89 protein-coding genes, 1 pseudogene and 1 riboswitch (2 of these 91 running past the window's edge) are annotated in these 115,343 nt (G+C 72.1%); of the genes and pseudogenes, 63 read left to right on the top strand and 27 right to left on the bottom strand.

The features are described 5' to 3' along the window. Positions 1 to 265, bottom strand: partial view of an aldo/keto reductase gene (locus tag J5X86_RS04485; RefSeq protein ID WP_208515449.1) — the beginning only. It extends 731 nt beyond the left edge of the window; only the first 265 of its 996 coding nucleotides appear in the window; it begins with the start codon at positions 263 to 265; its stop codon lies off the left edge, out of view. Between the two features lie 176 nt (positions 266 to 441). Next, entirely contained in the window at positions 442 to 966 is a 525-nt protein-coding gene (locus J5X86_RS04490; protein WP_208515450.1) for a hypothetical protein, read from the bottom strand. Positions 967 to 1,354: 388 nt separating this feature from the next. On the opposite strand from J5X86_RS04490, the gene J5X86_RS04495 reads away from it, so the two are divergent. Then, positions 1,355 to 2,365, top strand: coding sequence for a hypothetical protein (locus J5X86_RS04495; RefSeq protein ID WP_208515451.1), 1,011 nt, complete (start codon positions 1,355 to 1,357; stop codon positions 2,363 to 2,365). A 145-nt stretch (positions 2,366 to 2,510) separates the two neighbouring features. On the opposite strand, the gene serC is transcribed toward J5X86_RS04495, so the two are convergent. Beyond that, the gene (gene serC / locus J5X86_RS04500; RefSeq protein WP_208515452.1) at positions 2,511 to 3,629 is read right to left on the bottom strand and encodes a phosphoserine transaminase; all 1,119 of its coding nucleotides are present in this window, start codon (positions 3,627 to 3,629) and stop codon (positions 2,511 to 2,513) included. A 178-nt stretch (positions 3,630 to 3,807) separates the two neighbouring features. Here serC and J5X86_RS04505 point away from each other — a divergent pair, with 178 nt between their 5' ends. Beyond that, positions 3,808 to 6,630: an FAD-binding and (Fe-S)-binding domain-containing protein gene (locus J5X86_RS04505; RefSeq protein WP_208515453.1), complete on the top strand. Its 2,823-nt coding sequence runs from the start codon at positions 3,808 to 3,810 to the stop codon at positions 6,628 to 6,630. 510 nt (positions 6,631 to 7,140) lie between these two features. Here the strand turns inward: J5X86_RS04505 and J5X86_RS50400 are convergent. Continuing rightward, positions 7,141 to 7,326, bottom strand: a pseudogene (locus J5X86_RS50400) (helix-turn-helix domain-containing protein); the annotation flags it as partial. A gap of 306 nt (positions 7,327 to 7,632) precedes the next feature. Here J5X86_RS50400 and J5X86_RS04515 point away from each other — a divergent pair. From J5X86_RS04515 to J5X86_RS04550, 8 genes are all read left to right on the top strand, one after another. Next, positions 7,633 to 8,493: a TIGR03084 family metal-binding protein gene (locus tag J5X86_RS04515; protein ID WP_208515454.1), complete on the top strand. Its 861-nt coding sequence runs from the start codon at positions 7,633 to 7,635 to the stop codon at positions 8,491 to 8,493. Further along, on the top strand, positions 8,490 to 10,190 hold the full coding sequence (locus tag J5X86_RS04520) for an acyclic terpene utilization AtuA family protein (protein ID WP_208515455.1): 1,701 nt from the start codon (positions 8,490 to 8,492) through the stop codon (positions 10,188 to 10,190). Before J5X86_RS04515 ends, J5X86_RS04520 begins: the two co-directional genes overlap by 4 nt. A 79-nt stretch (positions 10,191 to 10,269) precedes the next feature. Continuing rightward, a complete protein-coding gene (locus J5X86_RS04525) occupies positions 10,270 to 11,868 on the top strand; it encodes an acyl-CoA carboxylase subunit beta (RefSeq protein WP_208515456.1) in 1,599 nt (532 codons plus the stop codon). A gap of 11 nt (positions 11,869 to 11,879) precedes the next feature. Then, positions 11,880 to 13,862, top strand: coding sequence for a biotin carboxylase N-terminal domain-containing protein (locus J5X86_RS04530; RefSeq protein WP_208515457.1), 1,983 nt, complete (start codon positions 11,880 to 11,882; stop codon positions 13,860 to 13,862). 106 nt (positions 13,863 to 13,968) lie between these two features. After that, positions 13,969 to 15,129, top strand: a complete 1,161-nt coding sequence (locus J5X86_RS04535) for an acyl-CoA dehydrogenase family protein (protein WP_208515458.1) — start codon at positions 13,969 to 13,971, stop codon at positions 15,127 to 15,129. Between the two features lie 141 nt (positions 15,130 to 15,270). Further along, entirely contained in the window at positions 15,271 to 16,854 is a 1,584-nt protein-coding gene (locus J5X86_RS04540; RefSeq protein WP_208515459.1) for a 4-coumarate--CoA ligase family protein, read from the top strand. Then, complete coding sequence (locus tag J5X86_RS04545; protein ID WP_208515460.1) at positions 16,851 to 17,780, top strand: enoyl-CoA hydratase family protein; 930 nt, start codon at positions 16,851 to 16,853, stop codon at positions 17,778 to 17,780. The genes J5X86_RS04540 and J5X86_RS04545 overlap by 4 nt, the downstream gene beginning before the upstream one ends. Beyond that, positions 17,777 to 18,412 (top strand): TetR/AcrR family transcriptional regulator, encoded by a 636-nt coding sequence (locus J5X86_RS04550; protein WP_208515461.1) that lies wholly within the window; start codon positions 17,777 to 17,779, stop codon positions 18,410 to 18,412. Before J5X86_RS04545 ends, J5X86_RS04550 begins: the two co-directional genes overlap by 4 nt. A 96-nt stretch (positions 18,413 to 18,508) precedes the next feature. Here J5X86_RS04550 and J5X86_RS04555 read toward each other — a convergent pair whose 3' ends face one another. Next, positions 18,509 to 19,609 (bottom strand): citrate synthase 2, encoded by a 1,101-nt coding sequence (locus tag J5X86_RS04555; protein WP_078642052.1) that lies wholly within the window; start codon positions 19,607 to 19,609, stop codon positions 18,509 to 18,511. 340 nt (positions 19,610 to 19,949) lie between these two features. On the opposite strand from J5X86_RS04555, the gene pdxH reads away from it, so the two are divergent. Continuing rightward, complete coding sequence (gene pdxH / locus J5X86_RS04560) at positions 19,950 to 20,645, top strand: pyridoxamine 5'-phosphate oxidase (protein WP_243979245.1); 696 nt, start codon at positions 19,950 to 19,952, stop codon at positions 20,643 to 20,645. A gap of 510 nt (positions 20,646 to 21,155) precedes the next feature. Next, the gene (locus J5X86_RS04565; protein ID WP_208515462.1) at positions 21,156 to 22,706 is read left to right on the top strand and encodes a PAS domain-containing protein; all 1,551 of its coding nucleotides are present in this window, start codon (positions 21,156 to 21,158) and stop codon (positions 22,704 to 22,706) included. Positions 22,707 to 22,928: 222 nt separating this feature from the next. Here J5X86_RS04565 and J5X86_RS04570 read toward each other — a convergent pair whose 3' ends face one another. Further along, positions 22,929 to 23,684, bottom strand: coding sequence for an SIS domain-containing protein (locus J5X86_RS04570; RefSeq protein WP_208515463.1), 756 nt, complete (start codon positions 23,682 to 23,684; stop codon positions 22,929 to 22,931). Between the two features lie 152 nt (positions 23,685 to 23,836). On the opposite strand from J5X86_RS04570, the gene J5X86_RS04575 reads away from it, so the two are divergent. Both J5X86_RS04575 and J5X86_RS04580 read left to right on the top strand, forming a co-directional pair. After that, positions 23,837 to 24,529, top strand: a complete 693-nt coding sequence (locus J5X86_RS04575) for a metal-dependent transcriptional regulator (protein ID WP_020870546.1) — start codon at positions 23,837 to 23,839, stop codon at positions 24,527 to 24,529. A 758-nt stretch (positions 24,530 to 25,287) separates the two neighbouring features. Beyond that, positions 25,288 to 26,157: an alpha/beta fold hydrolase gene (locus tag J5X86_RS04580; protein ID WP_208515464.1), complete on the top strand. Its 870-nt coding sequence runs from the start codon at positions 25,288 to 25,290 to the stop codon at positions 26,155 to 26,157. A 19-nt stretch (positions 26,158 to 26,176) separates the two neighbouring features. Here J5X86_RS04580 and J5X86_RS04585 read toward each other — a convergent pair whose 3' ends face one another. Beyond that, a complete protein-coding gene (locus tag J5X86_RS04585) occupies positions 26,177 to 26,806 on the bottom strand; it encodes a hypothetical protein (RefSeq protein ID WP_208515465.1) in 630 nt (209 codons plus the stop codon). A 144-nt stretch (positions 26,807 to 26,950) separates the two neighbouring features. Here J5X86_RS04585 and J5X86_RS04590 point away from each other — a divergent pair, with 144 nt between their 5' ends. Together J5X86_RS04590 and J5X86_RS04595 are read left to right on the top strand one after the other, a co-directional pair. Then, positions 26,951 to 28,138: a lactate 2-monooxygenase gene (locus J5X86_RS04590; RefSeq protein ID WP_208515466.1), complete on the top strand. Its 1,188-nt coding sequence runs from the start codon at positions 26,951 to 26,953 to the stop codon at positions 28,136 to 28,138. Between the two features lie 224 nt (positions 28,139 to 28,362). Beyond that, on the top strand, positions 28,363 to 28,659 hold the full coding sequence (locus J5X86_RS04595) for an SH3 domain-containing protein (RefSeq protein ID WP_243979539.1): 297 nt from the start codon (positions 28,363 to 28,365) through the stop codon (positions 28,657 to 28,659). A 107-nt stretch (positions 28,660 to 28,766) separates the two neighbouring features. On the opposite strand, the gene J5X86_RS04600 is transcribed toward J5X86_RS04595, so the two are convergent. The 3 genes from J5X86_RS04600 to J5X86_RS04610 all read right to left on the bottom strand — a co-directional run bounded on the left by J5X86_RS04600 (position 28,767) and on the right by J5X86_RS04610 (position 32,132). After that, on the bottom strand, positions 28,767 to 30,452 hold the full coding sequence (locus tag J5X86_RS04600) for a transporter (protein ID WP_208515468.1): 1,686 nt from the start codon (positions 30,450 to 30,452) through the stop codon (positions 28,767 to 28,769). After that, entirely contained in the window at positions 30,449 to 31,258 is an 810-nt protein-coding gene (locus J5X86_RS04605) for an ABC transporter ATP-binding protein (RefSeq protein WP_208515469.1), read from the bottom strand. The genes J5X86_RS04600 and J5X86_RS04605 overlap by 4 nt, the downstream gene beginning before the upstream one ends. 208 nt (positions 31,259 to 31,466) lie before the next feature. Then, positions 31,467 to 32,132 carry a bifunctional DNA primase/polymerase gene (locus J5X86_RS04610; RefSeq protein WP_208515470.1) on the bottom strand — a complete coding sequence of 222 codons (666 nt, stop codon included), beginning with the start codon at positions 32,130 to 32,132 and terminating at the stop codon, positions 31,467 to 31,469. Between the two features lie 383 nt (positions 32,133 to 32,515). Here J5X86_RS04610 and J5X86_RS04615 point away from each other — a divergent pair, with 383 nt between their 5' ends. Together J5X86_RS04615 and J5X86_RS50405 are read left to right on the top strand one after the other, a co-directional pair. After that, positions 32,516 to 33,913: a transcriptional regulator gene (locus J5X86_RS04615; protein ID WP_208515471.1), complete on the top strand. Its 1,398-nt coding sequence runs from the start codon at positions 32,516 to 32,518 to the stop codon at positions 33,911 to 33,913. A 1,134-nt stretch (positions 33,914 to 35,047) separates the two neighbouring features. Further along, positions 35,048 to 35,905 carry a hypothetical protein gene (locus tag J5X86_RS50405; RefSeq protein ID WP_243979246.1) on the top strand — a complete coding sequence of 286 codons (858 nt, stop codon included), beginning with the start codon at positions 35,048 to 35,050 and terminating at the stop codon, positions 35,903 to 35,905. A gap of 91 nt (positions 35,906 to 35,996) precedes the next feature. Here the strand turns inward: J5X86_RS50405 and J5X86_RS04625 are convergent, their stop codons facing one another. Then, complete coding sequence (locus J5X86_RS04625; protein WP_208515473.1) at positions 35,997 to 37,307, bottom strand: ABC transporter substrate-binding protein; 1,311 nt, start codon at positions 37,305 to 37,307, stop codon at positions 35,997 to 35,999. A gap of 171 nt (positions 37,308 to 37,478) precedes the next feature. Between J5X86_RS04625 and J5X86_RS04630 the strand changes: the two genes are divergently transcribed. Both J5X86_RS04630 and purU read left to right on the top strand, forming a co-directional pair. After that, positions 37,479 to 37,925 carry a hypothetical protein gene (locus J5X86_RS04630; protein WP_059143611.1) on the top strand — a complete coding sequence of 149 codons (447 nt, stop codon included), beginning with the start codon at positions 37,479 to 37,481 and terminating at the stop codon, positions 37,923 to 37,925. A 32-nt stretch (positions 37,926 to 37,957) separates the two neighbouring features. After that, a complete protein-coding gene (gene purU, locus J5X86_RS04635; RefSeq protein ID WP_208515474.1) occupies positions 37,958 to 38,827 on the top strand; it encodes a formyltetrahydrofolate deformylase in 870 nt (289 codons plus the stop codon). Between the two features lie 37 nt (positions 38,828 to 38,864). Here purU and J5X86_RS04640 read toward each other — a convergent pair whose 3' ends face one another. Both J5X86_RS04640 and J5X86_RS04645 read right to left on the bottom strand, forming a co-directional pair. After that, positions 38,865 to 40,493 (bottom strand): zf-HC2 domain-containing protein, encoded by a 1,629-nt coding sequence (locus J5X86_RS04640; RefSeq protein ID WP_208515475.1) that lies wholly within the window; start codon positions 40,491 to 40,493, stop codon positions 38,865 to 38,867. Next, positions 40,490 to 41,068: a sigma-70 family RNA polymerase sigma factor gene (locus tag J5X86_RS04645; protein ID WP_208515476.1), complete on the bottom strand. Its 579-nt coding sequence runs from the start codon at positions 41,066 to 41,068 to the stop codon at positions 40,490 to 40,492. Before J5X86_RS04645 ends, J5X86_RS04640 begins: the two co-directional genes overlap by 4 nt. 311 nt (positions 41,069 to 41,379) lie before the next feature. On the opposite strand from J5X86_RS04645, the gene J5X86_RS04650 reads away from it, so the two are divergent. Then, positions 41,380 to 41,757 (top strand): STAS domain-containing protein, encoded by a 378-nt coding sequence (locus tag J5X86_RS04650; RefSeq protein ID WP_014061449.1) that lies wholly within the window; start codon positions 41,380 to 41,382, stop codon positions 41,755 to 41,757. A 74-nt stretch (positions 41,758 to 41,831) separates the two neighbouring features. On the opposite strand, the gene J5X86_RS04655 is transcribed toward J5X86_RS04650, so the two are convergent. Further along, on the bottom strand, positions 41,832 to 43,076 hold the full coding sequence (locus J5X86_RS04655) for a sensor histidine kinase (RefSeq protein WP_243979247.1): 1,245 nt from the start codon (positions 43,074 to 43,076) through the stop codon (positions 41,832 to 41,834). On the opposite strand from J5X86_RS04655, the gene J5X86_RS50410 reads away from it, so the two are divergent. Further along, positions 43,075 to 43,275: a hypothetical protein gene (locus tag J5X86_RS50410; RefSeq protein ID WP_243979248.1), complete on the top strand. Its 201-nt coding sequence runs from the start codon at positions 43,075 to 43,077 to the stop codon at positions 43,273 to 43,275. The genes J5X86_RS04655 and J5X86_RS50410 overlap by 2 nt on opposite strands. Here the strand turns inward: J5X86_RS50410 and J5X86_RS04660 are convergent. Both J5X86_RS04660 and J5X86_RS04665 read right to left on the bottom strand, forming a co-directional pair. Further along, positions 43,241 to 43,909 (bottom strand): response regulator transcription factor, encoded by a 669-nt coding sequence (locus J5X86_RS04660; protein WP_043237379.1) that lies wholly within the window; start codon positions 43,907 to 43,909, stop codon positions 43,241 to 43,243. The two genes, J5X86_RS50410 and J5X86_RS04660, sit on opposite strands and share 35 nt — an antisense overlap. 488 nt (positions 43,910 to 44,397) lie before the next feature. Continuing rightward, a complete protein-coding gene (locus tag J5X86_RS04665; protein ID WP_374229217.1) occupies positions 44,398 to 45,846 on the bottom strand; it encodes a helix-turn-helix domain-containing protein in 1,449 nt (482 codons plus the stop codon). Between the two features lie 67 nt (positions 45,847 to 45,913). On the opposite strand from J5X86_RS04665, the gene J5X86_RS04670 reads away from it, so the two are divergent. From J5X86_RS04670 to J5X86_RS04695, 6 genes are all read left to right on the top strand, one after another. Continuing rightward, positions 45,914 to 47,272, top strand: coding sequence for an alpha/beta fold hydrolase (locus J5X86_RS04670; protein ID WP_208515478.1), 1,359 nt, complete (start codon positions 45,914 to 45,916; stop codon positions 47,270 to 47,272). Between the two features lie 152 nt (positions 47,273 to 47,424). After that, a complete protein-coding gene (locus J5X86_RS04675) occupies positions 47,425 to 48,801 on the top strand; it encodes a M64 family metallopeptidase (RefSeq protein ID WP_208515479.1) in 1,377 nt (458 codons plus the stop codon). Positions 48,802 to 49,280: 479 nt separating this feature from the next. Then, complete coding sequence (locus tag J5X86_RS04680; RefSeq protein ID WP_208515480.1) at positions 49,281 to 50,987, top strand: serine/threonine-protein kinase; 1,707 nt, start codon at positions 49,281 to 49,283, stop codon at positions 50,985 to 50,987. Positions 50,988 to 51,074: 87 nt separating this feature from the next. Then, positions 51,075 to 52,859: a serine/threonine-protein kinase gene (locus J5X86_RS04685; RefSeq protein WP_208515481.1), complete on the top strand. Its 1,785-nt coding sequence runs from the start codon at positions 51,075 to 51,077 to the stop codon at positions 52,857 to 52,859. An 89-nt stretch (positions 52,860 to 52,948) separates the two neighbouring features. After that, positions 52,949 to 54,559, top strand: coding sequence for a succinic semialdehyde dehydrogenase (locus tag J5X86_RS04690; protein ID WP_208515482.1), 1,611 nt, complete (start codon positions 52,949 to 52,951; stop codon positions 54,557 to 54,559). Positions 54,560 to 54,731: 172 nt separating this feature from the next. After that, positions 54,732 to 56,492 carry a GMC oxidoreductase gene (locus J5X86_RS04695; RefSeq protein WP_208515671.1) on the top strand — a complete coding sequence of 587 codons (1,761 nt, stop codon included), beginning with the start codon at positions 54,732 to 54,734 and terminating at the stop codon, positions 56,490 to 56,492. A gap of 68 nt (positions 56,493 to 56,560) precedes the next feature. Here J5X86_RS04695 and J5X86_RS04700 read toward each other — a convergent pair whose 3' ends face one another. Further along, on the bottom strand, positions 56,561 to 57,574 hold the full coding sequence (locus tag J5X86_RS04700; RefSeq protein ID WP_208515483.1) for an LAETG motif-containing sortase-dependent surface protein: 1,014 nt from the start codon (positions 57,572 to 57,574) through the stop codon (positions 56,561 to 56,563). 770 nt (positions 57,575 to 58,344) lie between these two features. Next, positions 58,345 to 58,632, bottom strand: coding sequence for a chorismate mutase (locus tag J5X86_RS04705; RefSeq protein WP_208515484.1), 288 nt, complete (start codon positions 58,630 to 58,632; stop codon positions 58,345 to 58,347). A 286-nt stretch (positions 58,633 to 58,918) separates the two neighbouring features. Between J5X86_RS04705 and guaA the strand changes: the two genes are divergently transcribed. From guaA to J5X86_RS04730, 5 genes are all read left to right on the top strand, one after another. Continuing rightward, complete coding sequence (gene guaA, locus J5X86_RS04710; protein ID WP_208515485.1) at positions 58,919 to 60,505, top strand: glutamine-hydrolyzing GMP synthase; 1,587 nt, start codon at positions 58,919 to 58,921, stop codon at positions 60,503 to 60,505. 136 nt (positions 60,506 to 60,641) lie between these two features. Further along, the gene (locus J5X86_RS04715; RefSeq protein ID WP_208515486.1) at positions 60,642 to 61,253 is read left to right on the top strand and encodes a Uma2 family endonuclease; all 612 of its coding nucleotides are present in this window, start codon (positions 60,642 to 60,644) and stop codon (positions 61,251 to 61,253) included. A 65-nt stretch (positions 61,254 to 61,318) separates the two neighbouring features. Further along, positions 61,319 to 62,116, top strand: a complete 798-nt coding sequence (locus tag J5X86_RS04720) for a class II aldolase/adducin family protein (RefSeq protein ID WP_208515487.1) — start codon at positions 61,319 to 61,321, stop codon at positions 62,114 to 62,116. Between the two features lie 105 nt (positions 62,117 to 62,221). Further along, on the top strand, positions 62,222 to 63,517 hold the full coding sequence (locus tag J5X86_RS04725; protein ID WP_208515488.1) for a hypothetical protein: 1,296 nt from the start codon (positions 62,222 to 62,224) through the stop codon (positions 63,515 to 63,517). A 77-nt stretch (positions 63,518 to 63,594) separates the two neighbouring features. Further along, positions 63,595 to 64,176: a DoxX family protein gene (locus tag J5X86_RS04730; protein ID WP_208515489.1), complete on the top strand. Its 582-nt coding sequence runs from the start codon at positions 63,595 to 63,597 to the stop codon at positions 64,174 to 64,176. Between the two features lie 98 nt (positions 64,177 to 64,274). On the opposite strand, the gene J5X86_RS04735 is transcribed toward J5X86_RS04730, so the two are convergent. Further along, positions 64,275 to 66,146 carry a serine/threonine-protein kinase gene (locus tag J5X86_RS04735; RefSeq protein ID WP_208515490.1) on the bottom strand — a complete coding sequence of 624 codons (1,872 nt, stop codon included), beginning with the start codon at positions 66,144 to 66,146 and terminating at the stop codon, positions 64,275 to 64,277. A 123-nt stretch (positions 66,147 to 66,269) separates the two neighbouring features. Here J5X86_RS04735 and J5X86_RS04740 point away from each other — a divergent pair, with 123 nt between their 5' ends. The 4 genes from J5X86_RS04740 (at position 66,270) to J5X86_RS04755 (ending at position 70,713) form a co-directional block, all read left to right on the top strand. Continuing rightward, the gene (locus tag J5X86_RS04740; protein WP_243979249.1) at positions 66,270 to 67,586 is read left to right on the top strand and encodes a PspC domain-containing protein; all 1,317 of its coding nucleotides are present in this window, start codon (positions 66,270 to 66,272) and stop codon (positions 67,584 to 67,586) included. Continuing rightward, positions 67,583 to 67,855 (top strand): hypothetical protein, encoded by a 273-nt coding sequence (locus J5X86_RS04745; protein WP_208515492.1) that lies wholly within the window; start codon positions 67,583 to 67,585, stop codon positions 67,853 to 67,855. The genes J5X86_RS04740 and J5X86_RS04745 overlap by 4 nt, the downstream gene beginning before the upstream one ends. A 252-nt stretch (positions 67,856 to 68,107) precedes the next feature. Continuing rightward, on the top strand, positions 68,108 to 69,385 hold the full coding sequence (locus J5X86_RS04750) for an ATP-binding protein (RefSeq protein WP_078642022.1): 1,278 nt from the start codon (positions 68,108 to 68,110) through the stop codon (positions 69,383 to 69,385). Positions 69,386 to 70,047: 662 nt separating this feature from the next. Further along, positions 70,048 to 70,713 (top strand): response regulator transcription factor, encoded by a 666-nt coding sequence (locus tag J5X86_RS04755; protein ID WP_260613728.1) that lies wholly within the window; start codon positions 70,048 to 70,050, stop codon positions 70,711 to 70,713. Positions 70,714 to 70,830: 117 nt separating this feature from the next. On the opposite strand, the gene J5X86_RS04760 is transcribed toward J5X86_RS04755, so the two are convergent. Next, positions 70,831 to 71,793 carry an SDR family NAD(P)-dependent oxidoreductase gene (locus J5X86_RS04760; protein ID WP_208515493.1) on the bottom strand — a complete coding sequence of 321 codons (963 nt, stop codon included), beginning with the start codon at positions 71,791 to 71,793 and terminating at the stop codon, positions 70,831 to 70,833. Positions 71,794 to 71,995: 202 nt separating this feature from the next. Continuing rightward, positions 71,996 to 73,024 (bottom strand): C40 family peptidase, encoded by a 1,029-nt coding sequence (locus J5X86_RS04765; RefSeq protein ID WP_208515494.1) that lies wholly within the window; start codon positions 73,022 to 73,024, stop codon positions 71,996 to 71,998. A gap of 334 nt (positions 73,025 to 73,358) precedes the next feature. On the opposite strand from J5X86_RS04765, the gene J5X86_RS04770 reads away from it, so the two are divergent. Beyond that, positions 73,359 to 73,712 carry a hypothetical protein gene (locus J5X86_RS04770; protein ID WP_078642019.1) on the top strand — a complete coding sequence of 118 codons (354 nt, stop codon included), beginning with the start codon at positions 73,359 to 73,361 and terminating at the stop codon, positions 73,710 to 73,712. A gap of 121 nt (positions 73,713 to 73,833) precedes the next feature. Continuing rightward, positions 73,834 to 74,619, top strand: coding sequence for a L,D-transpeptidase (locus tag J5X86_RS04775; protein ID WP_078642018.1), 786 nt, complete (start codon positions 73,834 to 73,836; stop codon positions 74,617 to 74,619). A 110-nt stretch (positions 74,620 to 74,729) separates the two neighbouring features. Here the strand turns inward: J5X86_RS04775 and J5X86_RS04780 are convergent, their stop codons facing one another. Continuing rightward, positions 74,730 to 75,887, bottom strand: coding sequence for an NlpC/P60 family protein (locus J5X86_RS04780; RefSeq protein ID WP_208515495.1), 1,158 nt, complete (start codon positions 75,885 to 75,887; stop codon positions 74,730 to 74,732). 6 nt (positions 75,888 to 75,893) lie between these two features. Continuing rightward, positions 75,894 to 76,080: riboswitch (cyclic di-AMP (ydaO/yuaA leader) on the bottom strand. Positions 76,081 to 76,238: 158 nt separating this feature from the next. On the opposite strand from J5X86_RS04780, the gene pcrA reads away from it, so the two are divergent. Next, positions 76,239 to 78,713, top strand: a complete 2,475-nt coding sequence (gene pcrA, locus J5X86_RS04785; protein ID WP_208515496.1) for a DNA helicase PcrA — start codon at positions 76,239 to 76,241, stop codon at positions 78,711 to 78,713. An 86-nt stretch (positions 78,714 to 78,799) separates the two neighbouring features. Here the strand turns inward: pcrA and J5X86_RS04790 are convergent, their stop codons facing one another. Both J5X86_RS04790 and J5X86_RS04795 read right to left on the bottom strand, forming a co-directional pair. After that, positions 78,800 to 80,575: a M23 family metallopeptidase gene (locus J5X86_RS04790; RefSeq protein WP_374229218.1), complete on the bottom strand. Its 1,776-nt coding sequence runs from the start codon at positions 80,573 to 80,575 to the stop codon at positions 78,800 to 78,802. Between the two features lie 237 nt (positions 80,576 to 80,812). Beyond that, positions 80,813 to 81,607, bottom strand: coding sequence for an alpha/beta fold hydrolase (locus J5X86_RS04795; protein WP_208515498.1), 795 nt, complete (start codon positions 81,605 to 81,607; stop codon positions 80,813 to 80,815). Positions 81,608 to 82,133: 526 nt separating this feature from the next. On the opposite strand from J5X86_RS04795, the gene J5X86_RS04800 reads away from it, so the two are divergent. Then, positions 82,134 to 82,544, top strand: a complete 411-nt coding sequence (locus tag J5X86_RS04800) for a cobalamin B12-binding domain-containing protein (protein WP_014061419.1) — start codon at positions 82,134 to 82,136, stop codon at positions 82,542 to 82,544. A 681-nt stretch (positions 82,545 to 83,225) separates the two neighbouring features. Here the strand turns inward: J5X86_RS04800 and J5X86_RS04805 are convergent. Together J5X86_RS04805 and J5X86_RS04810 are read right to left on the bottom strand one after the other, a co-directional pair. Next, positions 83,226 to 84,917, bottom strand: coding sequence for a DUF5691 domain-containing protein (locus J5X86_RS04805; RefSeq protein WP_208515499.1), 1,692 nt, complete (start codon positions 84,915 to 84,917; stop codon positions 83,226 to 83,228). Then, entirely contained in the window at positions 84,914 to 86,353 is a 1,440-nt protein-coding gene (locus J5X86_RS04810; protein ID WP_208515500.1) for an SWIM zinc finger domain-containing protein, read from the bottom strand. The genes J5X86_RS04805 and J5X86_RS04810 overlap by 4 nt, the downstream gene beginning before the upstream one ends. A gap of 137 nt (positions 86,354 to 86,490) precedes the next feature. Here J5X86_RS04810 and J5X86_RS04815 point away from each other — a divergent pair, with 137 nt between their 5' ends. The 8 genes from J5X86_RS04815 (at position 86,491) to J5X86_RS04850 (ending at position 98,741) form a co-directional block, all read left to right on the top strand. Further along, a complete protein-coding gene (locus J5X86_RS04815; RefSeq protein WP_208515501.1) occupies positions 86,491 to 87,645 on the top strand; it encodes an AAA family ATPase in 1,155 nt (384 codons plus the stop codon). After that, positions 87,642 to 90,284 (top strand): DUF5682 family protein, encoded by a 2,643-nt coding sequence (locus J5X86_RS04820; RefSeq protein ID WP_208515502.1) that lies wholly within the window; start codon positions 87,642 to 87,644, stop codon positions 90,282 to 90,284. The genes J5X86_RS04815 and J5X86_RS04820 overlap by 4 nt, the downstream gene beginning before the upstream one ends. Then, entirely contained in the window at positions 90,281 to 91,609 is a 1,329-nt protein-coding gene (locus J5X86_RS04825) for a VWA domain-containing protein (RefSeq protein ID WP_243979251.1), read from the top strand. The genes J5X86_RS04820 and J5X86_RS04825 overlap by 4 nt, the downstream gene beginning before the upstream one ends. Before the next feature lie 200 nt (positions 91,610 to 91,809). Beyond that, on the top strand, positions 91,810 to 92,667 hold the full coding sequence (locus tag J5X86_RS04830) for a hypothetical protein (protein ID WP_208515503.1): 858 nt from the start codon (positions 91,810 to 91,812) through the stop codon (positions 92,665 to 92,667). 97 nt (positions 92,668 to 92,764) lie between these two features. Continuing rightward, the gene (locus J5X86_RS04835) at positions 92,765 to 94,183 is read left to right on the top strand and encodes a hypothetical protein (protein WP_208515504.1); all 1,419 of its coding nucleotides are present in this window, start codon (positions 92,765 to 92,767) and stop codon (positions 94,181 to 94,183) included. Between the two features lie 338 nt (positions 94,184 to 94,521). After that, positions 94,522 to 95,694 carry an ADP-forming succinate--CoA ligase subunit beta gene (sucC, locus tag J5X86_RS04840; protein WP_208515505.1) on the top strand — a complete coding sequence of 391 codons (1,173 nt, stop codon included), beginning with the start codon at positions 94,522 to 94,524 and terminating at the stop codon, positions 95,692 to 95,694. 21 nt (positions 95,695 to 95,715) lie between these two features. Beyond that, a complete protein-coding gene (sucD, locus tag J5X86_RS04845) occupies positions 95,716 to 96,600 on the top strand; it encodes a succinate--CoA ligase subunit alpha (protein WP_078642005.1) in 885 nt (294 codons plus the stop codon). 209 nt (positions 96,601 to 96,809) lie between these two features. Further along, the gene (locus tag J5X86_RS04850) at positions 96,810 to 98,741 is read left to right on the top strand and encodes a DUF6350 family protein (protein ID WP_208515506.1); all 1,932 of its coding nucleotides are present in this window, start codon (positions 96,810 to 96,812) and stop codon (positions 98,739 to 98,741) included. 25 nt (positions 98,742 to 98,766) lie between these two features. Here J5X86_RS04850 and J5X86_RS04855 read toward each other — a convergent pair whose 3' ends face one another. Continuing rightward, the gene (locus J5X86_RS04855) at positions 98,767 to 99,537 is read right to left on the bottom strand and encodes a hypothetical protein (RefSeq protein WP_208515507.1); all 771 of its coding nucleotides are present in this window, start codon (positions 99,535 to 99,537) and stop codon (positions 98,767 to 98,769) included. Between the two features lie 341 nt (positions 99,538 to 99,878). Here J5X86_RS04855 and purN point away from each other — a divergent pair, with 341 nt between their 5' ends. The 14 genes from purN to J5X86_RS04925 form a co-directional block, all read left to right on the top strand. Beyond that, on the top strand, positions 99,879 to 100,535 hold the full coding sequence (gene purN / locus J5X86_RS04860; protein WP_208515508.1) for a phosphoribosylglycinamide formyltransferase: 657 nt from the start codon (positions 99,879 to 99,881) through the stop codon (positions 100,533 to 100,535). After that, entirely contained in the window at positions 100,532 to 102,121 is a 1,590-nt protein-coding gene (purH, locus tag J5X86_RS04865; protein ID WP_208515509.1) for a bifunctional phosphoribosylaminoimidazolecarboxamide formyltransferase/IMP cyclohydrolase, read from the top strand. Before purN ends, purH begins: the two co-directional genes overlap by 4 nt. A gap of 123 nt (positions 102,122 to 102,244) precedes the next feature. Further along, positions 102,245 to 103,132 carry a bifunctional methylenetetrahydrofolate dehydrogenase/methenyltetrahydrofolate cyclohydrolase gene (locus tag J5X86_RS04870; RefSeq protein ID WP_078642000.1) on the top strand — a complete coding sequence of 296 codons (888 nt, stop codon included), beginning with the start codon at positions 102,245 to 102,247 and terminating at the stop codon, positions 103,130 to 103,132. Further along, positions 103,122 to 103,592 (top strand): DUF3017 domain-containing protein, encoded by a 471-nt coding sequence (locus tag J5X86_RS04875; protein WP_240450588.1) that lies wholly within the window; start codon positions 103,122 to 103,124, stop codon positions 103,590 to 103,592. The genes J5X86_RS04870 and J5X86_RS04875 overlap by 11 nt, the downstream gene beginning before the upstream one ends. A gap of 401 nt (positions 103,593 to 103,993) precedes the next feature. Further along, positions 103,994 to 105,082: an XRE family transcriptional regulator gene (locus J5X86_RS04880; protein WP_208515510.1), complete on the top strand. Its 1,089-nt coding sequence runs from the start codon at positions 103,994 to 103,996 to the stop codon at positions 105,080 to 105,082. Between the two features lie 281 nt (positions 105,083 to 105,363). After that, a complete protein-coding gene (locus J5X86_RS04885; RefSeq protein ID WP_078641998.1) occupies positions 105,364 to 106,353 on the top strand; it encodes a malate dehydrogenase in 990 nt (329 codons plus the stop codon). A 135-nt stretch (positions 106,354 to 106,488) separates the two neighbouring features. Further along, entirely contained in the window at positions 106,489 to 108,300 is a 1,812-nt protein-coding gene (locus tag J5X86_RS04890; protein WP_208515511.1) for a hypothetical protein, read from the top strand. Then, the gene (locus J5X86_RS04895) at positions 108,287 to 108,751 is read left to right on the top strand and encodes a hypothetical protein (protein WP_208515512.1); all 465 of its coding nucleotides are present in this window, start codon (positions 108,287 to 108,289) and stop codon (positions 108,749 to 108,751) included. Before J5X86_RS04890 ends, J5X86_RS04895 begins: the two co-directional genes overlap by 14 nt. A gap of 1 nt (position 108,752) precedes the next feature. Continuing rightward, on the top strand, positions 108,753 to 109,547 hold the full coding sequence (locus tag J5X86_RS04900; protein ID WP_243979255.1) for a hypothetical protein: 795 nt from the start codon (positions 108,753 to 108,755) through the stop codon (positions 109,545 to 109,547). Between the two features lie 213 nt (positions 109,548 to 109,760). Then, on the top strand, positions 109,761 to 110,585 hold the full coding sequence (locus J5X86_RS04905; protein ID WP_243979257.1) for a serine/arginine repetitive matrix protein 2: 825 nt from the start codon (positions 109,761 to 109,763) through the stop codon (positions 110,583 to 110,585). 260 nt (positions 110,586 to 110,845) lie between these two features. Further along, the gene (locus tag J5X86_RS04910; RefSeq protein ID WP_208515513.1) at positions 110,846 to 112,348 is read left to right on the top strand and encodes an aldehyde dehydrogenase family protein; all 1,503 of its coding nucleotides are present in this window, start codon (positions 110,846 to 110,848) and stop codon (positions 112,346 to 112,348) included. 206 nt (positions 112,349 to 112,554) lie between these two features. Continuing rightward, a complete protein-coding gene (locus J5X86_RS04915) occupies positions 112,555 to 114,141 on the top strand; it encodes a GMC family oxidoreductase (protein ID WP_208515514.1) in 1,587 nt (528 codons plus the stop codon). Continuing rightward, positions 114,141 to 115,241, top strand: a complete 1,101-nt coding sequence (locus J5X86_RS04920) for a glycine betaine/L-proline ABC transporter ATP-binding protein (RefSeq protein ID WP_208515515.1) — start codon at positions 114,141 to 114,143, stop codon at positions 115,239 to 115,241. The genes J5X86_RS04915 and J5X86_RS04920 overlap by 1 nt, the downstream gene beginning before the upstream one ends. A gap of 46 nt (positions 115,242 to 115,287) precedes the next feature. Then, a protein-coding gene (locus J5X86_RS04925) for a proline/glycine betaine ABC transporter permease (protein WP_208515516.1) crosses the window boundary here: on the top strand, positions 115,288 to 115,343 show its 5' end (the start). 1,966 nt of this gene lie beyond the right edge of the window; only the first 56 of its 2,022 coding nucleotides appear in the window; its start codon is at positions 115,288 to 115,290; its stop codon lies off the right edge, out of view.

The following is a 115,343-nucleotide window of genomic DNA, read 5'->3' on the forward strand; positions in this document are numbered from 1 at the left end:
TTCCGTACACCTTGGTCGCGAGGACGGTCTTCTCGCGCCGCCCGCCGCCCTTGGCGAACCAGCTCCCGATGATTTCCTCGGTGCGGCCCTTGTTCTCGCCCCAGCCGTACACATTGGCGGTGTCGAAGAAGTTGATACCCGCGTCGAGCGCGGCATCCATGATCGAGTGGCTGTCGGCTTCCTCGGTCTGCGGACCGAAGTTCATGGTGCCGAGGACAATCCGGCTGACCTTGAGACCTGTGCGTCCAAGCTGCGTGTACTCCATGGGATCAGCCAAGCCGTTGGAGTGCGCTCTAATCAAGGGGGCGGGCCGGGGCATCGGTGCCCCGGCGACTGCCGGCGGTTGTGAATTCCCGTGGAAAACCCGAAGGCCCGCTTTTTGGCCCCCCGTGCGGTCAAAAAGCGGGCGTCATGGGATTTCTTGAGGCCGACCTATTTTGATCAGCGGGCAGCGCGGGCCTTCATAAAGCCGAGCGCGCCGAGGGCCAGGGCCATCAGTGCGCCGATCAGGACCATGTAGAGCCCCGGTCCAGCGGTCATTTCGTACAGCTTCGCGGCCTGCTCCGCCGCCTTTTCCGCGACCTTCTGCGACACTCCCTCGTCGTCCTTCAGCTTCTGGGTGACCAGCCGCTCGGGGTCCGCCATGTTGATGGCCGCGACGATCGCCATGGCCAGCCCCAGAACCCCGCCGACCAGGTAGAGCGCCGCCTTCTTGGTGGCCATGGCGACGATGAACAGGATCCCCGCGACCAGGGCGATGATCAGCGTGATGATGCCATCGCCGTCGATGCCCTTGATGCCCCCGGTGGCGCCCTCGGCGTCGGAGACCACCCAGTTCACCATGGAGCCGACCAGTGCGATGACCGAGCCGACGATCGCGAAGATCGCGATCTTCTTGGACGGCGCGGCCGGTGCGGCCGGTGACGCGTGTGCGGCACCGCCGCTCGGGGCCCCTGCGGAATGCATGGGGGGCGCGCTTTGCGCATAAGAGGACTGGCTGTATTCGCTCATGAGCCCAGACCGTAAGCGGGGCCTTTCTGCATTGCAATGCCGCCGCCCGCTATGCCGTCAATGACCGATAAATTTCTCGCCGAAATAATCCCCGGATGAGGTCAAATAATCTGCGGGTTATTTCGGGCTGGCCGCCCGCACAAATAATTGACAGAAGTTATCTGCCCGTGATCGCCGGAGTCATGCACGGGGGAGTCATACATGGGTGGCGGGAGCCTCTCGGCGCCTGGCCGGGGGAGTCGCTCGGCGCCTGGTGGGCGAGTCGCTCCGTGCCTGGCCGGAGGGAGTCCTCCGGCGTGGTTCTGGCGCCGGACGCCCCCGGCGGGATGGCAGGCTTGGGCCCATGCGTCCGCTTCCGTTCGTACTCGGTGCCGCCGCGCTGCTGACCGTGTCCGCAGCCGCCCCGGCCGCCGCCGACGACTCGTCGTCGCCGTCTCCCTTCACGATCGAGGATCCACGGATCACCGAGTCCAGCGGCCTGGCCGCGAGCCGCCTCCACCCCGGCGTCTACTGGACGCACAACGACAGCTCGGACGGGCCGTACGTCTACGCCGTCGACGGCAGGACCGGCAAGACGGTCGCGCGGGTCACCCTGCGCGGCATAGGGGATCCCCGCGATGTGGAAGCGATCTCGATAGGGCCGGACGGCAATCTCTACGTCGGCGACATCGGCGACAACCTCGGCGGTAAGTGGTCCCATGTGTGGATCTACCGCTTCCCCGAGCCGAAGCAGCTCAAGGACATCACCGTCACCGCGACCCAGTTCACCGTCAAGTACCAGGGCGGGCCGCGCGACGCCGAGGCGCTGATGGTCCATCCCAAGACGGGCCGCGTCTATATCGCCAGCAAGAGCGACGAGGACGCCGGGCTGTACGCCGGACCGGCCACGCTGAGCCCCTCGGGGGTGAATGTCTTCCGGCGGGTCTCCGACCTCGACATGGAGGTCACGGACGGGGCGTTCGCCCCGGACGGCACCCGGCTCGTCCTCCGCGGCTATTTCTCGGCCGCCGAATACCGCTGGCGGGACGGAAAGCCGACGCGGCTCGAGGAGGAGCCGGGGCTGCCCCTGCAGCGGCAGGGCGAGTCGGTCACCTTCACCCCGGACGGCGGCACGCTCATGTACGGCACCGAGGGCGCGGGCTCCAAGGTGACGCCGGTCGACCTCGGCGGGGAGCTGCTGCCGGACGCCACCGCGAAGGAGCAGAAGAAGAACGGGAAGTACTCCGACCGCGTCGACGGCAAGCTCACCGAGGACGAGAAGAACGGCAACCTGGTCAAGGCCGGGGTCACCTTCGCCGGTGCGCTGGTCGTGTTCCTCGGCCTGCGCAGGCTCTTCCGCCGGGGCCGCTCCTGATCGTCAGCGCAAGCGAGATCGTCCGCGCAAGCGAGACCGTCAGCGCTGCGAGATCGTCAGCGCATGCGAAGGGGCCCGCGGCCGGTGCTCGGCCGCGGGCCCCTTGCGTACGGGCGTAAAACCGCGCCTCAGAGGTGCTCGCGCCTCAGAGGTGCTCGATGACGTAGTCCACGCACGCCGTCAGCGCCTGGACGTCCGCCGGGTCGACGGCCGGGAACATCGCCACCCGTAGCTGGTTGCGGCCCAGCTTGCGGTACGGCTCGGTGTCCACGACGCCGTTGGCCCGCAGCGCCTTGGCGACCGCGGCGGCGTCGATCTCCTCGGTGAAGTCGATCGTGCCGATGACCTGCGACCGCTTGGCCGGGTCGGCCACGAACGGGGTGGCGAACTTGGACTCCTCGGCCCAGCCGTACAGCGTGCGCGACGAGGTCGCGGTGCGCCGTACCGCCCAGTCCAGACCGCCCTGTCCGTTGATCCACTTCAGCTGGTCGTCGAGCAGGAAGAGCGTCGCCAGCGCCGGGGTGTTGTACGTCTGGTTCTTCAGCGAGTTGTCGATCGCGGTCGGCAGCGAGAAGAACTCCGGGACGTGCCGGCCGGAGGCGTGGATCCGGGCGGCGCGCTCCAGCGCGGCGGGCGAGAACACGCCGATCCACAGACCGCCGTCCGCCGCGAAGGACTTCTGCGGCGCGAAGTAGTAGACGTCCGTCTCGGCGATGTCCACCGGCAGACCGCCCGCCCCGGAGGTCGCGTCCACCAGCACCAGCGCGCCCTCGTCGGCGCCGGCCACCCGCTGGATGGGCATGGCGACACCGGTGGAGGTCTCGTTGTGGGTGAAGGCGTAGACGTCCGTGCCGCTCTCGGCGCGCGGCTCCGGGTGGGTGCCGGGGTCGGAGGAGATCACCGTGGGCTCCTCCAGCCACGGCGCCAGCTTCGCCGCCTTGGCGAACTTCGAGGAGAACTCGCCGAAGGACAGATGCTGGGACTTGGAGTCGATCAGCCCGTGGGTCGCGATGTCCCAGAAGGCGGTGGAGCCGCCGTTGCCCAGGATGACCTCGTACCCCTCCGGGAGTTGGAAGAGCTCACGCACCCCTTCGCGCACCGCGCCGACCAGGTTCTTGACCGGGGCCTGGCGGTGGGAGGTGCCGAGCAGGGAGCTTCCGGTGGCGGCCAGGGCGCTCAGCGCCTCGGTGCGCACCTTGGACGGGCCCGAGCCGAAGCGTCCATCGGCGGGCTTGATGTCATCGGGAATCCGGATCTCAGCCACGACCGAAGCCTAATCCGTCGGCCCCCGCGGTCCGACCGTGCGTCCAGCGGCTGAGACGGTACGTCCACATCCTGTTGACGCGGGAGGTGAGGCCGGTGTAGGGGCGATCGGGGAACGCGACGGCCATGAATCGGAATTGGACATTCTCAATGGCCCTCTCGCCGTGGACCATGGAGGCATGGCTGATCACCAGGCAGACGAGTTGGAGCAGGCGCTGCGGCGGGCCGTCCGCGGGGACGTCTCCTTCGATACGGCGAGCCGGGCCCTGATGACCATGGACGCGTCGAACTATCGACGGGTGCCGGACGGTGTGGTCGCGCCCCGGGACGCGGACGATGTGGCGGCGGCGCTGGCCGTCTGCCGGGAGCGCGGGGCGCCGGTGGTCGCGCGCGGCGCCGGGACCTCGATCGCGGGGCAGGCCACCGGGCTCGGCGTCGTCCTCGACTTCACCCGCCATATGCGCGGCATCGTCTCGCTCGACCCGGAGCGGCGGACCGCCGTCGTCCAGCCGGGCGTGATCCTCGACGACCTCCGTACGGCGGCCGGCGCCCATGGGCTGACCTTCGGCCCCGACCCGTCCACCCACAGCCGCTGCACCCTCGGCGGCATGATCGGCAACAACTCCTGCGGCTCCCACTCGGTGGCCTGGGGCACCACCGCCGACAACGTCCACGAGCTGGACGTCCTCACCTACGGCGGGGAGCGGGTGCGCGCCGTCCAGGGCCTCCACGACCTGCCCGCCCGGCTCCGCGACGGCATACGGTCCCTGGCCGGTCACCACCTGGCCCTGCTCCGCACCGGCTTCCCCGAGCTGCCCCGCCGGATCTCCGGCTACGCCCTGGACGAGTTGCTGCCCGAGAAGCACGCCGACCTCGCCCGCGCCCTCACCGGCAGCGAGGGCACCCTCGGGGTGGTCACGGAGGCGACCGTAAGGCTGGTGGAGGCGCCCGCCGCCCGCGCCCTGGCCGTACTCGGCTACCCCGACGAGAGCGCGGCGGCCGAGGCCGCGCACACCCTGCTGCCGTACGGTCCGCTGACCGTCGAGGGCATGGCCGCCGATCTGGTCGCCGGGGCCTCCGGGCTGCCCAAGGGCGGCGCCTGGCTGTTCGTGGAGGTCGGCGGCGCCACCCGCGAGGAGGCGCTCTCCCGCGCCCAGGAGGTGGCCCGCGCCGCCGCCGAGGCCACCACCGGCCACACCGTCGTCGCCGACCCGGCCGGGCAGCGCGCCCTGTGGCGGGTGCGCGAGGACGCCTCCGGGACCGCCACCCGGATGCCGGACGGCAGTGAGGCATGGCCCGGCTGGGAGGACTGCGCGGTGCCGCCGCCCCGGCTCGGCGCCTATCTGCGTGACTTCCGCGCGCTGATGACCCAGCACGGGCTGCGCGGCACGCCGTACGGGCACTTCGGGGACGGCTGCATCCACGTCCGCATCGACTTCGACCTGCTGACCGAGCCCGGGATCCGGATCTTCCGCGCCTTCTCCTCCGACCTCGCCGATCTCGTCGTCGCCCACGGCGGCTCGCTCTCCGGTGAGCACGGCGACGGGCTGGCCCGCGCCGAGCTGCTGCCGCGCGTGTACGGGGCGGAGATGGTCGGCCTCTTCTCCCGCTTCAAGGACCTGTGGGATCCGGAGGGCGGCCTCAACCCCGGCGTCCTGGCCCGCCCGCAGCGCCTGGACCAGAACCTGCGCTTCGATCCCCTGCCGAGGCGCCCGGTGGACGTCGAATTCGGCTATCCGCACGACAAGGGGGACTTCTCGGCGGCCGTCCGGCGCTGTGTGGGCGTCGCCAAGTGCCGTAACGAGTCGGTGTCCGGCTCCGGGGTGATGTGCCCGTCGTACCGCGTGACCGGCGAGGAGAAGCACTCCACCCGCGGCCGCGCCCGGCTGCTGCACGAGATGCTCGCGGGTGAGGTCGTCCAGGACGGCTGGCGCTCGGAGGAGGTACGGGACGCGCTCGACCTGTGCCTGTCCTGCAAGGGCTGCCGCAGCGACTGCCCGGTCGAGGTCGACATGGCCACGTACAAGGCGGAGTTCCTGCACCACCACTACGAGGGACGGGTGCGGCCCGCCGCGCACTACTCGATGGGCTGGCTGCCGGTGTGGCTCCGGGCCGCCTCCCGCCTGAGGGCCGCGCCCGCCGCCAACGCCCTGGCGGGCGTACCCCCGCTGGCGGCCCTGGCCAAGCGCATGGGCGGGATCGCGCCCGAGCGCGACATCCCGGAGCTGGCCCGGGAGCCCTTCACGCGGTGGTGGCGGGAGCATGCCCGTACGGTGCCTCGCGCCGGGAACGGTGCCCGCACCGTCGTGCTGTGGCCCGATACCTTCACCAACCACCTCTCCCCGTCCGTCGGCCGCTCGGCGGTCGCCGTACTGGAGGCGGCCGGGCTGCGGGTGGTCGTCCCGCCGGGGCCCGTGTGCTGCGGCCTGACCTGGGTCTCCACCGGCCAGCTCGACCGCGCCCGCGCGGTCATGCGGCGCACCCTGGACGTCATGGCCCCGGCCCTGGACGCCGGACTTCCGGTGGTCGGCCTCGAACCCAGCTGCACCGCCGCCCTCCGCACCGACCTCCCCGAACTCCTCGGCGCCGACCCGCGCGCCGCGCGCCTCGCCGAGTCCGTCTCGACGTTCGCCCAGGCCCTGGAGGAGTACGCCCCCGACTGGCGGCCCTCCAAGGTCGACCGCCCCGTCGTCGGCCAGACCCACTGCCACCAACACGCCGTCCTCGGCGACGCCGCCGAGAGCCGCCTACGTGAACGTGCGGGCCTTACGGGCGCGTTGAGCGGCGGCTGCTGCGGCCTGGCGGGCAACTTTGGCTTCGAGGACGGCCACTACGACGTCTCGGTGGCCTGCGCCGAGGAGCAACTGCTGCCATCGGTGCGCGCCGCGGACCCCGGCACGGAGATCCTGGCGGACGGCTACTCCTGCCGCACCCAACTGAACCAACTGGCGGGCCGGAAGAGCCGGCACCTGGCGGAGGTCCTGGCGGAACGGCTGCCCTGACGCCCAAGTCCGGTTACGACGACTCCGCCGCCTCCCCAGGCGCGGGGTCGTCCTCCGGCTCATCACAGCCGCGAGTCGGCCCCGGCGCAGCAGCAACCAGCAGCGCGTACTCGCGATGGCGGCTCCGTCGAGCCGGTCCATCGCGTCGTCCAGCGCTTTGGTGAGGGCTGTTTCGGCGGCGTCGAACTGGCGCGTCTGCACCATGAGCCAGCCGGTGAGCTGAAGTAACCGCCCCCGCAGGTGCCGACCGCGTGGGTCGAGCGCGGCGAGCATGTCGGCGTCACGCAAGAGGGAGGGGAGTACAGGACGCAGGTCGGCGAACCGGTCGCCGGAGAAGAGGGGCAGCGCGGCCTTGATCGCCGCCCTGACCCCGTCCACGGTGGGGGCCTGGTCGGCACCGCGATCGCCTACCGGGGAGGTCAGGGCGTGGCGTACTGGCCCCCACTGTTCCAACGTGGCTTCGTCGGCGTCGTCCTCGCGATGTCCTGCGATGAGCCGCGTCGTGGACACGCCCAGCGCCGCCGTGAGCTTCCGGGCGGTTTCGAGGCGCGTGTCTTGCTGTTCGCCCTGTTCGAGCTTCCTGATCCAGGAGAGGGAGACTCCCGATGCTTCCGACAAGCCGCGCTGCGTCAGCCCCCGACGCTTCCGGATGTCGCGCAGCCGTGCACCGATGTGGTCCTGACTGTTGTCGGGCATGCTCAGCTCCTTCGGGCTTCGACAAGGGACACGTACCCCTGGGCAAACGCGGCGAAATGTCGGTCAGTCACCCTGACCAGTGCAGGGTTCCGTCTGTGCCTCCCCCGGACAGCCGGGCTGCACCGGGTTGCCCCCCGGCGCGTTGAGCCCCTGCGCTCGCCCCGGGGGCGGGCGCAGCCCTGGCGTCGTGTCCCAACCGGCTGAATCATGCAAGCGTGCTTGATTGTTTCTTGTCGCGCTGCCACCCTCGCTCGACAAGAACGAAGGACAGCCGACACACGACTGACCCGACGACGGGAGCGACGCGTGTCCGAGACGGAGGCTCTGCTCGGCGATCTGCGGGCGGAGGGGGACGAGTTGGACGGTCTGGTGGCCGGGCTCGGGGGCGCGGAGTGGCGTACGGCGACGCCCGCGCCCGGGTGGAGCATCGCGCACCAGATCGCCCATCTCGCGTGGACCGACGAGCGGGCCGTACAAGCCGTCGAGGACCCGCAGGGGTTCGCCGACGAGGTGCGCCGGGCGTGGACCGCGCCGGAGGCGTTCGTGGACGAGGGCGCCGAGCGCGGGGCGGCCGAGCCGCCCGAGGCGCTGCTGGAGCTCTGGCGCACGGGGCGGGAGCGGTTGCTCCGGACGCTGGCCGCGCAGCCGCCGCGCGCCCGGCTGCCGTGGTACGGGCCGCCGATGAGCGTGATGTCGATGGCGACCGCCCGGCTGATGGAGACCTGGGCGCACGGGCAGGACGTCGCCGACGCGTTGGGTGTGCGCCGGGCCCCCACCGCCCGGCTGCGCCATGTGGCCCGGATCGGGGTCCGGGCGCGGGGCTACGCGTACGCGGCGCGGGGGCTGGAACCGCCGGCCGAGGAGTACCGGGTCGAGCTCACCGGCCCGGACGGTGAGTTGTGGACGTACGGGCCCAAGGACGCGGCCCAGCGGGTGACCGGGCCCGCGCTGGACTTCTGTCTGCTGGTGACCCAGCGGGCGCACCGCGACGATCTGGCCGTACGGGCCGAAGGGGCGGACGCGGACCGCTGGCTGGACATCGCGCAGGCGTTCGCGGGCCCGCCCGGCAAGGGCCGCGCCCCGGGGCAGGGAGCGGGTCACCCGGCGGGTGGCGACGGCACGGGTGACGGCGGCGCGAGCGGCGACCGCGCCGGAGGCACCCCGTGACCCCGCCGCCCCCACCCCTCCGTATCGGCAACGCCTCCGGCTTCTACGGCGACCGCTTCGACGCGGTGCGCGAGATGCTCACCGGTGGCCCCCTGGACGTGCTGACCGGGGACTATCTCGCCGAGCTGACCATGCTCATCCTGGGCCGGGACCGTGCCAAGGACCCGGCGCGGGGCTATGCCACCACCTTTGTGCGCCAGCTCGAGGACACCCTGGGGCTCGCCATGGAGCGCGGCGTACGGCTCGTCACCAACGCGGGCGGGCTCAACCCGGCCGGGCTGGCCGACGCGATCCGCGCCCTTGCCGAGCGGCTCGGCATCGCCTGCCGGGTCGCCCATGTCGAGGGCGACGACCTCCTCGGCGCCCGCGGCTGGGGGCCGGGCGTGGTCACCGCCAACGCCTATCTCGGCGGCGCCGGTATCACGGCCTGTCTGCGCGGTGGCGCGGATGTGGTGGTCACCGGGCGGGTGACGGACGCCGCGCTGGTGACGGGCCCGGCCGCGGCGCACTTCGGATGGGCCGCCGACGACTGGGACGCGCTCGCCGGAGCCGTGGTCGCCGGGCACATCCTGGAATGCGGTACGCAGGCGACCGGCGGCAACTACTCGTTCTTCACCGAGCACGACCTCCGCCGCCCCGGCTTCCCCCTCGCCGAGATCCACCCCGACGGCTCCAGCGTGGTCACCAAGCATCCGCACACCGGCGGCGCCGTCACGGTCGGGACCGTCACCGCCCAGCTCCTCTACGAGACGGCGGGCGCCCGTTACCCGGGCCCGGATGTCACCGCCCGGCTGGACTCGGTGCGGCTCATCCCGGACGGCCCGGACCGGGTGCGCGTCCACGGCGTACGGGGTGAGGCGCCGCCCCGCACCCTCAAGACCGGGCTGACCCGGCTCGGCGGCCACCGCAACGAGGTGGTGTTCGTGCTCACCGGCCTGGACATCGAGGCCAAGGCGGCGCTCGTACGGGACCAGATGGAGGGGGCGATGAGCAAGCGCCGCCCCGCCGAGGTCCGTTGGACCCTCTCCCGTACGGACCACCCCGACGCGGCCGTGCAGGAGGAGGCGAGCGCGCTGCTGCGGCTGGTGGTCCGCGACCGGGATCCGGCGGCGGTGGGCAGGGCGATCAGCGGCGCGGCCGTCGAACTGGCCCTCGCCAGCTACCCCGGCTTCCATGTCACCGCCCCGCCCGGAAAGGGCTCCCCTTACGGCGTCTTCGAGGCCGTGGACACCCCGGCCGACACCGTGCCGCACACCGCCGTACTGCCGGACGGCTCCCGGCTGACCATCCCCCCGGCCCCCACCACGCCCGCCGCCGGGGGTTCGGCGGACGAGCCGCCCCTTCCGCCGCCGCTGCCGCCGGGGCCGACCCGCCGCGCCCCGCTGGGCGCGGTCGCCGGGGCCCGCAGCGGCGACAAGGGCGGCAGCGCCAACATCGGCGTCTGGGCGCGAAGCGAGGACGCCTGGCGCTGGCTGGCCCACACCCTCACCGTCGACCGGCTGCGCGAACTGCTCCCGGAGACGGCCCCGTTGAAGATCACCCGCCATCCGCTGCCCCGGCTGCGGGCCCTGAACTTCGTCGTGGAGGGTCTGCTCGGCGAGGGCGTCGCCGCGCAGGCCCGTTTCGACCCCCAGGCCAAGGCCGTCGGCGAATGGCTGCGCTCACGCCATCTGGACATACCGGAGGTACTGCTTTGACCGCCCGTTCCGGTCCCCGGGCCACAGCCGTCGGCGACGGGTCGCCCTCTCGCCGCCTGGACATCCCGGAGGTATCGCTGTGACCGCGCTCGCGTCCGCGCTCGACCCCGCAGGCGCCGATCACACGGCCCATCGGGAGGCGATGCTCGCCAAGCTCGCCGAGTTGGAGGGCGAGCACGCCAAGGCGCTCGCCGGGGGCGGTGAGAAGTACGTTCAGCGCCATCGCAAGCGCGGCAAGCTGCTGGTCCGCGAGCGGATCGAGCTGCTGCTGGACCCCGACACCCCCTTCCTGGAGCTGTCGCCGCTGGCCGGCTGGGGCAGCGAGTATCCGGTGGGGGCCTCGCTCGTCACCGGCATCGGGGTGATCTCCGGTGTGGAGTGCCTGATCAGCGCCAACGACCCGACCGTACGCGGCGGGGCCAGCAACCCCTGGACGCTCAAGAAGTCGCTGCGCGCCCATGAGATCGCCCGCGCCAACCGGCTCCCGCTCGTCAGCCTCGTCGAGTCCGGCGGCGCCGATCTCCCGTCCCAGAAGGAGATCTTCATCCCGGGCGGGGCGATGTTCCGCGATCTCACCCGGCTGTCCGCCGCCGGAATCCCCACGATCGCCGTGGTCTTCGGCAACTCCACCGCCGGAGGCGCGTACATCCCCGGGATGTCCGACCACGTGATCATGGTCAAGGAGCGCTCCAAGGTCTTCCTGGGCGGTCCGCCGCTGGTGAAGATGGCCACCGGCGAGGAGAGCGACGACGAATCGCTGGGCGGCGCCGAGATGCACGCCCGCACCTCCGGCCTCGCCGACTACTTCGCCACCGACGAGCCCGAGGCGCTGCGCCAGGCCCGCCGCGTCGTCGCCCGCCTCAACTGGCGCAAGGCGCAGGCCGATCCGGGGCCCGCCGAACCGCCGAAGTACGACGCCGAGGAGCTGCTCGGCATCGTCCCCGGCGATCTCAAGATCCCCTTCGATCCGCGCGAGGTGATCGCCCGGATCGTGGACGGCTCGGACTTCGACGAGTTCAAGCCGTTGTACGGGCGCAGCCTGGTGACCGGCTGGGCCGCGCTGCACGGCTATCCGGTCGGCATCCTGGCCAACGCCCAGGGGGTGCTGTTCAGCGAGGAGTCCCAGAAGGCCGCGCAGTTCATCCAGCTCGCCAACCAGCGCGACATCCCGCTGCTCTTCCTGCACAACACCACCGGCTATATGGTCGGCCGCGACTACGAGCAGGGCGGGATCATCAAACACGGCGCCATGATGATCAACGCCGTCTCCAACTCCCGCGTCCCGCATCTGTCGGTGCTCATCGGCGCCTCGTACGGCGCCGGTCACTACGGGATGTGCGGCCGGGCGTACGACCCCCGCTTCCTCTTCGCCTGGCCCAGCGCCAAATCCGCCGTGATGGGCCCGCAGCAGCTCGCCGGGGTGATGTCGATCGTCGCCCGGCAGTCCGCCGCCGCCAAGGGGCAGCCGTACGACGAGGAGGCCGACGCCGCGCTGCGCGCCATGGTGGAGCAGCAGATCGAGTCCGAGTCGCTGCCGCTCTTCCTCTCCGGGCGGCTCTACGACGACGGCGTCATCGACCCGCGCGACACCCGCACCGTGCTCGGCCTGTGTCTGTCCGCCCTGCACACCGCGCCGGTCGAGGGCGCGCGCGGTGGCTTCGGCGTCTTCCGGATGTGAGTGAGGAACCCGTGATTCGTTCCCTCCTGGTCGCCAACCGCGCCGAGATAGCGCGGCGTATCGTCCGCACCTGCCGTGACCTCGGCATCGCCACCGTCGCGGTCCACTCCGACGCGGACGCCGGCGCGCCCCACGCACGCGAGGCCGACACCGCCGTACGGCTGCCGGGCGACGCCCCGGCCGACACGTATCTGCGCGGCGACCTCCTCGTGAAGGCCGCCCTGGCAGCCGGGGCCGACGCCGTCCACCCCGGCTACGGCTTCCTCTCCGAGCACGCCGACTTCGCGCGCGCCGTAAGGGACGCGGGGCTGGTGTGGGTGGGGCCGCCGCCCGAGGCGATGGAGGCCATGGCCTCCAAGACCCGCGCCAAGGAGATCATGCGCAAGGCGGGCGTGCCGCTGCTCGACGCGATCGACCCGGCCGAGGCCACCGCCGATGATCTGCCCCTGCTGGTCAAGGCGGCGGCGGGCGGCGGCGGCCGTGGCATGCGGGTGGTCCGCGAGCTGGCCGCCCTCCCCGCCGAACTCGACTCCGCCCGCGCCGAGGCGGCCTCCGCCTTCGGCGACGGTGAGATCTTCGTGGAGCCCTATATGGAGGGCGCCCGCCATGTCGAGGTCCAGGTGTTCGCCGACACCCACGGCACCGTCTGGATCCTCGGTACCCGCGACTGCTCCCTCCAGCGCCGCCACCAGAAGGTCATCGAGGAGGCCCCGGCCCCCGGCCTCGACGAGGAACTGCGGCGCTCCCTGGCCGAGTCGGCGGCGGACGCGGCGCGCGCCATAGGCTACGAGGGCGCGGGCACGGTGGAGTTCCTGGTCTCGCCCGCGGGGCGGGCGTACTTCCTGGAGATGAACACCCGCCTGCAGGTCGAGCACCCGGTCACCGAGGAGATCTACGGCCTTGACCTGGTGGCGCTGCAACTGCGGATCGCGGAGGGGGAGTCCCTCGACGCCGAGCCTCCGGCGCCCCGGGGACATGCCGTCGAGGCGCGGCTGTACGCCGAGGACCCGGCGCGTGACTGGCGGCCACAGACGGGGATCATGCACCGGCTGGAGATCGCCGGGCTGCGGGTCGACTCCGGGCCGGCCGACGGGGACGCGATCGGCGTCCACTACGACCCGATGCTGGCCAAGGTCATCGCCGTCGCGCCCACCCGGGCGGAGGCCGTGCGGCGGCTGGCCCACGGGCTGGAGCGGGCCCGGATCCACGGCCCGGTGACCAACCGGGAGCTGCTCGTACGGGCCCTGCGGCACCCGGAGTTCGCGGCGGCCCGTATGGACACCGGCTTCCTCGAACGCCATCTGGCCGAGCTGACCGCTGCCGCCTCCGACGACGACGAGGCGGCCTCGCTCGCCGCCCTCGCCGCCGCCCTGGCCGATGCGGCGCGGCGGCCGGGGACCGCGACCGTGGCCGGGCGGTTGGGCGGGTGGCGGAACGTGCCCTCCCAGCCGCAGTTGAGGAGCTACCGCGCCGAACCGGGCGGCACCGAGCACGAGGTGCGCTACCGCCTCACCCGCGATGGGCTGCTCGCGGAGGGCATGCCCGACGTCCGGGTGCTGGGCGCCGAAGCGGGGCGCGGCGCGGAACCGGGGTTGGGCACCGACCCTGGGCCGCACGTCACCCCGGGGCGGGTCGTCCTCGATGTGGCCGGGGTCCGGCGGACGTTCGAGGTGACGGCCTATGGGGACCGCCGCTACGTCGACACTCCCCGGGGCGGCCATGTGTTCACCGCGCTGCCCCGCTTCCCCGACCCCACCACCCGTGCCGAACCGGGCTCGCTGCTGGCGCCCATGCCGGGCACGGTCGTCCGGGTCGCCGAGGTGGCGGTCGGGGACCGGGTCGAGGCCGGACAGCCCCTGCTGTGGCTGGAGGCCATGAAGATGGAGCACCGCGTCACGGCGCCCGCCGCCGGGGTGCTCACCGCCCTGCACGCCACCACCGGCCGCCAGGTCGAGGTCGGAGCCCTGCTCGCCGTCGTGGCGGCGGGGGAGTGACGAACCCCGGCGCACCACGCAGAACGTCCGGGCCCGGACAGCCCGTCCGGGCCGTGCGGGACAGCACACGGCCCGCACAACGCATCGCAAGTGGGAGGAGCCGTCCATGACCAGCCCGCATACGCCCGTGGACACCCCGGAGCGCGTGGCGCTCCGCGCGGCGGTGTCGTCGTTCGCCAAGGGACACGCCCCGGGCGGCCCCCAGGAGCGCGACGGCGTTCGCCAACTGTGGGCCGAGGCAGGCAAGCTCGGCTATCTCGGCGTCAACCTCCCCGAGGAGTACGGCGGCGGGGGCGGCGGCATCACCGAGCTGTCCATCGTCCTGGAGGAGCTGGGCGCCGCGGGCTGCCCGCTGCTCATGCTGGTCGTCTCGCCCGCCATCTGCGGCACCGTCATCGCCCGGTTCGGCACCGCCGAGCAGAAGGAGCGCTGGCTGCCCGGTCTGGCCGACGGCAGCCTCACCATGGCCTTCGGCATCACCGAGCCCGACGCCGGATCCAACTCGCACCGCATCACCACCACCGCCCGCCGGGAGGAGGGCGGCGGCTGGATACTCAACGGCCGTAAGGTCTTCATCTCGGGCGTGGACATCGCCGACGCGACCCTGATCGTCGGCCGCACCGAGGACGCCCGGACCGGGAAGCTCAAGCCCTGCTTGTTCATCGTCCCGCGCGAGGCGCACGGCTTCTCCCACCACCACATCCCCATGGAACTGGCCGCCGCGGAGAAGCAGTTCGAGGTGGTGCTGGACGACGTACGGCTGCCCGCCGACGCGCTGGTGGGCGACGAGGACGCTGGGCTGCTCCAGCTTTTCGCGGGGCTCAACCCGGAGCGCATCATGACGGCGGCGTTCGGGCTGGGGATGGGCCGCTACGCGCTCGACAGGGCCGTCGACTACGCCCGCACCCGCCAGGTGTGGAAGGAGCCCATCGGCGCCCACCAGGCGATCGCCCACCCCCTCGCCCAGGCCCATATCGAACTGGAGCTGGCCCGGCTGATGATGGCGAAGGCGGCGTACCTCTACGACACGGGCGATGACGCGGGCGCGGGCGAGGCCGCCAACATGGCCAAGTACGCGGCCGGGGAGGCCACGGTGAGGGCGGTGGACCAGGCCGTGCACACCCTCGGCGGCAACGGCCTGACCGTCGAGTACGGGCTGGCCCGGCTGATCACGGCCGCTCGGGTGGCCCGGATCGCCCCCGTCAGTCGGGAGATGATCCTCAACTACGTCTCCCACCAGACCCTGGGGCTGCCGAAGTCGTACTGACCTCTCGCTGAGCCTTCCGCTGCGAGGGCCTGCCGGAGGCGCCGTACCGGCCTTACGGGCGTTGTACCGGACGCCGCCGTACCGGTCTCACGAGCTGGGCAGAACGGACAGGTAGGTCCATCAGAGCTGAGGGGAACGGCCATGGTGCTGCGCAGCGAGTATCCCGATGTCCCGCCTGTCGATCTGCCCATCCACGACGCCGTACTGGCCCGCGCGGCCGAGGAGTTCGGCGACCTGACCGCGCTGGTGGACGGCGTGACCGGGGCGGCCCTGAGCTATGCCGCGCTGGATCGGGCATCGCGCCGGATCGGGGCCGCGCTGGCCGAGGCGGGGGTGCGCAAGGGCGATGTGGTGGCACTGCACAGCCCCAACTCGATCATGTACCCACCGGCCTTCTATGGCGCGACCCGCACCGGGGCAGCGGTCACCACGGTGCATCCGCTGGCGACGCCGGAGGAGTTCGCCAAGCAGCTCCGGGACGCGGCCGCGTCCTGGGTCATCACCGTCTCGGCGCTGCTCGGCGTGGCACGGCAGGCCGCCGAACGGGCGGGCGGGGTACGGGAGATCTTCGTCTGCGATGAGGCGAGCGGCCATCGTTCGCTGCGCTCCATGATGAGGAGCACCGCGCCCGAACCGGTGGTGGCGATCGACCCGGCCCAGGACATCGCGGTGCTGCCGTACTCCTCCGGTACCACCGGCACCCCCAAGGGCGTGATGCTCACCCACCGCAACGTCTCCACCAACCTCGCGCAGGTGGAGACGCTGGTCCCCAACCAGCCGGGGGAGCGGGTGCTGGCGGTCCTGCCGTTCTTCCACAGTTACGGCCTTACGGCGCTCATGAACGCACCGCTCCGCAAGGGCGCCACGGTGATCGTGCTGCCCCGCTTCGAACTCGACACCTTCCTCGCCGCCATCGAGAAGCACCGGGCCCAGGCGCTCTATGTGGCCCCGCCGATCGTGCTCGCGCTCGCCAAGCATCCGGCGGTGGACGGCCATGACCTGTCGTCGGTGCGGTACGTGCTGAGCGCGGCGGCCCCGCTGGACGCCCGGCTCGCGGAGGCGTGCGCCCGGCGGCTCGGCGTACCGCCGCTGCTGCAGGCGTTCGGGATGACGGAGCTGTCGCCGGGCTGCCATCTGGTGCCGCGCGACGCGAAGAACGCACCACCGGGGACGGTCGGAAAGCTGCTTCCGAGCACCGAGATGCGCATCGTGGCCCCGGAAACCGGCGAGGACCTGGCCGTGGGCGAGGACGGCGAGATCGTCATCCGCGGACCGCAGGTGATGAAGGGCTATCTCGGCCGCCCCGAGGACACCGACGCCATGATCGACGCCGAGGGCTGGCTGCACACCGGCGACGTCGGGCATGTGGACGCGGACGGCTGGCTGTATGTGGTGGACCGGGTGAAGGAGTTGATCAAGTACAAGGGCTATCAGGTCGCCCCGGCCGACCTGGAGGCCGTGCTGCTCGCCCATGAGGCCGTCGCCGACGCCGCCGTGATCGGGGTGACGGACGGGGCGGGCAACGAGATCCCCAAGGCGTATGTGGTGCGCCGGCCCGGGACCCGGATCTCGGCGGACGACCTGATCGCGTACGTTGCCGGACAGGTGGCCCCGTACAAGAAGGTGCGCCGCGTGGAGTTCACGGACACCGTGCCGCGCTCGGCCACCGGCAAGATCCTGAGGCGTGAACTGCGCGCCAGGGAAAGGAGTTCGACCACCCCATGACCGACGGCCCCACGACCGATGGCCCGCTGACCGGAGACCCCACCGCGGTGCCCATGCCTCTCGTACGGTCCGCCTTCGCGCGCGGTATCACCACCCTCACCCTGGACTCGCCGCACAACCGCAACGCCCTCTCGACGCGCCTGGTCGCCGAGTTGCGCGAGGCGCTGGCGGCGGCCGGGCGGGACGACCGCGTCCGGGCGGTGCTGCTCACCCACACCGGCACCACCTTCTGCGCGGGCGCGGATCTGAGCGAACCGCCCTCGGCGTCCGGTGCGGCCGGACTGGTGGCGCTGTTGCGGTCGATCGTGGAGCTGCCCAAGCCGGTCGTCGCACACGTCACCGGACATGTGCGGGCCGGTGGGCTCGGGCTGCTCGGAGCCTGCGACATCTCGGCGGCCGGGCGCGGCGCCGGCTTCGCCTTCACCGAGGCGCGGCTCGGCCTCGCCCCGGCCGTCATATCGATGCCGCTGCTGCCCCGGCTGGACCGGCGCGCGGCGGCCCGCTACTACCTCACTGGCGAGCGGTTCGACGCCGCCGAGGCGGCCAGGATCGGGCTGGTGACGATCGCGGACCCGGAGGGCGACGCGGACGAGGCGCTGGCGCCCGTCCTCGACGGGCTGCGCCGGGGCTCCCCGCAGGGCCTCGCCGAGTCCAAGCGGCTGGTGACCGCCGATGTGCTGCGCGCCTTCGACCGGGACGGCGAAGCGCTGGCCGCGCTGTCGGCCCGGCTCTTCGCCTCCGAGGAGGCCCGGGAGGGCATGACGGCGTTCCTGGAGCGGCGCGAGCCGGTGTGGGCGCGGGAGGCGGCGGCCGACGCGGGGGCCACGGCCGACGCGGCGCCGAACGCTCAGGCCGCGGGGGACGCCGGGGCTACGGGGGACGCTGGGGCCACGCCGGACGCCGGGGCCGCGGGGGCGTCCCGATGACCCCCCGTACGGCACTGCGCGACCCCAAGCAGGACCGCAGCCGCGCGACCCGCAGGCGGCTGCTGGAGGCCGCCGTGGCCTGCCTCGCCGAGCGCGGCTGGGCAGGGTCCACGGTCGCGGTGGTCGCCGAGCGGGCCGGGGTGTCGCGGGGCGCGGCCCAGCATCACTTCCCGACCCGTGAGGACCTCTTCACGGCCGCCGTCGAGCATGTCGCCGAGGAGCGCTCGGCGGAGCTGCGCGCCCTCCCCGCCCCGCATGGGGAGGGCCGCGTCCACACGGTGGTCGAGGCGCTGATCACCCTCTACACCGGCCCGCTCTTCCGGGCCGCCCTCCAGCTATGGGTGGCGGCCTCGTACGAGGAGCAACTGGGTGCCCGGGTGACCGCCCTGGAGGCGAAGATCGGCCGGGAGACCCATCGGATGGCCGTGGAGCTGCTGGGCGCCGACGAGTCGGTGCCGGGCGTCCGGGAGGCCGTCCAGGGCCTGCTCGACATGGGACGCGGCCTGGGCCTGGCCAACCTCCTGACGGACGACGGCCACCGCCGGGAGCGGGTGGTGGCCCAGTGGTCGGCAATCCTGGAGATGATCCTGACCCCGCAGGACCCCGGCCACCCTTCCCCGGCCGCCTCCTGAGCCAGGGCTTGGCTCCTGGGCTGGGCTCGGCTCCTGGGCTGCGGCTCGGCTCCCGAGCCGCAGCTCGGGCTTCCGCGCAACCCCTCGCCGCCCGAACTACCGCTTGGTGTCCCCGTACCCGTCGATCTCGTGCGGGCTGCGCGTGCCGGGGCCGACATACCGGGCCGACGGCCGGACCAGACGGCCCGTCCGCTTCTGCTCCAGGATGTGCGCGCTCCAGCCCGCCGTGCGGGCGCAGGTGAACATCGAGGTGAACATGGGCGCCGGGACCTCGGCGAAGTCCAGCACGATGGCCGCCCAGAACTCCACGTTCGTGGCCAGCACCCGGTCCGGCCGCCGGTTGTGCAGCTCGTCCAGGGCGGCCCGCTCCAGCGCCTCGGCGACCTCGAAGCGCGGCGCGCCCAGCTCCTTCGCGGTGCGCCGCAGCACCCGCGCCCGCGGGTCCTCGGCGCGGTAGACGCGGTGGCCGAAGCCCATCAGCCGCTCGCCCCGGTCGAGGGCCTGCCGGACGTAGCCGGTGGCGTCCCCGGTGCGCTCGATCTCCTCGATCATGCCGAGCACCCGGGAGGGCGCGCCGCCGTGCAGCGGCCCCGACATGGCGCCCACCGCGCCGGAGAGCGCGGCGGCGACATCGGCGCCGGTGGAGGCGATGACGCGGGCGGTGAAGGTGGAGGCGTTCATCCCGTGCTCGGCCGCCGAGGTCCAGTACGCGTCCACGGCGGCGACATGCTTGGGGTCCGGCTCACCGCGCCAGCGCCGCATGAAGCGCTCCACGATGGTCCCGGCCTTGTCGATCTCCCGCTGCGGCACCATCGGCTTCCCCTGGCCGCGGGCCGACTGGGCGACGTAGGACAGCGCCATCACGGCCGCGCGCGCCAGGTCCTCACGGGCCTGCTCCGCGTCGATGTCCAGCAGCGGTTTGAGGCCCCAGACGGGCGCGAGCATGGCCAGCGCGGACTGGACGTCGACCCGGACGTCCCCGGAGTGGACCGGGATGGGGAACGGCTCGGCGGCCGGCAGCCCCGGGTTGAAGGCACCGTCGACCAGCAGACCCCACACGTTCCCGAAGGAGACATGGCCCACCAGGTCCTCGATGTCCACGCCTCGGTAGCGCAGCGCGCCGCCTTCCTTGTCGGGTTCGGCGATCTCCGTCTCGAACGCGACGACTCCTTCGAGTCCGGGTACGAAGTCGGACATCAGGCGGCTCCTCATGCTGCGGACGACGGCGGTGCCGGAACGGTTACGCGGCCGCCTGACACGGCTCGCGGTCCGTACCGGTCACTCCGGTGATGTGCCCCGTGCGGGTAGTGGTCACCCAACCGCGGCGGGGAGTGACCTCCAGGACACGGGGGGTGGTGCCTGCCAGGCGCCGACAGGCGCATGGTCAGCCTCAGTCTGGTGCGTGCGCTCGCCACGGGGAAGCGTGAGAAGCGGCACACGCGGTGCGCGTCGCGGGAGGGTTACGGGGCGGTAAGGCGGGGGAGGGAGATCGCTCTTCCGGGGCAGCCCGTGCGAAGGACCGATGATGTTGCAAGATATGCCCGTGCCTCACGTTGACTCGGAGCCCTCGGCTTCCTCCGCGCGTACGTACGACCCGGCCGCCATGCGCGAGCACTACCGCGCGGCCGGCTTCGACGAGGCGGATCTCGCGGGCGATCCGTTCCGGCAGTTCACCCGGTGGTTCGAGGACGCGGTCGGCAGCGGGCTCTTCGAACCGAACGCCATGATCGTCTCGACGGCCGACGCGGCGGGCCGCCCCAGCTCCCGCACCGTCCTGATGAAGAGCTTCGACGAGCGCGGCTTCGTCTTCTATACCAACTACGGCTCCCGCAAGGGCCGTGAGCTGGGCGAGAACCCGCATGTCGCGCTGCTCTTCCCCTGGCATCCCATCGCCCGGCAGGTGATCGTCACGGGCACCGCGCGGCGCACCGGGCGGGACGAGACGGCGGCGTACTTCCGGACCCGGCCGCACGGCTCGCAGCTCGGGGCGTGGGCGAGCACGCAGTCCTCGGTGGTGGGCTCGCGGGAGGAGCTGGACCGCTCGTACGAGGAGCTGGCGGACCGCTATCCGCCGGGGGAGCAGGTGCCGGTGCCGCCGGAGTGGGGCGGGTTCCGGGTGGTGCCGGAGGCGGTGGAGTTCTGGCAGGGCCGGGAGAACCGGCTGCACGACCGGCTGCGGTACGTCCGGCTGGCCGATGAGGAGGGCTGGCGGGTGGAGCGGCTGTACCCGTAGGGGAGGCGCGTGCGGAGGGCGGCGCTCGGGTCGGTGAGGACCGTAAGGCCGCCGAGAACACGCCCGTGAGGCTGCTAGAACAAGCCCCTGAGGCGTACCCCTGAAGAGCCCTGAGGCCCGTGAAGAGCCCCGAAAACGCGGACAACCCGCGGGTCTTTACCCCTGACGCCCTGAGGCGGAAGGGGGCCGGTCGGACGTACCGGCGACCCGCGGGTCGGGTGACTGCATGGGATTGGCCGGCTGCGCACCTCTTTCGTGCGCCAGTCCGGCGATGCGCAGAGCGCGACGACGGACTGCTAGCCCGCAGTCACCTCACGCGTCCGGATTTCATACATCTGCCGAACCACCTCCCTTCTCGTGTACCGCAAGCCTAAGAAGCGCCTCCTGCCACACACAAGCGAATTTCCGTGTGGCAACGATTTCGACGAATGCGGTGTGGCGCGTGTCACGTTCGAGTTCAATGTCCGACGTGCCCCACAACAGACAGCCACGTCGAGCAAGGGGTCTCAGGTGAGCGCTTCACAACGTTCCGAACCCGCGGGGCCAGCGCGTTCCGCCCGATCCTCGCGGGGGGTCCCCGGACAGGCGGGCGCCGCCGCGTCGGCGTCCGTCCGGCCCGAGTGCCCGGACGGGCCCGAGCGGCCCGACTCCGAACTGCTCGCGGCGCTGCTCGACGGGATGGACGCCGCCCTGTGCGCGTTCGATGCCGACGGCACGGTGACCCACTGGAACCACGAGGCCGAGCGCATCCTCGGCTGGACGGCGGCGGAGGCGGTCGGGCGTAAGGGGCTGGGCGGCTGGGCCGCCCGCCCAGGGGACGCACGGGACGTCGACGCGCGCCTTACGGAGGCCATGGGCGCCACGGGACGCCGGGTGCACGAGTTCGCGCTGCTGACCAAGGACGGCGGCCGGGTCCTGGTCCGCACGCAGTCCTCGGCGGTGGCGGGCGCGGACGGTCACCCGGCCGGGGTCTACTGCGCCTTCAGCGAGGTGCACGCGCAGGTCGACCTGGAGCGGTCGATCGCGCTGAGCGAGGCGCTCCTGGAGGACGCGTCGTGGAACGTGGTCCTGGTCGACGCGGATCTGCGGGTGGCCGTCGTCAACGCCAGCGCCGCGGGCGCGCTGCGTACGGCCCGTAAGGCCGCGCCCGGCCGGCCGCTGGGCGACTTCCTGGACCAGGGCGTCGAGGAGGCGGAGGCCGCGCTGCAGCACGTCCTGGCGGAGGGCGCGCCCCCGGCGCCCACCGAGCTGTGGGTGACGCTGCGGGACGCCGACGCGGCGGACGGCTTCGAGGGCGCGGACAGCGTGCGCTACGAACTGCTCGACGACGACGAGGCGGTGCGCGGTGAGGGAGCCGACCGCGGCGAGGCCGGTGCGGCGGCGCGGCACCGCTGCTGGCGCAGCGGCTTCCTCCGGCTGGCCTCGCCGCTCACCGAGGAGCCGGTGCCGCTCGGCGTGGCCTGGATCTTCCAGGACGTGACGGAGGCGAAGGGCCGGGAGCAGGAGAGCGCCCGGATGCGCTTCCGGGGCAACCAGCTGCACCGGGCGGCGCGGGCGGCGGCCGAATGCGAGGACCCGATGGAGGCGGCCTCGGCCCATCTGGACTTCGCGCTGGTGGGCTTCGCCGATCACGCCCTGATCGACCTGGTCCTGGACCCGCCGCCGGGCGACCCGGCGGACCGGGTCCGGCTCGTCCGGGCGGCGGCCACGCCCACCGGCGCACCCGGCCCCTGCCCGCCCGTCGTCCCGGGCGGCATCCCGCTGGGCTACCCGGAGGGCCATCCGGCGCTCCAGGCGGTCGACCGCTGCGGTTCGGTACGGGCGAGCACGAGACGCTCGGACGAGCCCGCGGCGGCCCAGTGGGCGGTGACCCGAAAATGGCCGGAGGGCACGGTGCATGGCCTCTGCGCGGTGCTGCGCAGCCGCGGCCGCACCCTCGGCGTGGTCACCTTCCTGCGCACCTCCAGCCGCCGGGCCTTCGACCGTACGGACGCGGCGTACGCGGAGGACGTCGCGGCCCGCGTCGCGGCCTCGGTGGACCTGGCCATGGGCCGCCGCTGACGCCCCGCGCCGCCACTGACGTCCCGGGCCGGGAGGCGCCGCGCGCCCGCCGCCCGCGGCCAATCCAGCCCCTCCGGCGTTTGAGGAGCGGGGCCCCGGCCGGGGGCCGGGGCCCGGATTCGGGAAGGGGCGGGGTGGGGGAAGCCACCCCCGCTGCGCGCTCACCGGCGGGGACCACCGCCCGTAGGAGCTCACCACCGGTAAAGGCTCCCGGCGAGGGTCTTACCTTCGGTAGAAGATCCGGTCCCCGTACTCGGTCATCACCTTGCGGTTCCACTCATGCCCGCCGTCCACGTTCCCCGACCTGAGCATGGGCGGCTCGATTCCCCGCTCGGCCAGTTCCGCGACCCCGGCCGCCACCATGGACTGCATGATCGCGCTCGTCACGACGGTGGACGCGGGCGCGAAGGGCGCGCCGACGCCGTCCACCGTGAGTTCCGCGTCCCCGATCGCGATCTTGTTGTCGATGACCAGATCGCACTGGTCCTTGAGGAAGCCACCGGAGGAGTTGCGCGAGGTCGTGCCGGTCGCGTAGCCGACCGAGGTCACCCCGATCACCCTGACACCGCGCTCCCGAGCGCTCATCGCCATCTCCACGGGCAGGGCGTTGCGCCCGGACAGCGAGATCACGACCAGCAGGTCCCCGGACCGGAGCGGACTGCTGTCGAGGACGGTCGTGGCGAGCCCGTCGACGCGTTCCAGCGCGCTGCCGAGGGTGGCGGGCATGACGTCCACGCCCACCACACCCGGCACCGGCAGCAGGTTCATCAGCGCGAGCCCGCCCGCGCGGTAGACGACGTCCTGCGCCGGCAGGGAGGAGTGCCCGGCGCCGAACGCGAAGAGGCGGCCGCCCGCGGCGACGGTATCGGCGATCAGGCTGCCCGCCGCGGCGATATGCTCGCCCTCCTCGTCCCGCACCTGCCGCAGCAGGCCGATGGCCGCGTCGAAGAATTGCCCGGCCGGTTTGGACTCGTTCATCAACGCGTCGCCTTCCCTGTGGGGGTTTCCGATCATGACGCTGTCAATAGCAGCCCGGTCCCATGCGACGGAAGAGGCCGTCTCGGCCCCGTTGTCGGCGGGATGCGTCAGAATTGGCTGAGGGCCACCGCACGACACTTCGAGGGGCACGCATGTCCGGACTGATCGACACCACGGAGATGTATCTCCGCACCATCCTCGAGCTCGAGGAGGAGGGCGTGGTCCCCATGCGCGCCCGGATCGCGGAGCGGCTCGAGCAGAGCGGCCCGACGGTCAGCCAGACGGTGGCGCGAATGGAGCGCGACGGGCTGGTCACGGTCGCGGGCGACCGTCATCTGGAGCTGACCGAGGAGGGCCGCCGGCTGGCCACGCGGGTGATGCGCAAGCACCGGCTCGCCGAGTGCCTGCTCGTCGATGTGATCGGGCTGGAGTGGGAGCAGGTCCACGCCGAGGCGTGCCGCTGGGAGCATGTGATGAGCGAGGCGGTGGAGCGGCGCGTGCTGGAGCTGCTCCGCCATCCGACCGAGTCGCCTTACGGCAACCCGATTCCGGGCCTGGAGGAGCTGGGCGAGAAGGCCGAGGCCGATCCGTTCCTGGACGAGTCCATGGTGAGCCTGCGTGAGCTGGAGCCCGGCTCGGAGGGCAAGACGGTGGTGGTGCGCCGCATCGGCGAGCCCATCCAGGCCGACGCCCAGGTGATGTACACGCTGCGGCGGGCCGGGGTGCAGCCGGGCTCCGTGGTGAGCGTCACGGAGTCGCCGGGCGGGGTGCTGGTCGGCAGCAGCGGTGAGGCGGCGGAGCTGGAGGCGGAGATCGCCTCGCATGTCTTCGTGGCCAAGCGCTGACCCAGGCCGGGCGCGAGCTTCTCTCATCCTGGCTCCCGACCTCCCTGCCTTGTTCCAGACCCTGAATCCCCGACCCCTGCCCTGATCCTCGACCTCCAGAGATTCCCCCGACCCCACCGTTTCGACCGCGTTCCGACCCCCGGCGCGCGGCGCGCGGACGCTCCGACCCGCCCCGCTCCTGACCCGGGGACCCGGCGCCCCAACGCCTCGCGCATACACCCCCGCACACCCTCGCGCGCTTCGACACGCTGACCGATACACCCCGTTCAGTCGATTCGGCCGTCACGACCTGCGACGACGGATTTTCCCGAAACCGGAGTCGAGAGAAACCGAGCGGGCGGGGCCGACGCGTGCGACGCTGTCGCTGACGCGCAGGCCGTCAGGGGAGGGGGCCGCGGTGGGCCCGAGAGGCTGTGCCGCCGAGGGGGAGTTCTTCAGCGAGGGCCCCGGTGCCGTCAGGTGCCGGGGCTCCGCTTCCCCATGTCCCCCCGCTGGGCCCCGGGCCGCACGGACCGCGCGAACGCGGCCGGTGCGACCCGGAGCCCTGGTGACCCGGAGCCCCGAGCTCTCAGGGTCGTCCCCCGCGGACTCCCTTCCCCGAGCAGTCCGCCTCCCGCTAGCTGTCTCCCCATGGCACAGACGATCAACCCCTGACGGTGGTCACTCGAACGAGGGGTGTTGGACGTAACAGCACCGTGTTCGAATATGAGTTCGATACTGTGAGGGTGTTCGAGAGAGGGCTGGAGGTGCCAGACCACATGGTGCGACGCATCGAGGTGAGCGGGACCGGCGGCGTGCGGCTCGCCGCCTGGGAGTTCACCGATCCGCCCAAGGCAGGCGCTGGCCGTGAGGGAGCGCGGGGCCCCGGAGTGCTCTTGCTCCATGGGCTGCTGGGCCGGGCGGCCCACTGGGCGGAGACGGCCCGCTGGCTCTCCACCCGCCATCGGGCGGTCGCCCTCGACCAGCGCGGCCATGGCCGCAGCGACAAGCCGGCCGAGGGGCCCTTCGACCGCTCCACCTATGTGGACGATGCCGAGGCGGCCGTGGAGCAGCTCGGCCTCGCCCCCGTGACCCTGATCGGTCATGCCATGGGCGCCCTCACCGCCTGGCAGCTCGCGGCCCGCCGCCCCGATCTGGTCCGGGCGCTGGTCATCTGCGATATGCGCGCCTCGGCCCTCGGCGCCGCCTCACAGCGCGAGTGGGCCGAATGGTTCCGCTCCTGGCCGGTGCCGTTCGCGACCCTCGCCGATGTGCGCAAGTGGTTCGGTGAGGACGATCCGACGCTGGAGCGGCCGAATCCGGCCCGGGGCGATTTCTTCGCCGAGGTCATGGCCGAGCGTTCGGACGGCTGGCGCCCGGCATTCTCCTGCCGCCAGATGCTGAAGGCCCGTGAGACCTGGATCCAGGACGCCCATTGGGAAGAGCTCGCGCTGGTCGAGTGCCCCACCCTGGTCGTCCGCGGGCTGGACGGCGAGCTGGGCCGTGCGGAGGCGCAGGAGATGGTCCGCGTCCTGCCGCGCGGGCAGTATGCGGAGGTGGTGGACGCGGGCCATCTCGTCCACTACGACCAGCCGGACGGCTGGCGCCGCGCCGTGGAGCCGTTCCTGGCCTCGGCCCTGCCCGTCTGACGGCGGCGCGACCCCCGGTTCAGAACGCCCAGGTGAACGGCTCGCCGCCGACCTCCGTCCACATGACATCGACCTCCCTGGCCCGTGCGGGAATCAGGAAGGTGGTGCAGAGCAGATAGCTCTGACCGTTCTTCCAGTCCTTGATCTCGTCCGGGTCCGCGCAGCCCTTGGGCCGCCCGGCATCGCCCACGACCTTCGCTCCCCGCCGGCCGTCCGCGTACACCTCCGCGTAGTCCCCGACCCGCGGATACTCCCGCACGGTGGCCCCGCGCAGATGGGTGTACTTCACATAGGCGACTGCGGGCACCAAGCCCTTGGCGGCTGCCGGGTCCGGCGCCAGCGCCTTCGCCTCGTCCGCCGTGCCGATGTCGACCTTCTGCGCCGCGATCCGATACGTGGGCTCGACCCCGGTGTCCTCCTTGAACGGACGCGTACCGGTCTGACCCGGCCAGAACAACCCACCCCCCGACCGCATCCCCACCGTCTGCGCCCCACCCTGATCTCCGTCGGCGGCCTCCGAGCGGGATGTGTGCCGCGCTTTCTCGGATGTATCGCCCTTTTCCCCGAATGGTCCGCACGCGGTCAGGGTGAGAGCCAGTACGGCGACGGGCGCGCCGCCCCGCAGCCACGTTGTCTTGGTCAGTGGCACGGTGGAACTCCAATGCGGGAACTGTCTCCGTCGCGTTCCGGTGTGATCCCTTGAACGCGACCGACGGTTCGTTGATCCTACGAGTCCTCTACTCCCTTGCGGCAATGGGAAATTGACCAGTAATGGACAGGTGAAGGGAAGCACATGATCGGCGGCGACATCACGGATCCGGAACCCGGCAGGGACTGGGCGGCATTTCAGTACGAGATCTATCTGAACGGGATGACCGGCGCCGTTCCCCGGCTGCCCGCCGATCTGACCCGGCTCGAGGAGCTGGCCGAGGCCCGGCTGGGGCCCGGGCCGGTGGGCTATGTCGCGGGCAGCGCGGGCAATGGCAGCACCGAGCGGGCCAACCGGGCGGCGCTGGACCGGCATCGGATCGTGCCGCGGATGCTCCGTGACGTACGGCGGCGGAATCTGTCGGTCGAGCTGCTGGGCACCCGGCTGCCCGCGCCGCTCGCGCTCGCGCCCATCGGCGTGCTGTCGATCATGCACCCGGATGCCGAATGCGCGGCGGCGCGGGCCGCCGCGGCGCAGGGCGTGCCGTTCATCCTGTCCTCGGCGTCCAGTACGCCGATGGAGCGGGTGGCGGAGGCGATGGGGGACGGCGAGCGGTGGTTCCAGCTCTACTGGGGCAAGGACCGCGAGGTCACCAGGAGCTTTCTGGACCGGGCGAGGACGTGTGGTTTCACGGCCCTTGTGGTGACCCTCGACACCCCGCTGCTGGCCTGGCGGCCGCGCGATCTCGACCAGGCGTATCTGCCGTTTCTGCGCGGTGTGGGAACCGCCAACTACTTCACCGATCCGGCGTTCCAGGCCGGGCTCGCCAAACCGGTCCACGAGGACCGGGACGCCGCGGTGCTGCACTTTGTGCAGATGTTCGGCGACCCCGGGAAGACCTGGGAGGACCTGGCGTTTCTGCGTGAGCACTGGGACGGCCCGATCGTGCTGAAGGGGGTGTTGCACCCCGACGACGCCCGGCGCGCGGAGCAGGCGGGGATGGACGGCGTCGTCGTGTCCAACCACGGCGGCCGCCAAGTGGGTGGCTCCATCGGGGCGGCCGACGCGCTGCCGGGGGTGGCGGCGGCGGTCGGCGACCGGCTCGCGGTGCTCTTCGACAGCGGGGTGCGCACCGGTGACGATGTGTTCAAGGCGCTCGCCCTCGGCGCCCGCGCGGTGCTCCTGGGGCGGCCGTACGCGTATGGGCTGGGGCTGGACGGGCAGCCGGGGGTGGAGCATGTGATCCGCTCCCTGCTGGCCGAGTTCGAGCTGACGATGGCGCTGTCGGGCCATACGGATGCGGCGCGGCTCACCCCGGACGCACTCGGCTGACAATTCCCTTCGGCTTTCAACTTGTTGTCAGATGCACCGGTACACCGGCGACTCGCCGCGGGACCGTCGGGGCTTTACCGGGTCATGAGCTCCCGGATTGACGGGTGCTACGCTCTTCGGCGCGCAGTGAATTAACCGATCATGCAGTGAATTAACCGATCACGGGGGGTGATTGCGTGAAGATCCAACGTAAAGCCTCGATGGTCGTGCTCGCGGCGGCGCTGATGCTGGGCGGTTCCGTGGCCCTGGCGCCAACGGCGTCGGCGGTGGGGTCATCGGCGTGTCAGTTCAATTCCCCGGATGTCAATTTCAAGGTCTCCACCAGTGGGGCGCGATTCCGTACCGGACCGGGAAAGCGGTACCGCGCCATAGGGACGCTTTACCGGGGGGATTCCTTCCGGTACTTCTGCCGCACCCGGGGCTTTGAGAAGAGCTGGTCCTACGGAAAGATCCTCAGGCGGACGACGACCGGAATCCGGCCCGGGACCAGAGGCTGGGTGTACAGCAAGTACCTCGACTAGCCGGAACGTTACGGCAGTTGAGGTGCGGGCGGCTCGTGCGACACCACCACGCATCGGCGGGGCCGGGGTGAGTCCCCGGCCCCGCCGATGCGCTGCGTGCTTGGGGCTCACCCCTTGCTGACCGCCGCCAGGATCTCCGGCAGCCGCGCCGCGACCCGCGGTGCCGCCATGCGCAGGCCGGTCTCCGCGAGCGCCGCGCCGTACACCGCGCCCAGCGGGAACACCACCCACAGCCAGCCGTGCGCCCCGGAGACATGCAGCCAGATCGTCAGGCCCAGCACCGGCGCGCACAGCACGGAGCCCACGACCATCCCGACGAGGAGGCTGATCCAGGCGATCCCCGCCTGCCCCGGGGCGACGTTCTTGTAACCGCTGTCCTGCGGAATCGAGTACGGGGCCAGCGCGGAGGCCATGGCGCCGGTCGCCAGCATCGAGCCGAGCAGCGCCAGGGCGAGCCCGAGCGCCTCGGGAGCGGCCGACAGCTTGTTCAGGAGGGCGGCGGAGCCGAGCACCGCTACCGCCATGTACGGCACTGCCACCAGGAGGAGCGCCAGCGTGCGGCCGCGCAGCTCCAGATAGGCGTCGCGGGGTGAGGAGATCGTCTGCGCGACCATCCAGAAGGCGGAGGAGTCCTGGCCGAACTGGTTGTACATCAGCATGCCGAGCATGCCCGACGCCCAGCAGGCCCAGTAGACCGAGCCGTTGTCCTGGACGGCCGTGACGAAGGGCAGCAGCAGGCCGACGCCCAGCGAGGTGACCCAGGCAGACTTGGTCTTCGGGTCCCGTACGGCATAGCGCAGCGTCCGCAGCAGCACCGTGCCGCTGCGGCCGGCGGGCAGCAGCCGGGCGAACGGGCCCGAGGCGTCCGGGGTGTCGGCCGCGCCGGAGCCCCGCCGCTCGCGCGGCGCCGCCGCCTGGAGCGTGGAGGCGTCCGGGGTGGTCATCAGGTGGGTGAGGGTGCCCGTCCACCACCACATCAGCAGCGCCAACGCGCCCGCCGTCAGCGCGAACTGGGCCGCGGCGACCCCGTAGGAGCCGTCGCTGACGCCCTGGACGGCGTCGATCGCCGCCGCGGGCGGCACCCAGCGGAGCACCTGCGCGGCCGGTTCCAGTACGGCCAGGCCGTTCTTACCGCCGAGCTGCTGGGCCCCGAGGTTCACGAACTGCGCGCCGATCGCCACGAACAGACCGCTGAGCACCGCCAGGTCGCGGCCCTTACGGCTGGTGAGGAGCCGGGTGTTGGCCGTGGCGACGGCACGTGCCAGCGCCACGCACACCAGCACCGTCAGCACCACGGCCACCACCGCCGCCACCGCGGCCGCCGCCCCGTGCGCGACGGCGACGGCCGAACCGGCCGCCAGGGTCAGGGTGAACAGCGGGCCGATGCCGATCAGCGAGGACACCAGCAGTGCGGTGATCAGCGAGCGAGGCCGCAACGGCAGCATCACCAGCCGGGTCGGGTCGAGGGTTTCGTCGCCGCCGGGGAAGAACAGCGGCATCACCGCCCAGCCGAGCGCGAGTACCGCCGTCAGCAGCGTGACCAGCGCGTCGACGTGGTTCGTGTCGCGCAGCAGCACCAGACCGAGTAGCTGCAACACGGCGAACAGCATGGCCAGCACCAGCGAGGTGATATACGCGGCCCGCCGGCCGCTGGACTGGCGCAGCCCGTTGCGCAGCAGCGCCAGCTTCAGGGAGACGAAGACGGGGGTCGGGGAGACGGTGGGGACGGCGGGCGGCGCGGGCGCGGCGGTGCCGAGCGGGCCCCTGGCGTCGAGCGGGTCGGTGAGCGTCATCGGGCGCCGCCGCCCAGCCAGTCGAGGCTCTGGCCCGCCTCGCGCCGGTTGGCGCCGACCAGTTCCAGGAAGGCGTTCTGCAGGGAGGGTGCGTCGCCCCGCACCTCGGCCAGCGGGCCATGGGCCCGGATCCGGCCGCTCGCGATCACCGCCACCCAGTCGCACAGCGACTCCACCAGCTCCATGACATGGCTGGAGAAGACAACGGTGGCGCCGGAGTGGGTGTAGCGCTCCAGGACGCCGCGGATGGTCTGGGCGGAGACCGGGTCGACCCCCTCGAAGGGCTCGTCGAGGAAGAGGACTTCCGGGTTGTGGAGCAGCGCGGCGGCCAGTCCGATCTTCTTCCGCATACCGGTGGAGTAGTCGATGACCAGCTTGTTCTGGGAGCCCGCGAGATCCAGGACGTCCAGGAGCTGGGTGCCGCGCTTGTCGACCTCCTCACCGGGCAGCCCGCGCAGCCGCCCGGTGTAGGTGAGCAGCTCCCGGCCGGAGAGCCGCTCGAACATCCGCAGTCCCTCCGGCAGCACCCCGATCCGCGCCTTGATCTCGACCGGGTCCCGCCAGACGTCGTGCCCGCCGATCTCCACGGTTCCCGAGTCGGGGCGCAGCAGGCCGGTGATCATCGAAAGCGTGGTGGTCTTACCGGCTCCATTGGGGCCGACGAGGCCGATGAACTGCCCGGCGGGCAGCTCCAGATCGATCCCCGCGACCGCGATCTGCTCTCCGTAGCGCTTCCACAGGCCGCTCACCCGTACGGCGGCGGCCCTGGACGGCTGTGTGCTGGCTGCTGATTGCTCCTGAGTCACCGGTTTCCCCCGTTTTTCTGTGGGACGAGTCACGCGGGGGCCGGTCGTGGCGCCCCCGTCCGTCGCTCCACGATAGGGGCTGACCTGGGGAGCGCTCCGGGGGTGCCAGCGGCACGGGGTGTCTCAGCGGTACGGGGTGCCGGCGGCGCAGGGCATCAGCGGCCCGGGGGTGGTCAGTGGCGCAGGGCATCAGCGGCCCGGGGGGTGGTCAGCGGCGCTCGCGGCCGCAGGCGTAGGCGAGGGCGCTCACCAGCTCCTGGGCGTCGGGCAGCCAGCGGTTGGCGGCGGTGGGCCGCCGGGCCCACTGGATCGGGCCGCGCAGGCCCACCCGGGTCGGGGGCGCGACCACATAGTCGCCCTCGCCGCGCGCGGCCAGGTCGATCGCGTTCGGCGGCCAGCCCAGATTCCGCACCAGGTCGGGGACCTTGGCGGCGGCGCCCGGGAGGACGAAGAAGAGCATCCTGCGCCCGGGGGTGCAGGTGACCGGACCCAGCTCGACCTGGCGGCGCTCCATGCGTGCGAGCGCCAGACAGCCCGCCGACTCCGGTACGTCGAGCGCGTCGAAGGTGCGGCCGGTGGGCAGCAGGATGGAGGCGCGCGGCGTCCTGGCCCACATGCGGCGGACCACGACCGCGCTGCCCGTGGCCTGGTTCACCCAGTCCCGGCCGGTCGGATGGGCGCCGGGGGCCGGGCAGTCGGCGCTTCCGCAGGAGCAGCGCTCCACTCCGTCCACGGTCTCCAGCCAGGCGCCGGAGAGCACGTCCCAATGCCGCTCCTCGGCATATCGCACCGCCGCGTCGCGCAGCCGCTCCCCGCGCTGCTGAGGGATCTGCGAGGTTCCCGTGGGGAACCGCGATGGTCCTGTCACGTCCATGGTCTCTTCCACGCAAGGACAACTTCCGCCGTCAACAGGGGTTACGGCCGGACCCCCGCACGGGCGGGCCGCCGGGGGCCCGGGGTGCGCGGGGACGGCACGGCGGGGCGCATGGGTGCACAGCCGGGGGCGCGTGTGGGGTTGCGCCTGTGTAAGCGGGTAACCACCATGCGTGACAGGCGTGCGAGTGTCCGGCGGCCATGCCGCGGCGCCAGGGGGAGGGCGTGCCCGGACTCGTATCGGCGCCGTACGCGAACGATGCGGTCGATGCGGTCAATACGGGCAAGTTCCGCATTCGCCGTATACCTGCGATACCTGCGGGGCATCACTCAGCAACAGAGACGGATACGCCGAGAACGCAAGCAGTCACAGGGGGTAACGCCATGGCCGCTAGGCCGCTTGTGGCGCGGCAGCCGAACGAACGGCTGCAGGCGCTCATCCAGGAAGCCGGCTGCTCCAACGCCGGGTTGGCGCGCAGGGTCAATATGTGCGGCGCCGAGCACGGTCTCGATCTTCGGTACGACAAGACGTCGGTGGCCCGTTGGCTGCGTGGTCAGCAGCCCCGGGGCCGGGCGCCGGGCATCATCGCCGAGGCGCTCGGCCGCAAGCTGGGCCGTACGGTCACGATCGACGAGATCGGCATGGCCAACGGCAAAAACCTTGCCTCCGGGGTCGGTCTGCAGTTCTCGCCCACCGTCCTCGGCGCGATAGAGCAGGTCTGCGAGCTGTGGCGCAGCGATGTGGGGCGCCGCGACTTCCTCAGCGGTTCGACGGTCGCCGCCTCCGCACTGGTCGAGCCCAGCCGCGACTGGCTGATCACCGGTGCGGACGCCCAGGTCGCGCGCACCGCGGGCGCCCGGGTGGGGCGTTCGGACGTCGCGGCGGTGCGGGCCACGACGGACGCCCTCGTCGACCTGGACCACCGCTACGGCAGCGGCCATGTGCGCCCCGTCGTCGTCCACTATCTGAACAGCGTGGTCTCCGGGCTGCTGGCCGGTTCGTACACCGAGGCGGTCGGCCGTGAACTCTTCGCGGCCGTCGCGCGGTTGACGGAGCTGGCGGGCTATATGGCGGTCGACACCGGGCAGTCCGGTCTCGCCCAGCGCTATTACATCCAGGCGCTGCGGCTCGCCCAGGCCGCCGGGGACCGGGGCTACGGCGGCTATGTGCTCGCCGCCAGCATGAGCCACCTCGCCGCCCAGTTCGGGAATCCCCGGGAGATCGCCCAGTTGGCGAAGGCCGCGCAGGAGGGCGCGCGCGGCCAGGTGCCGCCGCGCGCCGAATCGATGTTCCTGGCGGCCGAGGCGCGCGGCCACGCCCTGATGGGGGACGCACGGGCCTGCCAGTCCGCGGCCGGGCGCGCGCTGGACGCGTTGGAGCGGGCGGTGGGGAGCGGTTCGGGCTCCGTCACGGGTGACGACCCCACCTGGATCCGCCACTTCGGCCATGCCTATCTCGCCGATGAGCTGGCCCACTGTCACCGGGACCTGGGCCAGGCCGAACAGGCCCGGCGGCGCGCCGAGGAGGCCCTGGAGGGGCTTCCGGAGGGGCGGGTGCGGCGGCGGGCGATCGGGCTGTTGCTGCTGGCCACCGCGCATGTGCAGCAGCGAGACGTGGAGCACGCGTGCCATGTCGGCACCCAGGCGGTGGATCTGCTGGGCACGCTGCGGTCCAACCGGGGGGCGGAGTATCTGGACGACTTCCAGCAGCGGTTGGAGCCGTATCGGGACGAGCCGGTGGTGCGGGAGTTCGGGGCGCGGATGCAGATGCAGGTCGCCTGAGACGGTCGCCTGACATTGTCGACTGAGGCCGTCGCCTGAGATTTCCGCTGGGCGCGGGGGTGTGTGGGTCCTTGTGGGGTGCGGGAGTGATGGGGTGTGCGTCGCGTTGTGGCTGCTGGTGCGCGTGGTGCTGGTGGGTGTGATGAGGTGCGTGCGTTGGGTGCGCGTGTTGGGGTGTGCGTTCCCTTGTGATGACCGGTGGTACGGGTGGGGTTCATATAACCCCTGATCGCGGCGGTGTGCCCCATGTCGCGGTGACCAGTCTCTCGCCGTCCCCCTGGGCTCATGGGCATCGCGCCGTCTGGGGAACCGGTAGCGTGAGCCGACGATTCCGTAGTCCCGTATAACCAAGGAGTCCCGGTGACACAGAGCGGTCAGGGGAATGAGCCGCGGCTTCCCGCGGTCCCGCCCGCGCAGCCTGTGCGCGAGGGGGTTGTGATGCCCGCCCAGGGGGACTACAAGCCCTCGGACGGCCACCAGGCGGCCCCGGCCGGGGGACAGGCATGGGGGCAGCCTTGGGGGCCGCAGAGCGCTCCGGAACTGCCGCCGCAGGGGGAGTTCGGCGCGCCGCCGCCTCCCGAGGGGCAGCATTACGGGCCGCCCGAGGGGCAGACCTACGGGGGGTCGCCTGGGGCGCAGTCTTACGGGCCGACTGGGGGACAACCTTACGGGTCGCCCGACGGGTCTTACGGGCCGGCTGGGGGACAACAGTCTTACGGGGCCCCCGACGGGTCTTACGGGTCGCCTGGAGCGCAGCCTTACGGGTCGCCCGAGGGGCAGCCTTACGGCCAGCAGCAGGGTTGGTCGGCCCCCCAGAGACCGGCTCAGCCGCCGTATCAGGCCGCGGACGAGACGCAGGTACTGCCGCCGCAGCCCGCCGGGGACGCCGACGAGACCCAGTTCATACCCCCGGTCCCGGGTGAGGCCCCGCCGCCTCTGGACACCCCCACCACCACGCTCGCCACGGTCAAGAGCGCGCCGCTGCCGCCCGAGAACCGGCCCGAGTCACCCGCCGAGTCCACCACCCAGCTTCGCGCCGTCCGCCCCGGCCGCCGGGGCGGCGCCCATCGCCAGCCGGCCGCCGCGGAAGAGACCGCGGTGCTCCCGCCCACGCCGCCCGCACCGAACGCACCCGTGCCGAACGCACCCGTGCCCGCGCCCGCGGCGAACGTCCCGGAGCGGCCCGGCAGCGCCCCGTACGCGATCCGTCCCGGCCGTCCCGGGGACCGGCCGCCGCCCTCGGAGTTCGACGGTCTGTTCCGTGACGAAGGCGCCCATGAGACCCAGCAGCTTCCGCAGTTCGCCCAGGACGTTCCGCAGCCGTCGCCGTCCGGTGGTGGCGGCGGTGGCGGCGGTGGGCGGCGCCGGATGTCGCGGGGCATGCTCATCGGCATCGTGGTGGCGGGCTGCGGTATCGCCGGGCTCGCCGCCGGAGCCGCGCTCAGCATGGGCGGCGACGACGACAAGAAGGACAACTCGACGCTGAGCAGCTCCTCGCCGAGCGCCGGTGAAGAGGAGCCGTCCAAATCCGCCGACCCCGCCGAGCCGCAGGCGAAGGCGCTGGACGCGCTGCTCGCCGACAGCAACAACAGCCGCGCATCGGTGATCAAGGCCGTGGACAACATCAAGTCCTGCAAGGACCTGTCCACGGCGGCATCGGATCTGCGGACGGCCGCGGGCCAGCGCAATGGCCTGGTGACCCGGCTGGGCAAGCTGTCGGTGGACAAGCTGCCCGACAACGCGCGGCTGACCGCGGCTCTCACCAAGGCGTGGAAGTCCTCGGCCAGGGCCGACAACGAGTACGCGGCCTGGGCCGATCAGGTCGGTGGCAAGAGGGGCTGCCCCAAGGGCAAGGCCCGCCGTACGCCCCGGGTCGGGGCGGCCGAGCGGGCGAGCGGTGAGGCGACGCAGGCCAAGAAGACGGCCTCGGGGCTGTGGAACCCGATCGCCTCCCAGTACGGCCTCACCTCGCACCAGGCCACCGAACTGTGACCGGACGGCCGGGGGCGGTGCCGCCGTCCCCGGCCCGGTCCGCAGGGTGTCAGCGGCTCGGCGGCGGCACAGTCGGCCCGGTGCCGGCGGCTCAGTCCGCCGGGTGGTACTGCTCCAGGATCTTGGACACGTTGACGAACCCCTTGCGCACCGCGACCAGTCGGCCGTCGCGCACCATCTGGTAGGTGACGTCCGCGTTGACGATCCGCGAGTAGTTGGGCACGTGCAGCGTGTCGTCGTAGCCCCAGCGCAGCGTCGGCGTCAGCCCGCCGGTGTTGACCGCGTGGCCGTTGTCCAGCTCGTTGCGCACGGTGCGGGCGCTGATGTCGTCGGCGTGCAGGGACATCAGGACCGAGCGCAGCACGGTGTAGCCGATCCAGGTGGTCTGCGTACCGGGGTCGTCCGGGTCGATGCGGTTGTCGTCGAAGGCGTACTTGTTGATGACCTTCTTCATGGGGTTCCAGCGCGCATCGTCCCCGGCCGGGTACCAGCCGGTGGCGTAGGTGCCCTCCAGAGGGCTGGAGCTGCCGCCGGTGGAGTCTATGAGGGACTGCCGGACGCCGCCGAGGATGGAGGCGAGCCGCACCTTCGGATGGTTCTCCTGCACCCGGCGGAAGGAGTCGAAGAAGGTGCCGGTGCGGTTGCCGAGCGCCGCGGTGACGCAGGAGCTGTCCAGGGACGCGCCCTGGGCGGCGCTGCCGAGGGAGCTGTCGGCGCCGACGCTCTCCAGGGCGCTGGTGGCCTGGTCGCTGTAGTCGCCCGCGTCCTCGGAGGCGCGGACGTCATGGGCGGCGTCGCGCCGGCCCGCCCGGAGGCCGGTGTTGAGGAGCTGGGGGAGTTCGTCGCCCGCGATGGTGTCGGGGCGCACGAGCGCGGTGCGCTCGCAGCGGGAGGCAAGCTGGCGGCCGTTGCCCACCAGCAGGGCGGCCTGGCCGCCGTTGACCGGATAGGAGTACGGGCTGTCGAACTCCTCCTGCGTCACCCCGTAGCCGCCTATGTAGGGGATGCCGGCGACCTCCAGCGGGGAGATGAAGGCCCGGCCGTACTGGCTGTACGAGCCGACGACCGCGACGGCCTTCTCGTCCTTGGCCTGCTGGGCGCAGCGGGCGGCCTGGACGGCGTCGTTGCGCTCGTTGCAGGTGACGACCTGCAGTTTGCGGCCGTGGATGCCACCGGAGTCGTTGACCCAGCGGGCAAATGCCTTCGCCATTGCGGGCATTCCCGGCATATTGGTCGCTTTGGTGCTCTCGGGGGCCCACGTCATGACGGTGATGGGGTCGCTGTCGTTCTTGTTCGACAGCATCCCGCCGCAGCCGGTCAGCAGCGACGCGCCGACCGCCGTGCACATCGCCGCGACGGCGGCTCGGAAGAGGCGGGAGGAAGGGCGTCGCCGACCGGTCATGACAAGCGAGCCTGTCCCGTCGCGAGGAACGGCGCGGCTATGACAAGACAAGGAACGGTGTCATAGAGGTGAACTCCGGGGGCCGATCCGTCGCTATGTGTGAAGAACGTACGATCGGTGATTGTGCAAGGTTCGGAGAAGTCTTCCCGTCGCGCCCGCCGCTCGACCACCATGGGAGGCATGCCTGTCAACGACATGCCCTGGTGGCGCTGGCGCACCAATGTGCGCTCGGCGCTGCATATGCTCTCGGATCCCGTCTTTCAGCAGGAGTGCTGGCTGGCCGGCCAGGCCGGGTACGGGGATGTGACGGACGCCGTCTACCGGCTCGTCGAGGACACCTGGCTGGACAACTGGTCCGCCGAAAAGTACGTCGGCACGATCTTCCGTGACTCGCAGGAGGCGGCGCTGGTCGATGTCGCCGTGCTGCGGGTGCTGAGGATCATGCACCAGGTGGGCGCGGACGCCCTCGTCTCGGCCTACCTCGAACACCATGGCTGGCCGGAGGCCGTGCGGGCGGCCCGCGAGGCCCATGTGCGGCTGGCCACCAACGACGGTGAGGACCCGGATGTGCCGCCACGCACCCTCGAAGTACTGGCGATCATGACGCAAGCGGTCTGAACCACGTCGCGGGTGTGGGACGCTATGGAGTCATGAGCGAGCCGCATTCCGTCCCCGACCAGTACATCCTCACGCTGTCATGCCCTGACAAGCAGGGCATTGTGCACGCCGTGTCGAGCTATCTGTTCATGACCGGCTGCAATATCGAGGACAGTCAGCAGTTCGGGGACCGCGACACCGGGCTCTTCTTCATGCGGGTGGCCTTCCGCGCCGTCTCACCGGTGAAGGTGGAGGATCTGCGGGCCAGCTTCGCGACGGTCGGCGACTCCTTCCAGATGGACTGGGAGATCCATCCCGCCGATCGCAAGATGCGCATTCTGCTCATGGTCAGCAAGTTCGGGCACTGCCTGAACGATCTTCTCTTCCGGTCCCGGATCGGCGCGCTGCCGGTCGAGATCGCCGCGGTGGTCTCCAACCACACGGACTTCGAGGAGCTGGTCGGCTCGTACGGGATTCCGTTCCACCACATGCCCGTGACGAAGGACACCAAGCAGGAGGCCGAGGCCCGGCTGCTGGACCTGGTGCGCACGGAGCATGTCGAGCTGGTGGTGCTGGCCCGCTATATGCAGGTGCTCTCCGACGATCTGTGCAAGGCGCTGTCGGGCCGGATCATCAACATCCACCACAGCTTCCTCCCGAGCTTCAAGGGCGCCAAGCCGTACCACCAGGCGCATGCGCGCGGGGTCAAGCTGATCGGGGCGACGGCCCACTATGTGACCGCCGATCTGGACGAGGGCCCGATCATCGAGCAGGAGGTCGAGCGCGTCGGCCATGAGCTGACCCCGGACCAACTGGTGGCGGTCGGCCGCGATGTGGAGTGCCAGGCGCTGGCCCGCGCCGTGAAGTGGCACAGCGAGCGCCGGGTGCTGCTCAACGGCCACCGTACGGTCGTCTTCGGCTGATTCGGCTGACGCGCCTCTGATTCGGAGACAGCACGACTCAGAGGCGCGAGAGGGAAGCGGCGGCGAAGAGGACGTCCCGGATCGCCTCGGTGTCCCCGGACAGGCCCGCGGCCGCCTCCTGTGGCGGCACATGCCCGGACGCCAGCAGGTAGAACGCCTCCTGGTCCAGGGCGATCGTCGCCACCGCCTCCTCCGGTGAAGCCACCGCCGCCGGGGAGTCCAGCGCGATGTACCAGTCGCCGCCGCCCGTGCCCTCGACCTGCAGATGGAGCGTACGGCCCGGGGTGCCCGCCTCGACCAGCCGGCGGGGCGGGGCCGCGAGCCCGGCCCGGCGCCGCTCGGCCAGCGTCCCCGGAAGCAGCCGGGCACACAGGTCGATCATGGCTCTGAGGTGGGCGGAGGCCGGTGGCTCATAGGGGTAGTCGATGGCCTCGGCGATGTCCCCGGCGTGCACCCAGCATTCGAGGGCGCGGTCGAGGAACGCGTCGCGGATCGGCAGCGCGAAGTCCCCGTACGGCGCGTCGAGCTCGGCGACCCCGCGCCCGGCGAAGGACACCGTACGGACCAGCGCATGGCCCTGCTCACGCCACAACTCCCGTACCGCCCCGGGCGGACCGGCTCCGTACGAGGCGCCGGGCTCGTGGTACCAGTACGCCTCCGTACGGGCCTGGGGCGAGCGGGGGGCGTCGGCGCCGAGCGGGTCGGGGAGGCCGAGGGAGGCGGCGATGATGCCGTCGACGACCATCAGATGGCCGATCACCCCGGCGACGGTGGTGTCCCGGCCGGTGAGCCGCCGCCCGTCGAACCACTTCAGCCGCACCGGCGCACGCCACTCTGCCTCGCCCATGTCACGCAGCAGCGCGTCCAGCCGGGCGGCCTCGGCGTCGTACGCACCGGCCCAGCCGGGCATGGGTATCCGGGCCGGGCGGCGGCCCAGACAGCCCGCGAGCACCCGGGAGCGGAGCATCGGATCGAGGTCCAGGCTGTGCTCGGTGTGCAGCAGCCCGACGGCGTCGCGCAGCCGCAGCGCCTCCTCGGCGCAGGAGGGGCAGTGGTTGAGATGCGCCTCGACGGCCGCGGTCTCGTCCGGCGAGCACGCGGTCAGCGCCCAGGCGCCGAGCAGCGATCGCAGCAGATCGTGCGAGAGCGGATGGGCCGCCGAGGGCGTGGGCGCCGCCAGCGGCGCGGCCGGTGGTGCGGGCGCGGGCAGGGGCGGTGCCGGTGGTGCGGGCGTGGGCAGGGGCGCGGGGGTGGGCGGCTCCGGCTCCGGGTCCGGTTCCGGGGCGCGACTTACGGCCGGTTCCGGGTCGGGGCCCGGGGTCGGTTCCTGGTCAGGGCCCAGGCTGGACTCCGGCTCGCGGCCCGGAGCGGGCTCCGGCTCGGGGCCCGCGGCGGGTTTCGGGGCGGGCTCCGGTGTCCGTCCCGCCGGTGTCTCGTCCGCGGTGGGCGGGCGCGGGGCGGGGATTCCGCCGTCCAGGGCGCCCGGCCAGTGGCCGCTGTCCTCGGCGGCCGACCGCGGCGGCGGTATGCGGGGTGGCCCGGCGGGGTGGGACGGCAGACCCGGGTCGCTGCCCCGTCCGGGCCCGTCTCTCCCGTCCCCGTCCCCGGGGCCGGAACTCTCGCCGTAGGCGTCGTCGTACGGGTCCGGCCCGCCGCGCCCGGTCACAGCGCCCGTCCGTAGCCGGGAGGCGAGACCGCGCGAGGCGGCTGGACATGGGCCGTGGAGAGGAGCTGGAGGCCGAGCCGCAGGCGGCGCCTGGCCTCGTCCTCGGTCACCCCGAGGGCGGCCGCGGCCTCGCGGTAGTCGCGGCGGTCGAAGTAGGCCAGCTCCAGGGCGGCCCGCAGCGGGGCGGGCATCGAGGTGACGATGTAGTCGGCGCGGGCGGCCACGGACACCTCGTGGATCCGCTCCTCCAGGGCCTCGGCCGTGAGCGTGCCCGCGTCGGCCGGGGCGGTCTGCGACTCGCGCAGCCGGTGCACCGCCTGGCGCTGGGTGAGCATGGCGATCCAGGCGCGCAGCGAGCCCTGCTGGGGGTCGTACGCGTCCGGGTTCTCCCAGACGTAGCCGAAGACTTCCCGGGTGACGCGGTCGGCGGCCGTCTCGTCCTCCAGGACTCGATGCGCCAGATTATGGACAAGTGACGCGAATCGGTCATAGAGCTCGGCGAGTGCGGCCGCTTCACCGCGTGCCAGACGCTGTTGCATCCTGCGGTCCCAGCGGGGCGGTGCGTCATTTGCCATGCGGCCCCCATTCCCGAGTCGTCCGGCCGGCCCTCCAGGCACTATGCCCACGTTCATATCGAATGTAATGCCGGTTGCTCACACAACACGCGTCCATCAGGCAAAGTGCGCGAGAAACGGGCCGCACATGGTATTGGCCCGGTCGCTTTGCGCAGCATCGGGGAGACGAAACGCTTCGGCGCGGCATAGGGTCGTCCCTCAAGGCGTATGCCTGGGGGAGTTTCATGCGCCGACGGGCGGGCAGCCGCCCGTGAACAGCAAATTCCGGTTAGGGGCGAGCGAAGGGCTTCGGGCGCGTGACGTTGAAGGTGATGGAGGACCGGCGGGGGGAGTGGGTCGTTCTCCAGGTCTCGGGAGAGATGGACCTGGTGACCTCGCCCGCAGTCCGGCAGCACATCCACGACGCGGTCGCCGAGGGCCGCCACTGGCTGGTTCTGGACCTCTCGGAGGTTCGCTTCTGCGACTCCAGCGGGGTTGGCGTACTGATCGCGGCGCGGCGGCTGATGCGGTCGTGCTCGGGTCGGCTGCGGCTGATCCTGCCGCCGCAGGACGCCGCGCACGGTTCGCATGTGCACCGGGTGCTGGCGGCCCTGGGGGTGCGGCGGCTGTTCGACGTCTATCCCGACCTGGGGGCGGCCACGGAGCTGGACGGGGACGACGAGGAGGCGGCCGACCCGCTGTCCGCCTAGGGGCGTTCGTCCGCCTAGGAGTGCTCGTCCGCCCAGGGGCGCTCGCCCGCCTCCCAGGGCTGTTCGTGGCCCGCTCATGCCGTTCCCGTGACGCGCGGGGTCTTGGGGAAGTCGGCCCGTACGACGAAGCCGCCCTCCTCTGTGGGCCCTGCCTCCAGCGTGCCGCCCAGTAGTTGTGCGCGCTCCCGCAGCCCGACCAGGCCGTGACCGCCGCCCGGCAGCCCCGGGGCCACGGCGGAGGCGTCGGGCGGGCCGTTGCGCACCTCGACCCGCAGGCCCCGTGTCTCCTCCGCTTTTTGAGCCGCGTCTTCAGCCGCTGATTGAGCCGCGCCTTTAGCCGCCGTTTGAGCCGCGCCGTGGGCCGCCTCGTGAGCCTCTCCCGGCCCGTCCGTCGCTTCCGGCCCCGCCGCCTGTGCGTCGTTCACCCGTACCGTCACCCGCGCCCCCGGCGCGTGCTTGCGGACGTTGGTCAACGCCTCCTGGACGATGCGGAAGGCGGCCCGTTCCACGGCCTCCGGATGGGCCGGGCGCCGCGTCGCGCCGTCCGTCTCGAAGCTGACGTTCAGCGCGCTGAGTTCGATCAGCCGGGGCAGATCCGCCAGCCGGGGCTGAGGGGTCAGCTCCTCGTGGTCGCCGCCCGCCGCGCGCAGGATGCCGACCATATGGCGGAGTTCGTCCAGGGTCCGTACGGACAGCTCGCGGATCGTCCGCGCGCCCTCCCGCGCCTTCGCGTCCTCGGCGCTGATCTGCACCGCCCCGGCCTGCAGGCTGATGAGGCTGACCTGATGGGCGACCACGTCGTGCATCTCGCGGGCGAGCCGGGCGCGTTCGGTGGACAGCACCTGCTCGGCGAGCAGCTCGTCCGCATGGCGGCGGCTGCGGGTCAGATCCTCGATCCGGGCGGCGAGTTCACCTCGCGTACGCACCAGGAGGCCCAGTGCGATGGGCCCCACCGAGGTCACGCACGCGTCGATGAGCGTGAGGGTGTTTTCCCGGTACGCGGTCGGCTCGAAGTCGGAGACCGGCCAGGGGATGAAGTGCGCGGCGGCCAGCAGCAGCGCGGAGATCCCCAGCAGTCGGCGGTTGGGGCGGAGCAGGGCCACTGTGTAGAGGGCGATCATCGGCGCGAACCAGACGTAGCCGATGAGGATTCCCGGCAGCGTGATCAGGAAGACCAGTGCGGGCAGCCGCCGGCGCACCAGCAGCGCGGCTGCTGCCGCCAGCGAGACGTTGAGCTCCAGCCCGAAGGTGACGCCGTTGACGAGCAGTGCGTCGGCCACCGCGAGGAGGACGGGGACGATCAGCGATCCCCAGCGCATGACCCGGCGCGGTGGCCGCCACCGGCCGGCGGAGACGGACAGCGGCGAGGAGACGGCGGAGGCAGGGGAGGGAGAGGGGGCGGAGGAGGCAGACGCGGGCGACGAGGCCGGGGACGCGCCCGGCGTACCCGGGGACGAACTGCGCGGCGGCAGCGGGGAGACGGTCATCGGGCGCCGCCTATCGGCGGCCGGCTCGTGACGAGCCCGGCGCGGTCGGCGACGATCGCGGCCTGGACGCGGTTGAGCCCGCCCAGTTTGCCGAGCACCGCCCGCACATGGTCCTTGACGGTGCTGGGCGCCAGCCCCATCCGCTCGGCGATCTGGGGGTTGGCCAGCCCCTCGCCCAGCAGCGCCAGCACCTCGCGTTCGCGCGGGGTGAGCGCCTCGACGGCCTCGGCGGCCGTCGCCTCCGCCTCGGCGGCGAGATAGCCGCCGATCACGGCGCGGGTGACGGCCGGGTCGAGGACGCTGCCGCCCTCGGCGAGGGTGCGTACGGCCCGTACGAGCTGTTCCGGATCGGTGTCCTTGAGGAGGAACCCCGCGGCTCCGGCGCGCAGCGCGGCCGCGAGGTACTCCTGGACGTCGAAGGTCGTCAGCATGGCCACGGCGGGGGAGCGGGGCGCGGCCCGCAACTGTCTCAGTACGGTGAGGCCGTCGGCATCCGGCATCCGGATGTCGAGGAGGACCACATCGGCCTTGCTGCCCAGCACCGTGGCCACCGCGGAGGCTCCGGAACATTCCGCCACCACGTCGATGTCCGGGGCCGTGCCCAGGATCAGTCGCAGACCGGATCGTACGAGCGCTTCGTCGTCCACAACAGCAACACGAATCACCGGCCGCTCCCTCTCCTCAGCTGTCATGCCCATTGCCCGGACAGCCTGCCTCATCGGAGAGCGAATATGGAGTGGTTGGCTCCGTCAGTGGGCGGGAACACCCCCGCCGACCGGCGGGGGTGACGGACGCCCAATGGTGGATTTCCCCGGCGGCTCCGACCAGGCAGAGTGGTTCTCAAGCCGCATCACCCCGTGGGGTCGTCCCGAAACCCCAGCCCCGTGAACGCGCCGGAGTGCCTCCCGATGCGCGGTCGGCGGAAACGGCAGACGGAGTGTTGCCGCGGTCAGGCCGCCGCGACCCCCACACGCGGCGGCCTGAGTCGTCTCTCCGACCGCCCGTCATGTGGTGCGCCCCGACCAGGCGCCCCACCGGCGACCCGGGCGCCGGTCGTCCGACCGGTTGCCCAGGCGCCGCCCGGCCCCCCGAGAAGGTACGGGGAGGGGCCGGGTGGGCGGTCGGTGGGGGCGGGGAGGGACCGATGGACGCCTCACATGGGGGGCTCGGCGGGGGCCGGGCCCAGGGTGGTGGTGCCGGGCGCGGCGCGGTGGCCGAGCCCGGTGCGGTAGGCGTCCATCGCGGCCTCCAGGCGGCCCTCCCGGCGCAGCAGGTCGCCCAGCAGCCGGCACAGATCGGCCAGGTCACCGGCCGCGCCGGTGCGTTCGAGCAGGGACAGCGCCGCGCAGTAGTGCTCCTCCGCGGCCTCGGCGTCGCCCCGTTCGTCCGCGATCAGGCCCAGCAGCCGGTGTGCGCCGCCCGCGTGGACCGCGCCGCGGTCCGCGGTCAGCCCGACCTCGTCCGCCGCGGCGTCCGGCTCCCCGGTGGCCTCCGCGGCCCCCTCGGCGGGGGTGCGGGCCAGCAGCGGCAGCAAGAGGGCCTCCGCGTCGGCCGTACGGCCGCGCCGGCGCAGCACGTCCGCCAGCTCGACCTCGACCTGCACGGTGAACAGCGCGGCCCGCTTGGAGGCCAGCATGTCCCGGGCAGTGCGCAGTTCGCGCTCGGCGCGCTCCAGATTGCCGTCCTGGGCGTGCACATAGCCGCGCATCCAGTGGCAGTGCGCCAGGTCGGTGTGGATGCGTAGCTGCTCGTACAGCTCCTGCGCCTTGGCCAGGGAGGCGTCGGCCTCGGCGGTGCGCCCCTCGGCGATCAGGGTGCGAGCCACCCCGCGGTGCATCCGGGCGATGAGCCCCGGGTCGTCCACGCTCGGGGCCAGCGCGAGCGCCAACTCGGCGGCGCGTACGGCACGGGCGTGCGCCCCCATGTCCATATAGGGCGCGATGGCGGCCGTATAGAGCAGCAGCAGTGCGTACGGATCGTGCAGCCCGGAGGCGTTGAGCTCGTCGATGGCGCTCTCCAGCAGATAGCAGGAGTAGCGCAGTTCGCCCGCGAGGAGATGGGCCACGGCCCGGCCGCGGATCGCGGGGATCCGGCGGGGCAGCGGCTCACCGGCGAGCAGCCGCTCCACGGCCTCGAAGTGGTCCCGGGCGACGGTGAGGTCACCGGTCTCCAGCGCGCAGTCGCCGAGCCCCAGCAGGGCCGCTCCCCGCTCCTCGGCGAACCCGAGCCGCTCCGCCTCGTCGCGCACCTCCGCGAAGAGCTCGGCGGCGTCCTCGGCGGCGCCGGTCGCCAGGGCCCGCCGGGCGTCGGTGACGGCGGCGCGCAGCCGGGTGGCGTCACGGGGTGAGCGGCCGGTGGTCAGCTCCTCGTAGCTGATGCCGAGCCGGTCGGCGAGATGGCGCAGCGCGGCCTCGGAGGGGCGTACCTTCCCGGCCTCGAGGGTGGAGACATAGGCGGCGGTGTAGGCGGGTTCGGCCAGCTGCCGCTGGGTGAAGCCGCGTTCCGTACGGAGTCTGAGAACCCGGCGCCCTATCTCGGTGGTCGACTCCGCCCCCGTCACCGTTCCCGCCGTCCGCCCGTCACCGGCGCTTCTGTCGGCCACCGTGCCCTCTTCTCCCCGGCGGTAGCTTAAGCGCCGGGCTAAGTTCATTTAACGTGAGGATTGAAGGATGCAGCAGGCAAGCACAGCGGTACCGGCCGGGCCGGGCGCCGTGACGACCGTCCGTCAGCCGGAACTGCTCCTCGCCGACTATCACTTCGACGTACCGCTCGACCATAAGGCTCCCGAGGGCGAGCTGATCCGGCTTTACGCACGAGAGGTCGTCGCCGCGGAGAAAACTGGTGCCGAGCGCGACCGGCTCCCCTGGCTGGTCTACCTCCAGGGCGGGCCCGGCTGCGGCGCGGACCGTCCGGTGGGCCGTTACGGCTGGCTGGACCGCGCGCTCGACGAATACCGCGTGCTCCTCCTCGACCAGCGCGGAACCGGCCGCTCCACCCCGGCCAACCGCCAGACCCTGCCGCTGCGCGGCGGCCCCGCGGAACAGGCCGAGTACCTCTCCCATTTCCGCGCCGACGCGATCGTCCGCGACTGCGAGCTGATCCGGCGCCGGCTCATCGGGGACCGCCCGTGGACCGTCCTCGGCCAGAGCTTCGGCGGCTTCTGCGCCGTGAGCTATCTGTCCCACGCGCCCGAGGGGCTCGACGCGGTCCTGATAGCCGGCGGACTGCCCGCGATCGACCCCGAAACCGACGTGGACGCCGTCTACCGGGCCGCCTACCCGCGGATGGAACGCAAGATCCTCGCCCACTACGCCCGCTATCCGCGCGACGCCGCCATCGTCCGTGCCCTCGTGCGGCATCTGACCGACCACGAGGAGGCGCTGACGGACGGGACCCGGCTCACCGTCCCCGCCCTCCAGCAGCTCGGCTTCCTGCTCGGCACCGGCGACGGATCGCACCGGCTGCACTACCTCCTGGAGGACGCGTTCGTCCCCACCGCCGACGGGCCGCGACTGGGCGACGCCTTCCGCGAGCAGGTGGCGGCGGTGCTCTCCCGCGCCGCCACACCCCTCTTCAGCCTCCTGCTGGAGTCCATCTACGCCCAGGACGGCCGGGCCACGAACTGGTCCGCGGAGCGGGTCCGCGCCGAATTCCCCGCGTTCGACGCCGGTAAGGCGGTCACGGAGGACCGTCCGGTGCTCCTTACGGGCGAGACGGTGCACCCCTGGATGCTGGACACCCACGCCGCGCTGCGCCCACTGCGCCGCACCGCCGAACTGCTCGCCGAGCGCACCGGCTGGGGCCCGCTGTACGACACCGAGCGGCTGGCCCGTAACACCGTGCCGGTGGCCGCCGTGATCTACCACGACGACCTGTACGTGGACACGGCGCACTCCCTGGCCACCGCCCGGGCGATCCGGGGCGTGCGCACCTGGGTGACGGACGAGTTCGAGCACGACGGGATCCGGGCCGGAGGCCGCCGGGTGCTGGACCGGCTGCTGCGGCTGGCGCGTGACGAGAGGGGATGACGAGTGGCGACGGCCCCACATGGTTGTGCGGTGCCCGGTTTCCTAGCCACTTCCCTAATTACCATTGCCCACGACCCCCGGACCCCTTAGGTTGAGCGGCGAATTAATCCTGCTTAACTGGCCGCTTATCGCGAAGACTTTCGGGAGTCACCGTGCGCAGACGCATACGGAGCCGCATACGCAGCCGCATCTCCCTGCGCACCGCGGCCGTCGCCGGAGGCATCGCCCTGGCGGCGGCCGCAGCCATGTCCGCGCCGGCCACCGCCTCGCAGGGAGCGGCCGACTCGTCCCGTTCGTCCGGCCCGGCCGGCGCGGCCTCGTCGCAGCGCGCCCTGGACGTGGAGTACTTCACCGGCCCGGGCGGCCACCCCCGCCACACCGAGGTCCCGGCGGCCACCCCCGAGCGGCTGAACCGCGCCGCCCGCTCGCTGTCCGCCAAGGAGACCGCCGCCGACGGCAAGGTCGCCTCGGTCATCGACAACGGCACCACGGCCGACAAGCTGGACGTCGTCTTCATCGGCGACGGCTACACCGCGGGCCAGCAGGCCGACTTCCAGGCCGACGCGCGCTCCAAGTGGGACCAGATGTCCGCCGTGGAGCCGTACGCCTCGTACAAGGACCTCTTCAACGTCTGGACCGTGGACGCCGTCTCCAACCAGTCCGGCGTCTCCGGCGACCCGTCCAGGGACGTCGTCAAGGACACCGCCCTCGGCTCGTACTTCTGGTGCGACGACATCGAGCGGCTGCTGTGCGTCGACACCGCCAAGGTCGAGTCGTACGCGGCCAAGGCGCCGGAGGCCGACCTCGTGGTCGTCCTGTCCAACTCCACCAAGTACGGCGGTGCGGGCTACACCCTCACCTCGCAGGTCGGCTACGACGGCATCGCCACCGCCTCCTCCGACCACGCCGACTCCGACCAGATCGCGGTCCACGAGACCGGTCACTCGCTCGGCAAGCTGGCCGACGAGTACTTCTACCCGGAGTACGGCACCTACACCGGCGCCGAGCCCGACGAGGGCAACGCCACCAAGCTGACCGCGGACCAGATGACCGCCCAGCAGAAGAAGTGGTACCGCTGGATCGGCCAGACCTCGCCCGACGGCGGCACGGTCGGCGCCTACGAGGGCGGCCGCTACTACCCCAAGGGCATCAACCGGCCCACCGACAACTCGATCATGCGCACCCTGGGGCGGGAGTTCAGCCTCCCCGGCCGCGAGGCGATGATCGCGGGCTTCAACAGCCATGCCGGCGTGCTCAGCAGCCGTACGGCCACCACCACGGCCCTCAAGCGGTCGGCGGGCATCCAGGTGAGCGTCCCCAAGAGCGCGTCGCTGAAGTGGTACGTGGACGGCGCGGAGGTCACCGCCGCGAACGGTAAGACGAGCGTCACCCCGGCCACGCTGGGTGTCCCGAGCGACGGGGCGACCCACACCGTCACCGCGAAGGCGACGGACGGCACGAGTGCGGTGAAGGACCCGGCACTGCGCAAGCTGCTGACCGACTCCCGCACCTGGAAGGTCACGAACTGACCAAGCCCCACCCGGCGCTTCGTCTGTTGCGCCCCCTGACTGGCCGCCCCGTGGACCCCCGCCGCGGGGCGGCCCCCTTTTTTTGGAGGCTCGGTTCGCCTCCGGGGCGCCCCCGGGCCACCGGAAGGGGTACCCGGTAGCGGGTAACTGGGTTGAGCCGCGGGGCGCCGTAGAGCATGGGGTGCTGGGGTCTTCCGGCGAGTGAGCCGAAGGGGCGCGTCGCTGTCGTAAGGGAGAGCGCGCGCAGGGAGCGAGGAACGAGCGACCGAGCACGGTCGACCGTCGACAGCGGCTGAAGCGACCCGGAGGCGAACCGAGCCCTAAAAAAAGGGGGCCCGATGGGGGGCGGCCGCGGTCCGCCCCCTTTAACATCGGCATGACCTACGTTCCCGCATGCCGCGCCCATGCTCAATCGCCCGTAAGGGCGGCTCCGTGGTCCGGTGTTCGAGGGCTTCGGCGGGGTGAGGCAAGATGAGCCCATGGGTACCGGGGGAGAAGGCCGTCTGATCGCCAACCGCTACCGGCTGGCCACGCGGCTCGGACGCGGCGGAATGGGCACGGTCTGGCGGGCCGTCGACGAGCTTCTGGGCCGTGATGTCGCGGTCAAGGAACTCCATGTGGACGAGGGGCTCACGGCCTTCGACTCGCAGTTGCGCGGCGAGCGCACCCTGCGCGAGGCCCGGACCGTCGCACAGATCAAGCATCCGAACGTGATCGTCCTCCACGATGTGATCGAGGAGGACGAATGCGCCTGGATCGTCATGGAGTTGGTCGACGGGCTCTCGCTCGCCGACCGATTGGGCACGCACGGCCCCGTCGGGCCGCGTGAGGCAGGGCGGATCGCGGCCGTGCTGCTGGACGCCTTGCGGGCCGCGCATGCGCGCGGGGTGCTGCACCGGGACATCAAGCCCGCCAATGTGCTGGTGGAGTCGGGCACCGGGCGGGTCGTGCTGACGGACTTCGGGATCGCGCAGGTCACCGGGTCCACCACGATCACCGAGACCGGCTCGTTCGTGGGCTCGCCCGAATACACCGCACCGGAGCGGATGTCGGGGCGTCGTACCGGGCCGGAGTCGGACCTGTGGTCGCTCGGGGTGCTGATCTGCACGCTGGTGGGCGGTGAATCCCCGTTCCATCGCGAGTCCCTGGCCGCCGTGCTGCACGCCGTCGTCTTCGACGAGATCCCCGTGCCCGAGGCGGCCGGACCGCTGAAGCCGGTCATCGAGGGGCTGTTGCGGCGGGATCCGGAGGAGCGGCTGAGCGGCGACGAGGTCGAGCGGATGCTGCGGATGGCCCAGGAGGTGGGCGACACCCCGGAGATCCCCCTGGAGTACACCCCGACCCAGCCCAGCGTGCCGATCGGGCCCGACGGCCGGGGCTCATCGGCATTCGTGCCCGCTCCCGTTCCCGTCCCTGCCCCCGCCCCGGCAGCCGCGCCCGCCTCCGCCTCCGCCTCCGTCCCGGCGTCCGCCCCGGCCGCCTGGTCCCGTTCCGGTCGTGGCGCGCGCCGCCGTGCCGTCCTTACGGCGGCCGCCGCGGTCGTCGCGCTCGCCGGTGTGGCGGCGGGTGTCGTGGCGCTGCTGGACGACGGGGGCGGTGAGGGCGGCACGGCGAAGGGCGGGGGTACGAGCCAGAGCGCCGACAAGGGGGGTTCGCGGAGCCCGAGCGCCCCTGAGAAGGCGCCGCAGCGTCCCGTGAAGGACGCGGATTCCACGGCGGGCCCGGAGGCCCGGATCCCCGACGGCTATGAGCTGGTCAAGGACCCGCTCGGCTTCTCGCTCGCCGTGCCCGAGGGGTTCGCCCGCGAGTACAAGGCGCCCCGGGTCTACTACAACTCGCCCGGTATGGAGTTCCGGATCGGGATCCATGTCCAGGAGCAGAGCGCCGAGGGCCCCCTCGGGCTGAGCCGTAAGGCGGACGCCAAGGGCCCGCAGGACTATCCGGGCTACCGCAGCGGCCAGGTCATCGAGACGGAGCACAACGGCCGCCCCGCCGCCCTGTGGGCGTTCATCTGGAATGGCTCGGCCGACGACGGCGGCTCACGGCAGACATACGACTTGAGCTGGAACGAAAACGGGAAAATGTACGACCTGTGGCTGTCCGCCCCAGTTGGTGAGAAGTCTGTGGGTAAGCAGCATTTCGATACCGCCGCCGCCACGTTCTCGCGCCCCGGCACGGCGAACTGAACGGGGTCGCAACGGCTTTGTCACGAGCGTCCACGGTGGCCTCCCCGCGGTGGCGGACGGTGCCGCACCCTGGGTAATGATGGGCGCATGACGAACGACGGGGGACGGGCGAACGAGCCCACCAGCTACAGCCTGCGGCCGCCGCACGCGCCGGCCGCCCCGGTGCCGGCGCCCCAGCCGCCACCCGAGGCACCCGCGGCACCCGACACACCCGAAGCGCCCGAGGGGGCCCAGCAGCCGGGCCAGGCGGCCGGGGCGGCGGGGCCGTCGTGGGGCGCGTACGAGCCGACGCGGTTCGCCGATCCGCGCAGCGGCTCCCAGCCATCCGCCGGACAGCAACCTTCCCCCGGGGCCCAGGACCCGAGCAGCGGGCGGCTCATCGGTGGCCGCTATCAGCTCGTCTCCCGCCTCGGCCACGGCGGTATGGGCACCGTCTGGCGGGCGCACGACCAGATCGTGGACCGCGATGTCGCGGTCAAGGAGCCGCGCGTCCCAGACAATCTCCCCGAGCGCGAGCGGCAGACCGTCTACCAGCGGATGGAGCGCGAGGCGCGCGCCGCGGCCCGGATCGACCACCCCTCCGTCGTCACCGTCCATGACGTGGTGGTCGAGGACGGCCGCCCCTGGATCGTGATGGAGCTGGTGCGCGGCCAGTCCCTGGGCGACCGGCTGATGGAGGGCACGCTGGATCCGCGCGAGGCGGCCCGGATCGGCCTCGCCGTGCTCGGCGCGCTGGCGGCGGCGCATGAGGCGGGCGTGCTGCACCGCGATGTGAAGCCGGACAATGTGCTGCTCGGCCGGAGCGAGCGGGTGGTGCTCACCGACTTCGGCATCGCGCAGATCGAGGGCGAGCAGCGGCTCACCGAGACGGGGGGCTTCGTCGGCTCGCCCGAGTTCATCGCGCCCGAGCGGGTGCTGGGCCAGCGGCCGGGGCCGGAGTCCGACCTGTGGTCGCTCGGCGTCGTGCTGTACGCGGCGGTCGAGGGCATGTCCCCGTTCCGCCGCTCCCACGCCCCCGCGACTCTCCAGGCCGTGCTCGGCTCCGAACCGCAGGTCCCCGCGCGTGCCACCGGGCCGCTCGCCACGCTGATCATGCAACTGCTGCGCAAGGACCCGGCGATGCGCCCGGCGGCGCCCGAGGTGCGGCAGGCCCTGGAAGCGGCGGCGCGGGAGCCGCAGTCGGTGCCCACCATGCTCGCGACGGCGGGATACGCACCGGGCGGCGGGCAGTCCGCCGGCAGCCGCTTCGTGCCGCCGATCCTGCACAAGAACCGTAAGGCGCAGCTCGGATTGGGCGGTCTGGCGCTGGTGGTGGCCGCCGCCGTGGTGCTGGTGGTCATGAAGCCGTTCTCCAGTGAGGGGCTGCCGGCGGGCTGGACGGTCCGGGAGGAGCGCGATGTCGTGGGCGCGTCCCTGGCCGTGCCCGGCGAGTACCGGCGGGTCCAGGACGACAGCGACTCGGACAACCCGCTGGTCACCTACTACGACCCCAGCGGTGTCTTCACCGTGTCCCTGAGGCGTTCCACACCCGACGGCGAGAGCGACCCCGCGAGCCTCGACGCGGCGGCGAACCAGATCGTCGCCTTCTACAAGGACGGCGGCGGGTCGACGGTCGAGGACGCCACGAGCGAGACGGCCAAGACCGAGCAGCAGGGGAAGGAGGCCCGGGACGTCACCACCTCCTATCTGCCGTACGGCACCAGCAGCAACAAGAACCCCATCCGGTACCAGAAGCGCGATCACCTCTACGTCAACAAGGCCAAGGTCGCATGGGATCTGACGGTCTCCATACCCGCCGACGGCGACGCCCATGAGGAGGGCGAGAAGCTGTACGAGCGGATCGTGCGGAATCTGAAGATCGACAAGCTCTGAGGGAGTTGGGCGGGTCCGCCGGGGGCTGCCGGACGAAAGTTGTTACCGCCGGGTACCCAAAGCCGCCGGGCGGGCCTACTCTCGCCCCCATGACGGACTCGCACATAACGCAGGGCGGCACCGGAAACCCGGTGGCCCCCGAAGGCACCCGCACCGCCGCCGACGTCGTCACTCCCGAGCTGATCACCCGGCTCACCCGGGGCGTCGCCGGCAGCGGTACCACCGTCAGCCACACCCCGTTTACGGGGGACGTCCTCGCCTCCGCCCTGCCCGAGTCCACCCCCGAGGACGTCGCCACCGCGTTTGAGAACGCCCGTGCCGCCCAGCGGGCCTGGGCCGCGACCCCCGTCCGCCGGCGCGCCGCCGTCCTCCTCCGCTTCCACGATCTGCTGCTGCGCCGCCAGCCGGAGATCCTGGACCTGATCCAGCTGGAGACCGGCAAGACCCGGCTGCACGCCCAGGAGGAGGTCCAGGGCGTCGCCATCGTGGCCCGCCATTACGGCCGTAAGGCGCCCGCCTATCTGCGCCCCAAGGGGCATCTGGGCGCGGTGCCCACCCTCACCAAGGTCACCGAACTGCGCCAGCCGCGCGGCGTCGTCGGCCTCATAGCGCCCTGGAACTACCCCCTCCAGCTCTCCGTGGGCGATGCGATCCCCGCCTTCGTCGCGGGCAACGCCGTGGTGATGAAGCCCGACACCGAGACCGCGCTGTCCGCCCTGTGGGCGCGCGAGCTGATGGTGGAGGCCGGACTGCCGGCCGGGGTGTGGCAGGTCGTGATCGGGGACGGTCCGGTGGTCGGCCCCGCCGTGGTCGAGCGCGCCGACTACGTCGCGTTCACCGGCTCCACCCGCACCGGCCGCGAGGTGGCCCAGGCCGCCGCCGCCCGCCTGGTGGGCTGCTCCCTCGAACTCGGCGGTAAGAACGCCATGCTGGTGCTGCGCGACGCCGACCTCGCCCGCGCGGTCGACGGCGCGGTGCGCGGCAGCTTCGCCTCCGCCGGGCAGCTCTGTATCTCCATGGAGCGGCTGTACGTCCACGAGTCGATCGCGGACGCCTTCCTGGAGCGCTTCGTGGCCCGTACGAAGGCCATACGGCTCGGCACCGCCCTCGCGTACGGGGCGGAGATGGGCTCGCTCGTCTCGGAGCGCCAACTGGAGACCGTCACCCGCCATGTGGACGAGGCCGTCTCCAAGGGCGCCACGGTGCTCGCCGGTGGCCGCGCCCGCCCGGACATCGGCCCGTACTTCTACGAGCCGACGATCCTGGACGGCGTGGAGTCCCCGATGGCCGTCTGCGCCGAGGAGACCTTCGGCCCGGTCGTCTCCGTCTACCGCTTCCGCGACGAGGGCGAGGCGATCGAGCGCGCCAACGCCACTTCCTACGGTCTGAACGCCAGCGTCTGGACCAAGGACGCCCGGCGCGGGCGCGCGGTCGCCACCCGGCTGCGCGCGGGCACGGTCAACCTCAACGAGAGCTACGCCGCCGCCTTCGGCAGCGTCGCCTCTCCGATGGGCGGCATGGGCGACTCCGGACTCGGCCGCCGCCACGGCTCCGAGGGCATCCTCAGGTTCACCGAGCCGCAGACGGTCGCCCAGCAGCGGCTGATGCCGCTCGGCCCGGCCTTCGGGATGACGGACGAGAAATACGCGGACTTCATAACCCGCAGCCTGCGCGCGCTCAAGGCACTGCGCCTGCGCTGACCAGCACATTTCAATGGAGGTACCAGTGGCAGGGGAGAAGTCTGCCCAAAACCGGCAGCAAGAGCCCGGGCACGACGAGGACTTCGACGCCGCCCACGCGGTCGGCGCGCTCGATGACCGCGAGGAACGCGGCGGTAACGATGACAGCGACGACGATGAGTTCGACTACGACGTGATCGTGATCGGCTCGGGGTTCGGCGGGTCGGTATCGGCCCTGCGCCTGACCGAGAAGGGCTATCGGGTCGGCGTCCTGGAGGCGGGCCGCCGCTTCACCCCCGAAACCCTGCCCAGAAGCTCCTGGGACCTCCGCAACTACCTCTGGGCCCCGGCCCTCGGCTGCTTCGGCATCCAGCGCATCCATGTCCTCGGCAAGGTCATGGTGCTGGCGGGCGCCGGGGTCGGGGGCGGCTCGCTCAACTACGCCAACACGCTCTACGTACCGCCCGAGCCGTTCTTCCGGGACCGCCAGTGGGGGCACATCACCGACTGGCAGGAGGAACTGCGCCCTTACTACGACCAGGCGCGGCGGATGCTCGGGGCGCGCCTCAACCACACCCTCACCCCCTCCGATGTCCACCTCAAGGCGGCCGCCGAGAAGATGGGCGTGGGGGACAGCTTCCATATGGCGCCCGTGGGGGTCTTCTTCGGGGACGGCCACGACGCCGACGGCGCCACGAGGGCCGAGCCGGGCCAGGCCGTGCCCGACCCGTACTTCGGCGGCTCCGGACCGTCCCGTAAGGCGTGCACCGAGTGCGGTGAGTGCATGACCGGCTGCCGCCACGGCGCCAAGAACACCCTCAACGAGAACTATCTCCACCTCGCCGAACGGGCCGGCGCCGTCGTCCACCCGATGACGACCGTCGTCGCCCTCTGCGACGATCCGCATGGCGGCTATACGGTCACCACCGTCCCGACCGACAACCGCCGTAAGGGCAAGCCGAAGGCGCTGCGCTCCCGGTACGTCGTCCTCGCCGCCGGTACGTACGGCACCCAGACGCTGCTGCACACGATGCGGGACAAGGGGCTGCTGCCGCGCCTCTCGGAGCGGCTCGGCATCCTCACCCGCACCAACTCCGAGGCCCTGGTGGGCGCGCAGACCACGGACCGCCGCTACCGCCGGGCCCGGGGCGGGGAGGAGCGGGCGGACTTCACCCGGGGTGTCGCGATCACCTCGTCCATCCACCCCGACGAGAACACCCATATCGAGCCGGTCCGCTACGGCAAGGGCTCCAACGCGATGGGGATGCTCTCCATCCTGCAGATCCCGCACGGCGGCCGTCTTCCGCGCTGGCTGCGCTTCCTGGGCGCCAACCTCCGGCATCCCAGCCTGGCCGTGCGCTCGCTGTCCAACCGCCGATGGTCCGAGCGGACCATCATCGGCCTGGTCATGCAGACGCACGACAACTCGGTGACCACCTACCGCAAACCGAAGGGGCCGGGGAAGGGGCTGCTCACCGCCCGCCAGGGCCACGGTGAGCCCAACCCCGACCACATCCCCGAAGGCGCCGAGGCCGCCCGCCATATCGCCGACTCGATCAACGGCTTCGCGGGCAGCAACGTGGGCGAGCTCATGGGCACTCCGCTGACCGCCCACTTCCTCGGCGGCTGCCCGATCGGGGCGTCCCCGGAGGAGGGCGTCATCGACCCGTACCACCGGCTCTACGGCCATCCGGGCATCCATGTGGTCGACGGCGCCGCCGTCTCGGCCAACCTGGGCGTCAACCCGTCCCTGACCATCACGGCCCAGGCCGAGCGGGCGATGTCCCTGTGGCCCAACAAGGGCGAGCGCGACCCCCGCCCGTCCCCGGAGGCGCCGTACGAACGCCTCCAGCCCGTTCCGCCGGGCAGCCCCGCCGTACCGGCGGACGCCTTCGGCGCCCTGAGGCTTCCGCTGCTGCCGGTGCCGAAGGTCCCGCCGGGCTCCCCGGCCTGAGCGGAGGGGGCGGGGCGGGCCGGTGACCAGCCCGCCCCGCCCCCTGGAAACCGTCGGACTCAGGAGCGTCAGACGGTGGCGCGACGGCGGCGGACCACGAAGACCGCGCCTCCGCCCGCGGCCATCGCCACACCGCCGATCAGGGCGATCATCGGCAGCGCCGAGGAGGAACCCGTTTCGGCCAGGCTGCCCTGCGGGCTGATCTCCGTGTTGCCTTCCGGCTTCTGCGGCAGCGGCTTCTTGCCGCCCTGCGGCTTCGGGTCGGCCGGCGGCACCTTGCCCGGCTCCGAACCCGCCTTCAGTACGTCGAACTCGTAGTACTCACCGGTCGAGTAGACGCAGTTGCCCTCGTCGTCCGCGTAGACGCCGACGCTGATGGCGTAGCCGAAGCCCTCGGGCGCGCTCTTGGCGACGCTCAGCCGGAGGTCGACCGTAAGGGTCTCGTGCGGACGCACATCGGTGTAGCCGATGTAGCCGGAGCCCGCGTCGTTCTCGTCGGTGGAGATCGCCTTCCAGGCGCCGGTCTCGGGGTCCTTGTACTGCAGGGTCAGGTACTTGCCCGTCCCGTCCGGGGCGGACTCGTGCACCGTGCCCGCGAACAGCCCGAAGTCGACCCGCTGGTAGCTGCGGTCCGAGTCGTTCTTCACCTGGAACTTGAAGCCGTGGAAGCCGCTGCCCGCCACGACCTTCGACGGCAGGCCGACCAGGGTCGTGCTGAGCTCCGGGTCCTCGTTGTAGTCCCCGTCGTCCGCGCACTCGCCGTCGCCCGGTCCCTCGGTCGACGTCGGGGTCGGGGTCGGGGTGGCGGTCTCGGTCGGGGTGGACGAGGGAGTGTCGCCGGGAGTCGGAGCCTGGGTGGCGCTCGTGGGCGGCGCCGGGGTGGTCGGCGTGGGGTCAGCGGTCGGAGTGGTCTCCGTCGGCGACGGCGACGGGTCCTGCGGAGACGGTGTGACCGTCTCGGAGGCGGACGGCGACGGGTTCTCGCTCGGCGTCTCCGCGAAGGCGGCGGGGGCCGCCAGGAGCGCGGCAGGGGCTATGGCGGCCGTCGCTGCGGCAGCCGCCAAGGCGCGGCGTAGCTTCATGAAGACCTCTTCTGGGTCCGTACGTATCCCCTGGAGGGGCGATACGCATATGGAGGGCCGTCGCGGTGGGGCGCGGGATGGCCGTGCTTTGCACGTACATGACCAGGCCGATGGCCGAAAGGTTGCCTTCACAGTTGCTCACAGAATGGTCACAGAATCCGCCACGGGCGCTCGGCCTCGCACGTCGTCACCCGTACGGCGCGTGACCGGCCCGCGCGGGGGCTCGTTGTGCCCGGTGCCGCGCCAGCCAGGAGCGGCCCGGAAAAATCCACGCGTGGCTCAGATCCGCCGAAGCGATGAGACGCGGCCCCTGTGGTGATTCAGGCGGCGCGTCGTGGGACCTCGCATCGGCGAGGTGACCGGTCGGCAGGGGACAGCAGCCCGGTCATCACCTCAAGGACGGTCGGTCCCGGGGACGCCTGGGGCCGACCGTATCCGGTCGAAACGGTTGCGCCCGGCGCTCCGCATCCACCACGATGCTGAGAGGGAGAACGCCCCCGGTCACACCCCGACATTGGTCCGACCACGCGGGCGTACGCCGTTCAGACACCCCTGACATACGGGCCCCAGAAGCCAGCGGCGCACCCCCCGGCGCCGCCTCTCAGCACCGGCGCTGCCCTGACGCCGGTGCTGACCGCCTAGGGCCCCGGAGGCGCCCGCCCCGTTCGGGCGCCCCCGGGGCCCTTCGCTTGTTCGAGGGGCCCCTTCGATTGGTGGGGAGGCTCTCCGCTTGGTGGGGAGGCCCTCCGCCTGGCCGAGAGGCAGCGGTGTCAGACCCGGCCCCGGCACAGCTCCAGCAGCGTCATGGCAAGCGTCGTACCGGGCTTGCCCAGCCGCTGCCGGTAGCGGTCGAGGATCTCCATCTCGCGGGAGAGCTGCACCCGCCGCCCGCCCGACGCGATCCGCGCCTCCTGGATGGCGGCCGAGACGGCCATCCGCTCCCGGACGAGATCGAGGATCTGCCCGTCGAGGGCGTCGATCCGCTCCCGCGCGGTGCCGATCACATCGGCGGTCCCCGTCGTCTCCGTGCTCTCCGCCGCCGTACTGCTGCTGCTCATGTCCGTATCTCCTGGTCCGTGGTCGCGGAGCCCTGGAGTCCGGCAACGGCCCGGAGGAAAGACAGAGCGCCCCGGGCCTTTGCCGGCCCGGGGCGCCTGGGAAGTCGCTGTCAGTGTTTACGCAGCACGACCATGGCAGCCGGACGGGCCGGTGCCATAGGTAAAGACGAAGGTCATGTGCGTGGACATGGCGCCGATTATGAGCCCGTTAGAATCGAAAGTCCAAACCTGCGGTCCCGCCGCAGACGGTTCCACCGCACGCCACCACCGCCGGAAGGCCGCCGAAGTGCCATCAGCCTCCCCTGCTGCCGCCCCCGACACCGTCCTGGTCGTCGACTTCGGCGCGCAGTACGCCCAGCTCATCGCCCGCAGGGTCCGTGAGGCCCGGGTCTACAGCGAGATCGTTCCGTCCACCATGCCGGTGGCCGAGATGCTCGCCAAGAACCCCAAGGCGATCATCCTCTCCGGCGGCCCCTCGTCGGTCTACGCCGAGGGCGCGCCCTCGCTCGATGCCGCGATCTTCGAGGCGGGCGTCCCGGTCTTCGGCATGTGCTACGGCTTCCAGCTGATGGCCAGGGCGCTCGGCGGCACCGTGGACAACACCGGGGCGCGGGAGTACGGCCGTACGGCGCTCACCGTCTCCAAGCAGGGCTCGACGCTCTTCGCGGGCACCCCCGACGAGCAGCAGGTGTGGATGTCGCACGGCGACGCCTGCTCCCAGGCCCCCGAGGGCTTCACCGTCACCGCGTCCACCGATGTGGTCCCGGTCGCGGCCTTCGAATGCGATGAGCGCAGACTGTACGGCGTACAGCACCACCCCGAGGTGATGCACTCCACCCACGGCCAGCAGGTGCTGGAGCACTTCCTCTACCGGGGCGCCGGCCTGGAGCCCACCTGGACCACCACCAATGTGGTCGAGGAGTCCGTGGCCGCGATCCGGGAGCAGGTCGGTACCAAGCGCGCGATCTGCGGACTGTCCGGCGGAGTGGACTCCGCGGTGGCCGCCGCCCTCGTCCAGAAGGCCATCGGCGACCAGCTGACCTGCGTGTACGTGGACCACGGCCTGATGCGCAAGGGCGAGTCCGAGCAGGTCGAGAAGGACTTCGTGGCGGCCACCGGGGTGCAGCTCAAGGTCGTCGAGGCCGAGGAGCGGTTCCTGTCCGCGCTCGCTGGGGTGTCCGACCCCGAGGAGAAGCGGAAGATCATCGGCCGGGAGTTCATCCGGGTCTTCGAGCAGGCCCAGGCCGAGCTGGTGGCCGAGGCGGGCGCGGCCGGGGAGGACGTGGAGTTCCTGGTCCAGGGCACCCTCTACCCCGACGTCGTGGAGTCCGGCGGCGGCTCCGGCACCGCCAACATCAAGTCCCACCACAATGTGGGCGGGCTCCCCGACGACATCGAGTTCCAGCTGGTCGAGCCGCTGCGCCGGTTGTTCAAGGACGAGGTGCGGATGGTCGGCCAGGAGCTCGGCCTCCCGGACGAGATCGTCCACCGCCAGCCCTTCCCGGGCCCGGGCCTGGGCATCCGCATCGTCGGAGAGGTCAACAAGGAGCGCCTGGACCTGCTGCGCGAGGCCGACGCCATCGCCCGCGAGGAGCTGACCGCCGCCGGCCTGGACCGCGACATCTGGCAGTGCCCGGTGGTCCTGCTCGCCGACGTCCGCTCGGTCGGCGTCCAGGGCGACGGCCGCACCTACGGCCACCCGATCGTGCTGCGCCCGGTCTCCTCGGAGGACGCGATGACGGCCGACTGGTCGCGGCTGCCGTACGACGTGCTGTCGCGGATCTCGACCCGCATCACGAACGAGGTCGACCAGATCAACCGGGTGGTGCTGGACATCACCAGCAAGCCGCCCGGCACCATCGAGTGGGAGTGACCGCCGAGCTCCCTCCTCGGATCGTCATCTGATCGTCAAACGCCGACGCCGTCGCTCATTCGTTTGGGTGGCGGCGTCGCCGTTTGCGCTGGGTACTCTGTGCGCAGAGGCGAGACTCCGTCCCATGGGAGCAATCATGAGCGCCGCACGCGAGTACGAGCTGGACGAGCAGTACGGGCAGTGCGGGTGGCCCCGCCCGCCGCAGGGCGGCTGGACGGCGGACGACCTCGACCGGCTTCCGAATCTTCCTCCGCACACGGAGCTGATCGACGGGAGTCTCGTCCTCGTGAGTCCGCAGGCCGCGTTCCACGCACGGGTCATGAAACTGCTCCAGATCGCCTTGGAGAACCAGACGCCGGAGGAGTCAGAGGTCTTGCCGGAGATGAGCATCCGGCTCGATGAGAAGAACCAGGTCGAGCCGGATGTCCTGGTGACGCAGGCGTACGAGATTCTTGACGCGCACCAGACCTGGTACGGCCCTCAGCAGATCCTTCTGGCCGTGGAGGTCGTGTCGCCGGACTCCAGGGCACGTGACCGTGAGGTCAAGCCGCGCAAGTACGCCGGTGCGGGTGTGCCGCATTTCTGGCGGGTGGAGGAGGACCGCGGCCTGCCCGTTGTCTACGTCTACGAACTTGACTGCGCTACGGAGGCTTACAAACTCACCGGCATCTACCACGACAAGCTCCGCCTGACCGTCCCGTTCTCCATCGAGATCGACCTCACCGCGATCAATCGCCGTAGGCCCTGACTCTGGCCTCCTGCGATACCCAGAGGTAGCTTCCGCTTCAGCACCCCCGAGGAGCGGAGCTGCCGATGACGAACCAGCCGCAGACCCCCACCCCGATACCGACCGACCGCCTGCGGTTCACCATGCCCCCGCAGCACGCCTCCCCCCACGACGAGCGCCGCTACCGCAAGGAGCGGCTGGCGGCGGCGCTGCGCCTGTTCGGGCGGTTCGGGTATGAGGAAGGGGTCGCGGGGCACATCACCGTGCGGGACCCGGAATTCACCGACTGCTACTGGGTGAACCCTTTCGGCGTGCCCTTCGGCCATATCACCGTGAGCGATCTGCTCCTCGTCAATCAGGCGGGTCAGGTGGTGGAGGGGCGCTCCCACGTCAACCAGGCGGCCTTTGTCGTTCACTCTTCCGTGCATCAGGCGCGGCCGGACGTCGTGGCCGTCGCGCACAGCCGCTCGGTGCACGGCCGCGCGCTGGCCGCGCTCGGCGAGCCGCTGGAGCCGATCACCCAGGAGGTCTGCGCGTTCTTCGAGGACCACGCGGTCTACGGGGGCACCACGGGCGTCGTCGTGGACGAGGAGGAGGGGCGCGCGATCGCCGCCGCGCTCGGCGGGTACAAGGCCCTCATCCTGCGCAATCGTGGTCTGCTGACGGTCGGGGACTCGGTCGACGCGGCCGCGTGGTGGTTCATCACGATGGAGCGGGCCGCTCAGGTGCAGCTGACCGCGAAGGCGTCGGGCAAGCCGGTGCCCATCGACTACGGCGACGCGATGCGGACGCGCGAGCAACTGGGAAACGATCTTGTGGCGTGGATCAACTATCAACCTCTGTATCTGCAGATCACCCGCGATGAGCCGGACCTGCTGAGCTGACACCCTCCGCGGTGCGGCACAATCCCCTGTCAATACCTGTCAGTTGGGCGGTGCCGCGCGAACCCGCGGTCCCGTACGGAACGAGTGAACGACGGAGCGACCCGCGTGGCGGTGGAGACGGCGGAGAACGCCACGACGGCAGAAGGACAGCACCCCCATGGGCATCCCCACGGCCACACGGGCTGTGAATGCCCTCAGGGGGCCCGTGACGGCCATCGGCGGGCCGTGGCCGCGTTCGTGGCCCTGCGGGAGCGTTTCGCGGCCGGAGAGGGCCTTCCAGCGGCCCTCGTCCACTCGGCAGGGGCGTCCCGGCAGTGGGTCTCGGACGAGCTGTCCCAGGCGGCCCGTTCGGTCGCCGACAGCGGCCGCGCCGAGACCTCGGCATGGCGGTACCGGGTGTGGCGGCGCACCGTGTTCGTGGTGTGGGGCGCGGTCGGGGTGCTGCTGATCGGCCAGTTGGCCACGGCGATCGGCACGGGCTGGTCGGTCGCGCGGACGGCCGGGCTCACCGCCGCCGTGGTCACCGCCGCGCTGCTGACCCTCACCGCCCGGCTGCACCGCGCGGACGGCGGCCCGCTCGCCCCGCTCGTCGGCGAGGACAACCGCCTCTCCACCTCCCGCGCCGTCGCCGCCGCCTGGCTGCTGATCGCGGTCTTCGCGGTGCTGGTGCTCGGCGTCGAGCTGGCCGTGGCCCCCGGCGACCGGCAGCGGCTGACCGACGGGCTGGCCCTGGATCATGCCGCCGGGCTCCTTACAGTCGCCGCGTTGACGTGTGTGACCGCGGTGCTGGCACGGCTCGTCGTGGCGGCCCGGGTGCGGGCGCAGCGGCTGCAGAAGGTGCGGGCCGTGCGCCCGCGCGCCGCCGATCTGCTGACCGACGACGCGGGCCGCGGCAGCTTCGCCGATGTGCAGTACATCGTCGTCCACACCGCGGCCCTCGCCTTCACCGCCGTCCGCCTCGGCCGCGAGCCGTGGCGGCTGCCCGATGTGCCGTGGGGCCTGGCGCTGCTGGCGGTCGTATCGGTGGTGATGTACTTGACCGGGAAGTACGCGGAGGGCGGCCGGCCGACCGTGCTGTCCGTCGTACGGGTCCGCCCCGAGGAGGGCGCCATCGACCGGGACGCCCCGATCCGCACCGGCGACGACATCGAGATCCGCGGCAGCGGCTTCGTCCCGCCGGGCGCCCAGGGCCCGGACCGGCTGGCCAAGTTGGTCGTCCGCATCGGCACGGTGCACGTCCATGTGCCGCTGGTCCCGGTCGCCGGAGGCTTCAGCAGCCCGACGGACACCGCGCTCACGGTGCCGGTCCCGGTGGACGTGGAGCCGGGCCGGGTGGATGTACAGGTCGTGACGGCCTCGGGCGCGGAGACCAACCCCTATCCCATCGATGTTATGGACTGAGTCGTTCCGGCCTGCCGCTCCGTATGGTTTTGTCGAACGCGCAACGAAATAGCGGCGCGACGGGAGAGGCGGGCGGCATGAGACACGCGGATCGTATGGCCGGTTCGGGCACGGCGGGCAGCGGCGGCAGCGTGCACGGCGTGAGCAGCGTGAGCGGCATAGGCGGGCAGCAGCCCGTGGGAGTTCGGGCCACGGCCGCCCGTTACGCGCTGCTGCCACTGCGGATCTTCCTCGGCGTCACCTTCGTCTACGCCGGGATCGACAAACTCACCGACTCGGCCTTCCTGTCCGACTCGGGCACCGGCTCGATCGGCGAGCTGATGCGTCAGGTGCGGGACACCTCGGCCCTGCCGTGGATGGTCGACCAGGCGCTCAAGGACCCCACCGCCTTCGGCTACGCCATGGCCTACGGCGAACTGGCCGTCGGCCTGGGCATCCTGGTGGGCCTCCTCTCCCGCCTGGCCGCCTTCGGCGGCGCGCTGATCTCGCTGAGCCTGTGGCTCACGGTCAGCTGGCAGTCGGACCCCTACTACTACGGCAATGACCTGGCCTATCTGATGGCGTGGCTGCCGCTGGTGCTGGCGGGGGCGCCGTATCTCTCCCTGGACGTCGTCATCTCCAAGCGCCGGCGCAGGCAGGGCTCGCAGCTCTTCACGTAGGGCGCGAGTCTTCACGTAGGACGTGACGCTTTACGCAGGACCTGTAGGGCGCGTGACGCTTCGCGCAGGGCGTGGCCGGGGCCCCGGGCCCCGGCCCGTCAGCCGAGGATGCGGAAGCCGTTCCGGACCTCGTCGAAGATCGGCCGGTAGGTGCCCCAGTCCGCGTCCGGGCCGCTCAGGTAGATCGCGTACTCCTTCTCGCCCTCCTTGCCGAAGCCGAGGTCGATCGCGCGGTACATCCGGACCTCGCCGCGGAACTTGAACTCCCAGATGGCGGCGGGCAAGCCCTGGTACTTCGTCTCCTGCAGCCGCAACCGCTCGTAGATCGGGTACGCCTTCTTGTCCTTGAACCCGACCTCGAGGTCCTCGAAGTGCTGGACCTGGTCACCGGAGGCGAAGTCCAGGACGTTGATCCTCAGACCGACCAGCCCGTTGGGGTCGAGGTAGCGGACCTCCTGGGTGCGGTCGACCGTGTTGCCGTCGGGGTCGGACTGCTCCTGGCGGGACCAGCCGTCGGGGATGGGGAGGGAGAAGCCGAACTTCTTCTCGGTGACGATGTGGTAGCCGGACGGCGGGGTGTACGGCTTGTTCGCGGGGGCCGACGGCTTGTCCGTGGCGGAGGACTGCCCTCCGCCGTTCTTCTGGCCGTTGTCGTGGTCGAAGCCGAACAGATAGACGCCGCCCGCCACGGTCACGACCGCCAGGGAGGCCGCCACGGCCGTCCGCACCGCCTTACGGCTCTTGCGCGCCGGAGCGGGGGCGGGCGGGGGCACCGGCGTGTGCGTCGTCATGGACGGCGTCGACGCGGTGAACGGCGTGGACGTGGGCGGGGTGTGCTGCTGCCCGGGGATGTTTCCGGTGCCCGGCGTGTTCCCCGTGCCCGGGGTGTTCCCCGTGCCCGGGGTGTGGTGCGGAAGCCGTGGGTCCGACGGGTACGGAGTGCTCGGTGTGTGCTGGGCGTTCGGCGCGCTCGGTGTGTGCGGCGGGCTCGGTGTGTGGGCCGTGTGTGAATACGGGGTCGATGTCGTGGGCGGGTTCGGCGAGGCGTTGGATGTGGTGCTCGTGGTCCCGCCCGTGGCCGTGCCGGGCTCCCGTCGCGTCGACAGATTCATGGTCGCGTCGAGCGGCGGCGTCGACAGCGATGTCGTCTCGGCCTCCGCCGCGGGCAGCCGCAGCGCCCGTTCGGTTTCCTCCGCCGAGGGCCGCAGTTCCGGCTCCTTCGCCAGCAGGCGCTCGATCAGCGGACCCAGCGCCCCCGCCTGTTTGGGCGGGTCCAGCGGATCGACGGCGATCGCGTAACCCGTCTCGATCGCCGTGGCCTTGCGGAACGGCGGCCGCCCCTCGACCGCCTGGTAGAGCGTCGCCCCCAGCGCCCAGAGGTCCGACGCGGGGCCGGGTTTGCGGCCCCTGACCCGCTCGGGCGCGATGTAGTCGATGGAGCCGACGACCTCGCCGGTCTTGGTCAGCGTCGAGGTGCCGGTGGCCATCGCGATGCCGAAGTCCGTGAGCACGACCCGGCCTTCGGGGCCGAGCAGCACATTGCCGGGCTTGACGTCCCGGTGCAGCACCCCGGCCGCGTGCGCGGCGCGCAGGGCGGCGATCATGCCGCGGCCGATGCGGGCGGCCTCGTCGGGGGCGACCCGTGCGCCGTTCTTCAGCAGGTCGGCGAGGGTCGTGGAGGGCACGTACTCCATGACGATGCAGGGCAGTCCGTAGTGGTCCACCACGTCATGGACCACGACCACATTGGGGTGGGTGATGCGGGCCGCGCTGCGCGCCTCGCGGCGGGTGCGTTCGTGCAGCGTCGTCAGCTCGTCCTCGGCGAGGTGCGGAGAGACGTAGAGCTGCTTGACCGCCACCTGGCGGCCCAGCAGTTCGTCCTCCGCGCGCCACACCGTGCCCATGCCGCCACGGCCGATCTTCTCGACCAGGCGGTAACGTCCGGCTATCAGGTGGCCTTCGTCCGACACCGCTGTCCCCTCCCACACGTTCGATGCGACACGATAGCCGCCGTGACCCTTGGGGAGATCTCAGGGAAGACCTAGGGGGCATGCCGGATGTCGCGGGTACGGCCCTGTTGTCACCATGGAGGTATGACCGAAGCACCCACCGTGGCGGACGAGGCCGAGACCGCGTCCGGTTCCCGCCTGTCACAGACGCCACTGCGGCGCAGTCGTGACCATAAGGTGATCTCGGGGGTGTGCGGAGGGCTCGGCCGCTACTGCGATCTGGACCCGGTGATCTTCCGGGTGGTGCTGTCGGTGCTGGGCGTCGCGGGCGGTCTCGGCCTGATCGTGTACGGCTTCTGCTGGCTGCTGATCCCGTTCCACGGCGAGGACGAGAACGAGGGGCGCAGGCTGCTCTCGGGGCGGGTCGAGGGCCCGGGGCTGACGGCGGTGCTGGTGGCGCTGGTGGGCTGTGGGCTGTTCCTGTCGATGCTCAACAACGGCGGCGTCATGTACTTCTCGTTCATGCTCGCCCTCGCGGCGGCCGGTGCGGGCTACTGGTCGCACCACCGCCGCCAGGCGGTGAGCGTGGGCGCGGTGGACCCGGCCACGGCCCAGGCGGTCGCCGACGCGCCGCCCGAGACCAAGGCCCCGCCCACGCGCGGCGGCCCCGCTCCGTCCTGGTGGCGCGACCCGATCGTCAAGGACGGTACGACCGGGCCGCTCGGCTTCGCCTCGGGGTCCGGCGCCGGGTCGCGTACCGGCTATCTGTGGGGGCCGGACGACGGCCCGTACGACAAGGCGGAGGCGAAGGCGGAGCGGGCCCGCCGGGTGCGGGACCGGGCGTCGATCGGCGGCTGGGCCTTCCTGGTGGCGGTCGCCGCCGCCGTGGTAGGGGCACGGGCGGGGTGGTCCTCGCAGCCGCTGGGCACCAGCCTCGAGATCGGGTTCGCCTGTGCGCTGGGCGTCTTCGGGCTGGCCCTCGTCATCGGCTCCCGCTGGGGCCGCGCCGGCGGCGGCACGGTGTTCCTCGCGCTCCTTACGAGCGTGCTGCTGGCGGGCGCGGCGGCCCTCCCCGATTCCGTCACCCCCGACTGGGCCCGCCGCACCTGGGCCCCGACCTCCGTGAACTCCCTGCGCGGCGGCTATGAGCTGGGCGGCGGCGTCGCCGAGTTGAAGCTGGACCGCCTGCCCCTGGAAGCGGGCAGCACCGTCTCCAGCCGGGTGGAGATGGGCGCGGGCAAGCTGGCTGTGACGGTCCCGCGCGACGCCCGGGTGAAGCTGGACATCGAGGTTGGGATCGGCGACATCTGGCTTCCGGGCGAGAAGACGAACAACGTCGACATCGGGCCGGGCCGGGAGCGCAGGCTCACCCTGGGCCCGGCGGGCGGCGGCAAGGCCGAGGGGACGGTCTCGCTGAAGCTGGAGCTGGGGCTGGGCACCGTGGAGGTGAAGCGATCATGAGGCGCCATTCGTTCGGTCACTCGTTCGGCCACTCGGCCCCCGATCGGACTCGCCATGCGTTCGAGCCGGGCAAGCTGGTGGCCGGCCTGGTCATCCTGGGCGTGGCCGCCGCGTATGGGATGGACGCGGCCGGAGAGTGGGACGTCCGCCCGGAGATCGTCCTCCCGGCACTCCTGGGCGGCCTGTGCGTGGCGGCCCTGACCTCGGCGCTCACCTACGCCGTCCGCCGCCGGTCGCGGCGTGCGACCCCTGAGGAGGGCCAGGACTGAGGGGGAGGGCTGGGGGCGGGGATTGAGGGGGAGGACTGAGGGCGCCTGCGGGGCGGTGGCCGGGCGCGTGTGTGGGTGTGTGGGGATGTGTGTGGGTGTATGGGGTGTGTGTGGACGTCTTGAGGGGGCTGCGGGGCGGGACCCCGGGGTGGCGGGGTCGGGGACCCGGGGAGGGACCCCGGACGCCGGGTCGGGGAACGATCAGGGGCGACCCTGATGCCCACTGTCGGCCGGACGTGTGACGATCGAGCCATGACCGCCGCCGTACCCCCTACGACCCCCGAGCCACCCCCGCGCAAGCTCTACCGCAGTGCCGAAGGCCGCCTTCTCGGCGGTGTGGCGCGAGGGCTCGCGGGGCATCTCGGGCTGCCGGTCCTGTGGGTGCGGATCGTCTTCGTCGCGTTGTTCATGGCGGAGGGGTTCGGCGCGCTCGTCTACGCGCTCTTCTGGTTCATCGTCCCGCTCGGCGTCGGCGGCGTGGAGACGATGGCCACCCGCCCGCTCACCACCGTGGGCCCCGACGGCCGCCGCCGGATCCTGGCCCGCAGGCCGGAGCGGGGCCAGATCATCGCGCTGGTCGCTCTCTGCGTCGGCATGGGCATCTTCATCCAGGGCTTCCACCTCGGCCGCGCCAACACCTACATCTGGCCGCTCCTCCTCATCGGCGCGGGCGTCGCCCTCTTCTGGCGCCAGGCGGACAACGCGCGCCGCGCCCAGTGGGTCGAGCTCAGCCGCAGCAAGCGGGTCCTGCCCCTGGCCCGTGGCGCCACGGGGGTCGTGCTGGTGGCGGCCGGGGTGTCCGGGATCGTCGTCCTGCAGGGTTCGGCCAAGCACCTGGGGGCCGTGCTGCAGGCGGCCCTGGCCGTTCTCGTCGGCATCGCGCTGCTGGTGGGCCCGTATGTGGTGCGGATGACGCAGGACCTCTCGGAGGAACGGCTGATGCGCATCCGCGCGCAGGAGCGGGCGGAGGTGGCGGCCCACGTCCATGACTCCGTGCTGCACACCCTGACCCTGATCCAGCGGAACGCGGAGGAGCCTCGCGAGGTGGCCCGGCTCGCCCGCGCCCAGGAGCGGGAGCTGCGCGCGTGGCTCTACCGGCCGGAGGGCACGGGCAAGGACGAGGCCGAGGAGCCGGACACCCTCGCGGAGGCGGTGAAGAAGACGGCGGCGGAGGTCGAGGACCACCACGGCGTCCCGATCGAGGTGGTGGTGGTCGGTGACTGCCCGCTGGACGAGAAACTGAGCGCACAGATACAGGCGGCGCGCGAGGCGATGGTCAACGCGGCCAAGTACGGTGGCGACGGCGGGGCCGTCCAGGTCTTCGCCGAGGTCGAGGGGGCGACGGTGTTCATCTCCGTGCGCGACCGCGGCCCCGGCTTCGACGTGGACGCGGTGCCGGAGGACCGGATGGGCGTACGCGAGTCGATCATCGGCCGGATGCAGCGCAACGGCGGCACGGCCCGGCTGAGATCAGCGCCGGACGGGGGCACGGAAGTGGAGCTGGAGATGGAGAGGGCGGCGACGACATGACCGACGCGTATGGCCTGCCGGCCGGTAACCCAGGCGGCGAGGGGGGCCCTGCCGCGCCAGGCGGCCTCCCGGCCTTCGGGGGCAGCACCCCTGTCTTCGGTGGCCCGTCGGCCTTCGGCGGCGGCGCCCCGGCCTTCGGCGGACCGCGTGCAACGGCGGCCCAGGGGGCCCCGGGTGGCGTGCCCATGGCGGGCGGTGTCCCCACGGAGGGTGACGCTTCCGCGGCGGGCGGGTCTCGCGTGTCGGGCGGCTCTCGGGTATCGGGTGGTGCCTCTGCGGCGGGCGGCTCTCGTGTGTCGGGTGGTGCCTCTGCGGCGGGTCGCTCTGGCGTAACTGGCGGCTCCTCCGCGGCCGGTGGCTCTCGGGCGTCGGGTGGCTCCGGTCGCGCCTCCGCGCTTGGCGGCACGGCTGCGGCCGGCGGGACCCCCGCCTCCAGCGACCCGGGCGCGTCGGGCGGCACGGGCGCGTCGGGCGGCCCGGGCAAGGCGGGCGGCCCGGGTGGTTCGGGCATGGCAGGCACGGGCGGCACGAGCGCGTCGGGCAGCACGGGCGGCCTGGGCACGGCAGGCGGCACGGGCGGCCTGGGCGCATCAGGTCCGGCCGGTGGCGTTCCCGCGCCAGGTCCGGCCGGGGCCGGGGGCGCCGGGGCCGACGATGCCGCCGTGCCGCGCCGCGTGCGCGTCGTGCTCGTTGACGACCACCGCATGTTCCGTACCGGAGTGCAGGCCGAGATCGGGGAGACGGCCCGGACCGGCGTCGAGGTGGTCGGCGAGGCCGCCGACGTCGACCAGGCCGTGACCGTGATCACCGCGACCCGTCCCGAGGTCGTGCTGCTCGACGTCCACCTCCCCGGCGGGGGCGGCGTCGAGGTGCTGCGCCGCAGCGCCTCGCTGATGGCCGATCAGGAGCGCCCGGTGCGCTTCCTCGCGCTCTCCGTCTCGGACGCCGCCGAGGACGTCATCGGGGTCATCCGCGGCGGCGCCCGCGGCTATGTGACCAAGACCATCACCGGCACCGACCTCGTCGACGCGATCTTCCGGGTCTCCGAGGGTGACGCGGTCTTCTCGCCGCGCCTCGCCGGTTTCGTCCTCGACGCCTTCGCCTCCACCGACGCCCCGCCCGTGGACGAGGACCTGGACCGGCTCACCCAGCGCGAGCGCGAGGTGCTGCGCCTCATCGCGCGCGGTTACGCCTACAAGGAGATCGCCAAGCAGCTGTTCATCTCGGTGAAGACGGTCGAGAGCCATGTCTCGGCGGTGCTGCGCAAGCTCCAGCTCTCCAACCGCCATGAGCTGACCCGCTGGGCGACGGCCCGCCGCCTGGTCTGAGCTGGAAACGGGGCGGACCGCGGCCGCTCAGCCCGGCATCTCCATGCGCTGCGTGCCGATCATCGACAGCAGCCGCAGGGCCCCCTCGGACGGGCTACGCGCCGTGACCGATGGGCCTCACCCGAGGCCGAACTCCGGCTCGACCCCCGTCAGGTCGCGGCTCGCCGACCACAGGCGGGCCGCGACCTCCGCATCCGCCAGATGACCTCGGACGGGCCGGCGGCGGGGGGTGCCGCGGAGGCCGAAGACCCTCGGGGCCCACAGTTCGCCGCCGCTGACGGACGGGTCGAGAACCGCCCGTACGGCGCTCCAGGCGGCCGCCTCCTTGCCCTGGACGAGGATTCCGGCGGGCAGCCCGCGCAGCCGTTCGCCGGTCGTGGGGGTGTGGAGGGGCGGGCGGGACGGGGTGAGGGAGTCGAGCGCGCCACCGGGGTGGGTGACCACGCTCCGCACCGTGCTGCCGGCCGTCCTCAGCCGGCGGTCGAGTTCGAAGCCGAAGAGCATCTGGGCCAGTTTCGACCGTCCATAGGTGCGGTCCGGCCGGTAGTCCCGGGTGCTCTCGAGGTCGTCCAGGTCCAGCCGCTCGGACGTGGCCGCGAAGCTGCCCGTGGTGACGACCCGGCCCTCGGGGGCGGCCGCCAGCAGCGGTGCCAGCCAGTGGGTCAGCGCGAAGTGCCCGAGGTGGTTGATCCCGAACATCGCCTCATGGCCGTCCCCGGTCTCACGGCGGGGCGGCTGGTCGAACTTCACCCCGGCGTTGTGGACGACCGCGTCCAGCCGGTCCGTCCGCAGGGCTTCCGCGGAGGCTTTCAACGAGGCGAGGTCGGCGAGGTCCAGCCGGATATGCCGCACCCGGGCTTCGGGGACCCGGGAGCGGATCGAGGCCGTGGCGGCGTCCGCCTTGTCCGCGTCCCGGCTGCCGAGGACGACGGTGGCTCCCGTACCAGCGAGCTGTTCGGCGACGAAGTACCCGATCCCCGCGTTGCCTCCGGTCACCAGAAAGGTCTTACCGTCGGCGCGCGGCAGCCGATGGACGTCCCATGGCGCGGTTGAGGCTTCGGACGAGTCGGTGGAAGGCATGGGGGCTCCTGGCGTTCGTGAGGGCGGACCGGTGACCGAATGTGGCTGACGCGGCCACATGTCAGCCTTACGGTTGCGACCGACGCCCCACCGACAGAGCGCCGTCATCCGGTGGCGCCCGCCGACAGACCCCCGTCAGCCGCCGTCCCCTCGCCGACAAGTCCCCGTCACCCACCGGCCCCGCGGGACCGGCCCGGGACACCTACGCCGGGCGGGCCGCTCCCGCGAAGGGCATGTCGGCGACGGAGGCCACCCGGACGGGGGCGCCCGGGCGCGGGGCGTGGATGATGCGGCCGTCGCCGACGTAGAGGCCCACATGGCTGACGCCGGAGTAGAAGAAGACCAGGTCGCCGGGGGCCAGTTGGTCGCGGGTGACGCGCCGGCCGGCGTTGATCTGGGTGTAGGTGGTGCGGGGCAGGGCGACCCCGGCGGCGCGCCAGGCGGCCTGTGTGAGCCCGGAGCAGTCGTAGCCGTGGGGGCCGGTGGCGCCCCAGACGTACGGCTTGCCGAGGGCCGCGTAGGCGTAGGAGACGGCGCGGGCGGCGCGGCCCGCGGTGGGGGAGGCGGTGCCGTCGGCACCGGCCTTGTCGCCGTCCTGGGCCGCCAGCAGGCGCTGTCGCTGCTCGAGGGTCAGCCGGTCGAGGAGGCGATCGGCGGCGGCGAGCCTTTGCTGGACGGTCCGCTTGTGGTGGGCGGCCGCCGTCTGGGAGGCGCGCAGAGCGGCGAGGCGGTCGGCCGCCTCGCCGCGGACCTGGCGTAATTTCCGCTCCTGACGGCCGACGGAGGCGATCAGGACGGCCTGGCGGTTGCCCGCGCGCTCGGCGAGCGAGGCGCGCTGAAGGTACTGACCGGGGGAGGAGGACAGGGCGAGCTGGAGGGCCGGGGCGATCGTGCCCGAGCGGTACTGGGCTGTGGCGAAGGCGCCGAGGGCGTTGCGCGCGGCGTTGAGCCGGGTGGTGCGGCGGGCGGCCTGGTCGCGCAGCGCGTCCAGCGCCGCACGGGCCTTGTCGGCCTTGTCCTTCGCGCCGTTGTACCTCTCGGTGGCCTCCTCGGCCTGCCGCTGGTACTGATCGACCTTCGCCTTCACCTGCGCGGGGGTGAGGCGGTTCTCGGCGTGCCCGGTGCCGTCGAGGAGGGTGGCGGACGCGGCGCCGGTGAGGGCGAGGAGCGCGGCCGCGCGGGCGGTGCTGCTGGTGAGCGAGCGCTGCTTGGGCTTCCTGTGCGACGCCACTGCGGCGGTTCACCTGGTCTTTCTTGGGCATTCCAGGACATTCCGCTGATCCTGGACCCTCATGGGGAGCGGACGGACAGGCGGCAGTCCGCCGTGAGGCGGGGACCCTCAGTTGACGGGAAGCGGACTGCCGCCTGGAGGAGGAAGTTAGGCCGGAAACCGGGGGTCGTGCGGGGGATTGAACGGGAGTGCACGGATTTCGTCGCTCCCGTGACGGCGGCTGATCGCCCGGCGAGTGGGGTGGTCGGGAGTGTGGGGCTGCCGTGACCGAAGCGTCGATAGGGGCCCACCCGAGTGCCGGGTGATGATATGCGCGCGGTTAGTCTCCGGAGCCATGGACGTACTCATTCACGTGTTCGTCGGCCTGCATATCGTCGGCATCGGCGCGCTGCTCGGCGGCTTCTTCTCGCAGTTGAAGGCGATGGGCGCGGGCGAGGCCCGGATGACCCCGGCGATGCTGCACGGCGCGCTGACCATGCTGGTCACCGGCGCGGCGCTGGTCGGGCTCAATCAGGCCGACGACAACAGTGTCAACAACATCAAGATCGGTGTGAAGCTGGCGCTGCTGATCGTGGTCCTCGGCCTGGTGTATGTGAAGCGCGACGAGGAGAAGGTAGAGTCTGCCGCCTTCGGTGCGGTAGGTGCCTTGACAACGGCAAACATTTTCATCGCCGTGCTGTGGACCTGACGAGCTGATCATCTGAGGTAATCCCGAGACAATTCCGACACCTTTTCGACACGATCCTGAGGCAACCGTTTGCACTCGCGAGCTGTCTGGGTAAAGAGCGAGGCAGTCGAGAGGAGTGGCCATGGGGGCAGTGGGGGCAGTCAGAAGCAGGCATGGTCGGCGCGCGGGCCTCGTGCTGGGGCTGGCGGGGATGACGGTGCCGCTCGCGGTCGCCGTCGCCGGTCCGGCGCAGGCTCAGGCACGGCCGGCCCAGGCACGGCCGCTGGGCAGGTCGGCCGGATCGGTGACACCGGCGACCATGGCCGCGTCGTCGTGCACGACCAGCGTGGGGCCGTATCAGAAGCAGGCCGAGCGGTTCCTGGGCCGCCCCGTGGACGGGCGGCAGTCGCGGGCGGACTGCCTCGCGATCCAGAAGTTCCAGGTCAACCACGGCATCAGCCCGACGATCGGCTACGCGGGCCCGATCACCTCGGGCGTGATGAGCCTGATCAACGCCCAGAAGGCCGCCGGACACAACCCGAACGCGGCGAAGAAGTGCCCGACCAACAAGGGCCGCATCGCCTGCGTCGACCTCACCCGGCAGCTCAGCTGGATCCAGGACGGCTCCCGGCTGGTCTACGGGCCGGTGCCGGTGCGGTCCGGGCGGAACGGCTTCGAGACCCGCACCGGGCTGAAGAAGATCTACTGGCGGAACATCGACCACTGGTCGACGCTCTACAAGGTCGCCATGCCCTACAGCCAGTTCTTCGACGGCGGTCAGGCGTTCCACTCGATTGCCGGGAGCGTATGGTCCCCGCCCGGCTCCCACGGCTGCGTCAACATGCGCACGGGCGAGGCCAAGAAGTACTGGAGCCTGCTGAAGAACGGCGACGACGTGTACGTCTACGGGCGCAAGCCCGGCACGTGAACGGCACATGAGCCGATGACGTGACGATGCCGCTGCCCGGGGCCCAGCCCCGGGCAGCGGCACATCGGGGGCCCGCACGGCCCCCTCGTGTCCTGCGCGGCCCTCGTGTCCTACGCGGGCCGCACGCTCCCGTAGATCGGCATCTCGGTGATCGGCGCCTTCTTCACCACATCGCCCGGCTTCGGCGCGTGGATCATCATCCCGTCGCCGACGTAGAGGCCGACATGGCTGATGTCGTCGTAGAAGAAGACCAGATCGCCCGGCTGGAGTTCGGACGTCGAGACGCGCGTACCGGCCTTCACCTGGTCCCAGGTGGTGCGCGGCAGCGAGATCCCGGCCGTCTTCCAGGCCGCCTGCGTCAGCCCTGAGCAGTCGAAGGAGCTGGGACCGGTCGCGCCCCAGACATACGGCTTGCCGAGCTGCGACTTCGCGAAGGCGATGGCCTGGGCCGCCTTGGAGCTGTTGGCGGGGGCCGAGGGCGCCGTCGAACCGGAGCCGCTGTCTCCGTTCTGCTCCTGCTGCTTCTTGCGCGCGGCCTCCTGGCGCTGCTTCTCGGCGAGCGCGGCCGCCTTACGGCGGGCCTCTTCCGCCTTCTTCTTCTCGATCGCCGCCAGCCGCGCCTTCTCCTTGGCGGTCAGATTCGCCAGCAGCCGCCGGGCCTCGGTCAGCTTGTCCTGGACGGTCTTCTTCTGGGTCTTCAGCTGCTTCTGCGACGCGGTCAGCGAGGCGAGGCTCTCGCCGGCCTTACCGCGCTCCTTGGCGGCGCTCGCCTGCTGCTTCTGGAAGTCGTCGACGGCCTGCTTCTGCCGACCGGTCAGCCGGTCGATCAGATGCGACTGGTCGAAGACGTCCTGCGGATCGTTGGAGAACAGCAGGGTCGCGGCGGAGCGGGCCATTCCGCCGTCGCGGTACTGGGCGGTGGCGTAGGCGCCGAGCGTGCGTCGCGCCTCGTTGAGCTTCTCGGTGCGCTGGGCGACGGAGTCCAGCAGCTTGTCGACCTTGGCCCGCTGCTGATCGGCGCGCTCCTTGGCGGCGTTGTAGCGCTGGGTGGCGCTCTCCGCCTGGTGATAGAGGGTGTCGACCTTCTCCTTGACCTTGTCGATCGACTGGGTGGCCGGCTTGGGGTCGTCGCCCGGCGCGGCGTTGGCCGTCTGGGAGAGGAGGGTGACGGATGCGAGGGCGGCCGTGGTGAACCCGACGGCCGTACGGCGGCCGTGACCGGTGAGCGGGGCCGGTATTCGGCTCCGCGGCTTGCGATGCGACGCCAAGGGAGGCGCTCCTTCCGTGGACCGCCTACCGGGTTAGCTGTCGGGTTCGGGCGGTACGGAAGGTTGCCCTACGGCCGTGTCCGGGCGGCACTTCCGTGCCACGCCGCTTCGGGCCGATTCACCCCGGTGTTGCGTTGTCGGGTCCCCGGCTCCGGGCGCCTTACGGCGGTGCCGGACTCGGCGGAGGCAGCCCGTGCCGACGTGGTTCGCCGACGGATCTTCCGGGCCGCCTGACGCAGGACGGTAGCCAACACGTGGGGCTCCTGTGAAGACTGGTGGCCGTTTTGCCCGAAACCGTTTCGTGATGTTCGGGCATCGGCTGTCAGTGGGGCGGCCTAGACTCGGGGAGCGATGAGCAGCCTCTTTGACGACAGCTTCCTGGCGGACCTCGGGCCTCCTCCGAACCAGGAGCCACCACCGCCGCCCGAGGATTCGGCGCACCCCGGCCCCGATGGTGCCGAGGACGTGCCGCATCACCTCTTCAGCGGCGGCTTCGACGCGCCCGTGCCCCGGGAGGCCCACTACCGGGACGGTGCCGCGCGGCCCGTCGTGGACCCGTCCGCCCTGCTCGAGGGGTTGAACGAGCAGCAGAGAGCCGCCGTTGAGCACACCGGCTCGCCGCTGCTGATCGTCGCGGGCGCCGGCTCCGGAAAGACCCGGGTGCTCACCCACCGCATCGCCTATCTGCTCGGCGCCCGCGGCACGCACCCCGGCCAGATCCTCGCCATCACCTTCACCAACAAGGCGGCGGGCGAGATGAAGGAGCGGGTGGAGGAGCTCGTCGGCCCGCGGGCGAACGCCATGTGGGTCTCCACCTTCCACAGCGCCTGCGTCCGCATCCTGCGCCGCGAGTCGAAGAGGCTCGGCTTCACCTCGTCGTTCTCGATCTACGACGCCGCCGACTCCAAGCGGCTGATGTCGCTGGTCTGCCGGGATCTGGATCTCGACCCCAAGCGGTTCCCGCCGAAGTCCTTCAGCGCCAAGATCTCCAACCTGAAGAACGAGCTGATCGACGAGGAGACCTTCGCCGGACAGGCCACGGACGGTTTTGAGAAGACGCTCGCCGAGGCGTACGCGATGTACCAGGCGAGGCTGCGCGAGGCCAACGCACTGGACTTCGACGACATCATCATGACCACGGTCAATCTGCTCCAGGCGTTCCCGGACGTGGCCGAGCACTACCGCCGCCGCTTCCGGCACGTCCTGGTGGACGAGTACCAGGACACCAACCACGCGCAGTACACCCTCGTGCGCGAGCTGGTGGGCACGGACACCGAGGAGACCACGGCAGCCGAGCTGTGCGTGGTGGGCGACGCCGACCAGTCGATCTACGCCTTCCGGGGCGCCACGATCCGCAACATCCTCCAGTTCGAAGAGGACTACCCCACCGCGCGGACGATCCTCCTCGAGCAGAACTACCGCTCCACCCAGACCATCCTGAGCGCGGCCAACGCGGTCATCGAGCGCAATGAGAACCGCCGCCCGAAGAACCTGTGGACCGAGGCCGGCGCCGGGACCGAGATCACCGGCTATGTGGCCGACACCGAGCACGACGAGGCCCAGTTCGTCGCCGACGAGATCGACCGGCTCACGGACGCGGGCGACGCCAAGGCCGGTGACGTGGCGGTCTTCTACCGGACCAACGCCCAGTCCCGTGTCTTCGAAGAGATCTTCATCCGGGTCGGGCTGCCGTACAAGGTCGTCGGCGGCGTGCGCTTCTACGAGCGCAAGGAGGTGCGGGACGTCCTCGCCTATCTGCGGGTGCTGGCCAACCCCGAGGACTCCGTCCCGCTCCGCCGGATTCTGAACGTGCCCAAGCGCGGCATCGGGGAGCGCGCGGAGGCCATGATCGACGCGCTGGCGCTGCGCGAGAAGATCACCTTCCCGCAGGCGCTGCGCCGGGTCGACGACGCGTACGGCATGGCGGCCCGCTCGGCCAACGCCGTCAAGCGGTTCAACACGCTCATGGAGGAGCTGCACACCATCGTGGAGTCCGGGGCGGGCCCGGCGACCGTCCTGGAGGCGGTGCTGGAGCGCACCGGCTATCTGGCCGAGCTCCAGGCGTCCACCGATCCGCAGGACGAGACCCGGATCGAGAACCTGCAGGAGCTCGCCGCCGTGGCCCTGGAGTTCGAGCAGGACCGCGGCGAGGAGAACTCCGGCACCCTCGCGGACTTCCTGGAGCAGGTCGCGCTCGTCGCCGACTCCGACCAGATCCCCGACGAGGACACCGACGGCTCCGGCGTGATCACGCTGATGACGCTGCACACGGCGAAGGGCCTGGAGTTCCCGGTCGTCTTCCTCAGCGGCATGGAGGACGGCGTCTTCCCGCATATGCGGGCGCTCGGCCAGACCAAGGAGCTGGAGGAGGAGCGGCGGCTGGCCTATGTGGGGATCACCCGGGCCCGCGAGCGGCTCTATCTGACCCGCTCGACGATGCGCAGCGCATGGGGCCAGCCCGCGTACAACCCGCCGTCCCGCTTCCTGGAGGAGATCCCGGACCAGTATGTGCGGTGGCGGCGCACCGGGCCCGCCACCCCGTCGGCGTCCATGGGCAGCATCGCCTCGACCCCGCCGTCGGGGCTGTCGTCCGGTCTGTCGTCGTCGCGTTCGCGCGCCGGGGGCAGCGGGTTCGCGACCCGGCGGGCCAAGGAGCGTCCGGTGGTCGCGCTGGCCATCGGCGACCGGGTCACCCATGACTCGTTCGGGCTCGGCACGGTGGTGGCGGTGAAGGGCAGCGGGGACAACGCGGAGGCGACCATCGACTTCGGCGAGGAGAAGCCGAAGCGGCTGCTGCTGCGGTACGCACCGGTGGAGAAGCTGTAGATGTGGCTGTGGCGGCCGAAGTGCTGAGGCTGTAGCGCGCCGGGGGCGCGCTACAGCGAGCGGTCAGAGTCCGGGGCCCGGGCCGGTCAGGTCGGGTCGAGGCCCTGGCCGCGCAGCCAGGGCAGCGGGTCGATGGCCGAGCCACCGCCGGGGTGGACCTCGAAGTGCAGATGCGGGCCGGTGGAGTTACCGGAGTTCCCGGAGTACGCGATGGTCTCCCCGGCCTTGACGGTCCCGGAGCGGATCTTGGCGCTGCTGAGGTGGCAGTACCAGGTCTCCGTGCCGTCCGGGCTGGTCAGGACGACCATGTTGCCGTAGGCGTCGTTCCACTGCGTCGTCACGGTGCCGTCGGTGGCGGCCATCACGGGCGTGCCGTAGCTCACCGGGAAGTCGATGCCGGTGTGCACGGACATCCAGTTGATACCGGCCTGCCCGAACATGGCGCTGAGGCCGTGCTGGGCGACGGGCAGCGCGAACTTCGGGCGCAGCGCCTCCTTGCGCGCCGCCTCGGCGGCCTTCCGCTTCTTCTCGGCGGCCTGGCGCGCCTGGAGGTCGATCCGCTCCTGGGTGCGGCTGGCGCGGTCGCGGAAGTCGTCGGCGCCCTCCCGGACCCCGGCGAGCTGGGAGTCCAGCTTGCTGTTGGCCACGGAGGGCTTCACGGGGGCCGCCGCGGTGTCGGGGGCGGCCTGAGTGGTGGACTCGTCCTTCTTGTCGCTTCCCACACCGCTGACCGAGGCGGCGGCCACGGCGGTGACGCCCAGGGCGCAGACGGAGGGGACGGCGACGGTGAGGAGCGCGGAGCGCTTGGGGCGGGGCGAGGGGGTACGGCGGCGACCGCGGCTCGCCTCCCGGCGGGGGGAGGGGGCGGATTCCCGCACGGCCGCCGCCTCGGGTTCAGGTTCCGCTTCGGGGGCCGGGTCGTACGACTGGTCGGACTCGTGGACCGGGTCGAAGACGGCGGTGTGCTCGAAGGCGCCGGTCTGCTCGGCGACGGCGGCCTGCTCGAACGCGGCCGTCTCGTCGAACGCGGCCGTCTGCTCAAAGGTGTTGGGCTCGAAGGCGTTCGGCTGCTCGAAGGCGCCGGCGTGCTCGAAGGCGTTCGCCTCGAACACGGCCGTCTGCTCGAAGCTGTTCGGCTCGTGCTCGGGTTGGTGCTGGTGCTGGTCGAACCCTGTCTGGTCGAGCCCGGAGTGGTGGTCGAGCCCCTGCTGGTCGAAGCCCGAGTGGTCGAGCCCCGGCTGGGCCGGCCCCGAGTGGTCGTAGTGCTGCGCCTCGTCCACGGTCCCGTAGGCGGAGGTGTCCCAGAACTGGGTCTGGCCGGTGTCCACGCCCGAGGTGTACGCCTCGGCCTCGTACCCCGCGCCCTGGTCCCACTGACCCGGCATCTCGGTGTGGCCGGTGGCGCCCGTGTCCCAGGCGCCGATGTCCCACTGGGCGCCGGTTTCGGCGTCCTGCTGGGCGGGGATGCCGGTCGGCAGGTGATAGCCGGCGGCGGCCCACATCGCGGTGGTGTCGTAGGAGCCGGAGTCGTAATGAGTCGTGTCGTACTGCGCCGCGTTGTAGTGGCTCGTGTCGTACGACCCGGTCTGATGCTGGTCGGCCGTGGCCCACTGCGAGGCGTCGTACTGACCGCTGTGGGCGCCCTGCCCGTCGTCGTACGCGCCCGGGAGCGTGCCGAAGAGCGGGTCGCCGTCACCGTAGGCCGTGGCCAGGTGGGCGAAGCTGCCGGTGGAATAGCCGTCGTACCCGGCGTAGCCGTGCGCTGTGTCCTGTCGCTGACCGTAAGCCTCGTCGTACGGATACGAGGCGTCAGGAGCGGGGACGGTCGGAGGGGCCCCCGACGGGTGACGGTCGTTCACCACCAACTTCTCTTTCGCCTCGGCTGCAGGAGAATTAGCGGCGACTGTACCCGGCGGTACGCGGCAGCGACAATCTTCCGTGAGTTTTGAGCACCACGGCAAAGGGCATTTGGCCGTCTTTCGGCTGACTGTACGCAGTTCCTTGGCCGGGTGTTCGATTGGCGTTCGGCAATTTCGGGCCTGCTGAACTACCGGGAGAGGACCTTGTGCCGCCGTGCGGCAGTCCCTCGTCCCCTCGTCTCACGCCACCGAGACCGCGCCCGAGGCGTCCGTCGGCGCCTCGTCGGCGGCATCCAGGGCCTCGCGGATCCGTACGGCCACGGAGGAATGCACCGCCAGGGCGAGATGTCCGATTCCGTTGACGCGGATGTTCTGGGAGATCACATCCGGATGGTCTATCCGGGCCGTCTCCGCCGGGATCATCAACTGATCCACATCGCTCCAGAAAGCGATGAAACGCGTACGGCAATCAGGGGCAGGTTGCCGCAACTCCGTTATCACCTCGGAGTCCGGGCACATCTGGCGCACGAGTGGATGTGCGGACAACAAGGGCGCGATACGGGTGCCGCTGTGCGGAGTTCCGAGCGTCACCAGGGTGTGGACACGGGCGTCCCCGCCAAGACGCTGGACGTAGTAACGGGCGATCAGACCGCCCAGGCTGTGCCCGATGACGTCCACCTGACCATGGCCGGTGCGGGCGCAGACCTCCTCGACATGACGGCCGAGCAGCGTGGCGGCGGTGCGCAGATCGCAGAGCAGTGGCGAGTAGTTGAGCGCCTCGATGTGCAGCCGGCCGTGGCGGCCGAGCGAGCGGCGCAGCGGTACGAAGACGGACCGGTTGTCGATGAAGCCGTGGAGGAGCAGGACGGGCCGGTGGGCCCGGCCGTCCGTGGGCAGGCGCGCCGCCGCGCCGGGCGGCGGCGGAGCGGGCGGGCGCTCCTGGCGCAGCCCGGTCGGATAGAGCAGCAGATGCCCGGCGAGCAGTGCCAGGTCGAGGGCGATGGCCCGGAGCTGTTGGATCTGTACGAGGCCCATGGCGGCCGACCTCCCGCAATGCGGCGCACAGGAGGCGGCTGGAGGCTCCCCCCGTATGCCCTCATGGGCAGCCGGTCGCTTCGGGCGTGGTCATGAGCCCCGGTCATGAGCCCCGGTCATGAGCCCGGGGCAGGGCGCCGGTCAGGGCGCTTGGTCAGGGCGACTTCGGCCGTGCGGTGGCCCGATGTCCTCCGGCACCGCATGGGGAAGGCGCGCTGTGACCGCATGACGCAGGACCGCCCGTCGCACCGCGGCGCCATGCGGCTCTCGACGGCGCTGCGCGGTGCGACGGTCCCCGCTGCGGCTCCCCTGGTGTGGCCGGCCCGAAGCGTATGCGGCGTCCGCGCGGTGGATGCGCGGCGTGCGCGGATGCGGATGCGGGTACGGCCTTCAGTGAACGTGTCCCACGTGTGATTTCCCCCTCGCGGCGCGCCGCGAAACTGCCCGGTAGGGGATGCTGGAGATAACGTTCGTTCACGTCGATGCGGGCGATGGCTCGAAGGGCTTGAAGAGCTTGGAGGCTGCGATGGGTGTGACCGGTCCGATCCGTGTGGTGGTGGCCAAGCCGGGACTGGACGGCCATGACCGCGGGGCGAAGGTGATCGCGCGGGCACTGCGCGACGCGGGCATGGAGGTCATCTACACCGGACTCCACCAGACGCCCGAGCAGATCGTCGACACCGCGATCCAGGAGGACGCCGACGCCATCGGGCTGTCCATCCTGTCCGGTGCCCATATGACCCTGTTCGCCAAGGTGCTGGAGCTGCTGCGGGAGCGCGAGGCGGAGGACATCAAGGTCTTCGGCGGCGGGATCATCCCCGAGGCGGATATCCGCCCGCTCAAGGAGCAGGGCGTCGCGGAGATCTTCACCCCGGGCGCGACGACGACGTCCATCGTGGAGTGGGTGCGCGAAAACGTCCGCCCGGTAGCCGCCTGACCTGCCGGTTCGGCGTGGGGCGGGCGTGGGGCGTACGGCGCCGGGTTGTACGGGGCCGGGCCGTGCGGCGCTGGGTCCTGCGGCGCTGGGCCGTTCCGCGTCGGTCGTACGGCGCCACGTTGTGCCCGGGTGACGCCTGGCCCCGTGGGGGTGGACGTCCGTCTATCGGCCCGCAGCCCGCAGCCCGCAGCCCGCAGCCCGCAGCCCGCAGCCCGCAGCCCGATGCCTGGGCCGGCCTCCGTGCCTGACGCCCGGGCCCGAGTCCGAGGTTGATGCCCGGGCTTGCCCCAGAGGCTGACGCCGGAACCCGACCGGGCCCGGAACCCGACCGGGCCCGGAGTTCGACCGGCGCAGCCCCACCCTCGGAGGCAGGACCGGATCCCGGGGCCCGACTGGGTCCGGAGTACGACCGGTCCGGAGCCGATAGGAGGCGCCGGAACCCGACTGGATCCCCGGACACGGCTGGATCCCGGAGCACCTCCGGCCCTGGCGCGCACGCGGGCCGCGGAGCATTACCGGCTCGGGCACGGCAGAGGCCCCGAGCACGACCGGAGGCCCCCGAGCACCCCCGGCCCAGGCGCGCACGCGGGCCGCGGAGCCATTACCGGCTTGGGCACGGCGGGGGCCCGGAGCACGGCCGGAGGCCAGGGCATCCGCGGGCCCTCGGGCCCGCTTCGCCGATCACGCTGGTTCGAGCTCGGCTTGCATGGCCGCCCTCAGCCGGAGCGTGCCCACCAGCCGCTGGAACGCCTCCGCCCAATAGCCCCCGGCTCCCGGCGCCGCCCCCTCCGACTCGTCCGGTATCGCCGTCAGCACCTCGAGCCGATCCGCCTGCGCCGGGTCCAGACAGCGCTCGGCCAGGCCCATGACCCCGCTGAAGCTCCAGGGGTAGCTGCCCGCGTCCCGTGCGATGTCCAGCGCGTCGACGACGGCCCGGCCCAGCGGCTCGGCCCAGGGCACCGTGCACACCCCGAGCAGCCGGAAGGCGTCGGACAGGCCGTGGGACGCGATGAACTCGGCCACCCACTCCGCCCGCTCCCGGGCGGGCAGCGCGGACAGCAGCTTCGCCGGGTCCCGCCAGGCGGCGGGGGCCGCCTCCCCGGCGGTGACCGGCGCCACCGCCGGGGTGCCGAGCAGCGCGCGGCACCACTCCGCGCTGCGCTGCCGCACCGCGGCCCGGCACCAGGCCGCGTGCAGATCCGCCTGCCAGCCGTCCGCTACGGGCAGCGCCACGATCTCGGCGACGCCGCGTCCGCCGAACCACGCGCTCCAGCGGTCCAGCGGGGTCGCCTCCACCAACTGGCCCAGCCACCACGACCGTTCCCCCCGGCCGGAGGGTGGCTTGGGCGCTATGCCGTCGCGCTGCATTCCGCTGTCGCACTCGTCCGGCGGCCGGACGGTTATCCATTCGGCGGCGGTCGGCTTGTCAGCGGTCAGCTTGCCGGTGGCCGCCTCACCACCGGTCAGCTCACCGCCGGTCACCTCGTCGGTGGTCAGCGAGACGCAGCCCCGCGACCGCTCGGCCATGCGCGCGGCGAGCGCGGAGCCGGGGAGCGCGGAGAGCAGCTCGGCTGCGGTCGCCCGGACGTTCCGGCTGCGGTCGGACAGCGCCTGTTCGAGGAACGGCTCATCGGACGGGGAGAGATCGTCGCGCAGCGAGTCCAGGAACATCAGCCGGTCCTCGGCCCGCTCGGTCGACCAGGTGCCGCTGAGCAGGGCCAGCCCCGCCGCCGGGTCGCGGTGGCGCGCCGCCGCCAGCAGCGACACCCGCTCGGCGAACAACCCCTCCTCCCACAGCCGCTGTTCATCGTCCGGGCCGGTGGCCGTCCCGGACGGCTCCGGGAGCGCTGTGGGAGCCCGGCCCGCCGTGCCCCGCAGCGCGAACTTCCAGTCCGGGTTGAGCCGGGCCAGCCACAGCGCGCGCGGCCCGCCGAGCGTCAGTGCCTCGGGCCGCAGATCGGTACGGGCACGCGCCGCGTCGAGAAGGGCCGGGAGCAGCGCGTCGGGCACGCGATAGCCGTGGTGATTGGCCAGGGCGAGCCACTGCGGCAGCAGCTCGGCGAGGTCGGGAGCGGAGCGCGGACCGCCGCGCCCCGGCGCCGAGCGGTCGGCGAGCAGCATCGCCAGCCTGCTGCGGGCGGCCGTGGGCAGCGCCGGACGCGGATCGTCAGGCGCCCGGCCGGGCCCCGGCCGGGCGGGCGCGGGCCGCAGCCCGGCCCGCCGCCGCACGGTGCTGAGCGCGGCCGCGTCCAGCAGGGCGGACGGCGCGTCCTGCCCGGGGCGTGGCGCGACGGGCGGGGTGCGCCGCTCGGTGCCGAGCAGCGCGGCCGCGACAAGATCGTCCCAGGACGCGGTGGGGGTCGTAGTGGTCAACGGGTGCCTCCCTGCGCTGCCGTGTCGATGAGCGAGACGGGGGTCGGGTCCCAGGCCGTGAGAGGCGAGAAGCCGCGATGGCCGCACTCCCCGAAGACGGTGACCGGGCCACCGCCGGATATGGCCATCAGCTGCCACAGATCGGTGCGCCCCGCACACCACGGATCGACGGGCAGCGCAGAGCCGCTCCGCTCATCCGCAAGCTGCCAGCCGCCGTCCCCCGGGACCGGCACCACATCGGCGAGCACGACCGGCCAGCCGTCCAGCCACGGATCCTCCCCGAGTGCCGCCCCATAGGCCGCGAGCGCGGTGTCGACATCGCACCCCTCGGGGGCCGACGGCGACGTGGGAGCTGGGGCGGGCGGCAACTCCCCGTGCCGGGTGCCGATCGCGGCACGCAGGGGCCGGGCCGCCGGGTAATACGTGAGGTCGGCGTCGAGGACCAGGCCGGTGGGCAGGGCGAGCTCCGGGGACTGGCCGGGGGCGCTGAACGAGAGCAGCAGCGCCATACGGCGCGTGCGCTCGCCCCGCAGCCAGATCCTGCGGGTGGTCAGCCTGCCGTCCATGCCGTCCTGGCGGCCCAGGGCCAGCCAGCGGTCCCGGATCGGCTCCCCGGTCGCCAGCAGCTCGGCCACCGGCGTCGTAAGGCCCACGCGGGTGCGCGTGGTGGCGGCCAGCTTCTCCGGGAGGCGGTCCAGGTGGAGGAAGCCCTGGTTGAGGAGGTGGGCCAGCGCGCACTCCTCCAGCAGCCGGGCGGGCCACCCCGGACCGGACGACGGAATCGCGGCCAGCTCCCGCACCCGCGTCTCGAGACCCGGAGCCTGGGCGTCGACCATCCGCGCGGCCGTCTCGTCCCATGCCCCGTACCCCGCGCGGTCGGCGGCGGCCAGACCGTCGCGGAGCAGATCGGCGAGCCGCCGCTCCAACTCCGTGGCCCCCGCGGCGATGCGCTGGGCCCGCCGCTCGGCGCGGCGGCGGGCCGCCTCCGGATCGGCCGCGCCTCCGCTCTCCCCTCTCCCCGCGCCGTCTCCCGTCTCGCCGCCGCGGCCCGGGCCCCCATCCCGGGCCGCGGCGGCGAGCTTCTCGGCCCGCTCCCGCCGGTCGCCGAGCCACTGCTCGGCCCACTCCGGCGGCTCCCCGCCCCCGGGCACGCCCCCCTCGCCGGACGTCCACAGCAGCAGCAGGCCCAGCGCGTGCTTGCACGGGAACTTCCGGCTCGGACAACTGCACCGATAACCGGGCCCGTTCAGATCGACAACCGTCTGGTACGGCTTGCTGCCGCTGCCCGCGCACAGCCCCCACACCGCCTGGCCGTACGCGCCCGCGCCCGACCACTTGCCGGCCGCGGCGAGCTTGCCGCCCGCCGTGCGTGACGTGGCGTCAGGAGCCAGGGCCAGCACCTGCTCCGCCGTCCAGCGTTCCCCCTGCGGATTCATGTCTGCGACGGTACGGGCACCCACTGACAATTGCCCTGAGCTGGGCGTTCGTTGACCGGGGCCGGGTTGTCAGTGGGGTGGTGCAGGGTGGTTCACACGTCCGGAAACGGAACGAGGAAACAAGTCGTGGGGGAGCTGTGACCGTCACTGTGCCCGGAACCGAATCCACCGACACCAGCGCAGCGGCAGGGCCCACCGAGGCCGCCGGAGCCGCGGAAGCGCTGCGTCCACACGCGGAGGACGCCTTCGCCGACGAGCTGAGCGCGCTCGCCGCCGCCGACGACCGTCCGCGTCCCGCGCGGTGGCGGCTGTCGCCGTGGGCGGTCGCCACCTATCTGCTCGGCGGCACGCTGCCCGACGGCACCGTGATCACACCCAAGTACGTGGGCCCGCGCCGCATCGTCGAGGTTGCCGTCACCACCCTCGCGACCGACCGCGCCCTGCTGTTGCTCGGCGTGCCCGGCACCGCCAAGACGTGGGTCTCGGAGCATCTGGCGGCCGCGGTCAGCGGCGACTCGACCCTGCTGGTCCAGGGCACCGCCGGGACGCCCGAGGAGGCCATCCGGTACGGGTGGAACTACGCCCAGCTCCTCGCCCATGGCCCGAGCCGCGACGCGCTCGTGCCGAGCCCGGTGATGCGCGCGATGACGGAGGGCATGACCGCGCGCGTGGAGGAGCTGACGCGCATCCCGGCCGATGTGCAGGACACGCTGATCACCATCCTGTCCGAGAAGACGCTGCCGATCCCGGAGTTGGGGGAGGAGGCCCAGGCGGTCCGCGGATTCAACCTGATCGCGACCGCCAACGACCGCGACCGCGGGGTCAACGAACTCTCCAGCGCCCTGCGCCGCCGCTTCAACACGGTCGTGCTGCCGCTGCCCGCGACCCCGGAGGACGAGGTCGACATCGTCTCCCGCCGCGTCGCCCAGATCGGCCGCTCGCTGGAGCTCCCGGAGCTTCCGGAGGGCGTCGAGGAGATCCGCCGGGTGGTCACGGTCTTCCGCGAGCTGCGCGAGGGAGTCACCGGCGATGGCCGTACGAAGCTGAAGTCGCCCTCGGGCACGCTGTCGACGGCCGAGGCCATCTCCGTGGTCACGGGCGGCCTCGCCCTCGCCGCCCACTTCGGCGACGGCGTGCTGAGGGCGGGCGATGTGGCCGCGGGCATCCTGGGCGCGGTCGTCCGCGACCCGGCGGCCGACCGCGTCATCTGGCAGGAGTACCTGGAGACCGTGGTCCGCGAGCGCGACGGCTGGAAGGACTTCTACCGCTCGTGCCGAGAGGTGACCGCGTGACGGGCGCCCCGCGGGCGCGGGCCGCCGGCCCGCTGCTGCTGGGCGTGCGCCATCACGGGCCCGGGTCGGCGCGGGCGGTGCGGGCGGCGCTGGAGGCGTGCGCACCGCGCGTGGTGCTGATCGAGGGGCCGCCGGAGGCGGACGCGATCGTGGGGCTCGCCGCCGAGAAGGACATGCGTCCGCCCGTCGCGCTGCTCGCCCATGCCGCGGACGACCCGGGGCGCGCCGGATTCTGGCCGCTGGCCGGGTTCTCCCCGGAGTGGGCGGCCATCCAGTGGGCGCTGGCCCACGAGGTCCCCGTACGGTTCATCGACCTCCCGGCGGCCAACTCGCTGGCCATGTCGGCGAAGCAGACCCCGGCGGGCGCGCCCGCTCCGGCGGGGCCGCCCGCCCCGGCGGCCACGCCCGACCCGGCCGGTTCGCCCACTCCGGCCGGTCCGTCCACACCGGCCGCTCCGGGCGATCCGGGCGATCCGGTGGACCCGGGCGGCCAGATCGCTCCGGGCGGCGTCGGCTCCGCCGAGCGGCTGCGCGTCGATCCGCTGTCCGTCCTCGCCGAGGCGGCCGGATACGACGACCCGGAGCGCTGGTGGGAGGACGTCATCGAGCACCGCGGCACCGGTGGCGTGGAGGCGTTCGCGGCCGTGGCGGAGGCCATGGAGGCGCTGCGCGCCGAGTACGGGCACGGCGGGCACGAGGACGACGCCGTGCGCGAGGCCCATATGCGGCTGCGGCTGCGCGATGCGCGGCGGGAGTTCGGGGACGAGGTCGCCGTCGTCTGCGGGGCCTGGCACGTACCGGCGCTGGGGGAGCGGACCACCGCGACCGCCGACCGGAAGCTCCTCAAGGCGCTGCCCAAGGTCAAGGCCGAGATCAGCTGGGTGCCCTGGACACACCGGCGGCTGGCCCGGCACAGCGGATACGGGGCGGGTATCACCTCGCCGGGCTGGTACGACCATCTCTTCCACGCCCCGGACCGGCCCGTTGAGCGCTGGCTCACCAAGGTCGCCGGGCTGCTCCGGGACGAGGACTTCGCGGTGTCCTCGGCCCATGTCATCGAGGCCGTAAGGCTCGCCGAAACGCTGGCCGCGATGCGCGGACGTCCGCTCGCCGGGCTCGCCGAGACCCTCGACGCCGTAAGGGCGGTGATGTGCGAGGGCTCCGATGTGCCGATGGCGCTGGTGTGGGACCGGCTGGTGGTCGGCGACGTCCTGGGCGAAGTGCCCGAGTCGGCTCCGGCGGCGCCGCTCCAGCGCGACCTGACGCGCACCCAGCGCTCGCTGCGGCTCAAGCCCGAGGCGCTGGAACGGGAGCTGGAGCTGGACCTGCGCAAGGAGACCGACGCCGGGCGCAGCCGCCTGCTGCACCGGCTGCGGCTGCTCGGAGTCGACTGGGGCAGCCCGGCCGTCTCCCGAGGCAGCACCGGCACCTTCAGGGAGACCTGGCGGCTGCGGTGGGAGCCGGAGCTGTCGGTGCGGGTCGCCGAAGCGGGGGTGTGGGGCACCACGGTGCTGTCGGCGGCCACCGCCAAGGCGGAGACCGAGGCCCGGAGCGCCAAGGGGCTCGCCGAGGTGACCGAGCTGGCCGAGCGCTGTCTGCTCGGCGCGCTCTCCGGGGCCCTTCCCGTCGTGATGCGCTCACTCGCCGACCGGGCCGCGCTCGACGCGGACGTCGGCCATCTCGCCCAGGCCCTGCCCGCTTTGGTGCGCTCGGTGCGCTATGGGGACGTACGGGGCACCGACACCGCCGCGCTCGGCGAGGTCGCGGTGGGGCTGGCCGAGCGCATCCTGGTCGGGCTGCCGCCCGCCTGCGTCGGCCTCGACGCCGACGGCGCCGCCGAGATGCGCGGCCATATGGAGGCCGTGCACCGGGCGATCGGACTGCTGTCGGAGACGAGGGCAGAGCCTGAGACCGGGATAGAGCCTGAGCTGGGGACCGGGCCAGAGCCCGGGACCGGGACACGGCCAGAGCCGGGGCCCGGGGCAGAGCCGGAGACCTGGCCGGCGGCAGAGACGCGGCCGCGGCCGCGGACCCACACGCGCACGGCGGAGGCGCGAGCGGCCGGGGTCGGCGCCGCCGACGGCCTGCGGGGGCGCTGGGCGGCCATGCTGCGCTCCCTCGCCGGGCGGGACGGCACCCCCGCCACCCCCGGGCTGATCCGGGGCCGCGCCGCGCGGCTCCTGCTGGACGATGCCCGGCTCGCCGAGGACGAGGCGGCCCGGCTGATGGGGCTCGCGCTCTCGCCCGGCACCGAGCCGTCCGAAGCGGCCTCCTGGATCGAGGGGTTCATCGGCGGCGGTGCGGGCGGCGGCATGCTGCTCGTCCACGACGAGCGGCTGCTCGGCCTGGTCGACCGCTGGCTGATGTCCGTCCCCGCCGAGGCGTTCACCGACGTCCTGCCCCTGCTGCGGCGCACCTTCTCCGCGTACGACACGGGCGTGCGCCGCACCCTGGGCGAGCTGGTCCGCCGGGGCCCCGCGGCCGAGGGGCACTCCGGCGGTCAAGGCGCCCCCGCCGCACCCGGCTTCGGCCCCGGGTTGGACGCGCACCGCGCGGCGGCCGTCGTCCCGACGGTGCGCCTGCTGCTGGGCCTCGATCCCGCCCTGTACGGCAACGACACCATGGAGGCAGCCCGATGACACACGGTGACGCTCGCGGCGACGCCGACCTTCACGGCGACGCCGACCTTCACGGCGACGCCGACCTTCACGGCGACGCCGACCCTCGTGGCGAGGCCGACCACAACCACGGTCGCGGCCAGGGCGATCAGGAACGGTTGCGGCGCTGGCGGCTGGTGCTCGGCGGCCAGGGCGCCGACGGCACCGGCTGCTCGCTCAGCGGGACCGACGCCGCCATGGACCGCACCCTCGAAGTCCTCTACGGCTCCGGGGGCGGTGACGGCCGCGGCGGCGGTGGCACGGTCGCCGGACGCAGTGGCGGCCCCCAGGGCGCGGCGAGCGGTGCGCGCTCCGGCGGGCTCGGCGGCTCCGCGCCCCAAGTGGCCCGCTGGCTCGGCGACATCCGTACGTACTTCCCCACCTCCGTCGTCCAGGTCATGCAGCGCGACGCCATCGACCGGCTGGGGCTCTCCGCCCTGCTGCTGGAGCCGGAGATGCTGGAGGCCGTTGAAGCGGACGTCCATCTCGTGGGCACCCTGCTGTCCCTCAACAAGGCGATGCCGGAGACGACCAAGAACACCGCTCGGGCCGTCGTCCGTAAGGTCGTCGAGGATCTGGAGAAGCGGCTGGCGACCCGCACCCGCGCCACCCTTACCGGTGCGCTCGACCGCTCCACCCGGATCAGCCGCCCGCGCCACCGGGACATCGACTGGGACCGCACCATCCGGGCCAACCTCAAGAACTACCTGCCCGAGCACCGGACGGTCGTCCCCGAGCGGCTCATCGGATACGGGCGGGCGGCGCGCGGGGTGAAGAAGGATGTGGTGCTGTGCGTCGACCAGTCGGGGTCGATGGCCGCGTCCGTGGTCTACGCCTCGGTATTCGGCGCCGTGCTCGCCTCGATGCGTTCCCTCGCCACCCGGCTGATCGTCTTCGACACCTCCGTGGTCGACCTGACCGACGAGCTCGACGATCCGGTGGACGTCCTCTTCGGCACCCAACTCGGCGGCGGCACCGACATCAACCGCGCGCTGGCCTACTGCCAGTCGAAGATCACCCGGCCCGTCGACACCGTCGTCGTCCTCATCAGCGACCTCTACGAGGGCGGTATACGCGAGGAGATGCTGGGGCGGGTCGCCGCGATGAAGGCGTCCGGGGTGCAGTTCGTGACGCTGCTCGCGCTGTCCGACGAGGGGGCGCCGAGTTACGACCGCGAGCACGCGGCGGCGCTCGCCGCGCTGGGCGCGCCCGCCTTCGCCTGCACCCCCGATCTCTTCCCGGAGGTGATGGCGGCGGCCATCGAACGACGCCAACTGCCTATACCGGACATGGCGATCCATCAGTGATCCGGGGCTTGCGCCGACCCCTGTGGGTCGTGCAAGGATCAACCCCGTCGCCCAGGACGTAAATCCAGCCATCCGGTTGGCGATGTCGTCCTGCTCAGTGCGGCCTCAAAGCCATATCGCCACGCTTATGTGCCCGTCGTACGCCTCGTAGGTACGCCCCGTACTCAGGGAAGGCCCCGCTCGTGTCTGTCGTGTCCGCCATGCCTGTCACCGTGCGCCTGCCGCGCACGGTGGCCGCGCGGCGGGCGCTGCTGGCGGCGCTCTTCCTCGGTGGCTTCCTGGCCCTGGCGTTCCTCTTCGGCGGCAGCGCTCACGCCGCCGAGCGGAGCGAACAGGGCGCCGCTACCGGCGCGTCGGCCGACCGTTCCGCCGTCTCCGGGCTGCTCGACCCCTCGGGCGTCGATCGGGCGCGGCAGCAGGTGGAGCGGCACGCACCGCCCGTGGTGGGGCGTACCACTCACACGGCACAGGACGTCGTACGGGAGACCGTGCGGCCCATCCAGGAGCCGGTCGAGCGGGAAGCACAGAAGATCACCAAGCCGATCGACGATCTGGTCGGCGACGCCACCAGCGGCGAGCTGCCGGTGCGGCTGCCCGACGTCGGCATCGGTGACGCGATCGGCCTGGGCTCCTCTGGCTCCATGGCGGACCACGGCCCGGCCGCCGAGCACCACGCGGCCAAGGCCGAGCCGGTGACGGTGCACAAGGCGGCGCCCGCCGCCGCGGAGCCGATGGGGCCCGTGGCCCACACCCCGGCCGTCACCACGCACCACGACGCGGCCGCCTTCCACGCCGGGCACGGCCCCGTCGTCCGGGCGGCAGCCTCCGGCACCGGTCCGGACGGTGGCGCCCCGGCGCCGCTGCCCCTTCCGCGGTCCCCGCTCGGGGCCACCTCCCAGTGCACCGGCGACAGCGGCGCTTCCCGTGGTGGGAACACCCAGGCCGCTCTTCCGCCGTCCGCCGCGGCGTCGTTCGGGCTGAAGCCCGGCACGGTCCGCGCGGAGAGCTCGGCGCCGACGCGCGAGCGGTTCAACGAAGTCCTCGAATTCCCCGGCTAGGGCAGACCTCACCCCCGTCTGTTGAGACCTGCCGCGCGGGGGCGGGTCAGGTCTGCCCGTCCGACACCCCTCTTGACTTCGAAGGACTTCCTCCACCATGCGCAACAACCTTCGCCGCTCCATCCTCGTAGCCGCTGCCGCCACCGGTATCTGGGCCCTCGGTTCCGCCGCCGCCAACGCCGCCGAGAACCCGGCCGTTCCCGCCACCGACGGTGTCACCAGCACCGTGGACGGCGTCACCAAGACGGTGAACAAGACCCTGCCGACCGACAAGGTGTCCCAGACGGTCGACGGCGTGACCGGTGGCGTGGCCGACACCTCCAAGGTCACCGACACCGCGAAGAAGACCGTGGACGGCGCCGCCTCCACCGTGGACGGCGTCACCGCCCCCGTGCGGGACCGCGTCCCCGGCGCCGCCAACCTGCCGCGGGTCTCGGACGTCACCAAGACCGTCGAGGGCACCACCGACGGCCTTACCGGCGACGCCGCCAAGCCGGACAAGGTCGTCAAGAAGGCCCACAAGGCCGTCAAGGGCCTCGAGAAGACCGTCAAGAAGACCACCGACCTCGACCTGCCCACCGGCGAGGTCCCCGGCGTGGTGCCCAGCCTCCCCGGCCTCGGCTCGCTGCCGACCCTGCCCGACACCTCCACGCTGCCCACCGGCTCGCTGACGGACGTCGAGGGCGTCACGGGCAAGCTGCCCGCCCAGCTCCCCGCCACCCCGAAGCTGCCCGCCGCCCCGGGTTCGGCCAATGACCTGCTCGCCTGCCTCTCCGGCGCCGGCATCCGCCCGGAGGAGCTGACTGGCAAGGTCCAGGGTGTCGTCGGCACCACCAAGCCGGTCGTCGACGGTGTGGCCTCGGACGTGCTGCCGCCCGCCGTGCACCGCATCGTGGTCAAGGTCGTCCCGGTCGCGCAGCGGACCGTCGGTGACACCGGCACGCTGGCCGACGACGCCGTGGCCCGCACCACCCCGTACGTCGGCGTCGTGACCGGCAGCGCCCAGGGCTTCGCACTGGGCACCGTCTCCAACGTGGTTCCGGCCGCCCAGGACACCGTCGACCGCCTGGTGCCGGTCGTGGTGAGCGTGCCGTCCACCGCCGTCCCGTTCGCGCAGGACCTGGCGGGCACCACCGTGCCGTTCGCCCAGGACCTGGCCCTGGGCACGGTCGCGGATGCCCAGACCACCGTGGGGAACGTCAAGGACGGTGCGCTGAGCCTGCTCCCCGCGCTGCCCACCGACCTGACCGACGCGGCCAACATCCCGGCCCTCCCGGTCCTGCCGGCGGACCTGCCGACCGTTCCGGCGGACCTGTCGCAGCTCCCGGCGGAGCTCCCGACCGTTCCGGCGGACCTGCCGCAGCTCCCGGCGGACCTGCCGCAGCTCCCGGCGGAGCTGCCCACCGTTCCGGCCGAGCTCCCGCAGCTCCCGGCCGAGCTCCCGCAGGTTCCGGTGGACCTGCCCGCGGTCCCGGCCCAGCTGCCGACCGTTCCGGGCACGCTCCCGACCGTCTGATCGCCCCGGCGGGCGTACGGCGGTCACGCTATGAAGGCCGGAAAACAGTAAAACCGTAAGGCGAGCGTCATCGACCGGGCAGCCCTCGTTGGGGAGGGGGCTGCCCGGTTGTCGTATAGAGATAGATGGAAACGGTCGCGATCTGTGACTGTAATCACCGCTCCAGTGTGATCTGCGATTTAGGGCCGCACGTCCTGCGGAGATAACCTGCGAGACGGACATGCCGCGTACCCGGCGAACGTGTGCCGCCCTCGTTATAGATCGCGTCCTCACGCTGCCCCCGCGGCACGCCCGCGCAGATAACGACCGCGATATCCATGGAAAAGGGACGGACGCGCGTGGACCTGTTCGAATACCAGGCGAGGGACCTCTTCGCCAAGCACGGTGTACCGGTGCTGGCCGGTGAAGTCATCGACACGCCTGAGGCGGCGCGCGAGGTGGCCGAGCGCTTGGGCGGCCGCGCGGTCGTCAAGGCGCAGGTGAAGGTCGGCGGCCGCGGCAAGGCCGGTGGCGTCAAGCTGGCCTCCGACCCGGCCGACGCCGTGGAGAAGGCAAACCAGATCCTGGGTATGGACATCAAGGGCCACACGGTCCACAAGGTGATGCTGGCCCAGACCGCGGACATCAAGGAGGAGTACTACGTCTCCTTCCTGCTGGACCGCACCAATCGCACCTTCCTCGCCATGGCCTCCGTCGAGGGCGGCGTGGAGATCGAGGTCGTCGCGGAGCAGAACCCCGAGGCGCTCGCCAAGATCCCGGTGGACGCCATCGAGGGCGTGACCCAGGAGAAGGCCGCCGAGATCGTCGCCGCCGCGAAGTTCCCGGCCGAGATCGCGGACCAGGTCGTCGCGGTCCTGCAGAAGCTGTGGGTCGTCTTCATCAAGGAAGACGCCCTGCTCGTCGAGGTCAACCCGCTGGTCAAGACCGACGACGGCAAGATCATCGCGCTGGACGGCAAGGTCTCCCTGGACGAGAACGCCGCCTTCCGTCAGCCGGAGCACGAGGCGCTCGAGGACAAGGCCGCGGCCAACCCCCTCGAGGCGGCCGCGAAGGCCAAGGGCCTCAACTACGTCAAGCTCGACGGCGAGGTCGGCATCATCGGCAACGGCGCGGGTCTGGTCATGTCGACCCTCGACGTCGTCGCCTACGCCGGTGAGAACCACGGCAATGTGAAGCCCGCCAACTTCCTCGACATCGGTGGTGGCGCCTCCGCCGAGGTGATGGCCAACGGTCTCGAGATCATCCTCGGCGACCCGGACGTCAAGTCGGTCTTCGTCAACGTCTTCGGTGGCATCACCGCCTGTGACGCTGTCGCCAACGGCATCGTCCAGGCCCTGGAGCTGCTGAAGTCCAAGGGCGAGGACGTATCCAAGCCGCTGGTCGTGCGCCTCGACGGCAACAACGCGGAGCTGGGTCGCAAGATCCTCACCGACGCCAACCACCCGCTCGTTCAGCAGGTGGACACCATGGACGGCGCGGCCGAGCGTGCCGCCGAGCTGGCTGCAAAGTAAGGGACGAGGTCACCAGAAACCATGGCTATCTTCCTCACCAAGGAAAGCAAGGTCATCGTCCAGGGGATGACCGGGTCCGAGGGGCAGAAGCACACCCGTCGGATGCTTGCCTCGGGCACCAACATCGTCGGCGGCGTGAACCCCCGCAAGGCCGGCACCACCGTGGACTTCGACGGCGCCGAGATCCCGGTCTTCGGCTCCGTCAAGGAGGCCATCGACGCCACCGGCGCCGATGTCACGGTCATCTTCGTCCCGGAGAAGTTCACCAAGAGCGCGGTCATCGAGGCGATCGACGCCGAGATTCCGCTCGCCGTCGTGATCACCGAGGGCATCGCGGTCCACGACTCCGCCAACTTCTGGGCCTACGCGGGCAAGAAGGGCAACAAGACGCGCATCATCGGCCCGAACTGCCCGGGTCTGATCACGCCGGGTCAGTCGAACGCGGGCATCATCCCGGCCGACATCACCAAGCCCGGCCGGATCGGTCTGGTGTCGAAGTCCGGCACGCTGACGTACCAGATGATGTACGAGCTGCGGGACATCGGCTTCTCGTCCTGCGTGGGCATCGGCGGTGACCCGATCATCGGCACCACCCACATCGACGCCCTCGCGGCCTTCGAGGCCGACCCCGACACCGACCTGATCGTGATGATCGGCGAGATCGGCGGCGACGCCGAGGAGCGGGCCGCGGACTTCATCAAGGCCAGCGTCACCAAGCCGGTCGTCGGCTATGTGGCGGGCTTCACCGCTCCCGAGGGCAAGACGATGGGCCACGCGGGTGCCATCGTCTCCGGTTCCTCCGGCACCGCTCAGGCGAAGAAGGAGGCCCTCGAGGCCGCGGGCGTGAAGGTCGGCAAGACCCCGTCCGAGACCGCGCGCCTGGCGCGCGCCGCCCTGGTCGGCTGACGCCGCCACGGCTTGATGCCACGGGCCCGCACCACCCTGGGGTGGTGCGGGCCCGCGCCGTTCCCGGGCGACGGATACCCGGTGGCGGAATCGGCAAGCCACCCATACATCCCACAGCGCCATAAAAGACGCATAAGCGGACTAGTCGCGACACGGCGACCAAACCCTTGATGTGGGGATGAAACGGCTGTTATTGGCAGCATGGTCACGTGACGCAAACGACCGATCGCAGCCCGTCGGTGTCCTCACGTGACCGTTCCGCGCCCCGGCGCTCCTCCGCCATCAGGGAGGCGTTCCTCGGCGGTGTGGTCGCCGCGGGGCTCGGCCTCGGCACGTTCGCCGTGGTCGTACTGCTGCTGTGGATCACCTCCTCGTCCCCCGCCAGCAGCCCCGACGGGGCCCTGCATGTCGCCGCCGACCTGTGGCTGCTCGGCCATGGCGCCGACCTCGTGCGCACCGAGACGCTCTCCGGCCACACCGCGCCCGTCGGGCTGACCCCGCTGCTGCTCGGCATCGTGCCGTGCTGGCTGCTCTACCGGGCCGCCCAGCACGCCGTCTACCAGGCGGAGCCGGACGAGAGCGAGGGGCAGGAGGGGCAGTGGGTGCCCGCGGAGTCCGTTGTCGATTCCGAGTCCCTCGTCGATCCGCCCACCGCCTTCGCCTGGGTGACCGGCGGCTATCTGATGGTCGGCACCGCGGCCGTGCTGTACGCCTCGGGCGGGCCGCTGCGTGTCGACCTGCTCAGCGCGCTGCTGCATCTGCCGGTCGTCGCCGCGGCCATCGCCGCCGTCGGCGTGTGGACGGCCGGCGGACGGTTCCCGCTCCGCCTGCCCGGACGGGTGAACGCCGGACTGCGGCGGCTCCCCGGCGTGGGATGGACCGTACGGATGGCCGCGTCCCTGGCCGTGTCCCTGGCCGCGCGAAGCTGGTGCAGGCGCCACCGGCTGACCGCCGCGCTACGGGCCGGGACCAGCGGTCTCGTCGTCCTGCTCGGCAGCGGTGCGCTCCTTACGGCGACGTCGATGCTGAGCCACGCGGGCGCCGTACAGGTGACGTTCCTCAACCTCAGCGATGTGTGGTCGGGGCGGTTCGCGGTGCTGCTCGTGAGCCTGGCGCTGCTGCCGAACGCCATCGTCTGGGGCGCCGCGTACGGGGTCGGCGCGGGCTTCACGGTCGGCGGCGGCAGTGTGGTCGCGCCGCTGGGCATCACCTCCTACCCCCAGCTGCCGCACTTCCCTCTGGTCGCCGCGCTGCCCACGGACGGCTCCGGCGGGCCGCTGGTCTGGCTCACGGGGATCGCGGCCGGGGTCTCGGTGGCCTGGTTCATCGGGGTCGCGGCGGTGCGGCGCCCCGGCAAGGGCGAGCCCCGGCCCCCCTGGGGCTGGGGCGAGACGCTGGTGCTCGCCGGGCTGGCGGCGGGCGGCTGTGCGGCCGCGATGGCGCTGCTGGCCGGGGTCTCGGGCGGACCGCTGGGCATCGGCATCCTCGCCGACCTGGGTCCGAGCTGGTGGCGTACGGGCATGATCACGCTGGCCTGGACGGGAGTGATCGGGGTGCCCGGCGCGGTGGTGCTGCGCTGGTACCGGTTGTGCGTTCCTACCAGGGCCTCCTGGCCGGAGTGGAAGGCGACGCGGGCGGCGCGGCAGGCGTCCCGCGCACAGGCGCGTACGGAGGCGAAGGAGGCCCGTGCGGTGCGGGCCGCGGCCAAGGCGGAGGCTCGGGCGGTGCGGGCCGCGGCCAAGGCGGAGGAGGCGGAGGCTCGGGCGGCGATGCGGCCCGCGGTGGCCTCGCCCATGGAGTCCGCCGAGGTGCGCGAGGCGATGGCCGAGCCGTGGTGGCAGTGGCTGCGCCCGTCGGGCACCCAGCGCAAACGGAACCGGGACCGGGACCGGAAGCTGGAAGCCGGCGCCGGTGCGGAGGCGGGGCGGGAGACCGGTGTGGGCACGATGGCCGGGCTCGCGACCCCCGCGGGCACCCCGGACGCCGCCGGGACGGCGGACCGCCCACGCCGCTGGACGCTGAACCGGAAGCGCGCCCCCGAACCGCACCCGCAGCCGCCCGCCGAGTCCCAGCCCGCGACCCCGAACCCCCTCCGCCCGGACCTCGCACCCCCACCGGACGACACCCGCCGCGAACCGTAAGGCAGTCACAGACGAGGGTGAGCCGTCAGTCCTGGGTGCTCAGCAAGGGGCGGAGCTGCTCGGGGAGCAAGGTTTCGCAGTCGTGGCGGGAGGTCTGGGTGAGGGCGTCGTCGACGCAGGTGTAGTAGTCGTTGTAGACGACCTGGAAGCTGAACGTCGCCGCGACGATGGCGAGCGCGAGCCCGCCCGTCACCAGGCCGCTGATCGCCGCCGTCGACTGCGGCTTCGCGGGGCCGCTGCCGGGGGCGGGCAGCGGCGCCGGGGTGGCGCCCGGGGGCGGAGGCGGGGCGTTCAGGGGCGCGGCGGCGGCCGGGGGCGGCGTTGTGCGGCGCGCCTTGGCCCGTAGCGAGCTGATGCCCCAGTACAGGGCCAGCGTCCCGAGCAGCAGCGCGATCTGCGGCAGGCTGAAGAGCGCGAAGAAGAACGCCCACATGCCCGCCAGCAGCGCGTACCGGGCGCGCCGCTGGGCCGGGTCGGTGGGGTCCCAGCGCGGGCCGCTGGGGCCGGAGGGGCGGTTGGAGCCGGGGCCGGCGCCGAAGCTGCCGCCCTGGCGGCTGGGCTGACGGCTGCTCCACTGGCTGCCCCAGGCCGCAGGCTGCTGCGGTCGCTGACCGTTCTGATCGCCTTCGCCGCTCTGCCCGTCGGCGTCTTCCGGCCGGGGCTGCCACGGCTGGTCCGGCCTGCCCTCGGGCGGCGGGGCGAACGGATTGTCCTCGTGCTGGTCCCCGTTCTGCCCGCCGGGGGCCGAGGAGGACGGCGACTGCTGCTCCCGGAGCAGCGGCGTCGTACGCGACATGCGGGCGCGCCTCATCGCCGCCCCCCGGTCGTGGCGGGAGTCGGAGTGAGGTGATGAGCCGCGCGGCGGCGTCGGTCCGGCATCTGGAGTGTGTCTTCCCCTTGTGTCGTCGTCCTGCACGCCGGGGCGTGTACGGCTTGAGGCGGTCGTTCCCACGGCGTCAGTTGGATGCGCAGTCCAGACGCTACCTCCCGTGCCCGCCCCCGTCCCCTGGGGGCCGCTTCGTGTGCCGGTATCGTTGCTGACGGTCGGCGGCTTCGTAGAGTTCCCCGGAATTGATGAGTCCGCGACCTTGTACGACCACACAAACGGCAGCACCGCCCGCGAGAAAGAGCCCCGCCGTGGCCTCCCCGCCTTCCCCCGCCAGCCCTGCCCGCCCCGGGCGCCCGGTCCGCCTCGTCGTACTCGTCTCCGGCTCCGGTACGAATCTGCAGGCGCTGCTCGACGCCATCGCCGCCGAGGGCGTGGCCCGCTACGGCGCCGAGGTGGTGGCCGTGGGCGCCGACCGCGACGGCATCGAGGGCCTGACGCGCGCCGAGCGCGCCGGGATCCCCACGTTCGTGTGCCGGGTCAAGGACCACGCCGACCGCGCCGAGTGGGACGCGGCGCTTGCGGAGGCCACCGCCGCCCATGAGCCGGACGTGGTCGTCTCGGCCGGGTTCATGAAGATCCTGGGGCCGGAGTTCCTCGCCCGGTTCGGCGGCCGCTGCGTCAACACCCACCCCGCGCTGCTCCCGAGTTTTCCCGGCGCCCATGGCGTACGCGACGCACTCGCGCACGGTGTGAAGGTGACCGGATGCACCGTCCACTTCGTCGACGACGGGGTCGACACCGGACCGATCATCGCCCAGGGCGTGGTCGAGATCCGGGACGAGGACGACGAGTCCGCTCTTCATGAGCGGATCAAGGAAGTCGAGCGCTCGCTGCTCGTCGAGGTCGTGGGGCGTCTGGCGCGTCACGGCTACCGCATAGAGGGACGAAAGGTAAGGATCCCGTGACCGCCGAAGGTACCAAGCGGCCCATCCGCCGCGCGCTGGTCAGCGTCTACGACAAGACGGGCCTCGAGGAGCTGGCCCGAGGGCTGCACGCGGCGGGTGTCCAGCTCGTCTCGACCGGCTCGACGGCCGCGAAGATCGCCGCCGCCGGCGTCCCGGTCACCAAGGTCGAGGAGCTGACCGGCTTCCCCGAGTGTCTCGACGGCCGCGTCAAGACGCTGCACCCGCGCGTCCACGCGGGCATCCTGGCCGACCTGCGGCTCGACTCGCACCGTGCGCAGCTCCAGGAGCTGGGCGTGGAGCCCTTCGAGCTGGTCGTGGTCAACCTCTATCCGTTCCGCGAGACGGTCGCCTCGGGCGCCTCGCCGGACGAGTGCGTCGAGCAGATCGACATCGGCGGCCCCTCCATGGTCCGCGCCGCCGCCAAGAATCACCCGTCCGTGGCCGTGGTCGTCAACCCCGAGCGGTACGACGACGTCCTCAAGGCCGCCGCGGACGGCGGTTTCGACCTGGAGGGGCGCAAGCGGCTGGCGGCCGAGGCGTTCCAGCACACGGCGGCCTACGACGTGGCGGTGGCCAACTGGTTCGCGGCCGCCCGCGGCGGAGCCGCTGATGGACACAGCGTGGCGGCGGACGACTCCTCCTTCCCGGAGTTCCTGGGCGCGACCGTCACCCGTAAGAACGTGCTGCGCTACGGCGAGAACCCGCACCAGCCGGCCGCGCTCTACTCCGACGGCAGCGGTAAGGGGCTCGCGGAGGCCGAGCAGCTGCACGGCAAGGAGATGTCGTTCAACAACTACACCGACACCGAGGCCGCCCGCCGGGCCGCGTACGACCACACCGAGCCCTGTGTCGCGATCATCAAGCACGCCAACCCGTGCGGGATCGCGGTCGGGGCGGATGTCGCCGAGGCGCACCGTAAGGCGCACGCCTGCGACCCGCTGTCGGCCTTCGGCGGTGTGATCGCCGTCAACCGCCCGGTGTCGGTCGCCATGGCCGAGCAGGTCGCCGAGATCTTCACCGAGGTGATCGTCGCCCCGGCGTACGAGGACGGCGCGGTCGAGGTGCTGGCCCGTAAGAAGAACATCCGCGTGCTGCGCTGCGCGGACGCGCCGGCGGACGTCGCCGAGCAGCGCCCCATCGAAGGCGGTCTGCTGCTGCAGGCCAAGGACCGCCTCCAGGCCGAGGGCGACGACCCGGCCAACTGGACCCTCGCCACGGGCGCGGCGCTGGACGCCGACGGCCTCGCCGAGCTGGCCTTCGCCTGGCGCTCCTGCCGCGCGGTGAAGTCCAACGCGATCCTGCTCGCCAAGGACGGCGCCACGGTCGGCGTCGGCATGGGCCAGGTCAACCGCGTGGACTCGGCGAAGCTGGCCGTCGAGCGGGCCGGTGCCGAGCGGGCCGCCGGTGCGTACGCCGCCTCCGACGCCTTCTTCCCGTTCCCGGACGGCTTCGAGGTGCTGGCCGAGGCGGGCGTCACGGCCGTGGTGCAGCCGGGCGGCTCGGTCCGTGACGAGCAGGTGGTGGAGGCCGCCCAGAAGGCGGGCGTCACCATGTACTTCACGGGCACGCGCCACTTCTTCCACTGAGTGACCGCTGAGCGAGCACAGGAGGCCGCACCCCGACCGGATCACGGGGTGCGGCCTTCGCCGGTGCGGCACCGACCGGCCCCTGATTGGATCCGACGTCCCCGCATCCGGGAGGATGAAGTCATGACCGCCCAGATTCTCGATGGCAAGGCAACCGCAGCCGCGATCAAGTCCGATCTCGTCAGCCGCGTGGAGGCGCTCAAGGCCAAGGGCATCCATCCCGGCCTCGGGACGGTGCTGGTGGGCGAGGACCCCGGCAGCAAGTGGTACGTCGCGGGCAAGCACCGCGACTGTGCCGAGATCGGCATCGACTCCCTCCGGCGTGACCTGCCCGAGACCGCCACCCAGGAGGAGATCGAGGCGGCGGTGCGGGAGCTCAACGAGGACCCGGCCTGCACGGGCTACATCGTCCAGCTGCCGCTCCCCAAGGGCATCGACACCAACCGGGTGCTGGAGCTGATCGACCCGGCCAAGGACGCCGACGGGCTGCACCCGATGAACCTCGGCCGGCTGGTGCTCAACGAGAGCGGCCCGCTGCCGTGCACGCCGCAGGGCGTCATCCAGTTGCTGCGCCACCACGGTGTGGAGATCAACGGCGCGCATGTGGTGGTCGTCGGCCGGGGCATCACCGTCGGCCGGTCGATCGGGTTGCTGCTGACCCGCCGCTCCGAGAACGCCACGGTCACCCTCTGCCACACCGGCACTCGCGACCTGCCCGGGATCCTGCGCCAGGCCGACATCATCGTGGCGGCCGCCGGAGTGCGGCATCTGATCGGGCCGGATGACGTGAAGCCGGGCGCGGCGGTGCTCGACGTGGGCGTCAGCCGGGACGAGCACGGCAAGATCGCCGGCGATGTGCACCCCGGTGTGGCCGAGGTGGCGGGCTGGATCTCGCCGAACCCGGGCGGCGTCGGCCCGATGACCCGCGCCCAGCTGCTGGTCAACGTGGTGGAGGCCGCGGAGCGGAACGCGAAGGCGGACGCCGACGCCGGTGCCGGCCATGACGGCTGAGGCGAGCGAGCCGGCGGCCGGGGAGCAGCGGCAGCCGCCGCCCGCGCAGCCTTCGGGCCCCGCCCGGCTCATCCGTAAGTCGCGCCGCTTCCCGCTGATCACCCGGGACACCGCGCGTCCGGAGGGCGGCGGCCGGGCCGCGCCCGGTGCCGCTCCGGCGCCCGCCCGGCAGTGGCCGCTGCTCGCGGTGATGGGCGGTGTGGGCCTGGGGCTGCTGATCGTCGCCCTGGACGCGTTCCGGGCGGGCACGGTGGTGATCGGGCTGTCCCTGCTGGCGGGCGCCTTCATACGGTGGGCGCTGCCGGAGGTGGGGATGCTCGCGGTGCGGTCGCGCTTCACCGACATGCTGACCTACGGGCTGCTGGGCGCGGCGATCGTGCTGCTGTCCCTGATGGCCCAGCCGGATCCGTGGGTGTCGATCCCGTTCCTGGACGACGTGGTGCATTTCACGGTGCGCTAGCCGACGGCGTGAAACGGCGGCCCGTCCTCTCCCCCGTGGAAGGACGGGCCGCCGTCGTTGTGGCCGGATCCGAACGGTCCGGCGGCGGTCCGCCCTCTCCCCCGAAGAAGGACGGACCGCCTGGTAATCAGGGTTGTGTGTGGACTGTGCCGGATCAATGACCGGCAGAACCCTGTGGCGTGGAAGTGACCGTTCCAGCACGAGGTCTCGGCCGTGCAACGACGAGCCGGGCGCGGCGGAGTGCACACCGGTGCACGAAATGCTCCGATGCGCCCCCACCCGAGGAGCTGACATCCTGGGGCAAGGCGTCCCTTTGGGTAGTCAGTTCGGGGCCCGGAGGCGCCAACAGGGGCCGTAGCGCGGGGGATTGACAGGCACGTGCGGGGGGACAGGGGGAGGCAATGCCTCGTTGGAGGGACCTGCCGGAGGGACTCGATCCGCAGGTACAGGAGTTCACCGGCCAGTTGCGCACGATCGTCGAGCGCAGCGGGCTGAGCGTCGTCGCCGTCGCCGACCGCACCGGCTACAGCAAGAGTTCATGGGAGCGCTATCTGGGCGGACGGCTGCTGCCCCCGCAGGGCGCGGTGGAGGCCCTGGCCGAGGCCACGGGCGCCGATGTCCAGCACCTCAGCACGCTGTGGGAGCTGGCGGAGCGGGCCTGGAGCCGCTCCGAGATGCGCCACGACGTCACGATGGAGGCCATCAGCGTCGCGCAGGCACGGGCCGCCATCGAGCAGTTCGACCCGGCGGCGCAGGGGGTGGGCGCCCGGAAGAACGGCCGTCACCCGGGGAAGGAGCGGTCGAGTGTCGAACCGCCGGAGCCCGAGCAGCCGTTGGTCGCGACCGCTCCGGTGTTCTCGGCTCCCGCGGCGCCGCCGGCCGAGCGGGCAGCGGGTTCCTCCGGGCCGCCGTCGCCCGCCTCGTCCGCTCCGTCACCGTCAACCTTCCCGTCGGGGCCGCCCTCGCCTTCCGGGACGGGGCGGAAGCGTGTCGCGCTGTTCGCCGGGGGGCTCGTCGGCGCGCTCTTACTCGTCGCCGGCGCCGTCCTGCTGATCGATGCGGGTGGCGACGGCGAGAAGCGCGGGGAGAAGCCGACCACCGCACCGGCCACCAGCGCGCGTCAGCTGCCGGCGGGCGTGAAGTGCGCCGGGGAGGACTGCACCGGTCAGGATCCGCAGGCCATGGGGTGCGGCGCGGCCGCGACGACCACCGCGGATATCACCGTCGGCACCGCGTATGTCGAGGTCCGCTACAGCAAGACCTGCCGGGCGGCCTGGGCCCGTATCACCCGGGCGGCTCCGGGCGATGTGATCCAGATCAAGGCGCCGGGCGCGAGGGGCGGCGCGGCCCGTGCGCAGAACAGCAGGGTCGGCGCCGACGGCGACGCCTACACCGAGATGATCTCGGTGGACGCCACCGCGCGGACCACCGCGTGCGCCACTCTCACGGGCGGTACGCGCGCCTGCACGGCCCCCGGCGCCCAGGGGTGAGCGCGGGCGAGGGAAGCCCGTCCGGGGGAATTCGGAAACAGGGGGAATGAGCCGGGGGAATCGGGGCAGGCGCTGCCCGAGCCCCCCACGGGTGCGGCACTGGGCGGCCGCCTGCACTCCCCCTCCTGGCAGGCGGCCGCCAAAGTGCGCGGGGACGGAACGCGCGGTGAGCGGTTACACAGTGGCCCGAGAGAACCTGGGTCAGGTGCCGTCGGATAGCCTGACGCAGGTATCTCGACACCAAGAGATCTTGGACTGACAACACAGCGCAGGAGACCGCCATGACCCGCACTCCCGTCACCGTCACCGTCACCGGCGCGGCCGGCCAGATCGGCTACGCGCTGCTCTTCCGCATCGCCTCCGGTCAGCTCCTCGGCGCGGACGTGCCGGTCAAGCTGCGTCTCCTGGAGATCCCGCAGGGGCTGAAGGCCGCCGAGGGCACCGCGATGGAGCTCGACGACTGCGCCTTCCCGCTCCTCCAGGGCATCGACATCTCCGACGACCCGAACGTGGGCTTCGACGGTGCGAACGTCGCCCTGCTCGTCGGCGCCCGCCCGCGTACCAAGGGCATGGAGCGCGGCGATCTGCTGGAGGCCAACGGCGGCATCTTCAAGCCGCAGGGCAAGGCCATCAACGACCACGCCGCGGACGACATCAAGGTCCTGGTCGTGGGCAACCCGGCCAACACCAACGCGCTCATCGCGCAGGCCGCCGCGCCGGATGTACCGGCCGAGCGCTTCACCGCGATGACCCGGCTGGACCACAACCGCGCCCTGTCGCAGCTCTCGAAGAAGACCGGCGTCCCCGTCAGCGAGATCAAGAAGCTGACGATCTGGGGCAACCACTCCGCCACCCAGTACCCGGACGTCTTCCATGCCGAGGTCGCGGGCAAGAACGCCGCCGAGGTCGTCAACGACGAGCAGTGGCTGGCCGACACCTTCATCCCGACCGTCGCCAAGCGCGGTGCCGCGATCATCGAGGCGCGCGGCGCCTCCTCGGCCGCCTCCGCCGCCAACGCCGCCATCGACCACGTCCACACCTGGGTCAACGGCACCGACGCCGACAACTGGACCTCCGCCGGTGTGGTCTCCGACGGCTCGTACGGGGTGCCGGAGGGCCTGATTTCCTCGTTCCCGGTCACCGCCGCGAACGGGAAGTTCGAGATCGTCCAGGGCCTGGACGTCAACGAGTTCTCGCGGACCCGCATCGACGCGTCGGTGAAGGAGCTCGAGGAGGAGCGCGAGGCCGTGCGTGGTCTCGGCCTGATCTGACGGGCCCTATCGAGGCCGTTTCCGAAGGGTCACATTCCGGTATTCACTCCGGAGTGTGACCCTTCGGCCATTCACTGTAATCGCGCGCCATCTTCCCCTAGCGTGGAGGTAGTTGCTACGGCCTCGGGGGGAAACATGGCCAACACGCGCGATGATCATTCTTTGGGCGACCACTCGTCTCATCTGCCGCAGCCGCGGCCGGAGCCTTTACCGGGCGTCCCCTCTCCTCGCGCCGCCGACGATGCGTCCCCCTACGCCACCAGCGAGGCGACCCGGCTGCTGTGCGCGGGCGCCTATCTGGACGACGACTTCCGGGACACGGTCCTGGACGAGCTGTATGTCCACGAGGAGCGGGCCGTGGCGCCCTCGCTGGGCATCGACGCGGCCCGGGTGCTCGCGCACGCGCTGCGCGCGCGCCGTCTGGAGGCATGCTGGACCGCGCTGCTGGTGTCCTTATGGGTGCTGGACTTTCTGCTGGCGCAGGGCTTCTTCTATCTGTTCCTGCTGTCCTGTGCGCTGCTTCTGCTGGCGGCCTGGGCCAGGGGCGGCGCCATGGGCCCCTTCCGCGCCGACTATCCCGGGGCCGACGGGGTCACCGTCACCCGGCGGCGGGCGGCCGCGGTGCTGCGGGTGCTCGGCTGTCTGATCCTGCTGTCCTATGCGGTTTCCGCCCTGACGCAGGCGTTCACGGGCGAGCCCGCTACGAGCGGGCTGCAGGGTTTCGCACCGGCCCTGGCGGCCGGGTCGGACACCAGCGCCGCCTGGTTCGCGCTGGTGATCCCGGCCATGATGGCCACCGCGGTCGCCCTGCACCGTGAGCATGTGGCCCGGGTGCTGGCCACCGACCTGGAGCCGGAGACCTTCGCCGACCTCGCCGCGGACCCCGCGGAGCGGTTCGAGGGCGGGCGCTTCCAGCGAGTGCGGGCCCTGATCCGCCGCGAGCAGCACTCACCGGTGATCCTCTACCACGATCGGCACCCCTTCCTCGGCGCGGGCGCCGCCCATGACACCTGGACCCTCGCCGTCGAGCTGCGGCCGCGCGAGGGCGGCGATCCGGCGCCGCTGGACAATCGCGTGATCCTGGAGCGGATCCGGCCGCTGGTCGAGAAGTTGCGCACCTCCTCCACCCAGGGCGCCTCCTCCGTCCAGGGCACCGCCTCCGTCCAAGGCACCGCCCGGCCCGCCGCCGCCAGCCGCGACCGGCTGCGCGGCCTGGAGCTCGACGAATGCGTCTTCCTCAAGGTCACCGGATTGCGGAGCCGCTCCTTCGTGCCGTACGGCGAGGCGGACTTCGCGCGGGAGCGGGCGGAGGCCGTCGAGGAGGGCGGAGAGGTCCGCCGGCATTTTCTGCGCATCCGCGTCGGCGCATGGCGGGAAGAGGTGGTCACCACCGTCTTCGTGCGGGTGCATACGCAAGGCGGCATGCTGATGCTGGAGTTCGCCCCCCATGTGCTGCGCCCGATCCGCCCGGACTTCCGGGCGGTCGACCGGCTCTCCGACTCCCACCGTCGCGGTGGACTGCCGGGCAAGGCGGTCTGGGCGCTCGGGCGGACGCCGACGGCGGCGGGCCAGGCGGTCATCCACGCCTTCCGCTCGGCCGCCTTCGTCTGGCGGATGTACGCGGGGGGTTATGAGGCGGCCATCCCCGACGGGCCCTGGATCTCGGTGCGGGAGCTGGGCAGCGACGCAGGCGCATCGCTCTTCCAGGAGATGGATGTCAGCCGCTATCTGAAAAGCGTCGAGGACCGGGTGGCCAACGGCGTGCGAAGGGCGCTCGACGAAGCCGGCTGGGAGACCGGCGAGTTCGAGCAGAAGGTCATCAATGTGAGCGGCGGCGGGGTCTTCATCGAGTCCGCGGCGAACAGCGCCTTCGGCTTCGGTGACCACAACACCATCAGCAACACCACCGGAACCAATGGAGCGGGAGGCGGCCATGGCGATGGCTGACACGGAGGACGGCAGCGGCGTGGGCGGCGGCGGTGCGGACCACACGGCCGGCGCGAGCGGTGGCGGCGCGGGCCCGGCGGGCGGCGGCGGGCGCACATTCGGCGACATCAGGTTCGGCAAGGTGAGCGGCAGCGCCGTCGGTATCGGCGACCACAACCACATTGTGAACGGACGGCAGGAGGAGGCCCCCTGCGACCCCGCCTATCAGGAGCTGCTGGAGGCCGTTCGACAGCTCGCCGACGATCTGCGGCGGGTGGTCCCGAGCTCGGAGGTCGGCGCGCTCTCCGATGAACTGGACCAGACCCAGGACGAGATCCAGCGCACCGGCCGGGCCGGGGCCGGCCGACTTGCCAGGATCCGGGTGATGTTGCAGGACGCCAGCGCCAGCGTCGGCATGCTCGCCTCCGGCGTCGCCGTCGGACAGGCGGTCGGCGCGCTCCTGGGCGGCTGAGATGAGCACACCGGGCGGCGAGGGGGGCCGTCGATGGAACGAGGAGGCCCAGCGTTGGGTGGGCGAGGGCGCGGAGCCGCCGGCCCCGGGCCGAAGACCACCCAATCCGCATCTGGGCACGGTGCTTCTGGCGGTGCTCGCCGTGGTGCTGGTCGGCGGGATCGGCGTCGGCGCCTGGAAGTTGGTGTCGGGCGGCGGGGATGACAAGCCCGGGGCGGACGGCGGTTCGCCCTCGGCCTCGTCCTGGTCACCGTCGACCGAGCAGCCCTCGGCGGTGCCGTCGGGGCCGTTCTCGGAGACGGCCTCGGCGCCGCCGTCGGTGTCCACGGACAGCACGCAGGAGCCGCCGGCGGACTATGTGCGCACCACCGACGCGGAGGGGTTCCGGCTGGATGTGCCGAGGGGCTGGCAGCGGGTCAAGCGCGATACCGGGGTGTTCTACGAGTCGTCCGACGGGAGCAGCCTGATCCAGGTCTTCGCGCTGACCGAGCCCGACGTCACCCCGTACGAGGCGCTGCGCCAGGCGGAGACGGGGCTCAAGAAGAACCCCGACTACCAGCGGTACGAGCTGAAGCGGCTCGGCCCCGGCGATGACGCGGACGCGGAGCTGGAGTACGGCTACCGCAGCGCCAAGTACGGCCCGCGCCGAATACTCGACCGCGCCTTCACCGGCCCGGACCAGGTGCAGTACGCGGTGCTGGTCGCGGGCCCGGCCGACGACTGGCCGCAGCAGCGGGAGCGGCAGCGCATCGTGCTGGCGTCCTTCTGCCCCACCGCCTACTGCCCAGCCACCTGACCTGGGGGCAGGGGGCGGCGGGCACGACCTGTGGCAGCCAGCGCGGGCACGACCGGCGGCAGGCAGTGGCGGGCACAGGACGGCACAGTCAAGGCGACATATCCGTATCGGTGGGGTGACGGAGGGTGGGGCGGCCCTCGAACCGGGTACACCGATGTCGGTCGGCGCGGCTTGTCGGCTTATGGGAGCAGAGTTCCACTATCGGGGGGATAGATGAGCATGCATGACGGGGGAGCGCCGGGAGGGCCTGGGCAGGACGCCCGGCGAGCACTGCGGGCGTTGGCGGTGACGATCTTCCTGGTCGGGGGGATCGCGTTTTCCGGATGGGTGGCGTTCGGAGGCGACGGCACCTCCCGCCATCAGGCGGGGCCGCTGCCCTGGGACCAAGAGAGCCCCACGGCCACGCCGAGCGCGGAGGCCTCCCAGCCGAGCGATCTCTATCCCTCGCCCGGCCCCGAGACCGGTGGGCCCACCGGTCTCCCCACGGACCTGCCGACCGATCTCCCCACGGACCTGCCGACCGGGGCGTCCCCGTCCGCGACGCCCTTCGGCACCCCGTCCTCCCCCTCCCTGACCGGCGCCGCCCCGCCCGCGGGCTACAGCACCCAGGCCGACCCCGCCGGATACCACCTCGCGGTCCCGGACGGATGGCGGCGGACGACCGAGGGCCCCAGCGTCTACTACACCTCGCCCGACGACAGCACCGTGATCCAGGTCTTCGAGCTGCACGGCCCCGAGTCGACGCCGTACGAGTCCGCCCAGGAGGCCGAGCGGATCGCCTCCACCCACCGCGACTACGAGCAGATCGCCCTCACCCGGCTGGGCTCGGCCGCCACGGACCCGGCACAGCTCGAGTACACGTACCAGTCCAAGAGCGACGGCCACCGCCGGATACTCGACCGCCGCTTCGCCGCCCCCGACGGCACGATGTACGCGGTGCTGGTGATCGGCCCCTCCGGGGACCGGGCGGAGGAGCGGGAGGTCCACCAGGCGGCGGTGGACACCTTCTGCCCGACCGCCTACTGCACGGCTTCCTGACACCGGCCGCCTACCGCCCGGCCTCCCACACCCGGACCGCCTACCGCAGGCTCCTGGCAGCCTCCTGACACCGATCGACGTGCACCAACTCTTGACAGATCGGCCGATCGCGACCCGGGAGGCCGGTTCCGCCTTCGGATCACGTGAGCCGGCCCACTTTCTCTTGCGAATCGCGCATAGGTTCCCGCCTTCCGGTTAGGGGTCCATGTTGCTGGCTTGGGCCAGCGGCAAAGTTCGCGGAACCGGAAGGCAGAATTCACGTGGCGGCAGTCGACACCATTCATGTGGACGGGGTGTGGCAGGCAGCCGCGTCCGGGGCGCAGCGGGAGGTTCTCGACCCCGCGGACGCCAAGACCCTCGCCGTCGTCGCCGAGGGTGGCCTCGAGGACACCGACGCGGCGGTCGCGGCCGCGCGTCGCGCCTTCGACCAGGGCCCCTGGCCCGGGACGCCGGTGGCCGAGCGGGCGGCGCTGCTGCGCCGCGTCGCCGAGCTGCTGCAGCGCGACCGCGAGACGATCGCGCTCATCGAGAGCCGTGACACCGGCAAGACCCTGGAGGAGGGGCGGGTCGACGTCGACGACGTGACCAATGCCTTCCGCTACTTCGCCGACCTGGCCGCGGGCGAGTCCGCCGGGCGGGTCATCGACGCGGGCACCCCCGATGTGCACAGCGTCGTGGTCCATGAGCCGGTCGGCGTCTGCGCGATGATCACCCCCTGGAACTATCCGCTGCTCCAGGCAAGCTGGAAGATCGCCCCGGCGCTGGTCGCCGGGAACACCTTTGTGATCAAGCCCAGCGAGGTGACCCCGCTGTCCACCGTCCATCTGGTGCGGCTGCTGGCCGAGGCCGGGCTGCCGGCCGGGGTGGCCAACCTGGTCACCGGCACGGGCGACCCCGTGGGCGCCCGGCTGTCCGAGCACCCCGATGTGGACCTGGTCTCCTTCACCGGCGGGCTGATCAGCGGCACCAAGGTCGCGCAGGCCGCCGCCCCGACGGTCAAGAAGGTCGCGCTGGAGCTCGGCGGCAAGAACCCCAATGTGGTCTTCGCCGACGCCTGCGCCACCGCCGAGGGCTTTGACACCGCCGTCGACCAGGCCCTGAACGCCGCCTTCATCCACAGCGGCCAGGTCTGCTCCGCCGGTGCCCGGCTGATCATCGAGGAGTCGGTGCGCGAGCGGTTCGTGGCCGAGCTGGCCCGCCGCGCGGAGAAGATCAAGCTGGGCCGTGGCACCGAGGACGGTGTCGAATGCGGTCCGCTGGTCTCGGCCCAGCAGCTGGACAAGACCGAGGCGTATGTGGCGTCCGCCCTGGAGGAAGGCGCCCTGCTGCGGTGCGGCGGCAAGCAGCCGGAGCCCAACGAGGTCCGCCCGGCCACCGGTTACTTCTACCTCCCGACCGTGCTCGACCAGTGTCACCGCGAGATGCGGGTGGTGCGGGAGGAAACGTTTGGGCCGATTCTGACCGTCGAGTCCTTCCAAACCGAGGACGAGGCCGTCACACTCGCCAATGACACGGAGTACGGACTGGCCGGCGCAGTCTGGTCCGCCGACACCGCGCGGGCGCGCCGCGTCGCCGCCCGGCTGCGGCACGGCACCGTGTGGATCAACGACTACCACCCCTACCTTCCGCAGGCCGAATGGGGCGGTTTCGGCAAGTCCGGGGTCGGGCGCGAGCTCGGTCCCGCGGGCCTTGACGAATACCGCGAGACCAAGCACGTCTACGAGAACCTGCGACCGAGCCCGGTGCGCTGGTTCGCCGGCTGACGCCCCGCCGCCGGCCCCGCCCGGGGCTCGGCCGGGCCCGGACTCGTCCCCCGGGGCCCGGGCCCGGCCGCACCCCATCACGGCGACCGGCGGGGATCAGCCCGTGGACACCGAGGCACCCAGCAACACCCCCACCCCCAGGGGCGGCAGCCCCCGTCCCGCACCGGCGCGAGCCGTTTGGGTAAGACCGCGAGGAGTAACCCCACATGTCCGTACCTGTCGTATACGACTATGTCGTCATCGGCGGCGGCACCGCAGGATCGGTGATCGCTTCCCGGCTCACCGAGGACCCGGACATCCGTGTCGCCGTCATCGAGGGCGGACCGTCCGATGTCGACCGTCCCGATGTGCTGACCCTGCGCCGCTGGCTCGGGCTGCTCGGCGGGGACTTGGACTACGACTACCCCACCACCGAGCAGCCACGCGGAAACTCGCATATCCGGCACAGCCGGGCGCGCGTGCTCGGGGGGTGCTCCTCGCACAACACCCTGATCTCCTTCAAGCCGCTGCCGGGTGACTGGGACGAGTGGGCCGAGGCCGGCGCCGAGGGCTGGGACGCGCAGTCCATGGACCCGTACTTCCAGCGGCTGCGCAACAACGTTGTCCCGGTGGACGAGAAGGACCGGAACGCGATCGCGCGGGACTTCGTCGAGGCCGCCCAGGCCGCCGCCGGGGTGCCGCGGGTCGAGGGGTTCAACAAGAAGCCGTTCCATGAGGGCGTCGGCTTCTTCGACCTCGCGTACCACCCGGAGAACAACAAGCGCTCCTCGGCGTCGGTCGCCTATCTGCACCCGTTCCTGGACCGGCCCAACCTCCATCTGATGCTGGAGACCTGGGCGTACAAGCTGGAGCTGGACGACACCGGCCGGATCACCGGCGTCCATGTCCGCGCCAAGGACGGCGAGGAGATCGTCGTCCGGGCCGAGACCGAGGTCCTGGTCTGCGCGGGCGCCGTGGACACCCCGCGGCTGCTGATGCACTCCGGTATCGGGCCCAAGTCGGATCTGGAGGCGCTGGGCATCCCCGTCGTCCACGATCTGCCGGGCGTCGGCGAGAATCTGCTCGACCACCCCGAGTCGGTCATCGTGTGGGAGACGGACGGCCCGATCCCGGACAACTCCGCGATGGACTCCGACGCCGGCCTGTTCATCCGGCGGGACCCCGAATCCCGGGGCCCGGACCTGATGTTCCACTTCTACCAGATCCCGTTCACCGACAATCCGGAGCGGCTGGGCTACGAAAAGCCCGAGCACGGCGTGTCGATGACCCCCAACATCCCCAAGCCGCGCAGCCGCGGCCGGCTCTACCTCACCAGCGCCGATCCGTCCGTCAAGCCCGCCCTCGACTTCCGGTACTTCACGGACGAGGAGGACTACGACGGCCGCACGCTGGTCGACGGCATCCGGGTCGCGCGTGAGATCGCCAAGACCGAACCGCTGGCGAGCTGGCTCAAGCGCGAGGTGTGCCCGGGCCCGGAGATCACCTCGGACGAGGAGATCAGCGAGTACGCCCGCAAGGTCGCGCACACCGTGTACCACCCGGCGGGCACCTGTCGTATGGGTGCCTCGTCGGATGAACTCGCCGTTGTCGGCCCGGATCTGCGGATCCGGGGTCTGAACGGCGTCCGTATCGCCGACGCGTCCGTCTTCCCGACGATGCCGGCCGTGAACCCGATGATCGGAGTCCTGATGGTGGGCGAGAAGTGCGCTGAGCTGCTGTTCGAGGATCGTGACCGGGAACGGCACAGGCCCGATGACCGGGCTGCCACGCTCGCGCCGGGAGGTGAGGCGTGATGGCCACAACCCTGGTCTCCGAGACGCCCGACACCCCCAGGATCCCCGAGAGCGGCGAGCGCGCCCCGGTGTTCTCGGTCCGCGACCTGTGGAAGGTCTTCGGCCCCAAGGCCGAGCGCATCCCCGGTTCCGCCGAGGCGGAGCTGCCCGCCGGGGAACTGCGTGCCCGCACCGGCTGCACCGCCGCGGTCCGCGAGGTCTCCTTCGACGTCCAGCCGGGCGAGGTCTTCGTGGTCATGGGGCTGTCCGGCTCCGGCAAGTCCACCCTCGTCCGCTGCCTCACCCGGCTGATCGAGCCCACCTCCGGGACCCTGAAGATCGATGGCGAGGACGTCCTGGCCATGGACAAGGCCCGGCTGCGCGATCTGCGCCGGCACCGCGCCGCCATGGTCTTCCAGCACTTCGGGCTGCTGCCGCACCGCTCCGTCATCGACAACGTCGCCTACGGCCTGGAGATCCAGGGCGTGGGCAAGGCCGAGCGCCGCGCCAAGGCCGCCGAAGTGGTGGAGAAGGTCGGTCTCACCGGTCTCGAGCGCCGCCGTCCCGGACAGCTCTCCGGCGGTCAGCAGCAGCGCGTGGGCCTGGCCAGGGCGCTCGCCGTCGACCCCGAGGTGCTGCTCTTCGACGAGCCGTTCAGCGCGCTCGACCCGCTGATCCGCCGCGATATGCAGGAGGAGGTCATCCGCCTGCACCACGACGAGGGCCGGACGATGGTCTTCATCACCCATGACCTCAGCGAGGCGCTGCGGCTCGGCGACCGCATCATGCTGATGCGCGACGGCGGGATCGTGCAGCTCGGCACCCCCGAGGAGATCGTCGGCTCCCCGGCGGACGACTACGTACGGGACTTCGTCCGTGACGTTCCGCGGGAGCAGGTGCTGACCGTGCGCCGCGCCATGCGCCCCGCGACGTCGGACGAGCAGGACGGCGGGCCGGCGCTGGCCCCGAGCACCACGGTCGCCGACGCGATCGAGGCCGTGGCCCGCACCGGCGGCCCCGCGCGCGTCGTGGACGACGGCCGCTGCCTGGGCGTCGTCGACCACGCCTGTCTGCTCAGCGTCGTCGCGGGCCTGGACGGCAAGGGGGTGGCCGCGGCATGAGCACCGCCTCGACCCTCTCTCCGCCGGGCCGCACCGGGGGGCGCGTATGAGTGCCACGGCCACCCGCCCCTCGACCGACCCCGCCACCGACCCGGCCGCCAC

Origin of the sequence: Streptomyces sp. NEAU-YJ-81, assembly GCF_017592595.1 — a bacterium.
Lineage (GTDB): Bacteria > Actinomycetota > Actinomycetes > Streptomycetales > Streptomycetaceae > Streptomyces > Streptomyces hygroscopicus_B.

Excerpts from the sequence above, each read along its gene's own strand:
- J5X86_RS04875 (WP_240450588.1), top strand. The coding sequence starts at position 103,122 with ATGACGGCTGAGGCGAGCGAGCCGGCGGCCGGGGAGCAGCGGCAGCCG.
- J5X86_RS04630 (WP_059143611.1), top strand. The coding sequence starts at position 37,479 with ATGGGAGGCATGCCTGTCAACGACATGCCCTGGTGGCGCTGGCGCACC.
- J5X86_RS04690 (WP_208515482.1), top strand. The coding sequence starts at position 52,949 with ATGACGGACTCGCACATAACGCAGGGCGGCACCGGAAACCCGGTGGCC.
- J5X86_RS04555 (WP_078642052.1), bottom strand. The coding sequence starts at position 19,609 with ATGTCCGACTTCGTACCCGGACTCGAAGGAGTCGTCGCGTTCGAGACG.
- J5X86_RS04590 (WP_208515466.1), top strand. The coding sequence starts at position 26,951 with ATGATCGGCGGCGACATCACGGATCCGGAACCCGGCAGGGACTGGGCG.
- J5X86_RS04495 (WP_208515451.1), top strand. The coding sequence starts at position 1,355 with ATGCGTCCGCTTCCGTTCGTACTCGGTGCCGCCGCGCTGCTGACCGTG.
- J5X86_RS04770 (WP_078642019.1), top strand. The coding sequence starts at position 73,359 with ATGGACGTACTCATTCACGTGTTCGTCGGCCTGCATATCGTCGGCATC.
- J5X86_RS04505 (WP_208515453.1), top strand. The coding sequence starts at position 3,808 with ATGGCTGATCACCAGGCAGACGAGTTGGAGCAGGCGCTGCGGCGGGCC.
- sucD (WP_078642005.1), top strand. The coding sequence starts at position 95,716 with ATGGCTATCTTCCTCACCAAGGAAAGCAAGGTCATCGTCCAGGGGATG.
- J5X86_RS04900 (WP_243979255.1), top strand. The coding sequence starts at position 108,753 with ATGAGCACACCGGGCGGCGAGGGGGGCCGTCGATGGAACGAGGAGGCC.
- J5X86_RS04760 (WP_208515493.1), bottom strand. The coding sequence starts at position 71,793 with ATGCCTTCCACCGACTCGTCCGAAGCCTCAACCGCGCCATGGGACGTC.
- J5X86_RS04540 (WP_208515459.1), top strand. The coding sequence starts at position 15,271 with ATGGTGCTGCGCAGCGAGTATCCCGATGTCCCGCCTGTCGATCTGCCC.
- J5X86_RS04700 (WP_208515483.1), bottom strand. The coding sequence starts at position 57,574 with ATGAAGCTACGCCGCGCCTTGGCGGCTGCCGCAGCGACGGCCGCCATA.
- J5X86_RS04810 (WP_208515500.1), bottom strand. The coding sequence starts at position 86,353 with ATGAATCCGCAGGGGGAACGCTGGACGGCGGAGCAGGTGCTGGCCCTG.
- J5X86_RS04915 (WP_208515514.1), top strand. The coding sequence starts at position 112,555 with ATGTCCGTACCTGTCGTATACGACTATGTCGTCATCGGCGGCGGCACC.
- J5X86_RS04730 (WP_208515489.1), top strand. The coding sequence starts at position 63,595 with ATGAGACACGCGGATCGTATGGCCGGTTCGGGCACGGCGGGCAGCGGC.
- J5X86_RS04740 (WP_243979249.1), top strand. The coding sequence starts at position 66,270 with ATGACCGAAGCACCCACCGTGGCGGACGAGGCCGAGACCGCGTCCGGT.
- J5X86_RS04750 (WP_078642022.1), top strand. The coding sequence starts at position 68,108 with ATGACCGCCGCCGTACCCCCTACGACCCCCGAGCCACCCCCGCGCAAG.
- J5X86_RS04830 (WP_208515503.1), top strand. The coding sequence starts at position 91,810 with ATGCCTGTCACCGTGCGCCTGCCGCGCACGGTGGCCGCGCGGCGGGCG.
- J5X86_RS04885 (WP_078641998.1), top strand. The coding sequence starts at position 105,364 with ATGACCCGCACTCCCGTCACCGTCACCGTCACCGGCGCGGCCGGCCAG.
- J5X86_RS04685 (WP_208515481.1), top strand. The coding sequence starts at position 51,075 with ATGACGAACGACGGGGGACGGGCGAACGAGCCCACCAGCTACAGCCTG.
- J5X86_RS04905 (WP_243979257.1), top strand. The coding sequence starts at position 109,761 with ATGAGCATGCATGACGGGGGAGCGCCGGGAGGGCCTGGGCAGGACGCC.
- J5X86_RS04535 (WP_208515458.1), top strand. The coding sequence starts at position 13,969 with ATGACCAGCCCGCATACGCCCGTGGACACCCCGGAGCGCGTGGCGCTC.
- J5X86_RS04680 (WP_208515480.1), top strand. The coding sequence starts at position 49,281 with ATGGGTACCGGGGGAGAAGGCCGTCTGATCGCCAACCGCTACCGGCTG.
- J5X86_RS04545 (WP_208515460.1), top strand. The coding sequence starts at position 16,851 with ATGACCGACGGCCCCACGACCGATGGCCCGCTGACCGGAGACCCCACC.
- pdxH (WP_243979245.1), top strand. The coding sequence starts at position 19,950 with ATGCCCGTGCCTCACGTTGACTCGGAGCCCTCGGCTTCCTCCGCGCGT.
- pcrA (WP_208515496.1), top strand. The coding sequence starts at position 76,239 with ATGAGCAGCCTCTTTGACGACAGCTTCCTGGCGGACCTCGGGCCTCCT.
- purU (WP_208515474.1), top strand. The coding sequence starts at position 37,958 with ATGAGCGAGCCGCATTCCGTCCCCGACCAGTACATCCTCACGCTGTCA.
- J5X86_RS04795 (WP_208515498.1), bottom strand. The coding sequence starts at position 81,607 with ATGGGCCTCGTACAGATCCAACAGCTCCGGGCCATCGCCCTCGACCTG.
- J5X86_RS04650 (WP_014061449.1), top strand. The coding sequence starts at position 41,380 with ATGGAGGACCGGCGGGGGGAGTGGGTCGTTCTCCAGGTCTCGGGAGAG.
- J5X86_RS04575 (WP_020870546.1), top strand. The coding sequence starts at position 23,837 with ATGTCCGGACTGATCGACACCACGGAGATGTATCTCCGCACCATCCTC.
- J5X86_RS04655 (WP_243979247.1), bottom strand. The coding sequence starts at position 43,076 with ATGCGCTGGGGATCGCTGATCGTCCCCGTCCTCCTCGCGGTGGCCGAC.
- J5X86_RS04610 (WP_208515470.1), bottom strand. The coding sequence starts at position 32,132 with ATGGACGTGACAGGACCATCGCGGTTCCCCACGGGAACCTCGCAGATC.
- J5X86_RS04570 (WP_208515463.1), bottom strand. The coding sequence starts at position 23,684 with ATGAACGAGTCCAAACCGGCCGGGCAATTCTTCGACGCGGCCATCGGC.
- J5X86_RS04715 (WP_208515486.1), top strand. The coding sequence starts at position 60,642 with ATGAGCGCCGCACGCGAGTACGAGCTGGACGAGCAGTACGGGCAGTGC.
- J5X86_RS04895 (WP_208515512.1), top strand. The coding sequence starts at position 108,287 with ATGGCGATGGCTGACACGGAGGACGGCAGCGGCGTGGGCGGCGGCGGT.
- J5X86_RS04720 (WP_208515487.1), top strand. The coding sequence starts at position 61,319 with ATGACGAACCAGCCGCAGACCCCCACCCCGATACCGACCGACCGCCTG.
- J5X86_RS04835 (WP_208515504.1), top strand. The coding sequence starts at position 92,765 with ATGCGCAACAACCTTCGCCGCTCCATCCTCGTAGCCGCTGCCGCCACC.
- J5X86_RS50410 (WP_243979248.1), top strand. The coding sequence starts at position 43,075 with ATGACCCGGCGCGGTGGCCGCCACCGGCCGGCGGAGACGGACAGCGGC.
- J5X86_RS04600 (WP_208515468.1), bottom strand. The coding sequence starts at position 30,452 with ATGACGCTCACCGACCCGCTCGACGCCAGGGGCCCGCTCGGCACCGCC.
- J5X86_RS04855 (WP_208515507.1), bottom strand. The coding sequence starts at position 99,537 with ATGTCGCGTACGACGCCGCTGCTCCGGGAGCAGCAGTCGCCGTCCTCC.
- J5X86_RS04825 (WP_243979251.1), top strand. The coding sequence starts at position 90,281 with ATGACACACGGTGACGCTCGCGGCGACGCCGACCTTCACGGCGACGCC.
- J5X86_RS04490 (WP_208515450.1), bottom strand. The coding sequence starts at position 966 with ATGCATTCCGCAGGGGCCCCGAGCGGCGGTGCCGCACACGCGTCACCG.
- J5X86_RS04615 (WP_208515471.1), top strand. The coding sequence starts at position 32,516 with ATGGCCGCTAGGCCGCTTGTGGCGCGGCAGCCGAACGAACGGCTGCAG.
- J5X86_RS04920 (WP_208515515.1), top strand. The coding sequence starts at position 114,141 with ATGGCCACAACCCTGGTCTCCGAGACGCCCGACACCCCCAGGATCCCC.
- J5X86_RS04775 (WP_078642018.1), top strand. The coding sequence starts at position 73,834 with ATGGGGGCAGTGGGGGCAGTCAGAAGCAGGCATGGTCGGCGCGCGGGC.
- J5X86_RS04800 (WP_014061419.1), top strand. The coding sequence starts at position 82,134 with ATGGGTGTGACCGGTCCGATCCGTGTGGTGGTGGCCAAGCCGGGACTG.
- J5X86_RS04745 (WP_208515492.1), top strand. The coding sequence starts at position 67,583 with ATGAGGCGCCATTCGTTCGGTCACTCGTTCGGCCACTCGGCCCCCGAT.
- J5X86_RS04670 (WP_208515478.1), top strand. The coding sequence starts at position 45,914 with ATGCAGCAGGCAAGCACAGCGGTACCGGCCGGGCCGGGCGCCGTGACG.
- J5X86_RS04580 (WP_208515464.1), top strand. The coding sequence starts at position 25,288 with ATGGTGCGACGCATCGAGGTGAGCGGGACCGGCGGCGTGCGGCTCGCC.
- J5X86_RS04595 (WP_243979539.1), top strand. The coding sequence starts at position 28,363 with ATGCTGGGCGGTTCCGTGGCCCTGGCGCCAACGGCGTCGGCGGTGGGG.
- J5X86_RS04550 (WP_208515461.1), top strand. The coding sequence starts at position 17,777 with ATGACCCCCCGTACGGCACTGCGCGACCCCAAGCAGGACCGCAGCCGC.
- J5X86_RS04625 (WP_208515473.1), bottom strand. The coding sequence starts at position 37,307 with ATGACCGGTCGGCGACGCCCTTCCTCCCGCCTCTTCCGAGCCGCCGTC.
- J5X86_RS04705 (WP_208515484.1), bottom strand. The coding sequence starts at position 58,632 with ATGAGCAGCAGCAGTACGGCGGCGGAGAGCACGGAGACGACGGGGACC.
- J5X86_RS04880 (WP_208515510.1), top strand. The coding sequence starts at position 103,994 with ATGCCTCGTTGGAGGGACCTGCCGGAGGGACTCGATCCGCAGGTACAG.
- J5X86_RS04870 (WP_078642000.1), top strand. The coding sequence starts at position 102,245 with ATGACCGCCCAGATTCTCGATGGCAAGGCAACCGCAGCCGCGATCAAG.
- J5X86_RS04890 (WP_208515511.1), top strand. The coding sequence starts at position 106,489 with ATGGCCAACACGCGCGATGATCATTCTTTGGGCGACCACTCGTCTCAT.
- J5X86_RS04645 (WP_208515476.1), bottom strand. The coding sequence starts at position 41,068 with ATGGCAAATGACGCACCGCCCCGCTGGGACCGCAGGATGCAACAGCGT.